Origin of the sequence: Streptomyces sp. NPDC102441 (assembly GCF_044765585.1) — a bacterium.
GTDB lineage: Bacteria > Actinomycetota > Actinomycetes > Streptomycetales > Streptomycetaceae > Streptomyces.
In genome coordinates this window covers 450,642-564,368 of sequence record NZ_JBIWKH010000003.1, presented here as the reverse complement: position 1 = coordinate 564,368, position 113,727 = coordinate 450,642, and the positions used below count along the sequence as shown (strand labels likewise).

Annotated in this window: 104 protein-coding genes, 1 pseudogene and 1 riboswitch (2 of these 106 running past the window's edge); of the genes and pseudogenes, 65 read left to right on the top strand and 40 right to left on the bottom strand. The window is 70.3% G+C overall.

The window, feature by feature from the left end; all coding sequences use genetic code 11:
- A protein-coding gene (locus ACIREO_RS08795) for a hypothetical protein (RefSeq protein ID WP_404106723.1) crosses the window boundary here: on the bottom strand, positions 1-512 show its 5' portion. 325 nt of this gene lie to the left of the window's left edge; 512 of the gene's 837 nt are visible here — the first part of the coding sequence; it begins with the start codon at positions 510-512; its stop codon lies beyond the left edge, outside the window.
- A gap of 106 nt (positions 513-618) precedes the next feature.
- Here ACIREO_RS08795 and ACIREO_RS08790 point away from each other — a divergent pair, with 106 nt between their 5' ends.
- Positions 619-1,845: a cytochrome P450 gene (locus tag ACIREO_RS08790; RefSeq protein ID WP_404106721.1), complete on the top strand. Its 1,227-nt coding sequence runs from the start codon at positions 619-621 to the stop codon at positions 1,843-1,845.
- A gap of 7 nt (positions 1,846-1,852) precedes the next feature.
- On the opposite strand, the gene ACIREO_RS08785 is transcribed toward ACIREO_RS08790, so the two are convergent.
- Positions 1,853-2,353, bottom strand: a complete 501-nt coding sequence (locus ACIREO_RS08785) for a hypothetical protein (protein WP_404106719.1) — start codon at positions 2,351-2,353, stop codon at positions 1,853-1,855.
- Positions 2,354-2,524: 171 nt separating this feature from the next.
- Positions 2,525-2,698: a hypothetical protein gene (locus ACIREO_RS08780; protein ID WP_404106717.1), complete on the bottom strand. Its 174-nt coding sequence runs from the start codon at positions 2,696-2,698 to the stop codon at positions 2,525-2,527.
- A 280-nt stretch (positions 2,699-2,978) separates the two neighbouring features.
- On the opposite strand from ACIREO_RS08780, the gene ACIREO_RS08775 reads away from it, so the two are divergent.
- On the top strand, positions 2,979-3,944 hold the full coding sequence (locus ACIREO_RS08775) for an aldo/keto reductase (protein ID WP_404106715.1): 966 nt from the start codon (positions 2,979-2,981) through the stop codon (positions 3,942-3,944).
- 53 nt (positions 3,945-3,997) lie between these two features.
- Here the strand turns inward: ACIREO_RS08775 and ACIREO_RS08770 are convergent, their stop codons facing one another.
- The 4 genes from ACIREO_RS08770 to ACIREO_RS08755 all read right to left on the bottom strand — a co-directional run bounded on the left by ACIREO_RS08770 (position 3,998) and on the right by ACIREO_RS08755 (position 7,443).
- Positions 3,998-5,212, bottom strand: a complete 1,215-nt coding sequence (locus ACIREO_RS08770; RefSeq protein WP_404106714.1) for an acyl-CoA dehydrogenase family protein — start codon at positions 5,210-5,212, stop codon at positions 3,998-4,000.
- A 4-nt stretch (positions 5,213-5,216) separates the two neighbouring features.
- Complete coding sequence (locus ACIREO_RS08765) at positions 5,217-5,690, bottom strand: SCP2 sterol-binding domain-containing protein (RefSeq protein ID WP_404106712.1); 474 nt, start codon at positions 5,688-5,690, stop codon at positions 5,217-5,219.
- Positions 5,691-5,767: 77 nt separating this feature from the next.
- Positions 5,768-6,031, bottom strand: a complete 264-nt coding sequence (locus ACIREO_RS08760; RefSeq protein WP_404106710.1) for a hypothetical protein — start codon at positions 6,029-6,031, stop codon at positions 5,768-5,770.
- A gap of 197 nt (positions 6,032-6,228) precedes the next feature.
- Positions 6,229-7,443, bottom strand: a complete 1,215-nt coding sequence (locus ACIREO_RS08755) for a helix-turn-helix domain-containing protein (protein ID WP_404106709.1) — start codon at positions 7,441-7,443, stop codon at positions 6,229-6,231.
- 671 nt (positions 7,444-8,114) lie between these two features.
- Here ACIREO_RS08755 and ACIREO_RS08750 point away from each other — a divergent pair.
- The 17 genes from ACIREO_RS08750 to ACIREO_RS08670 all read left to right on the top strand — a co-directional run bounded on the left by ACIREO_RS08750 (position 8,115) and on the right by ACIREO_RS08670 (position 25,188).
- Positions 8,115-8,738 carry a hypothetical protein gene (locus ACIREO_RS08750; protein ID WP_404106708.1) on the top strand — a complete coding sequence of 208 codons (624 nt, stop codon included), beginning with the start codon at positions 8,115-8,117 and terminating at the stop codon, positions 8,736-8,738.
- Positions 8,739-8,843: 105 nt separating this feature from the next.
- Positions 8,844-10,337: a DUF6801 domain-containing protein gene (locus ACIREO_RS08745; protein WP_404106707.1), complete on the top strand. Its 1,494-nt coding sequence runs from the start codon at positions 8,844-8,846 to the stop codon at positions 10,335-10,337.
- A gap of 57 nt (positions 10,338-10,394) precedes the next feature.
- A complete protein-coding gene (locus tag ACIREO_RS08740; RefSeq protein ID WP_404106706.1) occupies positions 10,395-11,345 on the top strand; it encodes a hypothetical protein in 951 nt (316 codons plus the stop codon).
- Positions 11,346-12,045: 700 nt separating this feature from the next.
- Complete coding sequence (locus tag ACIREO_RS08735; protein WP_404106704.1) at positions 12,046-13,032, top strand: ABC transporter ATP-binding protein; 987 nt, start codon at positions 12,046-12,048, stop codon at positions 13,030-13,032.
- Complete coding sequence (locus ACIREO_RS08730) at positions 13,029-13,868, top strand: MlaE family ABC transporter permease (protein WP_404106702.1); 840 nt, start codon at positions 13,029-13,031, stop codon at positions 13,866-13,868. Before ACIREO_RS08735 ends, ACIREO_RS08730 begins: the two co-directional genes overlap by 4 nt.
- A 3-nt stretch (positions 13,869-13,871) precedes the next feature.
- A complete protein-coding gene (locus ACIREO_RS08725; RefSeq protein ID WP_404106701.1) occupies positions 13,872-14,675 on the top strand; it encodes an MlaE family ABC transporter permease in 804 nt (267 codons plus the stop codon).
- Entirely contained in the window at positions 14,675-16,009 is a 1,335-nt protein-coding gene (locus tag ACIREO_RS08720; RefSeq protein WP_404106699.1) for an MCE family protein, read from the top strand. Before ACIREO_RS08725 ends, ACIREO_RS08720 begins: the two co-directional genes overlap by 1 nt.
- Complete coding sequence (locus tag ACIREO_RS08715) at positions 16,006-17,037, top strand: MCE family protein (protein ID WP_404106698.1); 1,032 nt, start codon at positions 16,006-16,008, stop codon at positions 17,035-17,037. The genes ACIREO_RS08720 and ACIREO_RS08715 overlap by 4 nt, the downstream gene beginning before the upstream one ends.
- A complete protein-coding gene (locus ACIREO_RS08710) occupies positions 17,034-18,053 on the top strand; it encodes an MCE family protein (RefSeq protein ID WP_404106696.1) in 1,020 nt (339 codons plus the stop codon). Before ACIREO_RS08715 ends, ACIREO_RS08710 begins: the two co-directional genes overlap by 4 nt.
- Position 18,054: 1 nt before the next feature.
- Positions 18,055-19,176, top strand: coding sequence for an MCE family protein (locus ACIREO_RS08705; protein WP_404106695.1), 1,122 nt, complete (start codon positions 18,055-18,057; stop codon positions 19,174-19,176).
- The gene (locus ACIREO_RS08700; RefSeq protein WP_404106693.1) at positions 19,173-20,306 is read left to right on the top strand and encodes an MCE family protein; all 1,134 of its coding nucleotides are present in this window, start codon (positions 19,173-19,175) and stop codon (positions 20,304-20,306) included. The genes ACIREO_RS08705 and ACIREO_RS08700 overlap by 4 nt, the downstream gene beginning before the upstream one ends.
- Positions 20,306-21,541 carry an MCE family protein gene (locus tag ACIREO_RS08695; protein WP_404106692.1) on the top strand — a complete coding sequence of 412 codons (1,236 nt, stop codon included), beginning with the start codon at positions 20,306-20,308 and terminating at the stop codon, positions 21,539-21,541. Before ACIREO_RS08700 ends, ACIREO_RS08695 begins: the two co-directional genes overlap by 1 nt.
- On the top strand, positions 21,538-22,059 hold the full coding sequence (locus ACIREO_RS08690; protein WP_404106691.1) for a hypothetical protein: 522 nt from the start codon (positions 21,538-21,540) through the stop codon (positions 22,057-22,059). The genes ACIREO_RS08695 and ACIREO_RS08690 overlap by 4 nt, the downstream gene beginning before the upstream one ends.
- Positions 22,056-22,637, top strand: coding sequence for a hypothetical protein (locus ACIREO_RS08685; RefSeq protein ID WP_404106689.1), 582 nt, complete (start codon positions 22,056-22,058; stop codon positions 22,635-22,637). Before ACIREO_RS08690 ends, ACIREO_RS08685 begins: the two co-directional genes overlap by 4 nt.
- Before the next feature lie 12 nt (positions 22,638-22,649).
- Positions 22,650-23,180, top strand: a complete 531-nt coding sequence (locus ACIREO_RS08680; protein ID WP_404106687.1) for a nuclear transport factor 2 family protein — start codon at positions 22,650-22,652, stop codon at positions 23,178-23,180.
- Positions 23,181-23,216: 36 nt separating this feature from the next.
- Complete coding sequence (locus ACIREO_RS08675) at positions 23,217-23,954, top strand: hypothetical protein (protein ID WP_404106685.1); 738 nt, start codon at positions 23,217-23,219, stop codon at positions 23,952-23,954.
- 19 nt (positions 23,955-23,973) lie between these two features.
- On the top strand, positions 23,974-25,188 hold the full coding sequence (locus ACIREO_RS08670; RefSeq protein WP_404106683.1) for a lytic transglycosylase domain-containing protein: 1,215 nt from the start codon (positions 23,974-23,976) through the stop codon (positions 25,186-25,188).
- 4 nt (positions 25,189-25,192) lie between these two features.
- Here ACIREO_RS08670 and ACIREO_RS08665 read toward each other — a convergent pair whose 3' ends face one another.
- A complete protein-coding gene (locus ACIREO_RS08665; RefSeq protein WP_404106682.1) occupies positions 25,193-26,254 on the bottom strand; it encodes an ATP-dependent DNA ligase in 1,062 nt (353 codons plus the stop codon).
- Between the two features lie 95 nt (positions 26,255-26,349).
- Between ACIREO_RS08665 and ligD the strand changes: the two genes are divergently transcribed.
- A complete protein-coding gene (gene ligD, locus ACIREO_RS08660) occupies positions 26,350-27,357 on the top strand; it encodes a non-homologous end-joining DNA ligase (protein WP_404106780.1) in 1,008 nt (335 codons plus the stop codon).
- Positions 27,354-28,436 (top strand): ABC transporter permease, encoded by a 1,083-nt coding sequence (locus ACIREO_RS08655; protein WP_404106681.1) that lies wholly within the window; start codon positions 27,354-27,356, stop codon positions 28,434-28,436. The genes ligD and ACIREO_RS08655 overlap by 4 nt, the downstream gene beginning before the upstream one ends.
- A 12-nt stretch (positions 28,437-28,448) precedes the next feature.
- Here the strand turns inward: ACIREO_RS08655 and ACIREO_RS08650 are convergent, their stop codons facing one another.
- Together ACIREO_RS08650 and ACIREO_RS08645 are read right to left on the bottom strand one after the other, a co-directional pair.
- Positions 28,449-30,686 carry an OmpL47-type beta-barrel domain-containing protein gene (locus ACIREO_RS08650; protein WP_404106679.1) on the bottom strand — a complete coding sequence of 746 codons (2,238 nt, stop codon included), beginning with the start codon at positions 30,684-30,686 and terminating at the stop codon, positions 28,449-28,451.
- Positions 30,683-33,181 (bottom strand): ThuA domain-containing protein, encoded by a 2,499-nt coding sequence (locus tag ACIREO_RS08645; protein WP_404106677.1) that lies wholly within the window; start codon positions 33,179-33,181, stop codon positions 30,683-30,685. The genes ACIREO_RS08650 and ACIREO_RS08645 overlap by 4 nt, the downstream gene beginning before the upstream one ends.
- 232 nt (positions 33,182-33,413) lie before the next feature.
- Here ACIREO_RS08645 and ACIREO_RS08640 point away from each other — a divergent pair, with 232 nt between their 5' ends.
- Positions 33,414-34,403: a multicopper oxidase domain-containing protein gene (locus ACIREO_RS08640; RefSeq protein WP_404106675.1), complete on the top strand. Its 990-nt coding sequence runs from the start codon at positions 33,414-33,416 to the stop codon at positions 34,401-34,403.
- A 1-nt stretch (position 34,404) separates the two neighbouring features.
- Here the strand turns inward: ACIREO_RS08640 and ACIREO_RS08635 are convergent.
- Positions 34,405-36,571 (bottom strand): annotated as a pseudogene (locus tag ACIREO_RS08635) (DEAD/DEAH box helicase).
- Positions 36,572-36,768: 197 nt separating this feature from the next.
- Between ACIREO_RS08635 and ACIREO_RS08630 the strand changes: the two are divergent.
- Together ACIREO_RS08630 and ACIREO_RS08625 are read left to right on the top strand one after the other, a co-directional pair.
- A complete protein-coding gene (locus ACIREO_RS08630; RefSeq protein ID WP_404106674.1) occupies positions 36,769-37,560 on the top strand; it encodes a VOC family protein in 792 nt (263 codons plus the stop codon).
- Positions 37,561-37,670: 110 nt separating this feature from the next.
- The gene (locus ACIREO_RS08625) at positions 37,671-37,928 is read left to right on the top strand and encodes a WhiB family transcriptional regulator (protein WP_404106673.1); all 258 of its coding nucleotides are present in this window, start codon (positions 37,671-37,673) and stop codon (positions 37,926-37,928) included.
- Between the two features lie 27 nt (positions 37,929-37,955).
- On the opposite strand, the gene ACIREO_RS08620 is transcribed toward ACIREO_RS08625, so the two are convergent.
- From ACIREO_RS08620 to ACIREO_RS08605, 4 genes are all read right to left on the bottom strand, one after another.
- The gene (locus tag ACIREO_RS08620; RefSeq protein ID WP_404106779.1) at positions 37,956-38,825 is read right to left on the bottom strand and encodes a chitosanase; all 870 of its coding nucleotides are present in this window, start codon (positions 38,823-38,825) and stop codon (positions 37,956-37,958) included.
- Between the two features lie 167 nt (positions 38,826-38,992).
- The gene (locus ACIREO_RS08615) at positions 38,993-39,970 is read right to left on the bottom strand and encodes an acyl-ACP desaturase (RefSeq protein ID WP_404106672.1); all 978 of its coding nucleotides are present in this window, start codon (positions 39,968-39,970) and stop codon (positions 38,993-38,995) included.
- A 154-nt stretch (positions 39,971-40,124) separates the two neighbouring features.
- The gene (locus ACIREO_RS08610) at positions 40,125-41,771 is read right to left on the bottom strand and encodes an ABC-F family ATP-binding cassette domain-containing protein (RefSeq protein WP_404106671.1); all 1,647 of its coding nucleotides are present in this window, start codon (positions 41,769-41,771) and stop codon (positions 40,125-40,127) included.
- Positions 41,772-42,007: 236 nt separating this feature from the next.
- Positions 42,008-42,424, bottom strand: coding sequence for an SsgA family sporulation/cell division regulator (locus tag ACIREO_RS08605; protein WP_404106670.1), 417 nt, complete (start codon positions 42,422-42,424; stop codon positions 42,008-42,010).
- A gap of 184 nt (positions 42,425-42,608) precedes the next feature.
- On the opposite strand from ACIREO_RS08605, the gene ACIREO_RS08600 reads away from it, so the two are divergent.
- A complete protein-coding gene (locus ACIREO_RS08600; protein WP_404106669.1) occupies positions 42,609-43,694 on the top strand; it encodes a WD40/YVTN/BNR-like repeat-containing protein in 1,086 nt (361 codons plus the stop codon).
- Between the two features lie 5 nt (positions 43,695-43,699).
- Here ACIREO_RS08600 and ACIREO_RS08595 read toward each other — a convergent pair whose 3' ends face one another.
- Positions 43,700-43,999 carry a YciI family protein gene (locus ACIREO_RS08595; RefSeq protein WP_404106667.1) on the bottom strand — a complete coding sequence of 100 codons (300 nt, stop codon included), beginning with the start codon at positions 43,997-43,999 and terminating at the stop codon, positions 43,700-43,702.
- A 36-nt stretch (positions 44,000-44,035) separates the two neighbouring features.
- Here ACIREO_RS08595 and ACIREO_RS08590 point away from each other — a divergent pair, with 36 nt between their 5' ends.
- Positions 44,036-44,713, top strand: a complete 678-nt coding sequence (locus tag ACIREO_RS08590) for an endonuclease V (RefSeq protein ID WP_404106666.1) — start codon at positions 44,036-44,038, stop codon at positions 44,711-44,713.
- A gap of 87 nt (positions 44,714-44,800) precedes the next feature.
- Positions 44,801-44,947 (top strand): morphogenic membrane protein MmpA, encoded by a 147-nt coding sequence (gene mmpA / locus ACIREO_RS08585; protein WP_404106664.1) that lies wholly within the window; start codon positions 44,801-44,803, stop codon positions 44,945-44,947.
- A gap of 30 nt (positions 44,948-44,977) precedes the next feature.
- Here mmpA and ACIREO_RS08580 read toward each other — a convergent pair whose 3' ends face one another.
- On the bottom strand, positions 44,978-46,168 hold the full coding sequence (locus tag ACIREO_RS08580; protein WP_404106663.1) for a saccharopine dehydrogenase family protein: 1,191 nt from the start codon (positions 46,166-46,168) through the stop codon (positions 44,978-44,980).
- A 205-nt stretch (positions 46,169-46,373) separates the two neighbouring features.
- On the opposite strand from ACIREO_RS08580, the gene ACIREO_RS08575 reads away from it, so the two are divergent.
- Genes ACIREO_RS08575 through ACIREO_RS08555 form a run of 5 tightly spaced genes read left to right on the top strand, consistent with a single transcriptional unit; the run spans position 46,374 to position 53,178 of the window.
- Positions 46,374-47,525, top strand: a complete 1,152-nt coding sequence (locus ACIREO_RS08575) for a CaiB/BaiF CoA transferase family protein (protein ID WP_404106661.1) — start codon at positions 46,374-46,376, stop codon at positions 47,523-47,525.
- On the top strand, positions 47,525-48,559 hold the full coding sequence (locus ACIREO_RS08570; RefSeq protein ID WP_404106660.1) for an LLM class F420-dependent oxidoreductase: 1,035 nt from the start codon (positions 47,525-47,527) through the stop codon (positions 48,557-48,559). The genes ACIREO_RS08575 and ACIREO_RS08570 overlap by 1 nt, the downstream gene beginning before the upstream one ends.
- 1 nt (position 48,560) lies before the next feature.
- Entirely contained in the window at positions 48,561-49,703 is a 1,143-nt protein-coding gene (locus tag ACIREO_RS08565; protein ID WP_404106658.1) for an acyl-CoA dehydrogenase family protein, read from the top strand.
- Between the two features lie 47 nt (positions 49,704-49,750).
- Positions 49,751-50,965, top strand: coding sequence for an acetyl-CoA C-acetyltransferase (locus tag ACIREO_RS08560; protein WP_404106657.1), 1,215 nt, complete (start codon positions 49,751-49,753; stop codon positions 50,963-50,965).
- Positions 50,966-51,006: 41 nt separating this feature from the next.
- Positions 51,007-53,178: a 3-hydroxyacyl-CoA dehydrogenase NAD-binding domain-containing protein gene (locus tag ACIREO_RS08555; protein WP_404106656.1), complete on the top strand. Its 2,172-nt coding sequence runs from the start codon at positions 51,007-51,009 to the stop codon at positions 53,176-53,178.
- 21 nt (positions 53,179-53,199) lie between these two features.
- Here the strand turns inward: ACIREO_RS08555 and ACIREO_RS08550 are convergent, their stop codons facing one another.
- Positions 53,200-53,940 (bottom strand): MerR family transcriptional regulator, encoded by a 741-nt coding sequence (locus ACIREO_RS08550; RefSeq protein WP_404106655.1) that lies wholly within the window; start codon positions 53,938-53,940, stop codon positions 53,200-53,202.
- 341 nt (positions 53,941-54,281) lie between these two features.
- On the opposite strand from ACIREO_RS08550, the gene ACIREO_RS08545 reads away from it, so the two are divergent.
- Together ACIREO_RS08545 and ACIREO_RS08540 are read left to right on the top strand one after the other, a co-directional pair.
- Complete coding sequence (locus ACIREO_RS08545) at positions 54,282-56,120, top strand: AMP-dependent synthetase/ligase (RefSeq protein ID WP_404106654.1); 1,839 nt, start codon at positions 54,282-54,284, stop codon at positions 56,118-56,120.
- A 39-nt stretch (positions 56,121-56,159) separates the two neighbouring features.
- Positions 56,160-56,495, top strand: a complete 336-nt coding sequence (locus ACIREO_RS08540) for an Appr-1-p processing protein (protein WP_404106652.1) — start codon at positions 56,160-56,162, stop codon at positions 56,493-56,495.
- A 20-nt stretch (positions 56,496-56,515) separates the two neighbouring features.
- Here ACIREO_RS08540 and ACIREO_RS08535 read toward each other — a convergent pair whose 3' ends face one another.
- Entirely contained in the window at positions 56,516-57,679 is a 1,164-nt protein-coding gene (locus ACIREO_RS08535) for an acyl-CoA dehydrogenase family protein (protein ID WP_404106651.1), read from the bottom strand.
- Positions 57,680-57,776: 97 nt separating this feature from the next.
- Here ACIREO_RS08535 and ACIREO_RS08530 point away from each other — a divergent pair, with 97 nt between their 5' ends.
- Positions 57,777-58,409: a TetR/AcrR family transcriptional regulator gene (locus ACIREO_RS08530; protein WP_404106649.1), complete on the top strand. Its 633-nt coding sequence runs from the start codon at positions 57,777-57,779 to the stop codon at positions 58,407-58,409.
- Positions 58,410-58,414: 5 nt separating this feature from the next.
- On the opposite strand, the gene ACIREO_RS08525 is transcribed toward ACIREO_RS08530, so the two are convergent.
- On the bottom strand, positions 58,415-59,854 hold the full coding sequence (locus ACIREO_RS08525) for an aldehyde dehydrogenase family protein (RefSeq protein WP_404106648.1): 1,440 nt from the start codon (positions 59,852-59,854) through the stop codon (positions 58,415-58,417).
- A complete protein-coding gene (locus tag ACIREO_RS08520; RefSeq protein ID WP_404106646.1) occupies positions 59,851-60,729 on the bottom strand; it encodes an oxygenase MpaB family protein in 879 nt (292 codons plus the stop codon). The genes ACIREO_RS08525 and ACIREO_RS08520 overlap by 4 nt, the downstream gene beginning before the upstream one ends.
- Before the next feature lie 260 nt (positions 60,730-60,989).
- Between ACIREO_RS08520 and ACIREO_RS08515 the strand changes: the two genes are divergently transcribed.
- On the top strand, positions 60,990-61,883 hold the full coding sequence (locus ACIREO_RS08515; RefSeq protein ID WP_404106644.1) for an oxygenase MpaB family protein: 894 nt from the start codon (positions 60,990-60,992) through the stop codon (positions 61,881-61,883).
- On the opposite strand, the gene ACIREO_RS08510 is transcribed toward ACIREO_RS08515, so the two are convergent.
- Complete coding sequence (locus ACIREO_RS08510) at positions 61,846-62,895, bottom strand: LacI family DNA-binding transcriptional regulator (RefSeq protein WP_404106643.1); 1,050 nt, start codon at positions 62,893-62,895, stop codon at positions 61,846-61,848. The two genes, ACIREO_RS08515 and ACIREO_RS08510, sit on opposite strands and share 38 nt — an antisense overlap.
- Before the next feature lie 239 nt (positions 62,896-63,134).
- Here ACIREO_RS08510 and ACIREO_RS08505 point away from each other — a divergent pair, with 239 nt between their 5' ends.
- Positions 63,135-64,874, top strand: a complete 1,740-nt coding sequence (locus ACIREO_RS08505; protein ID WP_404106641.1) for a BCCT family transporter — start codon at positions 63,135-63,137, stop codon at positions 64,872-64,874.
- Positions 64,875-64,914: 40 nt separating this feature from the next.
- On the opposite strand, the gene ACIREO_RS08500 is transcribed toward ACIREO_RS08505, so the two are convergent.
- On the bottom strand, positions 64,915-65,847 hold the full coding sequence (locus ACIREO_RS08500) for an FAD-dependent oxidoreductase (protein WP_404106777.1): 933 nt from the start codon (positions 65,845-65,847) through the stop codon (positions 64,915-64,917).
- 124 nt (positions 65,848-65,971) lie between these two features.
- Between ACIREO_RS08500 and ACIREO_RS08495 the strand changes: the two genes are divergently transcribed.
- The gene (locus tag ACIREO_RS08495; RefSeq protein WP_404106639.1) at positions 65,972-67,612 is read left to right on the top strand and encodes an ABC-F family ATP-binding cassette domain-containing protein; all 1,641 of its coding nucleotides are present in this window, start codon (positions 65,972-65,974) and stop codon (positions 67,610-67,612) included.
- 137 nt (positions 67,613-67,749) lie between these two features.
- On the opposite strand, the gene ACIREO_RS08490 is transcribed toward ACIREO_RS08495, so the two are convergent.
- The 3 genes from ACIREO_RS08490 to ACIREO_RS08480 all read right to left on the bottom strand — a co-directional run bounded on the left by ACIREO_RS08490 (position 67,750) and on the right by ACIREO_RS08480 (position 71,437).
- Complete coding sequence (locus tag ACIREO_RS08490) at positions 67,750-70,197, bottom strand: Tex family protein (protein WP_404106637.1); 2,448 nt, start codon at positions 70,195-70,197, stop codon at positions 67,750-67,752.
- A 177-nt stretch (positions 70,198-70,374) separates the two neighbouring features.
- Positions 70,375-70,506, bottom strand: a complete 132-nt coding sequence (locus tag ACIREO_RS08485) for an LPFR motif small protein (protein ID WP_404106635.1) — start codon at positions 70,504-70,506, stop codon at positions 70,375-70,377.
- A 67-nt stretch (positions 70,507-70,573) separates the two neighbouring features.
- Complete coding sequence (locus tag ACIREO_RS08480) at positions 70,574-71,437, bottom strand: hypothetical protein (protein WP_404106633.1); 864 nt, start codon at positions 71,435-71,437, stop codon at positions 70,574-70,576.
- 133 nt (positions 71,438-71,570) lie between these two features.
- Here ACIREO_RS08480 and ACIREO_RS08475 point away from each other — a divergent pair, with 133 nt between their 5' ends.
- Together ACIREO_RS08475 and ACIREO_RS08470 are read left to right on the top strand one after the other, a co-directional pair.
- A complete protein-coding gene (locus ACIREO_RS08475; RefSeq protein WP_404106631.1) occupies positions 71,571-72,527 on the top strand; it encodes a GlxA family transcriptional regulator in 957 nt (318 codons plus the stop codon).
- Between the two features lie 41 nt (positions 72,528-72,568).
- Positions 72,569-73,204 carry a DJ-1/PfpI family protein gene (locus tag ACIREO_RS08470; protein WP_404106630.1) on the top strand — a complete coding sequence of 212 codons (636 nt, stop codon included), beginning with the start codon at positions 72,569-72,571 and terminating at the stop codon, positions 73,202-73,204.
- On the opposite strand, the gene ACIREO_RS08465 is transcribed toward ACIREO_RS08470, so the two are convergent.
- Positions 73,191-73,988, bottom strand: coding sequence for an enoyl-CoA hydratase/isomerase family protein (locus tag ACIREO_RS08465; RefSeq protein ID WP_404106629.1), 798 nt, complete (start codon positions 73,986-73,988; stop codon positions 73,191-73,193). The genes ACIREO_RS08470 and ACIREO_RS08465 overlap by 14 nt on opposite strands.
- A 320-nt stretch (positions 73,989-74,308) precedes the next feature.
- On the opposite strand from ACIREO_RS08465, the gene ACIREO_RS08460 reads away from it, so the two are divergent.
- Positions 74,309-74,731: an ATP-binding protein gene (locus tag ACIREO_RS08460; protein ID WP_404106775.1), complete on the top strand. Its 423-nt coding sequence runs from the start codon at positions 74,309-74,311 to the stop codon at positions 74,729-74,731.
- Between the two features lie 24 nt (positions 74,732-74,755).
- Here the strand turns inward: ACIREO_RS08460 and idi are convergent, their stop codons facing one another.
- The 4 genes from idi to galE form a co-directional block, all read right to left on the bottom strand.
- The gene (gene idi / locus ACIREO_RS08455) at positions 74,756-75,349 is read right to left on the bottom strand and encodes an isopentenyl-diphosphate Delta-isomerase (RefSeq protein WP_404106627.1); all 594 of its coding nucleotides are present in this window, start codon (positions 75,347-75,349) and stop codon (positions 74,756-74,758) included.
- Positions 75,350-75,496: 147 nt separating this feature from the next.
- On the bottom strand, positions 75,497-76,750 hold the full coding sequence (locus ACIREO_RS08450) for a GNAT family N-acetyltransferase (RefSeq protein WP_404106625.1): 1,254 nt from the start codon (positions 76,748-76,750) through the stop codon (positions 75,497-75,499).
- A 214-nt stretch (positions 76,751-76,964) separates the two neighbouring features.
- A complete protein-coding gene (locus ACIREO_RS08445) occupies positions 76,965-77,906 on the bottom strand; it encodes a cation diffusion facilitator family transporter (protein WP_404106624.1) in 942 nt (313 codons plus the stop codon).
- Positions 77,907-78,080: 174 nt separating this feature from the next.
- Positions 78,081-79,067: a UDP-glucose 4-epimerase GalE gene (gene galE / locus ACIREO_RS08440; protein ID WP_404106622.1), complete on the bottom strand. Its 987-nt coding sequence runs from the start codon at positions 79,065-79,067 to the stop codon at positions 78,081-78,083.
- Positions 79,068-79,376: 309 nt separating this feature from the next.
- On the opposite strand from galE, the gene ACIREO_RS08435 reads away from it, so the two are divergent.
- From ACIREO_RS08435 to ACIREO_RS08350, 18 genes are all read left to right on the top strand, one after another.
- The gene (locus ACIREO_RS08435) at positions 79,377-81,131 is read left to right on the top strand and encodes a DUF5941 domain-containing protein (protein WP_404106621.1); all 1,755 of its coding nucleotides are present in this window, start codon (positions 79,377-79,379) and stop codon (positions 81,129-81,131) included.
- Positions 81,128-81,865, top strand: coding sequence for a sugar phosphate nucleotidyltransferase (locus tag ACIREO_RS08430; RefSeq protein WP_404106620.1), 738 nt, complete (start codon positions 81,128-81,130; stop codon positions 81,863-81,865). The genes ACIREO_RS08435 and ACIREO_RS08430 overlap by 4 nt, the downstream gene beginning before the upstream one ends.
- Entirely contained in the window at positions 81,853-82,914 is a 1,062-nt protein-coding gene (locus ACIREO_RS08425; RefSeq protein WP_404106618.1) for an iron-containing alcohol dehydrogenase family protein, read from the top strand. The genes ACIREO_RS08430 and ACIREO_RS08425 overlap by 13 nt, the downstream gene beginning before the upstream one ends.
- A complete protein-coding gene (locus ACIREO_RS08420) occupies positions 82,892-83,671 on the top strand; it encodes a CDP-alcohol phosphatidyltransferase family protein (RefSeq protein ID WP_404106616.1) in 780 nt (259 codons plus the stop codon). The genes ACIREO_RS08425 and ACIREO_RS08420 overlap by 23 nt, the downstream gene beginning before the upstream one ends.
- Positions 83,672-83,679: 8 nt before the next feature.
- The gene (locus ACIREO_RS08415) at positions 83,680-84,552 is read left to right on the top strand and encodes a glycosyltransferase family 2 protein (protein ID WP_404106614.1); all 873 of its coding nucleotides are present in this window, start codon (positions 83,680-83,682) and stop codon (positions 84,550-84,552) included.
- A gap of 109 nt (positions 84,553-84,661) precedes the next feature.
- On the top strand, positions 84,662-85,591 hold the full coding sequence (locus ACIREO_RS08410; RefSeq protein WP_404106612.1) for an ABC transporter permease: 930 nt from the start codon (positions 84,662-84,664) through the stop codon (positions 85,589-85,591).
- Positions 85,584-86,369, top strand: coding sequence for an ABC transporter ATP-binding protein (locus ACIREO_RS08405; RefSeq protein WP_404106611.1), 786 nt, complete (start codon positions 85,584-85,586; stop codon positions 86,367-86,369). The genes ACIREO_RS08410 and ACIREO_RS08405 overlap by 8 nt, the downstream gene beginning before the upstream one ends.
- 422 nt (positions 86,370-86,791) lie before the next feature.
- Positions 86,792-87,712, top strand: a complete 921-nt coding sequence (gene hpnC / locus ACIREO_RS08400; RefSeq protein ID WP_404106609.1) for a squalene synthase HpnC — start codon at positions 86,792-86,794, stop codon at positions 87,710-87,712.
- Entirely contained in the window at positions 87,709-88,662 is a 954-nt protein-coding gene (gene hpnD, locus ACIREO_RS08395; RefSeq protein WP_404106608.1) for a presqualene diphosphate synthase HpnD, read from the top strand. Before hpnC ends, hpnD begins: the two co-directional genes overlap by 4 nt.
- 88 nt (positions 88,663-88,750) lie before the next feature.
- Positions 88,751-90,139, top strand: a complete 1,389-nt coding sequence (gene hpnE, locus ACIREO_RS08390) for a hydroxysqualene dehydroxylase HpnE (RefSeq protein WP_404106606.1) — start codon at positions 88,751-88,753, stop codon at positions 90,137-90,139.
- Positions 90,136-91,239 (top strand): polyprenyl synthetase family protein, encoded by a 1,104-nt coding sequence (locus tag ACIREO_RS08385; protein WP_404106604.1) that lies wholly within the window; start codon positions 90,136-90,138, stop codon positions 91,237-91,239. Before hpnE ends, ACIREO_RS08385 begins: the two co-directional genes overlap by 4 nt.
- A 104-nt stretch (positions 91,240-91,343) precedes the next feature.
- A complete protein-coding gene (gene shc / locus ACIREO_RS08380; RefSeq protein ID WP_404106602.1) occupies positions 91,344-93,338 on the top strand; it encodes a squalene--hopene cyclase in 1,995 nt (664 codons plus the stop codon).
- 4 nt (positions 93,339-93,342) lie between these two features.
- Entirely contained in the window at positions 93,343-94,005 is a 663-nt protein-coding gene (locus ACIREO_RS08375; RefSeq protein ID WP_404106600.1) for a 1-hydroxy-2-methyl-2-butenyl 4-diphosphate reductase, read from the top strand.
- A gap of 6 nt (positions 94,006-94,011) precedes the next feature.
- A complete protein-coding gene (gene hpnH / locus ACIREO_RS08370) occupies positions 94,012-95,031 on the top strand; it encodes an adenosyl-hopene transferase HpnH (protein ID WP_404106598.1) in 1,020 nt (339 codons plus the stop codon).
- Positions 95,032-95,172: 141 nt separating this feature from the next.
- Positions 95,173-97,083: a 1-deoxy-D-xylulose-5-phosphate synthase gene (gene dxs / locus ACIREO_RS08365; RefSeq protein WP_404106597.1), complete on the top strand. Its 1,911-nt coding sequence runs from the start codon at positions 95,173-95,175 to the stop codon at positions 97,081-97,083.
- Positions 97,080-98,474: an aspartate aminotransferase family protein gene (locus tag ACIREO_RS08360; RefSeq protein WP_404106595.1), complete on the top strand. Its 1,395-nt coding sequence runs from the start codon at positions 97,080-97,082 to the stop codon at positions 98,472-98,474. Before dxs ends, ACIREO_RS08360 begins: the two co-directional genes overlap by 4 nt.
- Positions 98,475-98,537: 63 nt before the next feature.
- Positions 98,538-99,158 (top strand): helix-turn-helix domain-containing protein, encoded by a 621-nt coding sequence (locus ACIREO_RS08355; protein WP_404106593.1) that lies wholly within the window; start codon positions 98,538-98,540, stop codon positions 99,156-99,158.
- 65 nt (positions 99,159-99,223) lie between these two features.
- Positions 99,224-99,397 (top strand): DUF6126 family protein, encoded by a 174-nt coding sequence (locus ACIREO_RS08350; RefSeq protein WP_187355684.1) that lies wholly within the window; start codon positions 99,224-99,226, stop codon positions 99,395-99,397.
- A gap of 9 nt (positions 99,398-99,406) precedes the next feature.
- On the opposite strand, the gene ACIREO_RS08345 is transcribed toward ACIREO_RS08350, so the two are convergent.
- A complete protein-coding gene (locus ACIREO_RS08345; protein WP_404106591.1) occupies positions 99,407-100,231 on the bottom strand; it encodes a tyrosine-protein phosphatase in 825 nt (274 codons plus the stop codon).
- Positions 100,232-100,645: 414 nt separating this feature from the next.
- Positions 100,646-100,804: riboswitch (cyclic di-AMP (ydaO/yuaA leader) on the top strand.
- A gap of 4 nt (positions 100,805-100,808) precedes the next feature.
- On the opposite strand from ACIREO_RS08345, the gene ACIREO_RS08340 reads away from it, so the two are divergent.
- Positions 100,809-101,714: a peptidoglycan DD-metalloendopeptidase family protein gene (locus ACIREO_RS08340; RefSeq protein WP_404106589.1), complete on the top strand. Its 906-nt coding sequence runs from the start codon at positions 100,809-100,811 to the stop codon at positions 101,712-101,714.
- A 164-nt stretch (positions 101,715-101,878) separates the two neighbouring features.
- Positions 101,879-102,706, top strand: a complete 828-nt coding sequence (locus ACIREO_RS08335) for an SGNH/GDSL hydrolase family protein (RefSeq protein WP_404106587.1) — start codon at positions 101,879-101,881, stop codon at positions 102,704-102,706.
- Positions 102,707-102,740: 34 nt separating this feature from the next.
- On the opposite strand, the gene ACIREO_RS08330 is transcribed toward ACIREO_RS08335, so the two are convergent.
- The 5 genes from ACIREO_RS08330 to ACIREO_RS08310 are packed head-to-tail and all read right to left on the bottom strand — an operon-like array spanning position 102,741 to position 108,056.
- Complete coding sequence (locus ACIREO_RS08330) at positions 102,741-103,658, bottom strand: STM4011 family radical SAM protein (RefSeq protein WP_404106585.1); 918 nt, start codon at positions 103,656-103,658, stop codon at positions 102,741-102,743.
- A gap of 14 nt (positions 103,659-103,672) precedes the next feature.
- Positions 103,673-105,040: an STM4012 family radical SAM protein gene (locus ACIREO_RS08325; protein WP_404106583.1), complete on the bottom strand. Its 1,368-nt coding sequence runs from the start codon at positions 105,038-105,040 to the stop codon at positions 103,673-103,675.
- A complete protein-coding gene (locus tag ACIREO_RS08320) occupies positions 105,037-105,849 on the bottom strand; it encodes an STM4013/SEN3800 family hydrolase (RefSeq protein WP_404106774.1) in 813 nt (270 codons plus the stop codon). The genes ACIREO_RS08325 and ACIREO_RS08320 overlap by 4 nt, the downstream gene beginning before the upstream one ends.
- 49 nt (positions 105,850-105,898) lie before the next feature.
- Positions 105,899-107,098 carry an STM4014 family protein gene (locus tag ACIREO_RS08315; RefSeq protein WP_404106582.1) on the bottom strand — a complete coding sequence of 400 codons (1,200 nt, stop codon included), beginning with the start codon at positions 107,096-107,098 and terminating at the stop codon, positions 105,899-105,901.
- 7 nt (positions 107,099-107,105) lie between these two features.
- Positions 107,106-108,056 (bottom strand): STM4015 family protein, encoded by a 951-nt coding sequence (locus tag ACIREO_RS08310; protein ID WP_404106580.1) that lies wholly within the window; start codon positions 108,054-108,056, stop codon positions 107,106-107,108.
- A gap of 205 nt (positions 108,057-108,261) precedes the next feature.
- Between ACIREO_RS08310 and ACIREO_RS08305 the strand changes: the two genes are divergently transcribed.
- Complete coding sequence (locus tag ACIREO_RS08305) at positions 108,262-108,588, top strand: hypothetical protein (protein ID WP_404106579.1); 327 nt, start codon at positions 108,262-108,264, stop codon at positions 108,586-108,588.
- A gap of 69 nt (positions 108,589-108,657) precedes the next feature.
- Entirely contained in the window at positions 108,658-109,659 is a 1,002-nt protein-coding gene (locus ACIREO_RS08300) for a DUF6745 domain-containing protein (RefSeq protein WP_404106577.1), read from the top strand.
- Positions 109,660-109,733: 74 nt separating this feature from the next.
- Here the strand turns inward: ACIREO_RS08300 and ACIREO_RS08295 are convergent, their stop codons facing one another.
- Positions 109,734-110,345, bottom strand: a complete 612-nt coding sequence (locus ACIREO_RS08295; protein WP_404106576.1) for a TetR/AcrR family transcriptional regulator — start codon at positions 110,343-110,345, stop codon at positions 109,734-109,736.
- Between the two features lie 84 nt (positions 110,346-110,429).
- Here ACIREO_RS08295 and ACIREO_RS08290 point away from each other — a divergent pair, with 84 nt between their 5' ends.
- Both ACIREO_RS08290 and ACIREO_RS08285 read left to right on the top strand, forming a co-directional pair.
- The gene (locus ACIREO_RS08290; protein ID WP_404106574.1) at positions 110,430-110,864 is read left to right on the top strand and encodes a PPOX class F420-dependent oxidoreductase; all 435 of its coding nucleotides are present in this window, start codon (positions 110,430-110,432) and stop codon (positions 110,862-110,864) included.
- Between the two features lie 122 nt (positions 110,865-110,986).
- On the top strand, positions 110,987-112,183 hold the full coding sequence (locus ACIREO_RS08285; RefSeq protein ID WP_404106572.1) for an MBL fold metallo-hydrolase: 1,197 nt from the start codon (positions 110,987-110,989) through the stop codon (positions 112,181-112,183).
- A gap of 166 nt (positions 112,184-112,349) precedes the next feature.
- On the opposite strand, the gene ACIREO_RS08280 is transcribed toward ACIREO_RS08285, so the two are convergent.
- Together ACIREO_RS08280 and ACIREO_RS08275 are read right to left on the bottom strand one after the other, a co-directional pair.
- Complete coding sequence (locus tag ACIREO_RS08280; RefSeq protein WP_404106571.1) at positions 112,350-113,564, bottom strand: MFS transporter; 1,215 nt, start codon at positions 113,562-113,564, stop codon at positions 112,350-112,352.
- On the bottom strand, positions 113,561-113,727 hold the end of the coding sequence (locus ACIREO_RS08275; RefSeq protein ID WP_404106570.1) for an ArsR/SmtB family transcription factor. Its footprint extends 181 nt past the window's final position; 167 of the gene's 348 nt are visible here — the last part of the coding sequence; its start codon lies beyond the right edge, outside the window — the gene reads right to left on this strand; its stop codon occupies positions 113,561-113,563. Before ACIREO_RS08275 ends, ACIREO_RS08280 begins: the two co-directional genes overlap by 4 nt.

The window sequence follows — 113,727 nt, the reverse complement described above, 5'->3', positions numbered from 1 at the left end:
ATCCGGGGCTGGACGAGCAGAGTGCCGTCGGCGCCCTCGGGCAGCTCCGGTTCCTCGGTGAACCGCAGCCCCACCGAGTCCGCGCCGAGCTTGGGCTTGACCACGTACCCGGCGGACCGGGGGAGCAGCCCGAGATCGGCCGCACGGTCCACGGTCGGGATCACCGGGAATCCGGCCCGGCTCAGATCGACCAGATACTGCTTGCCGGCCATGTCCCCGCGCCCGTCGAGCGTGTTGTACACGCGCGTGCCCGTTTCCCGCACCCTGGTGCGGAACGCGTCGTACGCCTCCTGATAGTGCAGGACAGGACCGCTGTTGCGGACGACGACCGCGTCGAACCCGTCCATCAGCGCCGCCGCGTCCCGGGGGTGACAGAGCGCGACGTCGAAGGCCTCACGCAGCCGGGAGGTCAGGAAGATGTCCTCGTCGCAGTAGCGCCGTCCGCGCGCCTCGTAGGCGAGATCGGTGACGAACAGGACGGACGGACGTGGTGTCTCGGAGGCGGCGATCAAGAATACTCCCAGGGGGTTCGATATCGGTTCGGCGGTCAATAGCCTTGCTGGAGCAGCCCGTTCACTCCCATGAAGCAAACTGGTCCCTGCCCCACAGGAGTCACACGTGTCCCAGGCGTCCTCACCGCCCGATATTCTCTCGCCCGCCTTCGCCGCCGATCCCTACGGGGCCTACCGGACGATGCGCGAGAGCGCCCCGCTGATCCACCACGAGGCCACGGGGAGTTATCTCGTCTCCCGTTACGAGGACGTCGAGCGCGTCTTCAAGGACCGGGCCCAGGAGTTCACCACCGAGAACTACGACTGGCAGCTGGAGCCCGTCCACGGCCGGACGATCCTCCAGCTCAGCGGCAGGGAACACGCCGTACGCAGGGCCCTGGTCGCCCCCGCCTTCCGTGGCGCCGACCTCCAGGAGAAGTTCCTGCCCGTCATCGAGCGCAATGCCCGCGAACTGATCGACGCCTTCCGGCACACCGGGGAGGCCGACCTCGTCGAGGCGTTCGCGACCCGCTTCCCCGTCCTGGTCATCGCCGACATGCTGGGCCTGGACCGGGAGGACCACCAGCGCTTCCACGGCTGGTACACCGACGTCATCGCCTTCCTCGGCAACCTGGCGGGCGACCCCGCGGTCATGGCCGCGGGGGAGCGCACGCGTCAGGAGTTCGCCGAGTACATGATCCCGGTCATCCAGCGGCGCCGGGAGGAGCCGGGGGACGACCTGCTCTCCGCGCTCTGCGCCGCCGAGGTCGACGGCGTACGGATGAGCGACGAGGACATCAAGGCGTTCTGCAGCCTGCTGCTCGCGGCCGGCGGGGAGACGACCGACAAGGCCATCGCCTCGGTCTTCGCCAATCTGCTGGCCCACCCCGAGCAGCTCGCCGCCGTACAGCGGGACCGGTCCCTGATCGACCGGGCCTTCGCCGAGACGCTGCGCTACACCCCGCCGGTCCACATGATCATGCGCCAGGCGGCGGGGGAGGTGGAGCTGTCCGGTGGCACCGTACCGGCCGGTGCCACCGTCACCTGTCTGATCGGCTCTGCCAACCGGGACGAGGCCCGCTACACGGAGCCGGACAGCTTCGACCTCTTCCGTGACGACCTGACCAGCACCACGGCGTTCTCGGCGGCAGCCGACCACCTGGCGTTCGCGCTGGGCCGGCACTTCTGCGTGGGTGCGCTGCTGGCCAGGGCCGAGGTCGAGACCGGGGTGAACCTGCTGCTCGACGCGATGCCGGACCTCCGGCTCGCCGACGGCTTCAGCCCGGTCGAGGAGGGCGTCTTCACCCGGGGCCCGGCGTCGCTCCCCGTGAGGTTCACCCCGGCCGGCGCCTGAGCCGGGCTCAGCCGATCCGCGAGCACAGGTCGTCGGCGGACCCATGGACCAGGTGCACCGACTTGTAGCCGGTGGCGCTGATGTCCATGGTGTAGACCCCGTCCAGGACGTACAGGCCCCGTGCCAGGTTCCCGGCGTTCTCGCCGACGCCCGCCAGCACGGGGCCGATCACGTGCCACTTCTGTGATCCGTCCGCGTGGTGATCGACGATGGCGCTGCCGCTGACATCCGCGTCGTGGAAGGCGCCGGTGTCCGTGTTCGTCACGCGGACGACGAGGTCACCGCGGTAGGCGATCCGGGAGGGTGAGCCGTCCGCCCGTCTGGCCAGGACCCGCTGCACCACCTCGTCCACCACGGGCTCGGTGTGGACCGGGACATCGCAGCGGGCCCCGGCCGGAAGGTCGTACGGGGGAGTCGGGGCCGGCTCCCACCCGTCGGACGCGGACGCGGGGGCCGTGCCCAGGGCCATGACTGTGAGCGCGGTTGCGGCAAGGAATGCGAGGCGCATGAGACCTCCGTCAGCGGGCATTGCGCCACGGGTCGCTCCGGCGGCGTAGCGGCCGATGGCGGGGGAAAGGGCAACTCATGCCGAGATTAGCGCAGTTGAGCGAGCGCTTCAGGACCTATGGAGCCTTCTGCGCCGGACTCGCGGCCGTCGTACGACGTCTCCGGCTGCCCTCTATGCCGCGTCACTCACGTCCGTCTGCACCGCGACCGCCCATTCGACGAGGAGCCGCTCGTACTTCCGGCGTGCGTCGGGCGAGCCCAGACCACCGTGTACCAGCGCACGGATCGCCGCGTTCAGCTCGGTGAGCGAGCGGACAGGCGCAGGCTCGGCAGGCGATGCAGGCATAGGACGATTCTACGGGTACCGGCCGGAAACAGCTTCGCCCGGGAGCGGAGCAAGGCGGCAGAGGGCGCGTGGGTCCGGCAGGTGGCAGGGATGAGGTCCGCGAGGGAAGGCGCCGGGCGTCGACCACAAGGACAGCGATTGGTCTGGAACTCAGGCGTGCAATCGGACTGGGACTCCGTACCGATCGGCGCCTAGGTTCGTCAGTGCAGTCGTCCGCAGGCCACGTGCCCCGCATGACCCCGCAGGCCACGTGCCCCGCATGACCCGAAGGAGAATCGATATGCTGCGACGCCGCATCGGAGGTCCGGATGGACCTGAGGTCAGCGCACTCTGCCTAGGGGCCTTGCCCTTCGGCAGCACCGTGGACGAGCGCACGTCCTTTGCCGTTCTCGACCGTTTCGTCGAGGCGGGAGGGAACTTCATCGACACCGCCGACAACTACGTCTTCTGGCTTCCGGGGAGCACGGGGGACGAGAGCGAGACCACGGTCGGCCGGTGGCTGGCCGCCCGGAACCTCCGCGAGGAAGTGGTGATTTCCACCAAGTTCGGCGGGCGCCCCACTGTCCCCGGGACCGGTCTGGAGACAGCCGAGGGTCTGTCCGCGCCCGTGGTGCGCAAGGCGGCGCAGGAGAGCCTGCGCCGACTGGGCACGGACCGTATCGACCTGTATTGGTCGCACGTCGAGGACCGGACCGTCCCGCTGGAGGAGACCCTCGGTGCCTTGAACGCGCTGGTCTCCGGGGGCGATGTGGGCGTGCTGGGCGCATCCAACCACCCGGCCTGGCGCGTTGCGCAGGCCCGCGCCGCAGCCCAGGGGAACGGCTGGGCGAGCTACAGCTGTGTGCAGCAGCGGTATTCCTACCTCCAGCCGCGGTTCGACGTCGCCCTGCCCGAAGCGGGCCACGTCCATGTGACGCCGGAAATGCTGGATTACGTGGGCAGCGAGCCGGATCTGACACTCATGGCTTACTCCACCCTCCTGTCCGGCGCCTATGCCCGCGATGACAAACCCCTGCCGGCGGCCTACGACCACCCGGGCACCGGACCCCGGCTGGCGGTGCTGCGCAAGGTGGCGTCCGAACTGGGTGCCACGCCCAGCCAGGTGGTGCTGGCCTGGCTGCTGCACGGCACCCCTCCCGTGCTTCCCATTGTGGGCGTCAGTTCCGTCGAGCAACTCGACGAGCTCCTTGCCGCTGTGGACCTGCGTCTGGAACCCGAGCAGCGGAGGCGCCTCGACGAGGCCTGACGGCCGCCCTGCTTCGGCAGTGTCCGAAGTCCCCGGGACGTCCGCGGTGAGGGTCAGCGGATGTGGCGTCCCGAAATGGCCCGGGAGATGACCAGGCGCTGGATCTCGCTCGTTCCCTCGAAGATCGTGTAGATCTTGGCGTCGCGGTACATCCGCTCCACCGGGTGTTCCCTGCTGTACCCGGCGCCGCCGAGGATCTGGACCGCCTTCTCCGTCGCGGAGACGGCGAGTTCGCCCGCGCGGAGCTTGGACATGGAGCCCTGGCCTGCGTCGAAGGTCCGGTCGTTGCGGGCCATCCAGGCCGCCTGCCAGATCAGCAGGCGTACGGCCTCGATCTCCGTACGGATGTCGGCGAGGGCGAACGCGATCGACTGGTTCTCGATGATCGGGCGGCCGAAGGCCTCGCGTTCACCGGCGTACTCCAGGGCGTACTCGTACGCGGCCCGTGCGATCCCCAGTGCCTGCGCGCCCACGGTGGGGCGGCTGACCTCGAACGTGGCCATCGCCGCCTGCCCCTTGGCGGCGCCGCCCTCGCGGGCGCGGGCGAGGCGGGCGTCCAGCTTCTCCTTTCCGCCGAGCAGGCAGTGCCCGGGGACGCGTACGTCGTCGAGGAAGACGTCCGCGGTGTGTGAGGCGCGCAGGCCGAGCTTCTTGATGGTGCGGCTCGCGGCCAGGCCCTTCGTGCCTGGCGGCACGATGAACGCGGCCTGGCCGCGGGCGCCGAGCGAGGAGTCGACCGAGGCGACCACCACATGGATCTCGGCGATCCCGCCGTTCGTGATCCACGCCTTCTGGCCGGAGAGCACCCACTCGTCCCTGGCCTCGTCGTAACGGGCCTTCGTGGCCATCGCGGAGACGTCGGAACCGGCCTGGGGCTCGGAGACGCAGAAGGCGGCCACCTTCGGGTCTTCCTCGTCGCCGTAACACTGCGGGACCCACTCGGCGAGCTGGTCGGGCGTGCCGGAGGCGAAGATCCCGGCGACCGCGAGCGAGGTGCCGAACAGCGCCATGCCGATCCCGGCGTCGCCCCAGAAGAGCTCCTCGTTGGCGATCTGGAGGGAGAGTCCGCTCGGGTCCCCGTACATGTCGGCGAGGGACTCGAACCCGTACAGACCGATCTTGGCGGCTTCCTGGATGACCGGCCACGGGGTCTCTTCGCGTTCGTCCCATTCGGCCGCCGCGGGGCGCACCACCTGGGCGGCGAAGCCGTGCACCCAGTTGCGCAGGTCCTGCTGTTCCTCGGTCAGGGCGAGGGAGAAGTAGCTCATGGGCTCAGGCCTTCGGGATGTCGAAGTAGCGGGTCAGTCCCGAGGCCAGGCCGACATCGCCGGCGATCTTCAGCTTGCGCATCATGAACATCGTCACGGGATTGCCGTTGCCGGAGACCAGCTTGAGGAATTCGGCGTCGCCCATCAACAGCGTCGTACGGGGCTCCGCGTCGGAGCGGCCGGCGCTCACCGTGCAGGTGCCGTCGGCTATGGAGGTCTCGTAGACCTCGTCGCTCTCGCCGGTGATCTTCCAGCGGATCAGGGCCTTCAGCCCGCCGGCCGCTTCCGGGCGGAACTGCTGCCGCATCCGGCCGAAGACCTCGCCCAGCACCCGGGCGCGCAGATCGCCGTGCATCACCTCGCCGAGCTGCTTGGCGGACAGGCCCTTGACGATCCGCGCGAACTCCTCCGGGGAGACGGCCGCGAAGTCGAGCCCGGACAGTTCGTCGGTGAGGTTGCCGCTGCTGTTGTCGGCCACGCCAAATCCTTACTCCAGAGTAAACTTACTTCTGAGTAAGGTAAGGCGGGCGCCGCCGCCGCGCAAGCAAGCGGGCGTCACCAGGTGCCGTCGGGGTGCACCGCGAGGTGTGGGTAGTGGGCGGACAGCACCTTGTTGGCCCACGCGAGCTCGGAAAGCGCCTGCTCGCGGTCGGCCTGGTCCTCGATGCCGAGCCTCGGCCCCCGGAACCTGCGCACCTCGCGGGCGGCGCAGTCGGCGTCGAACTCGGCCTGAAGGATGTGCGGCGGAGTGCAGGACCCGATCAGCGCGGCGACCCGGTCCGGGATCGGAACGGGGACGAGGAGGTGCGAAGCGGTCATGGGTGGGCCCTCTCGGATGGTCGGCCAGGAGGTGTTTCTCCGCGGTGGCCGGTGGGCCGCCGCTCCTCCCTATGTAACGGGACGCAGTTCCGGGTTTCTCGTTGAGAACGTCTCCGTGTCGCAACCGTTTGGGACTGACCGCCTATTTTGCCTTACCTGGAAGTAAGTTGACGTCGCGCCAGGTCTGTGATGCGGAATCAGGCGAGTGACTGGCCGCTGCGGGCCCGGAGCTGTGTGGCGCGCAGGACGGCCTCGGTCGAGAAGCGGCTCTCGGGGTCGGTGAGCTGCTCGCCGAAGATGGCCTCCAGGCTGCGCATCCGGTAACGGACCGTCTGGGGGTGGACATCCAGCAGTTCGCCCATCTGTGCGGCGGTGCCGCGGGTGTCGAGCCAGATGCGCAGCGTCTCGATCAGCCGCTCGCGCCGTGTGGTGCTGATGCCGGACACGGCGGCCAGTTCGCGAACGGCGAGCTGGTCGAGGAGGGCGGGGTCGGAGAGGAGCCACAGGGTGATGAGGTGGTCCTCGCACCGGACGATCGGTGTGTCGTCGATGATGCCCGAGTCGATGAGCTCGACGACCCGGCGGGCCCACCGGATCGAGTCGGACGCGAAGGCCGTCGGCACGGTCAGCCCGATCGCGGCGCGGGTGCCGGCCAGGGCGCGTTCGAGCATCTGCTGTCGCGCGTCGTCCAGCGGCCCCGGAACCAGCAGGTGCGGCTGCGGGTCGCCGAGATCGGCCAGTACGTCCCGGGCGAGGTCGGCGGGGTCGACGCCGGCGGGGGAGCGTACGGCGATCAGCGTCACCTGCTCGGGCAGTGGCCAGCCGGTCTGCTCGCACAGCTCGGAGATGGCGGTCCGTGGTACCGGGCGGCCGGTCAGGATCAGATGGAGGAGCCGGCGGCGCATGGCCTCGCCCTGCTGGCCGGACTGGGCGAGCACCTCCGAGAAGCCCTCGCGGGACAACGACTCCAACTCGTCGACGTAGGCGAACAGTGCGTCGGCGAAGCTGAGCATCAGGGTCGGCGAGAAGTTGTAGCTCCGGCCCACCTTCTTCGCCCGGCGCAGGGCGATGCGCGCGCCGAGCCGGTAGGCGCCCTGGAGCGTGTCCATGCTGCGGCCCTCGTAGGCCTCGAACCGCCCGAATCTTCGGCACATGTCGTCGCGGAGCGTCGTGGAGGAGGAGGGTTCGGCGACCAGGTCGACGAAGGAGGACAGGCTCTGTTCCACGCCGACCCGGATGGTCTGGCCGTTGGGCCCGTTCAGCAGCTGCGCGTATTCGGGATAGGCGCGTGTGACTTCCATACCGATCTCTTTGATCAGGCTGGGCAGTTCGGGCCGCATGATCGCGGCGAATTCCTGAGGAAGGGGACCCAGCGGATCGCCGGTGTCCAACGGCTGAATGAGTCTCGGCATGACTGTCCCCTTGCTCTCCGGCGCCCGGTGTGGGTGGGGCAATGGGGGAAGCGCTCCCACGGGCCGACTGGTGTATACCAACTTCGGCGACGAAGGTAGACCAAGTCGGTGGGTGTGCCCACCACTTGGACGAGATCGACGTGCAAGGGGCACACATCTGGCTCTCATTGTGGCCCTTCGGTGCAGGTGGGGGCGGCATTGCTCACTTCCGGACAATATTTTCGGACGCCTGCTCTCCCGGGGACAAGAAAATAACCCTGGGTAACACCCGCTTGTGGCCATCGGCCGGCCGGCCCGGACCGCACCGGGACCGTCCGACGGGGGGAATGCGGTGCTCCGTATGCCCGTGAGGCCGTGGCCGGCGGGGTGAAGATCACATCGGCGACCTGACCCGTGGCGGCGAATATTGCGCACCAAGTGACAAGTGCGGTGGGCCGATTAGTGACCGGCGGACGAGGAAAGAGAATGCCCGGCGGCAATTTCGACGGCGGGATTGTGCTCCAAGTTTCCCGCAAGTAACGTCACGCCCTGTCACAGAACGTGTGTGGCTGGATCGGCAGTACTGCCCCCACACAACTCGGTTCATCGCCGCGCTCCCTGCGTCTATGCAGGATTCGTCGTGCGAATCCCCGCAACAGTGCACCCGCATTGTCGAATCGGAGGAACTCACTGTGCGCAACACCCTCAGGAAGATCGCCATCACGACGGGCGTGGCATCCGCCGCCATCGTCCTCGGCACCACCCAGGCCATGGCCGTCCCGGCCACCACCTGGACGGTGTCGCCCGACCCCGCGCCGTTCACGGCCGTGTCGACCAACACGGTCCTGGAGGCCGGGGGCATCCCGATGACCTGTCCGGAGGCCGGTGCCAGCGGCACCGGGTTCAGCGCGACGGGCAACCCGGGTCACGTCGCCGACATCTCCGGAGCGTACTTCGGTACCTCGGCCGCACCCTGCACCAGCATCCTCGGCCCCGTGGAACCCGTCACGGACACCAGTTCGCCGTGGCAGATCCAGGCGGTGGACTACGACGCCGCGACGGGCGTGACCTCCGGCTACATCGACAGCATCAGCGCTGAGGTCACCGTGCTCTCCTGCACCTTCACGGTGAGTGGCGAGGTCAACGCGACCTACACCAACGACAGCGATGTGCTGTCGGTGGAGGCGGGTGGCGACCACCTGCTGATCGTCTCCGGTGCGACATCGGGATGCGCGGGCCTCATCTCGGACGGCATGAACCCGTCGTTCACCGGTGACTACGCCGTGGACGGTGTGGACAGCATCGTCGGCAGCTGACCTGACCGGGGCGGCTGGCGTCCGTGCGGGCCGTGCGGTGGGGCCACCCACCACACGGCCCGCACGCTCAACGGAAGGGAACTGCGGAGGATGATGACGCGCGGCATGCCGAGACGGATACGCGGGCGGGCGACCGCACGGGGCGGAGCCGTGCTGGCCGCGGTTCTCGTGGCCGGCATGGTCCCCGGAGCGCAGGCGTCCGTCGGCGGCCGGGACCTCGACGTCGAGCTCGGCTACACCTGTGACTTCCCTTCAGGAGCGCAGCCGGTGAAGGCGCGGATATCGGCCACGCTGCCGGAGGAGGGCAGCACGGCCGAGGCGCTGCAGCTCGGGTCCGTGGACACCGAACTGACCTTGCCCGAGGCGTCCCTGGCCGGCCTGGCCGACTCGGGTGCCGCAGCTGTCGAGGCGGAGACCCGGCTGACGGTCGACGTGGCGCAGGACGGTCACTCCGCCGAAGCCGTGTGGGTCGGCCGGGCCGAAGAGGCGGTGCCCCTCCCGGGAACGGGGGATCTCGTGCTCGCCGTCTCCGGTGACGTCCCCTCGGTCACCGCTTCCGCCTCCGGCGAGCTGACCTTCACCGCGTCGAAGCTGACCGCGGTGCTGAACGCGACGAAGGAGGACGGGAGTCCGGCCGGGCCGGCCGCTTCCGAGCTGGTCTGCACTCCGGAGGACGACCAGGACCTGAAGCTGGGATCGGTGGACATCAAGGACGGCGTGGCGGAGACCGTGCCATGGCCGTCGGAGACGGCCGAGGAGACCGGGGCCGGTGGGGAGACGCGTGACGAGGCGGCACCCCTGATCGAGCCGGAAGCCGAGGCGCCTACGGCTGACGAGGCACCGGCCTGTGCGGGTGACCCCACCAGGAACAGCAGCATGGTCGCCTACATCACGGGCTACGCGAACGTCGCCAAGCTCAACGGCGCATCGAAGTTCCCGGTCGCCTGCGCACAGATCACTCAAGGCCCGCAGCGGACGGGGCTGGGCGACGACGGGCGTTTTCACCTGTACCAGAACTCGAGCGTCGTGGTCGACTACAAGGGACGTCCGCAGCTCCCACCGTCCACCGCGACATTCCTGACCTTCGGATTCATGCCCACGACCGCGAAAATGGAAATGACGCAGAAGGTGCCTCCGACGGGCGAGGGCGGGTTGCCGGAAATGAACATCTATTCCGATCTGGTGCTCTCGCCTCCCCCGCAGTCCGGGTACACGGAAATCTCCATGGAGTTCAGTCTCCGTCTCTACGACGTGAAGGTGAACGGTGTTCCGTTGGACGTCGGGCCCGACTGTCGTTCGGCCGAGTACTTTCCGCTCGTCATGCGCGGTGAAGTGGTCCAGACGGCAACGGGATTCTCCGGATATCAGCTCACGACCGGAGGCCCCCTCACAGGGAAGGTGACGCTTCCTCCGTTCAGCGGGTGTGGTGTCGCCGAAGATCTCGATGACCTCTTCACCGCTTCCATCTCCGGGGAGCCCGGGTACGTGAAGCAGATGCAGGGAGCAGTGTGTGTCCCTGAGCGTGAGCTTCCCCCCAGGCCGAAGATCAAATGCACATCCAGCAACGAGCCCGTGAACATTCCGACGGCAGAACGCTGAATCAACCCGTCGGGCACCACACCAGTCCCTCAGTGTCGGACAGGAATTGAGGAAGTAATGAGAGCTGTCCCGAAGAGACGGTACGCAGTCCTGGCCGTGGCCGCCGCCATGGTCGCCGTCCCCCTCAGCACCAGCCCCGCCTCCGCAGCGACCGCCCAGGCGGACCTCAACGGTGACTGGGCCCCCTTCTCGCGGTGTCCCGTGGACGATCCGGCCATGCTCGCGGCGGACGGCGAGGACCTGGTCGCGACCTGTGTGTCCTCGGTGTCGCCCAGCGGCTCGATCAAGCTGGGCAGCACGGAGGCCACGACCGGGGTCAACGACATGCAGTTCGGTGTCATCCAGGACACCGCCACCGGTGCCTTCACCGTCGTCCCGCCGGCCGGCGGCGCCCTGATCGGCGCCCCGACCGAGATCCCCGGTGGGCTCCTGGGCCTGATGTGCCCCGAGAACGACATCCCGGTGATCAGCGACCTGTGCGACAGCATCACCAACGGCTCGCTGAACAAGGTGACGGCCACGGTGGAATCGGCCGGTACACCCACCGAGTTCAACCTGACCTCGGGACTCGTCACCGGTAAGCCGATCGTGAAGCTGCCGATCCGGATCCGCCTGGAGAACCCGCTCCTCGGCTCCAAGTGCTACATCGGATCGGCGAGCGACCCGGTGATCCTGCGACCGCAGAACACCACCGCGCCCGCCGTCGCCGTGCAGCGCTTCGACGCGGACGGCACGCGCGACACCGCCGGCGCCATGCTCAGGTTCGCCCTCACCGGGAACGACCAGGGCGACAGCACCTTCGCCGTGCCCAAGGCCACCGGCTGCGGCCTGGGCGGCAGCCTGAGCTGGGCCGTGAACCTCAAGACGGGGCTGCCGTCGGCCGCCGGGAACAACAACCTGGTGCTGAACAACGCCTCGACATACAGCGGCGGACTGACCGCGCCCGGCCTCGTCCTGCCGAACGCGGGCAAGGTGCTCTCGCAGTACTGGCACTCCGCGGCGAACTAGAGAGGCCCGGAGGGCTGTCCCGCGCCTTGTCACTCGTTGCGTATCCGACGCCTGCCGGCCCGAAGCCCACCCCGGCCGAATGAACCCTGGTCGGGGTGGGCTTCGCCATGCCCGGGAGGCGTTCCGTGGCCCCTCCGGGCCCGCCCGGAATTCCTCACTTCTCGATAGGTTTCATATGCCGAATGCTCATCGGGTCACAAGAAATAGGGGCCGTTGAATTACCTCGCAGAAAATTGATGAAGCGCTATTGCGGAGTGAGGTTACTCGCCCGTAACGTCCGGCGTGAGCGGCTCGGAAACGCGTCCGTACCTGCTCGTTCGACGTACGTGGAGTCCTGGTCGCGCCCTCTCGGCCCGGGATTCCTCCGGGAGTTCCTCCGGTACCGAAACCCTCCCGCCGGACGGAGCCTCCCACAGTCGGTGTCCCGCGGCTCCGGCCCCCCTGGGGCCGCGGGGCACCGGTGCGCCAGGAGCGCTTGCGCAGAATCCGACAAGACCGGTGAGCGGGTTTGTCATTCGGTGACAAGTGATCCGACCAGAGATCGATGTCCGGCGATTTCCGCTGTTCAACGGCTTGTCCAGGCGGTTTCGGCGGACATAACGTGCGCCTCCTGGTGCATGTGTGACGAGCCGTTGTTGGAATCACCGGAGCCGGAGCGCTGACAGATGACGTCGTTCACCACCACTTCGAAGGAGGGCCGATGGGAATCGAAGTAGTCGTCGAGGGCCTGACGAAGTCCTTCGGCAAACAGAACATCTGGCAGGACGTCAGCCTTACGCTGCCGGCCGGTGAGGTGAGTGTGATGCTCGGTCCCTCCGGCACCGGAAAGACCGTCTTCCTGAAATCCATCATCGGACTGCTGAAGCCGGAAGAGGGCCGCGTCCTCATCAACGGCGTCGACATGGTCAACAGCCCGGAGCGGGAAATCATGGAGACCCGCAAGCTCTTCGGTCTCATGTTCCAGGACGGCGCGCTCTTCGGGTCCATGTCGCTCTTCGACAACATCGCCTTCCCTTTGCGTGAACACACCCGCAAGAAGGAGTCCGAGATCCGCCGCATCGTCATGGAGCGCATCGACACCGTCGGCCTGCTCGGCGCCGAGGGAAAACTGCCCGGAGAGATATCCGGCGGGATGCGCAAGCGAGCCGGACTCGCCCGCGCCCTCGTCCTGGATCCGCAGATCATCCTCTGCGACGAACCCGACTCCGGACTCGACCCCGTGCGCACAGCCTTCATCTCGCAGCTGCTCATCGATCTCAACGCGCAGAGCGACGCCACCATGCTCATCGTCACCCACAACCTCGACATCGCGGCCACGGTCCCCGACAACATGGGCATGCTCTTCTGCCGCAACCTCGTGACCTTCGGGCCGCGCGAGGTGCTGCTGACCAGTGACACGCCCGTGATCGCGCAGTTCCTCTCCGGGCGCCGCGAAGGTCCCATCGGCATGTCGGAGGAGAAGGACGCGGCGACCCTCGCAGCCGAGCAGACGAACGGAGACGGTTACGTCTACACCGCCCCGGACTCCCTCCCTCCGCAGCTGGATCCCTCACCCGGAATGCCCGTACGTCAGGCCGCCCTGCGCCGCCGGGAGCGGGTCATCTCCATGATGGGCCGGCTGCCGGAGGCCGCCCGCACGGCGATCGTGAACAGCTACACGCCGACCTTGGACGGTGGGCGCCGATGACGGCACCGCTGCCAGTGCGGCCGGCCGCCGCGAAGGCGGGGGAGAGGGCACCTCGGCGGAGACCGCCCTCGCGGCTCCTGGCCCCGCTGCGCCAGACCGGTCAGCTGTTCGCCCTCGCGCTGGCCGTCGCCCGGGCCATCTTCCGCCGCCCGTTCCAGGTGCGGGAGCTCATCGAACAGTTCTGGTTCGTCGCCAGCGTCACCATCCTGCCCGCGGCCCTTGTGTCCATCCCCTTCGGCGCGGTCATCGCGCTCCAGGTCGGCTCCCTCACCGAACAGCTCGGCGCCCAGTCCTTCACCGGCGGTGCCAGCGTCCTCGCGGTCATCCAGCAGGCCAGCCCGCTCATCGTGGCGCTGCTGATCGCCGGGGCGGCAGGCTCCGCCATCTGCGCCGACCTCGGCTCCCGCAAGATCCGCGAGGAGCTCGACGCCATGGAGGTCATGGGTATCTCGCCCATCCAGCGGCTCGTCGTCCCCCGTGTGCTGGCCACCATGTTCGTCGCCGTCCTGCTCAACGGTCTCGTGTCCGTGGTCGGCACGCTCGGCGGCTACTTCTTCAACGTGATCATGCAGGACGGCACACCGGGCGCCTACCTCGCCAGCTTCTCCGCCCTCGCCCAGCTGCCGGACCTCTACGTCGGTGAGCTCAAGGCGCTGATCTTCGGGTTCATCGCGGGCATAGTCGCCGCCTACCGGGGCCTCAACCCGCGCGGCGGGCCCAAGGGCGTCGGCGACGCGGTCAACCAGTCCGTCGTCATCACCTTCATGCTGCTGTTCGCCGTGAACATGGTCCTCACCGCGGTCTATCTCCAGATCGTCCCCCCGAAGGGGGGCTGACCGATGTCGATGCTCGGCTGGCTCGACCGCTCCGGCGAGCAACTCACCTTCTACGTACGGGCGCTCATCTGGATCCCCCGGACCCTGCGTCGCTACCTCAAGGAGGTGCAGCGGCTGCTCGCCGAGGTCGCCTTCGGCAGCGGCGGCCTCGGGGTCATCGGCGGGACCATCGGCGTGATGATCGCGATGACCCTCGCCACCGGCTCGGTCGTCGGCCTCCAGGGCTACGCCGCTCTCGACCAGATCGGCACCTCCGCCTTCACCGGCTTCATCTCCGCCTACTTCAACACCCGGGAGATCGCCCCGCTCGTCGCGGGGCTCGCCCTCTCCGCGACCGTGGGCGCCGGCTTCACCGCCCAGCTCGGCGCGATGCGGATCAACGAGGAGGTCGACGCCCTCGAAGCGATGGGCGTGCGCTCCATGCCCTATCTCGTCACCACCCGGATCATCGCCGGGGTCGTCGCGATCATCCCGCTGTACGCGATCGGGCTGCTCTCCTCCTACCTCGCCTCCCGCTACATCACCGTCCTGTTCAACGGGCAGTCGGCGGGCACCTACGACCACTACTTCAATCTCTTCCTCTCCCCGGACGACGTGCTCCTGTCGGTGCTCAAGGTGCTGATCTTCAGCGTGCTGGTGATCCTCGCCCACTGCTACTACGGCTTCCACGCCACCGGCGGCCCGGCCGGCGTGGGTATCGCTGTGGGCCGGTCGGTGCGCAACGCCATCGTGCTGATCAGCGTCACCGACTTCTTCCTCTCGCTCGCCATCTGGGGCGCGACGACAACGGTGAAGGTGGCCGGCTGATGCACTCCTCCACGGCGCAGACGGCGCGCCGCAGACTCGCCGGTGTGGCCTTCGTGCTCGTGCCCGCCCTGCTCATATGGCTGTCGGTCTCCGTGTACGAGAAGGACTTTACGGACGACGCCACCGTGACCGTACGCACCGGGAGCGTCGGCAACGAGATGCACGACAACGCCGAGGTCAAGCTGCGCGGTGTCGTCATCGGAGAGGTACGCGACATCGAGGCGGCCGGGGACGGGGCGCGCCTGACGCTCGCCATCCAGCCCGGCCGGCTGGGGCAGATACCCGCCGACGTCACCGCCCAGATGCTGCCCACCACCCTCTTCGGCGAGCGGTTCGTCGCCCTCGTACCGCCGTCCGTCCCGTCGGCGCGGACCCTCCAGGCCGGTGCGGTGATCCCCCAGGACCGCTCCACCAACGCCATCGAGCTGGAGGAGGTCCTCGACAACGTCCTGCCGATGCTGACCGCGGTCAAGCCGCAGAAGCTCGCCGCCACCCTCAACGCCGTGTCGCAGGCGCTCGCAGGCCGTGGCGACAAGCTCGGCGACACCCTGGTCACCCTCGATGCCCACCTCAAGGAGTTCAACCCGCAACTCCCCACGCTCAACGCGGACATCAAGGAACTCGTCAAGGTGAGCCATCTCTACGCGGACGCGGCCCCCGACGTCCTGGACGCACTCACCGACTTCACCACCACCAGCGGCACCATCGCCGAACAGCAGGCGGAGCTCGCCGATCTGTACGGCTCCACCACCGCCTCCGCCCAGGACGTCACGTCCTTCCTGCGCAAGAACAAGGACAACCTCATCCGCCTCTCCGCCTCGGGCCGGCCGACGCTGGAACTCCTCGCCGAGTACTCGGACGTCTTCCCCTGCACCCTGCGCACCATGGCCGGCTTCGTGCCCGCCATGGACAAGGCGCTCGGCAAGGGCACAGATCAGCCCGGCCTCCACGTCACGCTCAGGCCCGTGGAGTCGAAGGGCAAGTACGTCGCCGGCAAGGACACCCCGGTCTACGACGCGACCGGAGGACCGCACTGCTACTCGGTGCCCTACACCGGCAGGTCGGTGCCGACGGCCGACGCCAGGACCGGCTCCGTCACGGACAGCGGCCCGGGAACGGACAGCGGCTCCGTCACGGACAGCGGCCCCGGCACGCAGGACCAGGACACCGGTGCCGCCGACACCGCACTCGGCATGCCCAACTCTCCCGAGGAGAGCCGGCTCGTCAACGAGCTGGTCGCTCCCTCCCTGAAAGTGCAGCCGCAGACCCTGCCCGACTGGAGCAGCGTGCTCATCGGTCCGGCCTTCCGCGGTGCGGAGGTGAAGCTCAAGTGAAGCGCCGCTCCCTCGCGGGACCTCTCATCAAGTCGATCGTCTTCGTCGTCGTGACCGCCCTGGCCACCACCGTCCTGGGGCTGTCCATAGCCAACACGGGCGTCGGCGACACCACGTCGTACCGGGCGAGGTTCACCGACGCGACCGGACTCGTCGTCGGCGACAGCGTCCGGATCGCCGGCGTCAAGGTCGGCCAGGTCGAAACCATCGAGGTCGCCGACAGGCGGGTGGCCGAGGTCGGCTTCGCCGTCCGCAAGGGCCGCGAGCTGCCGGCCTCGGTGACCGCGTCGATCAAATACCTCAACATGGTCGGCCAGCGCTACATCGACCTCGACCAGGGCGCCGGACCCGTCGGCGAGAGCTTCAGGTCGGGAGCGACCATCCCACTCTCGCGCACCACACCCGCGCTGGACCTCACCCAGCTCTTCAACGGCTTCCAGCCGCTCTTCGAGGGGCTGTCGCCACCGGACGTCAACCAGCTCGCCGGATCGATCGTCCAGGTCCTCCAGGGCGAGGGCGGCACAGTCGACAGCATCCTCTCCCACGTCGGATCCCTGACCAGCACCGTCGCGGCGAAGGACAAGGTGATCGGCGAGGTGATCAAGAACCTCAACACGGTCCTGAAGACCGTCAACGACCGGGAGGCGGGCTTCAACGACCTCGTCGTCACCCTGCAGAAGCTCGTCACGGGCTTCTCCGGCGACCGCAAGCCGCTCGGTGAGGCGGTCACGGCGATGGGTGCGCTCACCACCGTCACCGCCGACCTGCTCCAGGACGGACGCAAACCGCTCAAGGACGACATCGCCCAGCTCGGACGGCTCACCGGCCGACTGGACAAGAACGCCCCCAAGATCGAGAGCTTCCTGCAGAGGACCCCGGCCAAGATGGAGGCGATCACCCGCCTCACGTCGTACGGGTCATGGCTCAACCTCTACCTCTGCGAAGCGAGGATCAGCGGTGTGACGACCGAGGACGGCAGTGCGCCGCCCACCGGCGTCACGGTCGACGCACCGAGGTGCCAGGCATGAGAATCAAGCCCGTACGGGAACGCAACCCGGTCGCCGTCAGCATCGTCGGACTCCTGGTCCTCACCCTCCTCGGTCTCGCCGCCTACCGCGCCGACGCGCTGCCCTTCATCGGCGGCGGCACCACCTACAGCGCCGACTTCACCGAATCGGCCGGCCTCGACGAGGGCGACGAGGTACGGATCGCCGGAGTGAAGGTGGGCGAGGTCACCGGAGTCTCGCTCGACGGCGCCAAAGTGAAGGTGGACTTCAAGGTCAAGGACGCCTGGATCGGCAACTCCTCCACCGTCGGCATCGCCATCAAGACACTCCTGGGCGACAAGTACCTCGCCGTCGACCCTCTGGGCAACGCCCCCCAGGACCCGGGCTCCCGCATCACCGCGAGCCGCACCACTTCGCCGTACGACGTCACCCAGGCGTTCAACGGACTCGGCGAGACGATCGACGAGATCGACACCGCCCAGCTCGCGCAGAGCTTCGAGACGATCTCCGAGACCTTCAAGGACTCACCGCCCGACGTACGCAGCGCCGCGAACGGGCTGTCCGCACTGTCGAAGACGGTGTCCGAGCGCGACGCCCAGCTCGCCACCCTCCTCAAGGGAAGCAAGCAGCTCACCAAGACCCTCGCGAGCAAGAAGAGCAGCTTCGAGACCCTCCTGGAGGACGGCAACCTGCTCCTCGGCGAGATCAAGGCGCGCCGCGACTCCATCCATCTGCTGCTCACCGGGACCCGGAGCCTGGGGACCCAGCTCACCGGGCTCGTCGCGGACAACAACAAGCAGCTGGGGCCCACCCTGGACTCGCTGGGACGGGTCACCTCGGTCCTGGTGAAGAACCGCAAGAGCCTCGACAAGGTGCTCTCCCTGGCCGGCTCCTACAACCGCCTGGTCGGCAACACCCTCGGCAACGGCCGGTGGTTCGACAACTACGTCTGCGGTGTCGTCCCGAAGAACTACCTGCCCGCCGGCACACCCCCCGACAACGGCGACTGCATGCCACCGAAGCAGGGAGGGCGCTGACATGAGAGGCACACGCATCATCGGGATCGGCGCGGGGCTCGCCGTCGTGGCGGTCGCCGCCACCTCCGGCGTGATGGCGATGGACGACCAGGGGAAGACCACCGTCACCGCCTACTTCGACCAGGCCACCGGTGTGTACGCCGGGTCGGATCTGCGGATCCTCGGCGTGAAGGTCGGCACCGTCGAGTCCGTCGAACCACGCGGCGAGGAGGTCAGGGTCACCCTGCGCATCGACAAGGGCGTCAAGGTCCCCGAAGAGGCACACGCCGTCGTCGTGGCCCCCAGCCTGGTCGCCGACCGGTACGTGCAGCTCGCCCCGGCCTACACCGGGGGAGCGCGGCTCGAGGACGAGGCCGTGCTCCCGGCCGCGGACAACGCCACCCCCATCGAGGTCGACCAGCTCTACGCGTCGATCACCGAGCTCTCCACGGCCCTCGGCCCGGACGGAGCCAACACGGACGGGGCCCTCTCCGAGCTCCTCGACACCGGGGCGAAGAACCTCGACGGCAACGGAAAGGCCATCGGGAACTCCATCGAACAGTTCGGCAAGGCGACGAAGACACTCGACAGGAGCAGCGGGAACCTCTTCGACACGCTGTCCTACCTGCAGACGTTCACCACGATGCTCAAGGACAACGACGGCAATGTCCGGGCCGCCGAGCAACAGCTCAACACCGTCACCGGTTTCCTCGCCGACGACAAGGAGAACCTCAGCGCGGCCCTGAAGGAACTGGGCAAGGCGCTCGGCCAGGTCAAGGGCTTCATCCAGAAGAACCGCGGCGCCCTCAAGAAGAACGTGGACCTCCTGGTGCCGCTCACCCAGACCCTGGTCGACCAGCGCGCCTCGCTCGCCGAATCCCTCGACACACTGCCGCTCGCGGCGGGCAACCTCGTGAACGCCTACGACCCCGCGAACCGCACCCTCAACGGACGCACCGACCTCAACGAGCTGTCGATGGGCGGGCCCCTCACCGAACCCGGCGCCACCGGACTGCAAGGGCTGGCACCCGTCGACACCACCCGGCAGCAGGCGCTGCCCGCACTCCCGCTGCCCGCCGTCGGCACCGTCTACGGCACCCCGGAGAAGACCGGGACGCAGAAGAAGAAGGAGGCGACCCCATGAGCCCCGCCCTGCGCAGACCCGGCACCCGCGTGGTCACGGGCCTCGGCGCCCTGGTCGCCGCCGGCGTCGGCCTCGCACTCGTCGCCACGACCGTCGGTTTGCCGTCCTTCTCGGGCCTCGACCAGGTGCCGCTGCCCGGCGGAGCGGACCTCGGCGACCACCCGTACGAGATAACCGCCGAGTTCGGGGACGTCCTCAGTCTCGCCCCGCAGTCGTCCGTCAAGGTCAACGACGTGGCGGTGGGCAGGGTCACCAAGATCTCCCTCACCCCGGGCAGCTGGACCGCGAGGGTCACCATGAGCGTCAACGGGAAGATCGACCTGCCCGCCAACGCCTTCGCCCACCTCGAACAGTCCAGCCTCCTCGGCGAGAAGTTCGTCCAGCTCTCACCCCCGAGCGCCGGCAACGCCCGGGGCGAGCTCGCGGACGGCGACCGGATCCCGCTCTCCCGCACCAACCGCAACCCGGAGGTCGAAGAGGTCTTCGGCGCGCTGTCGATGCTCCTCAACGGGGGCGGGATCAGCCAGCTCAAGACCATCACCACCGAGCTCAACAAGGCACTCGACGGCCAGGAACCGCAGATCCGCTCGATGCTGGAGCGGGTCGACACACTCGTCACGAACCTGGACGACCACAAGGAGGACATCACCCAGGCACTCGACGGCGTCAACCGGCTCTCCGCCACCCTCGCCACCCGCAAACAGGACGTCGGTACTGTCCTCACCGGTCTCAGCCCCGGCCTGAAGGTCCTGGAGAAGCAGCGTGGCTCGCTCCTCACCATGCTGCGCTCGCTCGACACACTCTCCACCGTCGCCGTCGACACGATCAACAACAGCAAGGCCGACATGATCGCCGACCTCGAGGCCATCGCGCCCACGCTCACCGCGCTCGCCGACTCCGGCAACGATCTGCCGGACTCCCTCCAGGTGCTGGTCACCTACCCGTTCACCGACGAGGTGCTCCGCGGGGTGAAGGGCGACTACCTCAACGTCTACCTGGACGTGACGGCCCTGCCCGGCACCCAGATCATCCCCGCGCTCACCCCGCCCGGCGCGCAGCAGAAGCAGGGGGCCGCGCTGCCCCTGCCGCTCCCCTCGGTCACCACACCGGGAACGGAGGGCACCCGCTGATGATCACCCTTGCCATCCGGCTCAAGAACATCGCCTTCCTCGTCATCGCCGTACTCGTCCTCGGCTTCCTGGGGGTGCGGTACGCCGACCTCGGCCACTACGTCGGGCTGCGCGACTACTACACCGTCACCGTGCAACTGCCGCAGACAGGCGGCCTGTTCACCCACTCCAACGTCAGCTACCGGGGCGTCTCCGTGGGAAGGGTCGGCCCGATCGAGCTCACCGACGACGGGGTCGAGGCCGAGCTGCGCATCGAGAACGACGCGCCACGCATCCCCGACGCGCTGCAGGCCGTCGTCGCCAGCCTCTCGGCGGTCGGCGAGCAGTACGTCGATCTGCGGCCCACCCGCGCGGACGGCCCCTTCCTGGAGAACGGCTCGGTCATCGACCAGGCGGACACCACCGTCCCCGCACCCGTCACCGACGTCCTCACCAGCGTCAACGACCTGACGGCCTCCGTCGACACGGAAGACCTGCGCACGGTCGTCGACGAATTCGGAGCCGCGTTCAGCGGCCGTGGAGACGACCTCCAGGTCCTGCTCGACACCAGCAGCGAATTCGTCGAGGCCGCGGACGAGGCCCTGCCGACCACCACGAAGCTGATGGCGGACGGCGAGACCGTGCTGCGCACCCAGAACGAACAGGGCGAAGCGCTGAAGGGCTTCGCCTCCGGCGCCGAGGAACTCGCCGCCGAACTCAAGGGATCCGACACCGACCTACGTCGGCTCATCGCCGCGGCGCCCGGCGCCACCGAACAGATCAGCGGGCTGCTGCGCGACCTCGACCCCGCCTTCGGCGTGGTCGTCGCCAACCTCCTCACCACCTCCGAGGTCGCCGTCACACGGCAGCGCGGACTGGAGGAACTCCTCGTGAAACTCCCCGCGGTCGCGGCGGCCGGCGCGAGTGCCGTCGACGCGGACGGTGCCAGGTTCGGCATGTCGGTCACCTTCTTCGAACCACTGCCCTGCACCACCGGATACGGCTCCACCACCTACCGCCCCGGCACCGACGTCTCGCCGGCCCCCGCCACCAACACCAAGGCCCGCTGCGCGTCCTCGCCCGGCAGCGGCATCAATGTCCGGGGCAGTGCCAACGCCCCGACGGGCGGTCCCGTACCCGAGCCGTTCACGCCCGGTTCCGGTCTCCTCCCGGACACGCTCGGCACCACCGGGCAGACCACCACACCACAGGCCGAAGGCATGGCCGGACTGCTGGGCCTGGGAGGCGGCTCATGAGCGACCGTACGAGAACCGGCCTCGGCTGGGCCGCGCTGCTCGCCGCCGTGCTCGTCTGCGCGCTCGGCACCTGGTCGTACGCCCAGGCCCGGGGTGACGACTCCCTGGCGTACGCGAAGAGCCGTGACACCGCGCTCGCCGAGGGCAAGCGGCACCTCGCCCGGCTGACCAGCATGGACGGCAGGACAGCGGCGAGCGTGGAGTCCGGGCTCACCGCCTGGCTCGGCGCCTCGACGGGACCGTTCCACGACCGGCTGGAGAGCACCCGGAAGAAGGACGCGGGCGAGCTCACCGAGTCGGGCACCACCGCACGCGGCAAGGTCACCGACGCCGCGCTCACCGCGCTCGACGACCGGGCCGGCACGGCGGCACTCATCGCGACCGTCGACGTAGAGATCACCCCGCGCACCGGCAAGGGCGGCACCGAGCGCAAACGTTTCGAGGCGACGCTGGCCCGGACCGGGGACGGCTGGAAGATCAAGGCACTTGACGCGCTGCCGGTCGGGAGCGGCTCATGAAGCAGAGCACGGCAACAGCGACGATCGCGCCGGACCCCGGACCCGTACCGGATCCCGGTCCGGAGGGCACCCCGGCCCGCAGGCGGTGGACCCGCCCCGTGGCGGCCGTGCTGGCCGTCGCCCTGCTGGGCGTGGGCGGCACCCTGTTCGTCCAGGGGCGACAGCTGCGCGACACCCCCGCCACGTCCAACCACGCCCTCACCGACTCCGCCGCGACCACCCAGGTCGCCGGTGACGTGAGCAGCGCGCTGGGCAAGGTCTTCTCGTACAGCCCGCAGGCCACCGCCGCCACCAAGGAGTCGGCGAAGCAACTGCTCGCGGGCCGGGCGCTCCAGCAGTACGCGGCCCTGTTCGGCCAGGTCGAGAAGCAGGCCGCGGACCAGAAGCTGACCCTCACCAGCCAGGCCGTACGTGCCGGGGTCACCCGGCTCACCGGCGGCAGCGCCCATCTCCTCGTCTTCCTCGACCAGGTCTACGAGCGCGAGGGAAAGGCCGCCACCACGGCGGCGGCACAGCTGTCCGTGACCGCGGAACTGCGGGACGGACACTGGCGGATCGTCGACATCACCTCCAGGTAGGGGAGAGCACCGATGGCACGGGTACGCACGACGAGAAATCCGCTGCGGGCGGCAGCGGTCGCGCTGACAGTCGTGGCCGCCGTCGCCGCGGGCTGGGGAGGCTGGTCCCGCTACGACGCCGCGCACGACGGCTCGGCGGCCTACGCGCAGGCCCGCGACGCCGCCCTGGCGGCGGGTGAGCAGGCCGTACAGAACATGAACACGCTCGACCACGCCCGGCTCGCCGAGGGGCTCGACAGCTGGGAGGACTCGACCACCGGCGATCTGCACAAGCAACTCGTCGACGGGCGGGACGCGTTCCTCAAGCAGATCGAGGCGGCCAAGACGGTCAGCACCGCCAAGATCCTCTCCGGAGCCGTGACGGAGCTGGACGACCGGGAGGGCAAGGCCGGCGTGATGGTGGCGCTGCGCGTCACCGTGACCGCCCCCGAGGGCGAGCCCGCGGTCAAGGAGAGCCGGATGCTGGGGCAGCTCACCCGCACCTCCGGGGGCTGGAAACTCAGCGCCCTGGGCCAGGCACCCGTCGGTGACACCGCCGGCTGACCCGCCCGACCGCCCCGCCTTCGAGAGGACCACACCATGTCGACGACCCGCCACCTCGTCAACCGCCGCCGCCGGCTCGCCACGGTCGCCGCGACGACCGCGCCGTCACGCACGGCCGATCCCGGGCCGGCCGAGGCGCCCGGGGCGACGGAGCCCCCCGAGCCCGCGGACACGGCCGCCGCCGAAGCGGCCCCCGAGGACGAGGCCGGGACGGAGGAGGGGGCCGCCGGGGACGCGCCCCCGCGCAGGCGGCTGCCCCGCCCGCGCGTCCGGCTGCCCGCCGTCCTCTGCGCCGTGACACTGCTCCTCGGCGCCTTCGCCGCCTGGTCGTTCACCTCGGCCGGCACACTCCGCGACGACCCGAGCCGGCAGAACGCGGCCCTCACCGACATCAGCAGGACCAGCGAGGTGAAGGGGCAGATCACCGAGGCCGTCGGCGCGGTCTTCTCCTACAACTACGCCTCGCCCGCGAAATCCGACCTTGCCGCGCAGAAGCATCTGACCGGCAAGGCGGTCCAGCAGCACAAGGACATGCTCGCCGAGGTACGGGCCCAGGCGCCGAAGCAGAAGCTCTTCCTCACCACGACCGTCACCCAGAGCGGCGTCGAACTGCTCGACGGCGACCGCGCCCGGCTGCTGATCTTCGCCGACCAGAGCAACACCCGTACCGGCAAGGAGGAGGAGACGACGTACGCGGCCGCGATGTTCGCCGTGGACGCCGTCCGCCGCGGCGACACCTGGCGGATCGCGGCCATCGACACGTTCACGCGATGACCCAGGAGAGGCAGGACACATGAGGTTCAACGGATCCATGCGCCGCGGACTCACCGGCACGGCCACCGCGGTCGCGGCCATGGCGGCGCTCACCGCGTCCCAGGCCCCGGGGCTCACGGGCGGCGGCGCTGCCGACGACGCGAAGAACGTGGCATCGGACGACGTCGTCTGGACCGAGGTGGAGAACGACGACAGCTACCACACCGAGCTGCCGCCCCTGGAGTCACCGGAGCCGCCGAAAAGCACCGGGAAGAAGCCCGGCCCGGCCGTCACGCAGCCCTGGGCCGAGGCGGGCATACCCGCCACCGTCCTGGCCGCCTACCGCGACGCGGAGAGAGCGCTCGGCCGGAGCGACCCCGGCTGCCACCTTCCCTGGCAGTTGCTCGCGGCGATCGGAAAGGTGGAGTCCGGCCATGCGAGCGGGGGACGGGTGGACACCGTCGGCACCACGCTCACGCCGATTCTCGGGCCCGTCCTCAACGGCAGCGGCTTCGCGCACATCTCCGACACCGACGGCGGCGCGTACGACGGCGACGCCCGGTACGACCGGGCGGTCGGTCCCATGCAGTTCATTCCGTCCACCTGGGCGCACTGGGGCAAGGACGGCAACGGCGACGGGCGCAAGGACCCCGGCAACATCGCCGACGCCGCTCTCGCCGCGGGCCACTACCTCTGCGCCGGGACGCGTGACCTGTCCGTACGGGCGGATCTGGACAGGGCGGTCCTCAGCTACAACCACTCGGACACCTACCTCAGTACGGTCCTGTCCTGGCTGGAGTTCTACCGCAAGGGCGTCCACCCCGTCGCCGACGGCACGGGCGTGATCCCGAAGAGCCCCGGCGCGGGAGGCCCGAACACCCCGAAGGCCCCGGTCGGCGGCCCCGGCAGCCCGAGCGCCCCCGGCAAGGGCGGCGGCGGCATCGTCGTCGGCCCGCAGCCCACCCGCACACCGGCTCCCTCCACCTCGCCGACTCCCACCCCGACGGACTCCGGGAGCCCGGACCCGGGTGGTCCGTCGACACCCACGGACCCGAGCCCCGACCCCACCGACAGCGGCCCCACGGACCCGACCACCACGCCCACACCGGACCCGACGACGCCGGACCCGACGACGTCACCCGACCCGGACCCCACCTCCACCGATCCGGCCTGCCCCACGCCCTCGGCGGAGGCCGGCACCGAGGCCCCCACGGACGCACCCACCGACGAGCCCTGCCCCACCCCCAGCGCTTGACGGGTCAGCGGCCGTCGAGCACCTCGGACAGGTCGTACCGCACCACTTCCTCCAACTGCGCGTAGGTGCAGCCGGAAGGGACGCGGTCCGGCCGCCACCGCCGGAACTGGGTGGTGTGGCGGAAGCGGTCACCCTCCATGTGGTCGTACGCCACCTCGCAGACCCGCTCCGGCGCGAGAGCCACCCAGGAGAGGTCCTTCTTGCCCGACCAGCGGCTCGGCGCGCCCGGCAGACGTGCCCCCTCGTGTGCCGACGCCTCCGCCCAGGACGCCCACGGATGCTCGGCGGGGTCGATGCGCAACGGGTCGAGCTCCTTCAGGAGTTCAGCGCGCCGTTTCATCGAGAACGCCGCGCACACCCCCACGTGCTGGAGGGCGCCCCCGGCGTCGTACAGGCCGAGCAGCAGTGAGCCGACCACCGGACCGCTCTTGTGGAAGCGGTAGCCCGCCACCACGCAGTCGGCGGTCCGCTCGTGCTTGATCTTGTACATGACCCGTGCGTCCGGCCGGTACGGCAGATCGAGCGGCTTGGCGACCACGCCGTCGAGCCCCGCTCCCTCGTACCGCTCGAACCACTCCCGCGCGAGATCCGGGTCCGTGGTGGACGGGGCCAGATGGACGGGGGCCGAGGCGTCCGCCAGCGCCCCCTCCAGGACCGTCCGCCGTTCGGTCTGGGCGGTGGTGAGCAGTGACGTGTCGTCGAGGGCGAGGATGTCGAAGGCGACGAAACTCGCCGGGATCTGCTCGGCCAGCATCCGCACCCTGGAATCGGCCGGATGGATGCGCTCACTCAGCCGGTCGAAGTCCAGCCGTCCCTCGTACGGCAGAACGATCTCGCCGTCGACCACGCACCGCGTCGGCAGATTCTCCCGCACGGCGGCGACCACCTCGGGGAAGTAGCGGGTGAGGGGCTTCCCCGTCCGGCTGCCGATCACCACCTCGTCACCGTCCCGGTGCACGATCGCCCGGAATCCGTCCCACTTCGCCTCGTACTGCATACCCGGCGGAATCGCGGACACGGACTTGGCGAGCATCGGCTTCACAGGAGGCATCACCGGCAGGTCCATGGCCCCGATTCTCACTCACCGCAGTGAGAACGTCCTCCGATATGCGGCATATGTGGGCCCGGCCTACGGTGTCCGACATGGGAGCAGGAGCAGCGGTGGAGCTGGAAGTGGACGGACGGGCCGTACGGCTGTCCAACCCGGACAAGGTGTACTTCCCGGAGAAGGGCTATACCAAGAAGGACGTGGCCGACTATTTCCAGGCCGTGGGGCCCGGGATCCTCCGCGCCCTGCGCGAGCGGCCGACCACCCTCCAGCGCTTCGTCGACGGGGTCGAGGGCGACTTCTTCTACCAGAAGCGGGCGCCGAAGAACCTCCCCGACTGGACCCCCACCGCCCGGATCGAGTTCCCCAGCGGCCGGCACGCCGACGAGATGTGCCCCACCGAACTGGGGGCCGTCCTCTGGGCGGCCAACCTCGGCACCCTGACGTTTCACCCCTGGCCCGTGCGCCGGGCGGACACAGACCACCCCGACGAGCTGCGCATCGACCTCGACCCGCAGCCCGGCACCGATTACGCAGACGCCGTCAGGGCAGCCCACGAACTGCGCTCCGTCCTGGACGACCACGGACTGCGCGGCTGGCCCAAGACCTCCGGCGGGCGCGGCATCCACGTCTTCGTCCCGCTGGTCCCCGAGTGGACGTTCACGCAGGTCAGACGCTGCGCCATCGCGGTGGGACGGGAGCTGGAGCGCAGGATGCCGGACCGGGTGACCACCGCCTGGTGGAAGGAGGAGCGGGGCGAGCGGATCTTCGTCGACTACAACCAGACCGCCCGCGACCGCACCATCGCCTCCGCCTACTCCGTACGCCCCTTCCCGCACGCCCCGGTCTCCGCCCCCCTGCGCTGGGAGGAGGTCGACGACGCGGAGCCGCGCGACTTCGACCTCGGCACCATGCCCGGGCGGTACGCCGAGGTGGGCGATCTGCACGCCGACATGGACGACCACGCCTTCCGGCTCGACCAGGTGCTGGAGCTCGCCCGGCGGGACGAGCACGAGCACGAGCTCGGCGACCTGCCCTATCCGCCGGAGTACCCGAAGATGCCCGGCGAGCCGAAGCGGGTACAGCCCAGCCGCGCCCGCCACGACGACGGTGACGCATGAGCACCGACGAGGGGGCCGAGCCCCCGGCCCACGGCGCACACGGCAGGCCCCCGACCAGGGCCGAGAAGTGGGCATCGTACAAACAGTCCCCGTACGTCCCCGCCTTCGTGCTGCTCTTCATCCTCGCCGCCGCGGCCGGACTCTTCGCCGGCTCGTACACCTACACGATGGCCGACCCGACGCCGCGCCATATCCCCTCCGCGGTGGTCGGAGACGTCCAGGCCAAGGGCGGGAAGCAGTTCATCGCCGGCATGGAGAAGGCCCTCGACGCTTCCCTCCAGCTGCGCCCGTACGCCTCCCGCGCCGCGGCCCGGGAGGCCATGGAGGAGCAGAAGGTCTTCGTGACCCTGCGGCCGGGCGAGCGCGGGGTGGCCATGGACATCGCCGGAGCCGCCGGGGCCACGGTCGCCCAGCTGCTCGCCGAGACGGGGGCGGAGGTCGCGAAGGCCACCGGGGTCCCGGTCACGATCACGGACGTCAAGCCGCTCCAGAAGGGCGACCCGCGCGGGCTGGCCCTCTTCTACATCTCGCTGGCCGCCGTCATCATCGGCTTCGTCGGAGCCATCCAGCTCAGCGTGCACGCCCGGGCGCTCAACCCCCTGGAGCGGATCGCGTTCACGGTCGCCTACTCGCTGCTCGGCGGCTTCGCGATCGCCGCGGTGGTGGACTGGCTGATCGGCGCGCTGGACCTGCCGTTCGTCGAGTCCTGGCTGATCCTGGCGTTCACGATGTTCACGTCCGGCATGGTCTTCACCATGTTCAACACCATCATGGGGCGCTGGGCGATGCTCCCCACCTGGGGGCTCATGGTGCTGCTGGGCAACCCGTCGTCCGGGGGAGCGGTGTCCTGGCCGCTGCTGCCCTCGGCGCTCGGAGAGATCGGGCGCTGGCTGCCGCCGGGCGCCTCGGTCAACGCCCAGCACACGGCGGTCTACTACCAGGGCCACCAGTACGCCTTCCCGTTCCTGGTGCTGGCGGGCTGGTCGCTGGTCTCCTGCACGGTCTTCTGGGTGTGGCGCCACCGGCATCCGGGCGGCCGTGGCCACATGCCGGAGCATGCGGCCACGGCCGCCGTCTGAGCGTGGCCCGCCCTACAACTCCTGGATGCGGATGTCGCGGTACGAGATCACGTCGGTGGTGCTGTGGACCTGGAGCCCGACGTAACCGGAGGCGTACCGCCGGCCGTCGGTACCCGGGTCGTCACCCCGCGGCGGTTCGAAGACCTGGCCGCCGTTGTTGTCGAACTCATTGATCAGGACACCGTTGCGGTAGACCGAGTAGTGCTGGTCCACCACCCGGATCTCGTAGTCGTTCCAGGTGCCCTTGGGTGTGACCCCGGCGCCGCCGAGGCCGACCCGGTCGAACCCGTAGACGGAACCGGTCTTGTACATGTCGCCGCCGGGCCCGTCGTAGGCCTGGATCTCATGGCCGTACTTGATGGCGGCCCACTCCGGACGCGGCTCCTCCGGGTGGTCGTGGACGTTCGGGAAGCGGACGAACACCCCGCCGTTGGCGTTGCCGCCCTCCGGGGCGTCGTCCCGCCACTGGAGCTTCAGCGAGAAGTCCCCGTACTGCCGGGACGGGAACCACAGCATTCCCATGCCGTCCACCGTGGTGGAGCTGGTGATCGAGCCCTCCTCCTCGTTCAGCGCGAACTGTCCGCCGCCGACCTGCTCCCACTTGGCGAGGGACGCGGCGGTGCCGTCGAAGAGCTTGCGGTAGCCCTCGTCCTGGCCCGGCTTGCCGATGCCGGACTGCTTGGCCGCCTTGTAGATCTTCTTGTGCTCACGGGCGTCGACGACCCCGTCGGTGAGCAGCTTGTCCAGGACCTTGTCGACGTGCTTGAGGAACAGCGCGTGCGAGGACCAGTCCTTCTCGTCCTCGATGAGCTCGTTGATGGTGCAGCGGTTGCCGGTCAGCCGGTTGGGAACACCGGTGTCGACCGTGCCGACGATGACGGTGAGCCGTTCGTCGAACTCAGGGCAGTTGGGTGCCGGGACACCGCCGCTCTGCGCGACGGTGAACGAGCTCTGCTTCGCCTCCGAGGTGTTGCCGGCCTTGTCCGTCGCCCGGTGGGCGAACGTGTGGTGGCCGACGCGGTCGACGATGACGGGGGAGGAGTACGCGAGGTACGGGCCGCCGTCGAGGGAGTACTCGGCCTTGTCCACGCCCGAGTCGTCGTCGGTGGCGCTGAGGGTGACCTCGGCGCTCGTGATGAACGCGCCGTCCGAGTTCTTGTCGCCCGTCACGACCACGGAGGTCTCCGGCGGGGTCTGGTCCTGCGACGGCGGCTCGACGACGGTGAAGCCGACCGTCTTCTCCTCCGCCGCGTTGCCCGACTTGTCGGTGGCGCGGTAGCGGACCGTGTGGTCCCCGACCTCGTGCACCATCACGGGCGCGGTGTACGGCTGCCAGGCGCCGTCCGCCCCGGTCGCGTACTCGATGGTGTTGACGCCTGACCCGGTGTCGGACGCGGTCACGGTGACCGTGGCCATACCGAGGTAGGCGCCCGCTTCGTCCTTCTCGCCCGAGACGGTCGCCGAGGTCTCCGGCGGGGTCTTGTCGTCCGTCGGCGGCGCGGCGACCGCGAAGTCGACCGTCTTCTCCTCCGCCGCGTTGCCCGACTTGTCGGTGGCGCGGTAGCGGACCGTGTGGTCCCCGACCTCGTCCACCACGACGGGCGCGGTGTACGGCTGCCAGGCCCCGTCCGCCCCGACCGCGTACTCGACGGTGTCGACGCCAGAGCCCGCGTCGGTCGCAGCCACGGTGACCGTGGCCTGGCCGATGTACGCGCCGTCGGCGTTCTTGTCGCCGTCCACCGTCGCCGAGGTCTCGGGAGCGGTGGTGTCCTCACCGCCGCCACCGTCCTCGGTCACCGTGAGGACGCCGGTCATCGAGCCGTGGCCGGGAATCGTGCAGTGGTAGAAGTACTTGCCGGGCGTGAGGGTGACCTCGACGCTGTGCTTGCCACCCTCGCTGTCACCCGGGTTGGCCAGGATGTTCACCTGGACGTCGCTGTTGTACTCCGGGTCCGACACGCTGAACGTCAGCGTGTGCGGCATGCTCGTCGTGTTGCCTGTGGCCTCGCTGTTCTCGAACACGATGGTCGCGGCGCCGGCCACCGCGGTCTCGGGAGCCGTCAGATAGTGGTCGATGGGGTCGCCCGCGGTCCAGGTGAGGACCTGGTCGGCCGCTGCCGCCCGGTCGTCGTCACGGCCGTACGCCGCCGTCGACGCCAGCCCGAGGACCATCAGGAACGAACCGAGCAGGGCGAGCCACCACCGGGCGGGCCCGTACCGCCGTCGCGCGAGGAGTGAAGGGTGTCTCACTGCGCTGCCGCCTTCCTGGCCAGGTCTGCGGCGGCCGGGGTCGGACCGCCGCCCTTGTACGTCACGCGCCACAGCGCGGACTTGGAGTCTGAGGTGAAGAAGCCGCGCCCGTAGTCCAGGACGTAGAGCGAGCCGTCCGGGGCGAACTTCCAGTCCATGAGGTTGCGGATCCCGTCCGCGCCGACCGGAATGATCTTCTTCAGGGACTCGGCGTGGGTGGGCAGGCCGCCCTTGCCGACCGTCTTCGGGTCGGTCAGCACGGCGTGACGCGGCTGGGTGTCGTCGTAGAAGTCACCCACGAACCACTTCCCGTCCCAGTAGGCCGGCCACTTGGCCTCGCTCGTGCTCGCCTCGTCGTAGCGGTAGACCGGGCCGTTCATCGTGGCCTGGCCGCCGCCCTTGAGCCAGGGCAGGAGCTCCTTCTGGTCCTCGACCTTGTAGCTGGGGATGCCGTTCTCGTCACGCGGGTAGTCGACGCCGCCGCCCTGGGGCGAGTACCAGATGGTGTTGCCGGTCACCGGCGGCAGTTTGACCAGGCCGTCGTTGTTCGGCGACTCGTTCTTCGGCGCGTCGCAGTCGTACCAGTCCAGCGGCTTGGTCGGATCGGGCAGGTTGCGGTCCCGGTAGGGCTGCTTGTTGCCCATGCAGTACGGCCAGCCTTGGTTGCCGGCCTTGGTGATCGCCGCGAACGTGTCGTACTTGGCGGGTCCCCAGGTGGTGCTGGGCTCGCCCGCGTCGGGGCCGACCCAGCCCGCGTACAGCGTGTCGGTCGACTTGTCGACGGAGATGCGGGCGGGGTTGCGGACACCCATCACATAGATCTCGCCGCGGGTCTTGCCGCCGCCCTCGTCCGGCTCCTCGCCGGTGAAGAGGTTGCCCTCGGGCAGGGTGTAGGTGCCGTCGTCCTCGGGGTGGATCCGCAGGATCTTCCCGTTGAGGTTGTTGGTGTTCCCCGCAGTGCGGCGGGCGTCGGAGAAGGACACGCCCTTGTAGTTCGGCTCCGGGTTGTTGCCGGAGTAACCGTCGCTGAACTGCGAGGAGTTGTTGTCACCGGTGGCGATGTACAGGTTCTGCTTCGAGTCCCAGGCCATCCCGCCGCCCGCGTGGCAGCAGCTGTGGATCTGGACCGGCCAGTTCAGGAGCACCTTCTCGGACGCCAGGTCCAGCTTGTTCGTGGCGTGGTCGAAGGTGAAGCGCGAGACCTGCCGCACCGCCATCTGGTTGTCGCGGTCGATCTTCGCGTGCGGCGTGTAGTGCAGATACACCCAGCCGTTGGTGGCGAAGTCCGGGTCCAGCTCGATCCCGAGCAGGCCCTCCTCCACCTTCACCAGCTCCTCGCCGCCGCCCTTGTTGCCGAAGACGCTCAGCTTTCCGGCAAGGGTGACCTTCTTGGTGGCGGGGTCGTAGACGTGGATCTCACCCTCGCCCTTGCCGACGTTCGGGTCGTTCCAGTCGGTGACCACCGGCACGCTGCTGTCCGTGCCGCCGCGCCCGATGTAGAAGATCCGTCCGTCCTTCGCGGTCACGAGGCCGTGCGGCTCGCCGATCTGGTCGTTCTGGCCGGGCTGGTTGGGCTGGGTGAGCCGCTCGGCCGTGTAGTTGGAGTCGATGGTGGCCTTGCAGTCGGCCTGCGAGGTGCGGCTCGTCCAGGCCAGCGCACCACGAAGATGGTCGCGGAAGTCGGTCTCGGCGAAGCTCGCCGCCGTACCGCCCATGCCGGTGTAGAAGGAGCGGCCGCCGTCGTAGTCACGGCACCAGGAGACCGGGTGGTCCCAGCCGTTGGCGGACTTGCCCGGGGTGTAGGTGAGCTCGCGGACGCGGGCCACGGTGTGCACGTCGCCGGACGGGTTGTCCTTCCAGTTCAGCCAGGTGTCCGGACGCTTCCACTCCAGCGGGAGGTTCTTCGTCGCCGGGTGCTGCCGGTCGCCGATCTCCACGGTGGCGCGCTGGACGTCCGTCGGGCTGTCCGCCGCCGGGCGGGCGCCGACCAGGCCGGTGAACCAGTCGGAGTACGGCTCGGTGCGCGCCGCGTCATGGATGCCGAGGAAGCCGCCGCCGGCCTCCATGTACGCCTCCAGACCGGCCTCCTGCTCCGGGTCGAGCACGTCACCGCCGCCGGTCAGGAAGACGACCGCGTTGAACGTGCCGAGCTTCTTGCCGTTGGTGAAGACCCCGGCGTCGTCGGTGGCGACGGTCTTGAACCGTCCGGCCTCAGGACCGCTGAGCCCGATCTTCTCGATGGCCGCGATACCCGCGTCCACGGTCGGCGACTCATCGCCCGCCGAGGCGTGGAACACCAGCACCTTGACGTTCGCCCCGCCGGGCGGCGTGGGAAGGGACAACGTTGTCGCCATCCGTTCCTTCAGCCCGGGGTCCGGATAAGGGCTGGCGGTGGCCGCGTTGCCGCCCAGCAAGGACGCGGTCAGGGCGCCCGCTGCCACGGCCGCCGCGATGCCGCGGCGCGATCTGGACCTGTGATGTGGTGTGCGCTGCATGTGGTCACCCACCCCTCTTGGTCACTTCTCCGGTCACTTCTCTCGTCACCGCACCTCTGTGGTCACTGCGACAGCGCACGAAGCTAGACCTCTTTTCGTGGCTCGCCAATAGGTATGGCAGCAATCGAACGAACTTTGTCCTGAGTGTGGATAAACCAACGTCCCCCGGCTACCGTGTGGGCCGTCCAGGGGAGCAGCGCGTCAGTTTCCGTCTCGCAGTGGGGAGTTCGACATGGACCGAAGGACCTTCAACCGCCGGATGCTGGTCGGCGGGGGAGTGGCGGCGGCCACTGGCGTGACATCGATGTCACTCGGCGCCGTGCAGGCCACCTCCGCCGAGAACCCCGCGAAGACCGCCCCGGCGGGAGGAGTCGTACGCCATCTCAAGCTGTACGCGGAGAAGCTGGCGGACGGCCAGCTCGGATACGGCTTCGAGAAGGGCAAGGCGTCGATCCCCGGGCCGCTCATAGAGGTCACCGAGGGCGACACGCTGCACATCGAGTTCGAGAACACCACGGACGTCGACGCCAGCCTCCATGTCCACGGCGTCGACTACGACATCGCGAGCGACGGCACCCGCATGAACCGCAGCCACGTCGAACCGGGCGGCACCCGCACGTACACCTGGCGCACCCACGCACCGGGCCGCCGCAAGGACGGCACCTGGCAGGCGGGAAGCGCCGGCTACTGGCACTACCACGACCACGTCGTCGGCACGGACCACGGCACGGGCGGCATCCGCAAGGGCCTGTACGGGCCGCTCGTCGTACGCCGCAAGGGAGATGTCCTGCCGGACAAGACGATCACGATCGTCTTCAACGACATGACCATCAACAACAAGGCCGCCGACGCGAGCCCGAACTTCGAGGCGACCGTGGGCGACCGGGTCGAAGTCGTGATGATCACGCACGGCGAGTACTACCACACGTTCCACATCCACGGGCACCGCTGGGCGGACAACAGGACCGGGCTGCTCACCGGCCCCGACGACCCCAGCCGTGTCGTCGACACCAAGATCTGCGGACCAGCCGACTCCTTCGGCTTCCAGATCATCGCGGGCGAACACGTGGGAGCCGGCGCCTGGATGTACCACTGCCATGTCCAGAGCCACTCGGACCAGGGAATGGCCGGTCTGCTGCTCGTCGCCAAGGCGGACGGCACGGTCCCGGGCTACGACCCGCCGCACCACGCGGCGGGTGCGGCCGGCGCACACGCGCACTGAGTCATACGCCTGCCGCCATCCGCTGCTGCTCCTCCTCGACGATGCGCCGGGCGAGCGCCCCGTCCGACACGTCGATGGCGTCGGGCGTCGCCTCGGCGACATCGCTGCGGCGCGCGTACGCGTCGAAGAGCCGGTCCTTGCGCGCCAGGATGTCCAGCATCCGCTGGTCCACACTGTCCGCCGCGAGGAGCCGGTGGACCCGGACGGTCCGTATCTGTCCCATACGGTGGGCCCTGGCCACCGCCTGGTGCTCCATCGTCGGCTTGATCTGCGGCTCGCACAGGATGACCACCGATGCCGCCTGGATGTTGAGACCGATACCGCCTGCCTGTATCTGGCTCAGCAGCACCGCGTGCCCGTCCACCGCGCTGAACGAGTCGACAAGGCCCTGCCGGCGCTCGGCCGGGATCCCGCCGGAAACCGGGCCGAACACCGTGTCACCCAGGGCGTCCTGGACGGTCCGCAGCACCTCACGGAAGTACGAGAACACCACGACCTTGAGCCCGTTGGCCTCGGCCTCCGCGACGAGTTCGCGCAGCCGGTTGAGTTTCGCCGACGTCTCGGGACGGGCGTAAGCCGCGCGGCGCATCCGCATGAAGTGCCCCGAGCCGACCGCCTCGTGGTACGCCTCGAGGTCGGCGGGAGAGAACTCCTCCCACTCGTCGGCCTGCACCAGAGCCGGGAGTTCCCCCAGCACGTCCTCCTGGTTCCGGCGCAGATAGGCGGGGGCGACGGCCCTGCGGAACGCGTGCGAGCCGGCGACGCCGTGGGTGGAGGTCACGAGCGGTGCCAGCTCGGGCCGCAGCTGCCGCACCAGACTCCGGAACTCCTCGACCCGGTTCTCCATCGGGGTGCCGGTGAGGAACAGCGCCCTCTCACTGTGCCGTGTCCAGCCGCTCACGGCCCGGGAGCGCCGCGTCGCGGGGTTCTTCACGAAATGCGCCTCGTCCACCACCACCATGCCGGGCCTGACCCCCGACCCCTGGCCGTCCGGCAGCGTGTGCAGCGCGTCGAAGGTGGTCAGGGCGACCCCGCCCCGCTCGCACCACTCCCCGAACGCCCCCTGCCGCTCGGGACCGTGCACCGGCACGGCGCGCAGGGTGGACCGTGCGGTGACCTCCCGCCGCCAGTTGATCAGGACACTCGCCGGGCACACGACCAGGAAGTGGGTCTCGCCCCCGGCCGCCAGATGGGCCAGCGCGGCGATGGCCTGCACGGTCTTGCCCAGTCCCATCTCGTCCCCCAGGATCACCCGCTTCTGGGCCAGCGCGAAGCGCGCCCCGAAGGACTGGTAACCGCGCAACGAGACCCGCAGACAGGTGTCGTCGAGCCGCAGCCCGCGGACCCGGTCGGCGATCCCGGCAGGCAGGAACCCCTCTGCCGCGTCCCGGTCGGGTCCGCTGCCGGACAGTTCGGCGAGCAGGCTGTAGTACTCGGCCGAGCGCAGTTCGAAGTCGACCCAGGCCTCCGCCTCCGAGGCGGGATCCCGCAGCAGGTCGACGGAGACCTGCCCGAACAGTGTCCGAAGTCCGCGTGAGTCCGCGTCCCGCGCCACCGCGCCTACGGAGGCTGCGGCGGCGGGAGCCCCGGTCCTGGCCGCACGTCCCGAGAACAGCATCCGCAGCCGGCTCCGCGCGGGTGCCGCCGCCACCAGCAGCGGTTCCAGTTCCGCGGTCAGAAGCCGGGCGGCATCGACCGCCCGGCGCACGTCGGGCCCGGCGGTCACCAGCCGGTGCAGGGAGACGAGCAGCGTGTTCGTCGTCGTGTCCGACGCGTCCACGTCTATCCGTACGGCGACGGTGTCCCGGACCGCGTGTGCGATCTGCAGCGCGGCGGCCAGCGCCTGGTCCGCGGTCTGCGCACCGACACCTGGGATCTGGCGGAGCTCGTAACGCCCGGCTCCATGGACCCGGCCGACCGTCGCGTACCCCGCCTGTTCCAGCGCGCCGAGCCGCAGCCGGCCCTCCGTGACGTCCGCCAGCCGGGAGACGGGGATGGAGGCCAGTTCGAGGGCGACGAGGGAGTCCAGCACGGGGGGCGAGCGAGGTGTGCGCGGCCTCGACGGCACCGCGGTGATCGTCCAGGACCGCGCGGGCTGTCCCGGCGAGCGCCTGGGCGTTGGTGAGCAGTTCACGTGCGGCTCTTCCGGTGGGCCCGGCCTGCGTCATGTGTCTTCTACGTCCTTCTGTTCCCGCCTCCGCGGCCCCGCCACGACCGGGTTCATCGTCCCACGGGCCCCGCGTGGTCCCGCACGGCACGGCGCGAACTGCGGTTGTCAGTACCTGGTGCAAGACTCGGAGGAACGCGGCATCCTCCCTGTCCGACAAGGCGAGTGAGACAACGGAACTCGTTGAAGGAGCACACCATGCTCGACCCAGCTTTCGTCACCGGCGCCCCCAACTGGATCGATCTCGGGACCCCCGACCTCGACGCGGCGACCACTTTCTACAACGGCCTCTTCGGCTGGGAACTGGTGGCAGGCGGTCCCGAGACCGGCGGCTACGGGATGTACCAGCTGCGGGGCAGGACCGTCGCAGGTGCCATGACCGTGCCGGAGGACCAGGGGAAGCCCGCCTGGTCGGTCTACTTCCAGACCCCTGACGCCGACGCGACCGCGCGGACGGTCGAGAAGGCAGGAGGCACTGCCGCGTTTCCTCCGATGGACGTGCTCGACTACGGGCGCATGGGCGGCTTCACGGACAGCACCGGAGCCTATTTCGGCGTCTGGCAGCCCGGTACGAACACCGGCCTCGGCATGATCATGGAGCCCGGTGCGCTGATCTGGGCCGAGCTGTACACCCCGGACGTCCCCGCTGCGGCCGCGTTCTTCCACACCGTCTTCGGATGGCAGACCGAGGACATGTCGTACCCCAGCGGTTCCTACACGATGATCCGCCCCGCCGGCGGTGAGGGCGTCGAATCCTATTTCGGAGGGATCGTGCCCGTCGACGCGGTGCCCAGCCAGGCCGAGGCGGGGCCGCACTGGCTGCCCTACTTCGCCGTGGACGACACCGATGCGGCGGTGGCCGGCGCCGAGCGGCTGGGCGGCCGGGTCACCATGGCCGCCACGGACGTGCCCGAGGTCGGGCGGATCGCCACCTTCACCGATCCCGCGGGTGCGGCCTTCGCGGTGATCAAGCCGGCTCCTATGCAGTAGGACGGACCGGGCCGGACAGGACGCGGGACGAGACGGGGAGGGCCTCGTCCGGCCCCGCCGTTGAACAATCGTTGATCACTTGTTTATCGCGACAGGGCAGCCTGTGTCGCATGCCGATCAACACCATGACCGACTCCGACGAGCTCGCCTGGCAGGAGACCGCGTTGTGCGCGCAGGCCGGGCCCGAGTTCTTCTTCCCGGCGCCGGGCAGCTCCACCCGCGAGGCCAAGCAGCTGTGCAACGCGTGCGAGGGCCGGGTGGCCTGCCTGGAGTACGCACTCACCCATGACGAGCGCTTCGGTGTCTGGGGCGGGCTCTCCGAGAAGGAGCGGGAACGGCTGCGCAGAGGCCGGCCCGACCGCGGCTGAACGCCGGCAGGCGCGAAACCGTTCCTGTCACGTGATCCGGAAGGTCTCGCCGTACACCTGCCACACCAGCGGCTTCTTCAGCCCGAGATTGCCCTCACGCAGGAACACCCGCTGCGCCGTGTCGATCCGGGTCGTGTCGCGCTGCATCCTCCGGGCCTTGATCGCGGACCGGCTCTCGTCGAGGAAGGCATCGAGATACGCCTTCTCGTCACCGCCCTCCGAGGCCGTGTCGGCCGCCGCCATCGCGGCGTCGCGGATCCCGTAGAAGCCGTCCGCCTCGACACCGGGCCCGTGGAGGACCATCGCGTCGTAGTAGATGAACTGTCCCAGGGTGCCGAGGCCGTCCATCTTCGCCAGCCGGACCGCCGGCTCGAAGTACAGCTTGTCGCGCGTCGCGTCCTGGGCCTCCCGGAAAGCGGGGTCCTCCGCCGCCCGGTGCCAGGCGTCGGTGAAACCGGGATCCAGACCCTCGTGCGAATCGGTTCCGTCCACCGCGCGCAGGGCGGGGAGGAACGAGGCCAGCGGATTGTCCGGATGGTCCTCGGTGTACGCCTCGACCAGTTGCAGCATGTCGTTCGTACCCGAGCAGAAGCCGATGATCCCGGCGGTGTAGCCGGTGCCGTCGCCGACGTCCTCGATCGCCCCGTACTGGCTGCGCCAGTCCAGGGTGGACGCCTCCGCACTGGCCACCAGCCGGGATGCGGTCTCCTTCATCGCCGGAGCGGCGAGGCCGGGCGGCAGCGCGTCGATCTCCTCGGCCTGATCGTCGGCCTCGGCGGCGTGCTTGTCCGCGTCGGTCGCCTGCTGGGTGATCGTGGGGGGTTCGGAGTCGCCCCCACTGAACAGGATCGATACGACGATGGCTATCGGTGCACCGAAGAGAACAAGACGTGTCACAGGCTTCACCGGCACAGAGTACGTTCTGTGAAGCTATGGGGGCAGCCCCTCCATGTTTTGAACACGGAACGGCGGCGCACGCATGACGCGTGCGCCGCCACTGTCCGGCGGGTGTCGGGGAGCGGATCCCGAGCCCGGCCGGGCGGATTCCTGCGGAGCCGGGCCGGTCAGCCCTGTGCGGCGCGGATCGCCATGCGCGCCCTGCGGGCCGCCAGCTTCTCGTCGAACTTCGACGCCTCGCTGTCCAGGCCGCTCATGTACAGCCCGAGCTCCTCCTGAGCCTTGAGGCCCTCCGGGCCGAGGCCGTCGATGTCGAGGACCTTCAGGTACCGCAGGACTGGCTGGATCACGTCGTCGTGGTGGATGCGCATGTTGTAGATCTCGCCGATCGCCATCTGCGCGGCGGCCCGCTCGAAGCCGGGCATGCCGTGGCCGGGCATCCGGAAGTTGACGACGACGTCGCGCACGGACTGCATCGTGAGGTCCGGGGCGAGTTCGAAGGCCGCGCCCAGAAGGTTGCGGTAGAAGACCATGTGCAGGTTCTCGTCGGTCGCGATCCGGGCCAGCATCCGGTCGCAGACGGGGTCGCCCGACTGGTGGCCGGTGTTGCGGTGCGAGACACGGGTCGCGAGCTCCTGGAACGCGACGTACGCCACGGAGTGCAGCATGGAGTGGCGGTTGTCGGACTCGAAGCCCTCCGCCATGTGCGCCATGCGGAACTGCTCCAGCTTGTCCGGGTCCACGGCGCGCGAGGTGAGCAGGTAGTCGCGCATCACGATGCCGTGCCGGCCCTCCTCCGCGGTCCAGCGGTGCACCCAGGTGCCCCAGGCGCCGTCACGGCCGAAGAGGGAGGCGATCTCGTGGTGGTAGCTGGGGAGGTTGTCCTCGGTCAGCAGATTCACGACGAGCGCGATGCGTCCGATGTCGGTGACCTTGGACTGGCCGGTCTCCCACGACTCCCCGTCCTCGAAGATTCCGGGGAAGTTACGGCCGTCGGAGAACGGCACGTACTCGTGCGGCATCCAGTCCTTGGCGACCTTGAGATGGCGGTTGAGTTCCTTCTCCACCACCTCTTCCAGCGCGTACAGCAGCTGGGCGTCGGTCCACGCCTTCGAACTGCCGGTGTGGGGAGAGGTGATCGTCACGGGGGCTCCTGGGGACGGGAGAATTACCTACGGCTTCGTAGGTTACGTGACCGTAGGTTAAGGCGGCAGTAAGGCCGCAGCCAAGCCCGGTCCTCGTGGTGCGCGCTCACATAATGCTATCCATGCAGGTCACCGACGTATCCTGGGGGGCAAGTCAGGCGTCCCTGTCCCCGATCCCCGGGAGCTGTCCGGGGGCGATGTCCCGGAGCCCGCCCGCGTCCAGCAGCAGCCACCGGGTGATCCCCAGCGACTCCAGGAACGGCATGTCGTGGCTCGCCACGATCAGCGCGCCCCGGTACGCCGCCAGCGCAGACGTCAGCCGGTGCACACCGGACAGATCGAGGCTGTTCGTCGGCTCGTCCAGCATCAGCAACCGGGGAGCCGGTTCGGTGAGCAGCAGCGCCGCCAGCGTCGCCCGGAAGCGTTCGCCGCCCGAGAGTGTCCCGGCAGGACGGTCCGCACGCCCGCCCTTGAAGAGGAAGTGTGCCAGCCTCGCCCGGATGCCGTTGTCCGTGGTGCCCGGTGCTGCGCGTGCCACGTTGTCCACCAGGGACAGCGTGTCGTCGAGGACGTCGAGACGCTGCGGCAGGAAACCCACCGGCACCTGGACGGCCGCCTCGCCGGACACCGGATCCAGCTCTCCCGCGATCGTGCGCAGCAGCGTCGTCTTCCCCGCGCCGTTGCGGCCGATCAGTGCGATCCGCTCCGGACCGCGCAGATCCCACTCACCCGGCACCCGGGCCCCGTAGGCCAGTTCGAGGTCCCGGAGCAAGAGCACCCCGCTGCCCGGATGTACCTGGGTGTGCGGCAGTTCGATCCGGATCGCCTCGTCGTCCCGTACCGCGTCGACCGCCTCGTCGAGACGGTCCTCCGCGTCCGCCAGCCGTTCGGTGTGCATGATGCGGTGTTTGCCGGCCGATTCCTGGGCGGTCTGCTTGCGCTGGCCCATCACGGCCTTGGGTTCGCGTTTGGTGTCCCACATCTTCTGCCCGTACCGCTTGCGCCGGGCCAGCTTGACGTGGGCGGCTGCGAGTTCGCGCTTCTGCCGCCGTACGTCGGCCTCGGCGACCCGCACCATCCGCCCCGCCGCCTCCTGCTCCACGGCCAGCGCCTGCTCGTACGCCGACAGGCTGCCGCCGTACCAGGTGACCTCGCCGTCGCGGAGATCGGCGATCCGGTCCACCCGTTCCAGCAGCTCCCGGTCGTGACTGACCACGACCAGCACCTTCTTCCAGGCGTCGACGGCGTCGTACAGCCGCTCACGGGCGTACAGGTCGAGGTTGTTCGTCGGCTCGTCGAGCAGCAGGACGGAGGGGCGTGCCAGCAGCAGCGCGGCCAGGCGCAGCAGCACGCACTCGCCGCCGGACAGCTCGCCGACGGTCCGGTCGAGACCGATGTCGGACAGACCCAGCTGGTCGAGCACGGCGCGGCTGCGCTCCTCGACGTCCCAGTCGTCCCCGACCGCGGCGAAGTGCTCCTCGCGGGAGTCACCTGCCTCGATGGCGTGGAGCGCCGCGCGTGTCGTGGCGACCCCCAGGACCTCCTCCACCCGCAGAGCGGTGTCCAGGACGAGGTCCTGGGGGAGGTAGCCGATGTCCCCGGCCGTTCCGATGTGTCCGGCTGTCGGCGTGAGCTCGCCGGCGATCAGTCGCAACAGGGTCGACTTCCCGCAGCCGTTGAGGCCGATCAGCCCCGTGCGGCCGGGCCCGACGGCCAGCTGGAAGTCATGGAAGACCTCGCTCCCGTCGGGCCATGTGAACGAGAGGGATGTGCAGTGGATATGTGTGGTGGGTGCAGGCACAAGGGTCTCCCGGCTGCGTCGAAGAATCACGGAGAACGGCTCGGACATCGGGGTCACGCAGGGGCACACGTGCGGCAGGGCACGCGGTACGGCATGCGGACACCTCAGATGTGGAGCAACGTCCTTCTCCGATCCGACGACAGCAGGAACGCCCATGACGCTACGAGCAGGCCGCGTCGCCGCGCAACCGAATTCGGGCCGGCCCGCGGTCTCGGGCGTTCACGCCGGGGGACGCCTCAGGCGGGCCCGCCCAGCAGATCGCTCAGACCGCCGTCCAGATCCATGAAGCGGTACTCGTCCCCCACCGGCACCAGCTCCTGCGCACGCTTCAGGAAGCGCCGCAGCTCGGACGTCCGGACATGGACCATCGCGATGCCCTCGACGGCGTGGAACTCCAGCACCGTACGGTCGTACCCGAACGGCCGTACCCGCACGTCACCGAGGCCGGCCGGCGCGTCCATGCCGGTGGCGAGCAGCTCACGGGAGAACTCCCAGGACACCTCGGTGCCTTCGAGGGTCGCCGGTGCCGGGAACGCCATGCGGACGGCGAAGGGGTCCTTGCGGTCGTAGTGCAGTGTGGCGGGCAGAGTCTCCATACGCGGCGCGGACGCGACCATACGGGCCTGCACGGACTGCTCGATAACGCTGGACAAGACCTGCTCCCTCTCGCCTCGGAAGAACGGTTCCCGGCATTGGAGTAGACGACGGAACGCCTTCATCCGTGCACCGGCGGGGGGCGTGAGCTGCGTCACCGCCCGTGCCTCCCTCTGATCAACTGCCCCGTCCGGCGCGGCGCACCCTGGACGCGCGTCCACCGGTGGGTTAGCTTCCAGCGCCATGAGGGCCATGGGAAAGACGAGACGGCTGATCGCACCGGTGCTGTGCGGAGCGGCGGTGGCCGCCGCACTGGCCGCACCGTCGGCGCAGGCCACACCGGCCGGACACCAGGACCGGAAGCCCGAATGGGCGCCCACCGCGACGGGCGCGGACGCGCGCTTCCGCGGCCTCGCCGCCGTGGGCCGCGACGCCGCCTGGGTCGCGGGCTCCGGGGGCACGGTGCTGCGTACCACGGACGGGGGACGCCACTGGCGCGATGTCTCGCCGGACGGCGCGGCCGGGCTGGAGTTCCGTGACATCGAGGCCTTCGACCGGCGACGGGCGGTCGCTCTGGCCATCGGCGAGGGTGAGGCGTCCCGGGTCTTCCGTACCGAGGACGGGGGCGCGACCTGGTCGGAGTCCTTCCGCAACACCGACGCCCGCGCCTTCTACGACTGCCTGACCTTCTTCGACAGCCGTCACGGCCTCGCGATGAGCGATCCGGTGGACGGGAGGTTCCGCATCCTGTCGACCTCGGACGGCGGGCGCAACTGGCGGGTGCTGCCCGACGCCGGGATGCCGGCGGCGCAGCCCGGCGAGGCCGGATTCGCGGCGAGCGGCCAGTGTCTCGTCAGTTCGGGTGGCAGGGACGTCTGGCTCGCCACCGGAGGCGCCTCGTCCGCCAGGGTGCTGCACTCCGCCGACCGGGGCCTGACCTGGACCCGATCCGGGGCGCTGATCCCGGCGGGGGATCCGGCGCGTGGCGTGTTCGGCCTCGCCTTCCGGGACCGCACGCACGGCATCGCGGTCGGCGGCGACTACCGGGCGGGCGCGGCCTCGCCGGACGCGGCGTCCGTCACCGGGGACGGGGGCCGGAGCTGGCGGAGCGCGGCCACCCCGCCGCCGGCCTACAGGTCGGGCGTCGCCTGGCTGCCGCACAGCCGGAGGTCGGCGCTGGCCGTGGGGCCGACGGGCACCGACGTCACCCGGGACGGCGGGCGCACCTGGCGGACCGTGGACACCGGCTCGTACGACACGGTCGACTGCGCCCCGGACGGCGGCTGCTGGGCCGCGGGCGAGCAGGGGCGGGTGGCGCGGCTGCGGTAGCGGGGTCAGCCGGGCAGCTGCTGCCGGTACGGCGCGAGCGCGTCCGAGGTCTTCGTCGCGAGGAACTCCGTGATCCGGTAGGCACACACCTCCTGTGCCGCGAAGGGGTCCGATGCGGCGATCCTCTCGATCACGGCACGGTCGTCGCCCACCGCCAGGATCACACCGCCGTCGCGGGGGTTCTTACGTCCCGAAGCGATGAACACCCCGGCCGCGTACTGCTTCTCCAGCCAGGCGACGTGCTCCGTCATGAGGGCGTCGACGTGCCCGACCGGTGCGGTGTAGGTCAACTCGAGTACGAACATGATCGGCAGGCTACCGGCTGCCTAGACTGACCCGCCATGACGACTTTCCGGATGCCCGCCGACGAGGCCGAAGCCCGCGCCGTCCAGGACGCGTTGCGCACACGCGTGGTGCTGGACGAGCCCGGCCCACCTCCGGGGACCGGCCGGGTCACCGGTGTCGACGTCGCCTATGACGACGCGCGCGATCTCGTCGTGGCGGCCGCCGTCGTCCTGGACGCGGCGACTCTTGAGGTGATCGCCCGGTCCACCGCCGAAGGCCGCGTGACGTTTCCGTACATCCCCGGCCTCCTGGCCTTCCGGGAGATCCCGGCTGTCCTGGCGGCGTTGGAGGGACTGCCGGTGGACCCGGGGCTCGTCGTCTGCGACGGCTACGGACGAGCCCACCCGCGCAGGTTCGGGCTCGCCAGTCATCTCGGCGTCCTCACCGGCCTGCCGGTCATCGGCGTGGCGAAGAACCCCTTCACCTTCAGCTACGGACAACCCGGCTCCCGGCGCGGTGACTTCACCCCGCTCATGGACGGGGACGAGGAAGTGGGCCGGGCCCTGCGCACGCAGGACGCCACGAAACCCGTCTTCGTCTCCGTCGGCCACCGCACCGGCCTGGACAACGCCTGCGCCCACACGCTCGCGATGGCCCGCGACTTCCGCCAGCCGGAGACCACGCGCGAGGCCGACGCGCTGTGCCGGTCCGCTCTGAAGGAAGCGATCGGCTGACCGAGGCCACCCTGCCCCGGGGATCTGTTGCCGTCTGAGTACAAATACGGATGTTGCTTGTCGAATATCAGGGGCAGGCTGGTACACATGATCGACCAGCAGACGCCTCAGATGAGCACCGGAACCATACGTCTCTCCCAGCGCGGTGTCGCCGTGGGCATGACCCTGGGCGTCCTCGCGGGCGCCGGCTGGGCCGTGTCCATGGTTGTCACGCTGGCGTCCTGGATGCTCTGACCCGGGACGCCGGCGGAACCTCTCCGGGGCTCAGCGCACCGCCGCCACCCGGAAGCGCAGCCCGGCCGCCTTCAGCCGCTCCAGCAGCGCATCGCCCATCGCCACGGCCGTCGTGACCTGACCCGACGTCGCCGGCAGGTCGTCGAGGGCGAGCGCCAGAGCCGCTTCGGCCAGCATCCTCGCCGTCTCGTCGTAGCCCGGGTCGCCGCCCGACACCTCGGTGTAGACCCGCCGGCCGCCGCCCTCCCCGATGAAGCGGACCGTGAACCAGCTGCGCCTCCTGCGCTCCTCGCCGGGGCCCGTGCCCGGTTCGACCCGGGCGGACAGCCAGTTGCGCGCCGCGGGGATCTGGGCGGCCCCCGCCAGCAACCCCACCGCCGCCGTGCCGCCGAGCGCCACCGGCAGGTGCTTGACCGAGGCGAAGTGCCGGTAGCGGAAGTCAGGGCCGTAACGCTCCAGCCCTCGCGCGGACCGCTCCACGACACGGGGGTCCAGGGTCGGCAGCGGCAGCGCCCAGGTGCCGGTCTCCGGGCTGAAATGCGGAGCTCCCTGAGGGGCGCGGGCCCTGCGGCCGACCAGGCGCGGCTCGTGCAGGCGTCGTTCCCGCGCCGCCCTCATCATCTGCGGGCCGCGGCCCATCGCGGTGAGTGTCGAGGCGAACGTACCGCCGGAGGGAGCCGCGTTGGTGCGCACATAGCCGTCTACGGTCAGCGGCACGCCCTCGGGGAGCTGCTGGACGGTGAAGTAGACGCCGAGGTCATGCGGTACGGAGTCAAAACCGCAGGCGTGCACCAGGCGCGCACCCGTCTCGCGGGCCCGGGCGTCATGCTCCAGGTACATCCGGTCGACGAACTCGGCCTCTCCCGTGAGGTCGGTGTAGTCGGTCCCGGCCTCCGCGCAGGCGGCGACGAGCTTTTCGCCGTACCGGACGTACGGTCCGACCGTCGAGGCCACCACGTGTGAGGACTCGGCCAGTGCGCGCAGGGCGTCGGCGTCGTCCGCGTCGGCCGTGAGGAGAGGCAGGTCCGCACAGCGCGGGTGCCGCCCGGCAAGGCGCTCGCGCAGCTGTTCCAGCTTGCTGCGGCTGCGGCCCGCCAGGGCCCAGCGGCAGCCGTCCGGCGCGTGGGCGGCGAGATATTCGGCCGTGAGCGCACCCACGAAGCCGGTGGCTCCGAAAAGGACCACGTCATAAGGGCGTTCTGCCCCGTTCTGCCTGTTCATGAGTGCCTCCGCACGGGCCGGCGCCGATGTAGCAGGCAGAGGGTAGCGGAGGCGTTTGTCGTGCCGTGCGGCCGGGCGGGCTTCGATGCGAGAGGATCCGAAGGCAAAGACTAAGCGCTTGCTCGGCCAAAAGGGTTGTGCCGAGCGCGGTCCGTTCTTAGCATCATCGATGTTACATCAGTTGTGTCACACCGCTGGGGGCTTGATGGCAACGACAGGACGCGGACCGCAGGGCCCGCTGACCGGGGTACGCGTCGTCGAACTGGCGGGCATCGGCCCGGGGCCGTTCGCCGCGATGCTCCTCGCCGACCTCGGCGCCGACGTGGTGCGCGTCGACCGCCCCGGAGGATCGGTGATCGGCATCGAACCCGCCTTCGACCTCACCAACCGCAACAAGCGATCGGTTCTCGTCGATCTGAAGACCGAGGGCGGAGCGGGGCAGGTCCTCGACCTCGTCGAACGCGCCGACGTCCTGATCGAGGGCTACCGGCCGGGCGTGGCCGAACGCCTCGGCGTGGGCCCCGACGTCTGTCTGGAGCGCAATCCGCGGCTCGTGTACGGACGGATGACCGGCTGGGGCCAGGACGGGCCACTGGCCGAGCGCGCAGGGCATGACATCGGCTACATCGCCCTCACCGGCACCCTGTCCATGATCGGCAGATCCGGCGAACCGCCCACGGTGCCCGCCAATCTGGTCGGCGACTACGCGGGCGGCTCGCTCTACCTCGTCGTCGGCGTGCTCGCCGCCCTCCAGCACGTCCGTACGCCCGGCGGGACCGGACAGGTCGTCGACGCGGCCATCGTCGACGGCGCGGCCCATCTCGCCACGATGATCCACGGCATGCTCGCAGCCGGCAGCTGGCAGGACCGGCGCGGCTCCAACCTCCTCGACGGCGGCTGCCCCTTCTACGGCTCCTACGAGACCTCCGACGGTGCGTACATGGCGGTCGGGGCCCTGGAGCCACGCTTCTACGAGGAGTTCGCCGGGCTCCTCGGACTCGGGGACGAGGCCCCCGACCGCAGCGACCTCGGACGCTGGGAGGAGCTGCGCGCCCTGGTCGCCGACCGGTTCAGCACCCGTACACGCGCCGAGTGGACCGAGATCTTCGAGCGGACGGACGCCTGCGTGGCTCCCGTCCTCTCGCTCACCGAGGCACCCCACCACCCCCACCTCGCCGCCCGCTCCACCTATGTGGAGCACAGCGGCCTCACCCAGCCCGCCCCCGCACCCCGCTTCTCCGCGACGCCCGTCTCCGTACGCAGCGGACCCGCGCTGCCCGGAGCGGACACCGAGGCCGTCGCCGAGGAGTGGGGCCTGCCGGGCCTGCTGACCACCGGGAAGGAAACGACCGGCTGATGGAACTCTCCCTGCCCCTGAACTACGCGGGCGACCCACGCGCCGCCTGCGACGAGGTCGCCGCGTTCGAGTCGGCGGGCCTCGACGCAGTCTGGGTCGCCGAGGCGTACGGCTTCGACTCGCCCACTGTCATGGGATACCTCGCCGCGCGCACCGAACGCCTGAAGATCGGCGCGGCCATCCTCAACGTCTACTCCCGCACCCCCGCCCTCATCGCCCAGACCGGCGCCGGGCTCGACGCCGTGTCCGGCGGCCGTGCCCTGCTCGGACTCGGCGCCTCGGGCCCGCAGGTCGTGGAGGGCTGGCACGGAAAGCCGTACGACAAGCCGCTCGGCCGGACCCGCGAGACCGTCGAGCTCTGCCGCCGCATCTGGCGCCGCGAGGTCATCGACCACCACGGCATCACGGACATGCCCCTGCCGAAGGAGAAAGGCGGCAAGCTCGGCAAGCCGCTGAAGATCCTCACCCGGCCGGTGCGCGAGACCATCCCCCTCTACGTCGCCTCCCTCGGCCCCGCCAACGTCCGGCTGACCGCGGAGATCGCCGACGGCTGGCTTCCCACCCTCTACATCCCGGAGAAGGCGCAGCAGGTCTGGGGTACGGCACTGACCGAGGGCACGGCGAAGCGCGACCCGGCGCTCGGTCCCCTGCAGACGGTCGCGGGCGGCCTGCTGGCCATCGGCGACGACGCAGCCGCCGTCCGGGACCTCGCCCGTCCGCAGATCGCGCTCTACGTCGGCGGCATGGGCGCGCCCGGCAAGAACTTCTACAACGACCTCGCCGTCGCCTACGGCTACGAGAAGGAGGCCGCCACCATCCAGGAGCTCTACCTCTCCGGGAAGAAGAAGGAGGCCGAGGCCGCCGTCCCGGACGAGTTCTGCGAGCTCATGACGCTCTGCGGCCCCGAGGGTTATGTACGCGACCGCATCGAGGCCTTCCGCGAGGCCGGGGTCACCATGCTCAACGTCACCCCTGTCGGCCCCGAGCCGGCGCGGCTGATCTCCACCGTCAAGAACTGGCTCCAGGGGGCTTGAAGTGCAGCGGCAGATCTTCACCGAAGAGCACGACGCGTTCCGCGAGACCGTCCGCACCTTCCTGGCCAAGGAGGTCCTCCCGCACTACGAACAGTGGGAGAAGGACGGCATCGTCTCCCGCGAGGCCTGGCTCGCGGCCGGCCGGCAGGGGCTGCTCGGCCTCGCGGTCCCCGAGGAGTACGGGGGCGGCGGCAACGCCGACTTCCGCTACAGCGCCGTACTCGCCGAGGAGTTCACCCGGGCCGGGGTCTCCGGACTGGCGCTCGGCCTGCACAACGACATCATCGGCCCCTATCTCACCGGCCTCTCCACCGAGGAGCAGAAGCGGCGCTGGCTGCCCGGCTTCTGCAGCGGCGAGACCGTCACCGCCATCGCGATGACGGAGCCCGGCGCGGGCTCCGACCTCCAGGGCATCCGTACGAGCGCCGAGGACAAGGGCGACCACTGGCTCCTCAACGGCTCGAAGACCTTCATCTCCAACGGAATCCTCGCCGACCTGGTGGTCGTCGTCGCGAAGACCTCGCCGGAGGGCGGCGCGAAGGGGCTGTCGCTGCTCGTCGTCGAGCGTGGCGCCGAAGGCTTCGAGCGGGGCCGCAACCTCGACAAGATCGGACAGAAGTCCCAGGACACCGCCGAGCTGTTCTTCAACGACGTACGCGTGCCCAAGGAGAACCTCCTCGGTGAGCTCGACGGCGCGTTCATCCACCTCATGACCAACCTGGCGCAGGAGCGCATGGGCATAGCGGTCGCCGGGATCGCCGCCGCCGAGTACGTCCTGGAGATCACCACCCGGTACGTCAAGGAGCGCGAGGCCTTCGGCCGCCCGCTCTCCAAGCTCCAGCACATCCGCTTCGAGATCGCGGAGATGGCCACCGAGTGCGCCGTCACCCGGGCCTTCCTCGACCGGTGCATCGTCGACCACTCCGAGGGGACGCTCGACGCGGTCCACGCCTCGATGGCCAAGTGGTGGGCCACCGAGCTGCAGAAGCGCGTCGCCGACCGCTGTCTCCAACTCCACGGCGGATACGGCTACATGACGGAGTACCGCGTCGCCAAGGCATTCACCGACGGCCGTATCCAGACCATCTACGGCGGCACGACCGAGATCATGAAGGAGATCATCGGCCGTTCGCTGCTCGCCTGATCCAGACAGAAGACCCTGCCCCGCACCGAACCCGAAAGGCAGCTGCCTTGAGTACCGAAGCATTCGTCTACGACGCGATCCGCACCCCGCGCGGCCGCGGCAAGGCCAACGGCGCCCTGCACGGCACCAAGCCGATCGACCTCGTCGTCGGCCTCATCCACGAGATCCGCAGCCGGTTCCCCGGCCTGGACCCGGCGGCCATCGACGACATCGTCCTCGGCGTCGTCAGCCCGCTCGGTGACCAGGGTTCCGACATCGCCCGGATCGCCGCGATCGCGGCCGGACTCCCGGACTCCGTCGCGGGCGTACAGGAGAACCGCTTCTGCGCCTCCGGCCTTGAGGCCGTCAACCTGGCCGCTGCGAAGGTCCGTTCGGGGTGGGAGGACCTCGTCCTGGCGGGTGGCGTCGAATCCATGTCCCGGGTGCCCATGGGCTCCGACGGCGGGGCCTGGGCCATGGACCCGATGACCAGCTTCGAGACCGGCTTCGCCCCGCAGGGCATCGGCGCCGACCTCATCGCCACCATCGAGGGCTTCTCGCGCCGGGACGTCGACGAGTACGCCGCCCTGTCCCAGGAGCGCGCCGCCGTCGCCTGGAAGGAGGAGCGCTTCGCGCGCTCCGTCGTCCCCGTCAGGGACCGCAACGGGCTGCTCGTCCTCGACCACGACGAGCACATGCGCCCCGGCACCACGGCCGACTCCCTGGCCTCCCTCAAGCCGTCCTTCGCGACGATCGGCGAGATGGGCGGCTTCGACGCCGTGGCCCTCCAGAAGTACCACTGGGTCGAGAAGATCGACCACGTCCACCACGCGGGCAACTCCTCCGGGATCGTCGACGGTGCCGCCCTCGTCGCGATCGGCTCCGAGGAGACCGGCGAACGCTACGGACTCACCCCGCGCGCCCGGATCGTCTCCGCCGCCGTCTCAGGTTCCGAGCCGACCATCATGCTCACCGGGCCCGCCCCTGCCACCCGCAAGGCGCTGGCCAAGGCCGGACTCACCATCGACGACATCGACCTCGTCGAGATCAACGAGGCCTTCGCCGGAGTCGTCCTGCGCTTCGCCAAGGACATGGGCCTGAGCCTCGACAAGGTCAACGTCAACGGCGGCGCCATCGCACTCGGCCACCCGCTCGGTGCGACCGGCGCGATGATCCTCGGCACGCTCATCGACGAACTTGAGCGGCAGGACAAGCGCTACGGCCTCGCCACGCTCTGCGTCGGCGGCGGCATGGGCATCGCCACCGTCGTCGAGCGTCTCTGACCGTCCCGTCCCCGGCCACCCTCTTACGGAGAAGAAGACCCATGACCGAGAGCACGACCATCCGCTGGGAACAGGACGAGACCGGCGTCGTCACCCTCGTACTCGACGACCCCAACCAGTCCGCCAACACGATGAACCAGGATTTCAAGGAGTCCATCGCCGCCGTCGCCGAGCGCGCCGAGGCCGAGAAGGACTCCATCCGGGGCATCATCTACACCTCCGCCAAGAAGACCTTCTTCGCGGGCGGCGACCTCAAGGACATGATCAGGATCGGTCCTGAGAACGCCCAGGCCGCGTTCGACGCCGGGACCGCCATCAAGAACGCCCTGCGCCGCATCGAGACCCTCGGCAAGCCGGTCGTCGCCGCCGTCAACGGCGCCGCGCTCGGCGGTGGTTACGAGATCGCGCTCGCCGCCCACCACCGCATCGCCCTGGACGCCCCCGGCTCCCGTATCGGCCTGCCCGAGGTCACCCTCGGTCTGCTGCCCGCCGGCGGCGGCGTCACCCGCACCGTACGGCTGATGGGCATCACCGACGCGCTGCTGAAGGTCCTCCTCCAGGGCACCCAGTACACCCCGCAGCGGGCGCTGGAGAACGGCCTGGTCCACGAGGTCGCCGCCACCCGCGAGGAGATGCTCGACAAGGCCCGCGCCTTCATCGACGCCAACCCGGAGTCGCAGCAGCCCTGGGACGTCAAGGGCTACCGGATCCCCGGCGGCACCCCGTCCAACCCGAAGCTCGCGGCCAACCTGCCCGCCTTCCCCGCCAACCTGAAGAAGCAGCTCGCCGGCGCGCCCATGCCGGCGCCCCGCAACATCATGGCCGCGGCGGTCGAGGGTTCACAGGTCGACTTCGAGACCGCGCAGACCATCGAGGCGCGCTACTTCACCGAGCTGGTCACCGGCCAGGTCGCCAAGAACATGATCCAGGCGTTCTTCTTCGACCTCCAGGCCGTCAACTCCGGCGCCAGCCGCCCGGAAGGAGCCGAGGAGCGCCAGGTCCGCAAGGTGGCCGTCCTCGGCGCCGGAATGATGGGCGCGGGCATCGCCTACTCCTGCGCCCGCGCCGGCATCGACGTCGTCCTCAAGGACGTCTCCACCGAGGCCGCCGCCAAGGGCAAGGCGTACAGCGAGAAGCTCCTCGCCAAGGCGCTCTCCCGGGGCCGCACGACCGAGGCGAAGCGTGACGAACTGCTGGCCCGCATCACTCCCACCGGGGACCCGGCCGACCTCGCGGGCTGCGACGCCGTGATCGAGGCGGTCTTCGAGGACACCGCGCTCAAGCACAAGGTGTTCCAGGAGATCCAGGACATCGTCGACCCCGACGCGCTGCTCTGCTCCAACACCTCGACGCTGCCCATCACCGCGCTCGCCGAAGGGGTCACCCGCCCGGCGGACTTCATCGGGCTGCACTTCTTCTCGCCCGTCGACAAGATGCCGCTCGTCGAGATCATCAAGGGCGAGAAGACCGGCGACGAGGCCCTGGCACGCGCCTTCGACCTGGTGCGCCGGATCAAGAAGACCCCGATCGTCGTCAACGACTCGCGCGGCTTCTTCACCTCACGCGTCATCGGTCACTTCATCAACGAGGGCGTCGCGATGGTCGGCGAGGGCGTCGAGCCCGCGTCGGTCGAACAGGCGGCGGCGCAGGCCGGGTATCCGGCGAAGGTGCTCTCCCTCATGGACGAGCTGACGCTCACCCTGCCCCGCAAGATCCGCAACGAGACCCGGCGCGCCGTCGAGGAGGCGGGCGGCACCTGGGCCACGCACCCAGCGGACGCGGTCATCGACCGGATGGTCGACGAGTTCGGACGGCCAGGGCGCAGCGGGGGAGCGGGCTTCTACGAGTACGGCGAGGGCGGCGGACGGGGCGCGCTCTGGCCGGGACTGCGCGAACACTTCACGAAGCCCGGCACCGATGTGCCGTTCGAGGACATGCAGGAGCGGATGCTCTTCTCGGAGGCCCTGGACAGCGTCCGCTGCCTTGAGGAGAACGTCCTCATGACCGTCGCCGACGCCAACATCGGCTCCATCATGGGCATCGGCTTCCCCGCCTGGACCGGCGGCGTGCTCCAGTACATCAACGGGTACGAGGGCGGCCTGCCCGGCTTCGTGACTCGGGCCCGGCAGCTCGCCGAGCGCTACGGCGACCGCTTCCTGCCGTCCGCGCTCCTGCTGGAGAAGGCGGAGAAGGGCGAGACCTTCCACGACTGACGGGGCCTCCACGGGCCGCGTTCACCGCTCCTCGCTCGCGGTGAACGCGGCCCGCAGCTCCTCCTTCAACGACCGCTGGAAGGCGGTCAGCAGCGCCTGGAGCACCATCGGCTGCATATGAGCCGAGAGCGACTTCATCGCCTTCACATGCTCCGGGTCCGACTCCCGCTCCCGGTACGGATTCCACACCTCGTCCCGGAACAGCCGGGTCAGTTCGTGGGCGGCGGAGCGGGTGTGCTCCAGCAGGACCGTGCGCGCGGCGAGGATCGTCTCGTGGGCGATGGGCACCTCCAGGAGCTCCACCCCGAGCCGCAGCAGGCCCGGGTCCACCTGGAAGGGACCGTCGGGCTTCCCGGGACGCTCCAGTACGCCCATCGCCCCGAGCCGGTCCACGTCCTGCTCGCTGAGGGGCCGGCCCGCCCGGCGCTCCAGCTCGGCGCGCTCCATGTCCTCGGCCGAGTCCGGCGCCCAGGACGCCACCAGGGCCCGGTGGATCGCCAGATCCTGCGCGCTCAGGTCGGGCGGCAGCTGCTGGAGGTAGCGCTCGATCGCGGCCAGTGTCATGCCCTGGTGCTGGAGTTCCTCGATGAGGGCCAGCCGGGAGAGATGGTCGTGCCCGTAGTGCCCGACGCGCCGGGGCCCGATCACGGGGGGCGGCAGGAGACCTCTGGTGCTGTAGAAGCGCACGGTGCGCACGGTGACGCCCGCACGCGCCGCCAGTTCGTCGACGGTCAGCGTCGGCTCGTCGGTCCCGGTTGCCATGGCTGCTCCTTGTCGCGGGCAGGCCCGTCCTGCCGGGCCTGGGTCGATCAGGTGCAACAGTATTGCTGTACCACCACTGTTGTGAAGACGCCCCGGGCGCGACGGTCCCTGGCCCGGCCGCGGCCACCGATGCCGCGACCGGCGCTATTGCGCCCAACCGCATTCCGGTGGGCGCACCGGCGTCTCGACGCCCTCGGGTCTCCGCACCGGGACGTTGTACCAATCAGGTGCAACAGTGTTGCTGTCTCACCGGTCGTGTGAAAGTCTCCGGCACCATTGAAGCGCGTCATTCCCTCCGGCGCGGGCCCGTGCGGTCCGGCCGATGGCAACAGGAGACGGCCGTGACCACCATCCTGCGAGTTCCCACCGAGAACGACCGGCTCACCCTGCCGGCCCTGTTGGCGCGTAACGCCGAAGACCACGGGGACCTGCCCGCCCTCTCGTGGCAGAGCCCGGACAGCGGCGACGGATGGACCACCCTGACCTGGCAGGAGGTGCGTCGCGAGACGGCGGTGCTCGCCGCCGGATACGCCGCCCAGGGCGTCGTACGAGGCCAGCAGGTCCTCATGATGATGGGCAACCGCCCCGAACACTGGCTGAGTGACCTGGCCCTCACCCACCTCGGAGCGGTGCCGGTCACCGTGTACGGCACCGCCGCACCCGGGCAGATCGCTCACATCGCCCGGCACAGTGGGGCCCGGCTGGCGATCGTCGAGGGCGCGCGGGAACGCGAGCGCTGGGAGCCCCTCCTCGCGGACGCCACAGTCCCCCTGGAGGCGCTCCTCGTCGTGGAGCCGGAGGGCGCCGGTGGCCGCCGGACGTACGCCTCCCTGTACGCGGCCGGGCAACAGGCCTACGACGAGAAGGAGTTCGAGGCGGCCTGGCAGGCCTCGGGCGCCGACGACCCGCTCACGGTCGTCTACACCTCGGGCACCACCGGCGACCCGAAGGCCGTGCCCATCACCCACCGCAGCGTCGTCGTCAACGCGCTGGCCCTGGACCGGGTCGTGGAACTGCCGGACCATGTCGCGCACATCTGCTACCTGCCGTTCGCCCACATCGCCGAGCGGATGCTGGGCATCTATCTGCCGGTCTTCCGGGCCTCACACGTCCACCTCTGCGCCGACACGGCGGCCGTCGCCGCGACGGCCCGCGCGCTGCACCCCGCACAGTTCTTCGGCGTACCCCGGGTGTGGGAGAAGCTCGCCGCCTCCGTCAAGGCCGCGCTCGCCGCCCTGCCCGAGGAACAGCGGGCGGCGATCGAGGCGGCAGGGAACACGGCCCGCGAGCACGTTGCCTTCCGCGAGCGGGGCGAACAGCCGCCCGCCGAGCTGGACATCGCCTACCGCCGCGCCAAGGAGACGGTCCTGGACCCGGTGCTCTCCCTCGCCGGCTTCGAGCGGCTGGTGTGGACGGCCAGCGCCTCCGCGCCCATGCCGCTGGACGTGGTGCGTTTCTGGGCGGGCTTCGGCATAGTCGTCATGGACGCCTGGGGGCTCACCGAGACCGTCGGGGTGTTCACCACCAACAGCCCCTCGGCGTTTCGCCTCGGCTCGGTGGGCAGGCCGCTGGACGGGCTGGAACTGAAGATCGCCGAGGACGGCGAGATCCTGGTCCGGGGCGAGACGGTGTTCGCAGGGTATCTGCGCGCCGACGGCTCCGTGGACGAAGTGCTGGACGCGGACGGGTGGTTCCCGACCGGGGACATCGGCCGGATCGACGACGACGGCTATCTGTGGCTCACCGACCGCAAGAAGGAAATGATCATCACCTCGACCGGGAAGAACGTCTCACCGGCGCTGGTGGAGAACGCCCTCAAGGAACACCCGCTGATCGGCCAGGCGTTCGTCCACGGCGACGGACACTCCTACCTGGTGGCACTCCTCGTCCTGGACGCGGAGATGGCGCCCGCCTGGGCGGCGGCCCGGGGCATCGAGGGCGGCGGGGACATGGCCGTGCTCGCCGGTCACCCTGCCGTACGGGAGGAGGTGGACCGGGCCGTCCAGGCCGCCAACGCACGGTTGAACCGCACCGAGCAGATCAAGCGCCACCGACTGCTGGCCAGGGAATGGGGTCCCGACACCGGCGAACTGACGCCCTCGCTGAAGCTGCGCCGCCGCGTCGTCCGCGAACAGTACGGAGACGTGCTGGACGCCCTGTACGAGGAGAGCGGCACCTGACTCGGGGCGGTTGTCAGTGGGGGAACGTACGGTGAGGACATGTCGGGGCTCACCTATGTACAGGGCGATGCCACCAGCCCCCAGGGCAAGCCGGGAGCCGCGCAGTTCGTCCAGGCCGAGCGGTACATCTGGGTGGCGAACGTGGTGGGCCAGCGGGGGATACGCACGGGCAGCAAGGGAGTGCCGGTGCGTTACGAGGCGATCGACGCCGGTCTGGACAAGGTGGCCGCCAGGGCCGCCGGGCTGGGGGCGTCGGTTCACAGGCCGAGGATCGGCTGCGGGCCGGCGGGCGGCACCTGGACCGGGGTCGAACCTCTCGTCACCGACCGGCTGGTGAGCCGTGGCATCGAGGTGACGGTGTACGACTTCGGCTGAGTGCCGCCCCGGGGCCTTCTCTATAGACCGTAGCTCTTGCCGATGATGTCGCGCTGGATCTCACTCGTGCCGCCGTAGACCGTCGACACGACCGCCGCCCGCAGATGACGCTCCATGTCGTACTCGGTCGCGTAGCCGTAGCCGCCCATCATCTGCATGCCCTCCAGGGCCGCGAGTTTCGCCGTCTCGGTGGCCTTGAGCTTCGCCATGGACGCCTCACGCGGGAACAGCTTCTCCGGCTCGGCGTCGCAGGCCGCCGCCACGTCGAAGACGAGCAGCCGTGCGCACTCGATCTCGGTCGCCAGGTCGGCCAGCCGGTGCCGCAGGGCCTGGAAGGACCCGACGGGACGGCCGAACTGCTCGCGTCCTCGTACGTACGCCACGGTGTCCTCCAGGATCCGTTCCGCCAGGCCCAGCATGTTCGCCGCCAGGAAGAGCCGCTCCGCGTTGAGACCGGCCATCAGCTGGGTCCAGGCACGGTCGGCAGTGCCCACGACGGCGTCGGCCGGCAGCCTGACATCGGTGAGGAAGACATCGTTGACCTCGCGGCCGCCCATGGTCTCGATCTGCCGGATCTCGATCCCGGGCGTCCCGGCCGGGACATGGAACATGGTCAGCCCCTCGTGCTTCGCGCCGCTCGCGTCCGTCCGGGCCACCAGCAGGATGTGCTCCGCCAGATGCGCGTTGGAGATCCACGTCTTGTGACCGTTGACCAGCCAGCCGCCGTCCGGCGTGCGTTCGGCCTTGCACCGCAGCGCCGCCACGTCGGATCCGGCCTCGGGCTCCGACATCGCGATGGACAGCACCTGGCCGGCCACCGCACCGCCGACCGCCGCCTTGCACTGGGCCTCGCTGCCGAAACGCTCGTACGCCTTCGCCGTGATCACGGACGTGATGAACCCGCCCGCCGGCACCAGGCCGCGTGACGTCTCCCGCAGGAAGAGGCAGGCGTCCGTCATGCCGCCGCCCGAGCCCCCGTAGGTCTCGGGCAGGCACACGCCGAGCCAACCGAGCTCCGCCAGCCGGGCGTAGAGCGACGGGGCGTGCGGGCCGCCCGTCTCCGCGATGAGCGCGTCGCGCTGCTCCCGCGTGCCGCACTCACGCCGGGCGAAGTCGCGCAGGGCCGTGACGAATGCCCGCTGTTCGGCGGAGAGCGAGCGCGGAAGGGCGTGGACGGTGGACATGGAAGGCCTCCAGAAAGGGGAGTTACAAGGTGACGAATTAGGTAACACTGTTGCGTGGTCGGTATGGTTGAGTGGTCACGACAGACGGGGAGGGCTCATGGCGGCACCGGGTACCAACGAGACACTGCTGGCCAAGGCGCTCGTCGAGACGCCACCGTCCGACGCGCTGAGCGAACAGATCCTGGACGCGGCACGCGAGCAGTTCATGACCTTCGGGCTGCGCCGCTCGACCGTCGACGACGTGGCCAAGCGCGCCAAGGTCTCGCGGGTCACGGTGTACCGCCGGATCGGCAACAAGGACAGCCTGGTCTCCGCCTGCCTGCTGCGGGAGTACCGCAGATTCGTCCTGGACGTGGACGAGGCGGTGGCCGCACTGCCCACCATGGAGGACCGGCTCGTCGCCGGCTTCGTCACCGTCCTCAAGCACATTCGTGAACACCCGCTGGTGGGCGGGTTGCTGCGGCTGGAGCCGGAGATCATGCTGCCCTTCCTCACGCTGGAGAGCGGCCCCGCCTTCCTCGCGATGCGCGGGTACCTCGCCGACCGGCTCCGCCACGCCCAGCGCGCTGAGGGGCGGCCGGAGACGGACACGACACCGGTCGCCGAACTGATGGTGCGGATCACCGTCTCCTTCCTCCTCAATCCGGTGAGCTGCTTCGCGCTGGACGACGACGAGCAGGTACGCACCTTCGCCCGGCGCTATCTGGTGCCGCTGCTCGGCGCCGGCTGACGCCCTCAGAAGCGGGCGTGCAGCTTTCTGCCCAGCTCGACGGCCCGGGCGGCCTTCGTCCGGGGCGTCGCGAACGACGTCAGGTCCACCGCCGGTGCGAACCGCCGTACGGTGACCGAGTGCGGCGCCGCGAAGGACCGCAGTCCCTCCTCGCCGTGTATCCGCCCGTATCCCGACTCGCCCGCACCACCGAGCGGCAGGGAGGGGATCGCGGCGAAGCCGAGCACCGAGTTCACCGATACGGCGCCGGAGCCGAGGCGTCCGGCCAGCGCGAGCCCGGCCGCCCGGGAACGGGTGAACACGGCGGCGCCGAGGGAGTACGCCGACGCGTTGGCCCGCTCCACGGCCTCGTCCATGTCGCGCACCGGGTTCACCACCACGACGGGGCCGAAGGTCTCCTCCGTCACGGCCGGTGAATCCTCCGGCACACCCGTCAGCACCACCGGTCCGAGCACACGGGCGCGCAGGGCGTCGGGCCCGCCCAGCCTGGCCGTGCCGCCGTCCACCAGGGCCTGCTTCACATGGCGCTCCACCACGTCGAGCTGGGACGGCAGGGTGAGCGGGCCGTAGGTGTCACCGGGTGCCAGTGCCCTCGCCCGGCTCACCACGCGTGCGCACAGGGCCTCGTGCACCGAGGCCACCGCGTACACCCGCTCCACCCCGGCGCAGGTCTGGCCGGCGTTGCCCATCGCGCCCCACACGATCGCGTCCGCCGCCGCGTCCAGATCGGCGTCCGCCGCGACCAGCACCGCGTCCTTGCCCCCGCACTCGGCGAGCAGCGGCGTGAGCGTGGCCGCGCAGGCCGCGGCGACCTCGCGGGCGGTGCCGGGAGAGCCCGTGAAGGCGACCTTGTCCACACCGGACGGGCCTTCCGCTCCGGCCAGGGCGGCTCCGGTGGAACCCGGCCCGGTGACCGTCTGCAGCAGATCCGTGTGGTCCGGGAGCGCCTCCCCGAAGCTCCTGGCCAGCAGAACCCCCACGCCCGGTGTGAGTTCGGACGGCTTGAACACCACGGCGTTGCCCGCAGCCAGGGCGTAGCCGATCGAGCCCATCGGTGTGTAGAGGGGATAGTTCCACGGCCCGATCACGCCGATCACCCCGAGCGGACGATAGGCCAGCAGTGCCCGCTGATGGACCGACAGCAGGCCGGAAGACACCCGACGCCTGCCCAGCACACGGCGGGCGTTGCGTGCCGCCCAGTCCAGGTGGACCAGTGCCAGCAGCACTTCGGAGCGGGCGTCGTGCACCGGCTTCCCGGTCTCGGCCGCGATCACCTCGGCGAACTCGTCGGCGCGGGCGGCCAGTGCGTGCTTCCACCGCAGCAGGGCCGCGCGCCGTTCCCGCGCCCCGAGCGCGGTCCAGCTCCGGCCGGCGCTCCTGCCCCGCGCCACCGCTGCGCGGATGTCCTCGATGCCGTGCACCGCGTGGTCTGTTCCGGTCGTCATGATTGCTCCAGAGGAAGGGGCTCCAGCGGGCGGCTCTGCGCCCAGTGCGGCCCGAGGTCGTCGAGCTGGTATCCGAAGGGGTAGCTGCGTGGACGGGGGCGAGAGGGGAGCCACCGGGGGCGGGCGGGCAGCAGTCGCACACCGTACGACCGGGCACGCACCAGGCGTACCGCCGCCGCCCGCGCCCACCGTGGCTGCGCCGGGAAACCCAGCGCCCGCAGTAACGGCTCGTCGAGCAGGGCGAGCGAGAACCTGGCCACCAGGGGGCGCAGCGGGGCCGGGTACCAGGCGGCCATGACCCGGAAGGTGGCGTTGGCCACGCGCCGGTTCGCGGGGTCGTAGGCGAACATCCGGTCCTCGTAGGAGTCGAGCAGCTCCTCGAATCCCTCGTAGGTGTCCGGAGCGCCCTCGATGCCCATCATCGCGGCCATCCGCCGGCCCACCTCCGCCAGTGCCCCCGCCTCCTGTGCGCACAGGGGCCGCCACCCGAAGCGGTCGATCCAGCGCTTGGGGCCGACGACGGTGGTGGCCAGAACGTAGAGGTAGTCCTCGTTCGGGATGCGGTACTTGCCGTGGATCCGGTTGAGATGGCGGGCGGCGGCCCGGGCGCGCTCCGAATCGAAGCCTTCGGCCGCCATCTCGTATCCGAACAGGACGGTGTCGTCGTAGCGCTTCTGGCCGTTGCGCTCGAACTCCTGGGTGCGGTCGAGCAGTACGGAGATCCGCGGGACGCCGTAGTCGCGGAGGAAGGCGACGCTGATGCCCTGGCGGTAGTCCCACGGGAACTCGTACTGCGACATCAGCCGGAGTATCTCGGCGCAGTCGCGGGCGGGATCCAGCCGGCGGATCTCGCGGAGTCGGCTGTAGCGGGCCATGGTGTGCAACCTCCTCTGTGGATGGGAGCCACTCAACTCGCCTGAGGGGTCGGGTATTTGGCGGCAGCTCTTGCCTGGAGAGTCAAAGTTACAAATACTATTGACTTGTTTCATGAGGTGCGTCAACACTGCAGACACAGATTCCAGGGAGCGACCCGCACGGACAGGGCCGAGGGCGCCGGCGCGCTCGCGATCGCATACTGGAACACACACGGGCCCGGCACCGGTCCGAACACCCGCCGACCGTTGGGAGCACCCGCATGACCAGCGCAGGAGAGCCCGCGCCGCCTCCGCCGGGCGGCGTGCTGTGGAGCCTCGCCGGGGATATCCGAGGGCTGCTGATGCTGCCCGCCGCCCTCACCCTCCAGGTCGCCCACCCGGCCGTCGGTGCCGGCGTCGACGACCACTCGGTCTTCCGTACGGACCCTTGGGGGCGCGGCGAGCGGTCCCTGAGCTCGCTCCAGCTCTGGGTGTACGGGGGAGAGGCGGCCGCGGAGGAGGGGCGCAGGCTCAGGAAGCTGCACCGCACGATCCGGGGGACCGACACCCGGGGGCGCCGCTACCACGCGCTCACACCCGCGAACTACGCGTGGGTGCACGCCACGGGATTCCCCGTCTACCAGCACGCCTCGCGCTATCTGGTCCGCCCGCTCACCGACGCGCAGGAGCGCGCCCTGTACCGGGAATGGCTCCAGGTCGGCCGGATCCTGGGCATCCACGACCGGGACATGCCGCAGACCGTCGAGGAGTTCTGGCCGTACTACCGCAAGATGCTGGCCGACGAGGTGGAGGCCACCGTCGTCGTACGAGAACTGGTCGCCACGGATGTTCCCGTACCGCCGCCCGACCGGGGCCCCCTCGCTCTGCGGCTGGTCCTGAAGGCGCTGTGGCCGGTGCTTCTCCCGCCGCTGGCGCGGTTCCGCAGCTTCATCACCGTCGGGCTGATGCCTCCGGACGCCCGCGAGGCCATCGGGCTCGACTGGACCCCGGAGCAGGAGCGCCGCCTGCGGCGCTTCGGGGCCGTGGTGCGGCGGATCGTGCCCCTGCTCCCGGAGCGGCTGCGCTATCTGCCGCTCGCCAGGTCGGCGCGCGCCGGGTGGCGGGCCGGCGGAGGACTCAGGCCGAGACCCGGCGGACCAGTTCGGTCGGGGTGATCACGGACTCGGGCCATGTCCCGGTGTCGCTGTCCAGCCGCTCCATCAGCAGCCGGACCATCAGCCGGCCCATTCCCTCGACGTCCTGACGGATCGTCGTCAACGGAGGCACCGCGGCCTCCGCCACCGACGTCATGTCGTCGAACCCGACCACCGCCACGTCCTCCGGCACCCGGACACCCCGCTCGCGCAGCACCCGCAGGGCGCCCGAGGCCATCAGGTCGTTGGACACGAAGACGGCGTCGAGATCCGGATGGGCGTCCAGCAGGCCCGACATGGCCCGGGCTCCGCCCTCCGCGGTGAAGTCGCCGTCCGCGACGAGCTCCCGCCCTGCTTCCGGGAGCACGTCGTGGTAGCCGTCGATCCGGTCGAGCGCCGACGTCTGGTCGCGGGGGCCGGCGATGTGCGCGATACGCCGCCGGCCGAGCGAGACCAGATGGCGCACGGCCTCACGGGCGCCGCCCCGGTTGTCGCAGTCGACGTACGGCACCCGCGGAGCGTCCTCACCCGCCACGGTGTGTTCCGGGCGGCCCCCGTAGACCGTCGGGACGCGGAACCGCCGGATGATCGCGGGCAGTTCGTCGTCCGTGTGCAGGGAGAAGGCCAGTACGCCGTCCACGTGGCCGCCGGCCAGATAGCGGGTGACCCGGTCGAAGTCGCCGCTGCCCTCCACCAGGAGCAGGACCAACTGGGCGTCGTGGGCGTTGAGCTCACGGCTGATGCCGCGGATCTGGCGGGAGAAGAACGGGTCGGAGAAGATCCGGAACTCGGGCTCGTCGATGATCACCGCGACGGCGCCGTTGCGCCGGGTGACCAGCGTCCGCGCCGCGTGGTTCGGAATGTAGCCGAGCTCGTCGACCGCCTTGCGCACCTGGTCCACGAGGGGCTGGCGTACGCCCGCGCCGCCGTTGACGACACGGGACGCCGTCGCCCTGGACACACCGGCTCGGGCTGCCACGGCCTCCAGGGTGGGCCGGGCGTCACGGTGCGGATCGGGGGTCGGGTCGGGCAAGGGTCGCTCCTCGTACACGCGCGCCCGGGCTGGGAACGGCTGGAACTGACGGGTTTCGGCACGAACGCCGTCAGCCTAGCCGCCAGGTTCGGGCGGCCGGACAGGTGATCGCGCCAATTAGGCGACATATCGCCTTGCGATCGGGCAGGCCGGAACAGCTTGTTGGTCCCGCGATATGCACACCACGTGTGGTACTGCCTACGGAGAGCGAAATTTCGCACTGTTGAAAGGTGCCATCTGTGTCACACGACGAGCAGGGTTCGGGCGGGCGGGGGGACTACCTCCCGGTCACGGCCGAACTACCCGCCGAGCCGCACCACGGCCGGCGCCCCACGACCGACCGGGTGGTCTTCGGCGTCACGGCGGTGCTCACCGTCGCCTTCGTGGTCTGGGGCTCCACGGCCACCGACTCACTGGAGGACGTCTCCAGCACACTGCTCAACGGGCTCATCCACAACGGTGGCTGGGCCTTCATGCTGGCGGCTTCCGGTTTCGTGGTCTTCGCCCTCTGGCTCGCGATCAGCCGTTACGGGAAGATCTCGCTCGGGCAGGAGGGCGAGGAACCCGAATTCCGCACCATCTCCTGGGTCGCGATGATGTTCAGCGCCGGCATGGGAATCGGCCTGATGTTCTACGGCGTCAGTGAGCCGCTGGCCCACTTCATCAATCCGCCGCCCGGCACCCATCCCGAGGACGCCGCCGAGGCGATGCAGACGGCGATGGCCACCACCCTGTTCCACTGGACTCTGCACCCCTGGGCGATCTACGCAGTCGTCGGGCTCGCCATCGCCTACAGCGCCTACCGCCGGCACAGGAGGCAGACGATCAGCTCCGTCTTCGTGCCGCTCATCGGCGAGCGGCGCGCCCACGGCACGGTCGGCCGGATCATCGACATCCTCGCCATCTTCGCGACGCTGTTCGGCTCCGCAGCCTCGCTCGGGCTCGGCGCGCTCCAGATCGGCAGTGGCTTCCAGGAGCTCAACTGGATGGAGAAGACCGGCACGGGCCTCCTGGTCGCGATCATCGCCGTGCTGACGGTCGCGTTCGTCGCCTCCGCCGTGTCCGGCGTCGAGAAGGGCATCCAGTGGCTGTCCAACATCAATATGGTGCTCGCCCTGATCCTGGTGATCTTCGTCTTCATCGCGGGACCCACCATCATCGTGCTCGACCTGCTGCCCACCTCGGTCGCCGCGTACTTCGGTGACCTCGCCCAGCTCGCCGGACGCACCGAGGCCACCGGCAAGGGGGAAGTGGCCGACTGGCTCGCCAGCTGGACGGTCTTCTACTGGGCGTGGTGGATCTCGTGGACGCCCTTCGTCGGCATGTTCATCGCCAGGATCAGCCGGGGCCGGACGATCCGTCAGTTCGTGGGCGGCGTGATCCTGGTGCCCAGCACGGTCAGCCTGGTCTGGTTCTGTGTCATGGGCGGGTCGGCCATCCGGCTGGAGGAGGCCGGGGAACTCAAGGGTGTCGGGACCACTCAGGAGGCACAGCTCTTCGGCGTCCTGCAGCAGTTCCCGCTCGCGACCGTGATGAGCATCCTGGTGATGATCCTGGTCGGCATCTTCTTCGTCTCGGGTGCCGACGCCGCTTCGATCGTGATGGGCACGCTCTCCCAGAAGGGTGTACTCGAACCCGCCAAGTGGGTCGTGATCTTCTGGGGCGTCGTCACCGGGGCCGTGGCGGCGGTCATGCTGCTCATCGGCAACGGCCAGGGGGACGCGCTGGCAGGCCTGCAGAATCTGACCATTCTGGTGGCCGCGCCCTTCACCATCGTCATGATCGGCATGTGTGTGTCCCTGATGAGGGACCTGCGTCACGACCCCATGATCGTCCGCAGGGAGTTCGGCGTGGAAGCCGTCGAGAGCGCCGTCATCCAGGGGCACGCCAAGTACGACGGGGACTTCGAGATCCGTATCGGACCGGGGCCCGCGGAGGTCACCGCCGACGAGCGGCACAAGGACGAGCCGCCCGCTTGATCCGGCTCGTCCTGTGCTGGCCCGGGGCGGGGGCCGCGGCTCAGCCCACCAGCTGGGCCGCAGCCCGCGCACAGCCCCGGGCCACCGTCACCCCGGCGCCCCCGTGGCCGTAGTTGTGCACCAGAAGTCCGCCGCCCGGCAGGTCCTCCGCCTCGATACGCACCCCGGCGTCCCGGGCCGGCCGCAGCCCCACCCGGTGGCCGATGACCCGCGCCCCCGCGATCTCCGGCCGTATCCGCGCGCACCGGGCCACGATCTCCTCAGCCGTACGCGGATCGGTCTCGGTGCGCGAGTCGTCCACCTCCGCCGTGCCGCCCAGCACCAGCCCGCCAGGCTGCGGAAAGAGATACGTCGTCGCGCTCGACACCGGATCCGCCTCGGTGACCCACTCCCTGATGCCAGGGTTCTCCACCACCACCAACTGGCCCCGGACCGGCCGCACCCCGGGATCGGGCACCAGCTCACGGGCGTCGAGTCCGGCGCAGTTGACGACCACCGGGGCCTCGGCCGCCGCCTCGGCGAAGCCACGCACCGTACGCCGCTCGAGCACGCCTCCCGCAGCGGTCAGCCGGTCCTCCAGCCAGCGCAGGTGGACCGGCATGTCGATCAGCGGAAGGGTCACCCGCAGCCCCTCCGCCACCTCGGACACGCCTTCCAGGCTGCGGGCCCACGGCCCGAGCGCGGCCAGCCGCTCGCCCCTGTGCACCCCCGCGACCATGCGGACACCGGTCTCGGCGGGGGCCGCGGCGAGCTTCTCGTAGACCCGGAGGGTCTCGAGCGACCAGTCACCCACCAGCGCCTCGGGTGCGATCCGGTACGGCCACCACAGCGCACCGGCCACGGCAGAGGTCGTGGCCGGTGCCGCGTCCCTGGACCAGACGCGCACGCGCAGCCCGCGCTCCGCCAGCAGCAGCGCCGTGGTCAGCCCGCTGACTCCGCCACCCACCACGATCACATCCGCCACGGTGCTCACCCCTGTCTCCACGTCGCCCCGCATGCCGAGGGCGGGACAGGCCATGGTCCCACCCCCGGCCGACGGTCCCACCCCCGGCCGACGGGAAACACGGGCCCCGCGGTTCGTTAGGATCGGCACCCTGATGAATGCCACTCTCGTCGCCAAGGAACTCGCCGCCGGACACGGCGACCGCACGCTCTTCGCGGGACTCGACCTCGTGGTCGCGCCCGGCGACGTGATCGGTCTCGTCGGAGCCAACGGCGCCGGCAAATCCTCCCTGCTCCGCCTGCTCGCCGGGCTCGACCGCCCGGAGGACGGCGAGGTGCGGCTCTCCCCGCCCACCGCGACCGTCGGACACCTCCCGCAGGAGCCCGAGCGCCGCGCGGGTGAGTCCGTACGGGAATTCCTCGCCCGCCGCACGGGGGTCGCCGACGCCCAGACCGCCATGGACGCCGCGACCCAGGCCCTGGTCGACGGAGCGCCCGGCGCGGACGACGCGTACTCCGAGTCGCTGGAGCGCTGGCTATCCCTCGGCGGCGCGGATCTGGACGAACGTGCCGAGGACGTCGCCGCCGAGCTCGGCCTGACCATCGGGCTCGACCTTCCGATGACGGCCCTCTCCGGCGGCCAGGCGGCCCGCGCCGGTCTCGCCTCGCTGCTGCTGTCGCGCTACGACGTCTTCCTGCTCGACGAGCCCACCAACGACCTGGACCTCGACGGTCTGGAGCGCCTCGAGCGCTTCGTGTCGGGGCTGCGCGCAGGCACCGTCGTCGTCAGCCACGACCGTGAGTTCCTGATGCGTACCGTCACCAAGGTCATGGAGCTCGATCTCGCCCAGCAGGAGATCAATATCTACGGTGGCGGCTACGCCTCCTACCTGGAAGAGCGCGAACGGGCGCGTTCGCACGCCCGCGAGGAGTTCGAGGAGTACGCGGACAAGCGCTCCGCGCTCGAGGGCCGCGCCCAGATGCAGCGCGGCTGGATGGACAAGGGTGTCAAGAACGCCCGCCGCAAGGCGACCGACAACGACAAGATCGGCCGCAAGTTCCGTAGCGAGGCCAGCGAGAAGCAGGCCGCGAAGGCCAAGCAGACGCAGCGCATGATCGAGCGCCTCGACGTCGTCGAGGAACCCCGCAAGGAGTGGGAGCTGCGGATGGAGATCGCCTCCGCACCGCGCTCCGGTTCCGTCGTGGCCACCCTGCGCGACGCAGCAGTCGACCGTGGCGGCTTCTCCTTCGGCCCGGCCACCCTGCAGATCGACTGGGCGGACCGGGTCGCGATCACCGGCGCCAACGGGGCGGGCAAGTCCACGCTGCTCGCCGCTCTGCTCGGCAGGCTCCCCCTCGACGCGGGCCACGCCTCGCTCGGCTCGGGTGTCGTGGTGGGCGAGGTCGACCAGGCGCGCCAGCTCTTCCACGGTACGGAGAGCCTGCTGGACGCCTTCTGCGCCGCCGTCCCCGACACCGAGCCCGCCGAGGTGCGGACCCTGCTCGCCAAGTTCGGTCTGCGCGCCGCACATGTGCTGCGTCCCGCGACCACGCTCTCGCCCGGCGAACGCACCCGGGCGGGCCTCGCCCTCCTCCAGGGCCGGGGCGTCAACCTGCTGGTCCTGGACGAGCCGACGAACCACCTGGACCTGCCGGCGATCGAGCAGCTGGAGTCCGCCCTGGAGGCGTACACCGGGACGCTGCTGCTGGTCACACACGACCGGCGCATGCTGGAGGCGGTCCGTACGACCCGCCGTGTCGAGGTGGCGGACGGCAAGGTCACCGAGTCCGCCTGACACGAGGAGCTGCCCGCCCCGGAGGCCGGGGCGGGCAGGTGCGGTACGGGTGCCTCAGCCGACGTACGCGATGTCGGACGAGGAGCAGCCGCAGTTTCGTGCCGTCCGCTCCCGTGCCCGTCCGCCGCCGTCCCGGCTCAGCGCTTGCGGCCGCCCGAGTCGGAACCGCTCAGTCCGGCCCGCCGCAACGCGTCTGCCATCGCACTGTTGGCCGGCGCGGCCGCCGGACGCGGTGTGCCACCCTGGCCACCGCCACCGCCACCGCCCCCGCGCCGGTCACCGCGCTGGCCACCCTCACCGCGCCGGTCGCGGCCCTGGCCGGCGCCCTGGCCGCCGTTCTGAGCCTGCCGCTGACGCGGCGGGCGCTCTCCGTTGCCGCCCTGCCCGCTCTTCTCGCGCCGGTCCGTTCCCGCCTCGTCGTCGAGCCGCAGGGTCAGGGAGACGCGCTTGCGCGGGATGTCGACGTCCATGACCTTCACCTTCACGATGTCGCCAGGCTTCACGACATCCCTCGGGTCCTTGACGAACGTCCGCGACATCGCCGACACATGGACGAGACCGTCCTGGTGGACGCCGATGTCCACGAACGCGCCGAACGCCGCCACATTCGTGACGACACCCTCCAGCACCATCCCGGCGGCCAGGTCGCCCAGCTTCTCGACGCCCTCCTTGAACGTGGCCGTCCGGAAGGCGGGCCGCGGGTCACGGCCCGGCTTCTCCAGTTCCCTGAGGATGTCCGTGACCGTCGGCAGACCGAACTTCTCGTCCACGAAGTCGTCCGGCCGCAACGACCGGAGGGTGTCGGCGCTGCCGATCAGCGAAGCGACGTCGCCGCCCGTCCGCTTCACCATCGTCCGCACCACGGGGTACGCCTCGGGGTGCACGCTCGACGCGTCCAGCGGGTCGTCCCCGCCACGGATCCGGAGGAAGCCCGCGCACTGCTCGTACGCCTTCGGGCCCAGCCGCGCCACATCCTTGAGCGCCCGGCGGGAGCGGAACGGGCCGTTCGTGTCGCGGTGCGCCACGATGTTCTCGGCCAGCCCGGAGCCGATGCCCGACACCCGCGAGAGCAGCGGCGCCGAGGCCGTGTTGACGTCGACGCCGACACCGTTCACACAGTCCTCGACCACAGTGTCCAGCGAACGTGACAGCTTCACCTCGGACAGGTCGTGCTGGTACTGGCCGACGCCGATCGACTTGGGGTCGATCTTCACCAGCTCCGCCAGCGGGTCCTGGAGCCGGCGCGCGATCGAGACCGCGCCGCGCAACGACACGTCCATGTCCGGGAGTTCCTGCGAGGCGAAGGCCGACGCCGAGTAGATGGAGGCGCCCGCCTCCGAGACCATCACCTTGGTCAGCTTCAGCTCCGGGTGCTTGTCGCAGAGTTCACCCGCGAGCTTGTCGGTCTCGCGGGACGCCGTGCCGTTCCCGATCGCGATCAGGTCGACCTGGTGCTCCTTGGCGAGACGCTCCAGCGTGGCCAGCGACTGGTCCCACTTGTTCGCCGGCACATGAGGGTGGATCACGTCCGTCGCGACGACCTTGCCGGTCGCGTCCACGACGGCGACCTTCACACCCGTACGGAAACCGGGGTCGAGCCCCAGGGTCGCCCGGGTGCCGGCCGGGGCGGCGAGCAGCAGATCGCGCAGGTTCGACGCGAAGACGCGTACGGCCTCGTCCTCCGCCGCCGTGCGCAGCCGGAGCCGCAGGTCGATCCCGAGGTGTACGAGAATCCGGGTCCGCCAGGCCCAGCGGACCGTGTCGCCCAGCCACTTGTCCCCCGGCCGGCCGCGGTCCGCGACGCCGAAGCGGCGGGCGATCATGTTCTCGTACGACGAGGGGCCCGGCTGTTCCGACGGTTCCTCCGGCTCCAGGACCAGGTCGAGCACGTCCTCCTTCTCGCCCCGGAGCATCGCCAGGATCCGGTGCGAGGGCAGCGCCGTGAACGGTTCGGCGAAGTCGAAGTAGTCGGCGAACTTCGCGCCCGCCTCCTCCTTGCCGTCCCGTACCTTCGCGACGGCCCTGCCGCGCGACCACATGCGTTCGCGCAGGTCACCGGTCAGATCGGCGTCCTCCGAGAAGCGCTCGGCCAGGACCGCACGGGCGCCTTCCAGCGCCGCCGCCGTGTCCGCCACACCCTTCTCGGCGTCGACGAACGCAGCCGCGGCGACGAGCGGGTCCACGGACGGGTCGCCGAGCAACCCGTCGGCCAACGGCTCCAGGCCCGCCTCGCGTGCGATCTGGGCCTTCGTCCGGCGCTTCGGCTTGAACGGCAGATAGATGTCCTCCAGCCGCGCCTTGGTGTCGGCCGCCCGGATCCGCGCCTCCAGGGTGGCGTCGAGCTTGCCCTGCTCACGGACCGACTCGAGGACCGCCGTACGGCGGTCCTCGAGTTCCCGCAGATACCTCAGCCTCTCCTCGAGCGTGCGCAGTTGCGCATCGTCGAGCATCTCGGTCGCTTCCTTGCGGTAGCGCGCGATGAACGGCACGGTCGACCCGCCGTCGAGCAAGTCGACGGCCGCCTTCACCTGACGCTCACGTACGCCGAGCTCCTCGGCGATCCTGCCTTCGATGGACGTCGTCACGGTTTTCCCGACTCGCCTTCTCGTACTGGCTGTGCTGGCTGTGCCACTGGGGTGGTCCACACCCGGGTGTGCCCCTTCGCCTGCATTGTGCCGGGTGGCCGGGGGCCGTGTCGCGTGACCTGGTCGGTGGAGGCCCCGATGGTGGCCCGATCACTGCCCGACGGCCCCTCGAAGGCCCTAGACGCGCCGGGTCCTGCCGCTGCGCGACGCGCCACCGAAAAGGCTTGCCAGGAGCCGGAAGGGCAGAGTCACCACGGTGGCAATGGCCGAGCCGACAGTACTCAGAGCGTTTGCGATCGCACGGAACACGGTGTGCCTCCTTCGTAGGGTGTGTCTACCGCCTGGCCGGTTCCGCAGGCCGTAAACGTGTGCGGGCTCAGCCCTTGCCGACCAGGTCGTCCGGGAACGCGCCGGCGGAGGCCGCCGCGAACAGGAATCCCCGGCCCAGCTCGGTGAGCCTCTCCACCCCGTCGGCTCCCAGGTGCTCGTACGGCGCGGCGTCCATCCGGTCCGTCGACTCCTCCAGGTCCGCCCTGAGCGCTGTGCCCGCCTCCGTCAGTTCACCCGCGGCGTCCAGCACACCGCGGTCGCGCAGCCGCTCCACCGTCGCGTCCCAGTCGGCGCGCCGCCAGCCGCGGGTGGCGAGGACCCAGCGCGGAGCCGTGCCCTTGCCGGTGGCGGTGTGGCTGACCAGGGCCTCGAGCGGGTCGAGGCCGGCCATGAGCAGCGCGGCCAGGTGCCCGTCGCCGCGGTGCTCGCGCAGCAGCGTCGCCGCGTGCCAGTACGCCAGATGCGGCTCGTCCGGAACGTCCAGATCCGCGTGCGCGGCGTACAGCGGCCGGGCGTGGCGGGTGCAGGCCTCGGCGGCCCGCAGGGCCAGTCCGGCCGCCTCGGCCATCTCCGGGGAGGCCAGCGTGTCCTCGCCCAGTACCCGGCGCAGCGTCGAGTCGGCGGCACGCAGACGGGCGTCGAGCGCCGCCCCAGGGGTGACGTCCGACCAGACGGCGGGCAGGTGGCGGGCCACGAGCTCGTGGTTGAAGTTATAGAAGGTCGCGGTGACGGTGCCGGCACCGGCCGCGCCCAGGGCCGCGCCGCGCGCGGCGAAGTAGACCCGGCTCGCGTCGTCGATGCCGAGCTCCCCGAACTCCTTGCCGAGGTCAGGGGAGAAGTAGACACAGGAGTGCAGCGGGTTGAGCGCGTTGTGGCAGCGGCGTCCGGCACGCGGGGGAAGAGTACTCATGCCCGTACGTTACCGACTGGTCGGTACGTACGGTAGACCCGGGGCGCCGCCGAAGAATACCGGCAGCCGCATGGCAGGAAAGGTGGGGAACTCGTCATTGCGGCCATCGGGTCGCCCGCCCAGGATGGCTGACATGAAGCAGCGATCCGTACTCGTCGTCCTTTTCGAGGGCGTGCAGACCCTCGATGTGAGCGGCCCGGTGGAGGTCTTCGCCGGTGCGTCCCGCTTCCCCGGGATCTCCTACGAGCTGCGCACCGCCTCGCTGGACGGAGCGCCGGTCCGCTGTTCCAGCGGCCTCACGCTCGTCCCCGACGGCACTCTCGCGGACGCCCCGGAGCCCGACCTGCTCCTCGTGCCGGGCGGCGCCGGTACGAGGACCCCCGACCCGGAGCTGGTCGACTGGCTCCGCGCACACGCACCACGGGCCCGGCAGCTGGTGTCGGTGTGCACCGGCGCGCTCCTCCTCGCCGCGGCGGGACAGCTCGACGGCCACCGGGTGACCACTCACTGGTCCGTCTGCGAGACGCTCGCCCGGACGTATCCGGCGGTGCGCGTGGACCCGGACCCGATCTTCGTACGCGACGGACGGCTGGCGACATCGGCCGGCGTCACCGCCGGCATCGATCTCGCCCTCGCCCTGGTCGAGGAGGAGCACGGGCGGGACGTGGCGCTCTCCGTCGCCCGCCATCTCGTCGTGTTCCTGCGGCGCCCGGGCAACCAGGCCCAGTTCAGCGCCCAGCTCACCGCGCAGACCGCCGTCCGTGAACCCCTGCGTGAGGTCCAGCACTGGATCACCGAACATCCGGACGCCGACCTTTCGGTGGAGGCGCTCGCGGCCCGCGCGAGGCTCTCACCCCGCCACTTCGCCCGCTCCTTCCAGGCCGAGACAGGCCTGACCCCCGGCCGGTACGTCGAGCGCGTACGCCTCGAACAGGCCCGCAGGCTGCTGGAGGACACGGCCGACGGTGTCACGGGCATCTCCCGTGCCAGCGGCTACGGCACTCCGGAGGCGATGCGCCGCGCCTTCGTCAAGGCCCTCGGAACCGGCCCCGCCGAATACCGGCGCCGTTTCCGCTCCCAGCCCGCCTGAGACATCGGCCGGGTCACCGCACCACCGACGGAAGGAACACCATGCAGATCGCCATCGTGCTCTTCGACCGCTTCACCGCGCTCGACGCCGTGGGCCCGTACGAGATGCTCAGCCGGGCTCCCGGTGCGGAGACCGTCTTCGTCGCCGAGCGGCCCGGCGCGGTGCTCAACGACAGCGGCAGTCTCTCGCTGGTCGCCGACCGCGCACTCGCCGACGTGCCCGCCCCCGACGTGGTGATCGTGCCGGGTGGCCCGGGGCAGCATGACCAGATGGAGAACGAGGCCCTGCTCGGCTGGCTGCGGACGGCGGATGCCACCAGTACCTGGACGACCTCGGTGTGCACCGGCTCCCTGCTGCTCGCCGCCGCCGGGCTGCTCACAGGCCGGCGCGCCACCTCGCACTGGCTGGCCCTCGACGTCCTGGAGACCTTCGGGACCGAGCCGACGGGCGAGCGGGTGGTGGTCGACGGCAAGTACGTCACCGCCGCCGGCGTCTCCTCCGGTATCGACATGGGTCTCACCCTGCTCGGCAGGATCGCGGGTGACGACCACGCCAGGAACGTCCAGCTGCTGACCGAGTACGACCCCCAGCCGCCCTACGACTGCGGGGCACCGGAGAAGGCCCCGGCAGCCATGGTCGAGGAGTGGCGCGCCAGGAGCCGGTTCATCCTGACGTAGCCGCCCCGGTGCTTCCCGTCGTCCAGGTGAAGCGGGGAGTGCGGCGCTCGAGGAAGGCGGCGACCCCCTCGGCGGTGTCGCCGCTGCCGCGTGCCTGCCGCGCCCAGTGAGCGTCGCGGTCCTCGCGGCCGTCGGCGAACTCCTTCGCCGCGGCCTGGGTCAGCTGCGAACGGGACGCCAGGACCCGAGCGAACACGGACACCCGGTCCATGAGCCCGCCCTCCGGCAGGACCTCGTCCACCAGCCCCGAGCGCAGCGCCCGTTCCGTCCCGATCAGCTCCCCGGAGAACAGCAGGAACTTCGCGGTGGCCGGGCCGACGAGCGTGACCAGCCGGCGCGTGGAAGACGAGGGATAGACGATGCCGAGCTTGGCCGGGGTGACTCCGAAGGAAGCGCCCTCCTCGGCGAACCGCAGATCACAGGCGGCGGCGAGCTGGCTGCCGCCGCCCACGCAGTATCCGCGGACAGCGGCCAGCGTGGGCCGGGGGAACGCGGCCAGGGCCTCCTCGGCCCGGACCGCGAGCGCCTGCGGCCGCCCGCCCGGTTCCTGCAGGGAGGCGATGTCCGCACCCGCGCAGAAGGTGTTGCCGACGCCTGTGAGCACGAGGACGCGTACGCCGGGATCGGCGGCCAGCCCCTCCAGCAGCACGGGCAGCGCCTGCCACATGTCCGAGGTCATGGCGTTGCGCTTGGCGGGGTTGCTGATGACGACGGTGGCGACGCCGTCCACGACCGTGTGCTCCAGCCGTGGCTCCGCCCGTGCCGTCTGCTCCCTGAGGTCCATGCGCCGGATGCTATCCGTACGGCCCGCTTCTTCTCGCCCTGCCGTTCGACTGGCTGAGGCTGATCGCCATCGGTGGGGCGAGCGAGGAGTCGTCAGTCCGGTGACGGACCAGATGACGCCCGAAGAGGGCGAGAAGTAGTCCAATCACCTGACGCTGTCATGCTCACTCGGTCAAATTGCGTCCAGATGTGACCACTTGTGGTCAGGGCTGTGGTCCGGACCACACTCTTCCCGACACTCATTACTCGATAGTCAGTGACATGCGAGTCGAGAGCGGGTGGCGGTCTGTGGAGAGCCGTGGGAGTGTTCCGGCCCATCCCGTGTCGTACGAGGGGGTGTGGCGCTTCACCGCCCCCGCCGTCGACGTCTCGGTCCCGCAGGCCCGGCACGCGGTCAGGGACCTCCTCGGGCGGCAGGGCGTACCCGTCGAGGACGACATCCTCCAGGGACTGCTGCTGATCGTGTCGGAACTGGTCACCAACGCGGTACGGCACGCGGCACTGCTCTCGCCCGAGCTGGCCGTCGAGGTGGCCATCGGCGCGGAGTGGATCAGGGTCTCCGTCGAGGACAACCACCCCTACCGCCCCACGGCGCTGGTCACCGACTACGCGCAGACCGGCGGCCGCGGGCTGCTCCTGGTGCGTGAGATCACCGCCGAGGCGGGCGGCACCTGCGACGTGGAGCACACCGCGGGCGGTGGCAAGATCATCTGGGCGGCGCTGCCCCTGAAGACGCAGCTCTGACCGCCCCCTGCGGGGTGTGCGGCCTCACCAGCCCGCGGACGGCCCGGTCAGCTCCCTGACCGCGGGCCGCGCGGCATCCAGCACGGTCATGAACCACGCCGAGAACGGTGCGGCGGCATGCTGCTCCGCGAGCTCGGCGGCGGTCACGAAGGCCGTCTCACCGACCTCCTCCTCGTCCGGCCGCAGGTGTTCCTGCACCATTCCGACGAACAGGTGGTTGAACTCCTGCTCCACCAGGCCCGACACCGGATCGGGGTGGTTGTAGCGGACCGTGCCCGCCGCGGCGAGCAGCGAGGGCGAGACCCCCAGCTCCTCGTACGTACGCCGGGCGGCTGCCGCGAACGGCGCCTCTCCCGGGTACGGGTGGCCGCAGCAGGTGTTCGACCACACGCCGGGGGAGTGGTACTTGCCGAGCGCACGGCGCTGCAGTAGCAGCCGCCCCTGCTCGTCGAAGAGGAAGACGGAGAACGCGCGGTGCAGCTGGCCGGGTGCCTGGTGCGCGGCGAGCTTCTCCGCGGTGCCGATGGTGGTGCCGTTCTCGTCGACCAGTTCGAGCATGATCGCGTCTGCTGTGCCGTTCGACGAGCTGTGCGCCGCGGTGGCTGGTGTGGTCGGCATACCCATCCTTCGCTTTGGTTCCCGGCCTCGTGCGCCGGACCCCTCGAGTGCGGACAAGTCTGCCGTACAAAAGCCGCTTGTCCGCACTACGGGTGCTGGCATGTCCGTTCCGCCGCGCCGGAGGGGCACGGCGGGACGGACACCCCGTCAGACGCCGAAGGCGGCCGCGTAGCGGATCGTGCCGCCGGGAACCGGCACGGAATCGTCCAGGACCAGCGCCATCATCGCCTCGTCGGGAACCTCGAAGCCCGGCCTGATCCCGAACCGTGATGCCGGCCCGAAGCCGAAGGCCGGGTAGTACTCCGGATGCCCGAGCACCAGAACGAGTGACTCCCCCCGCAGTCGTGCGGCGTCCAGCACGGCCCGGACAACCGCACGCCCGGCGCCCCGGCGCTGGTGATCCGGCGCGGTCGCCACCGGGGCCAGCGCGAGCGCCGGGGCGTCCCCGACCTGGCACCGGGTCAGCAGCGCATGGGCCGCCACGGAACCGTCCGGCGCCTCGGCCACGTACGACAGACCGGGCATCCAGGCACCGGGATCGGTGCGCAGGGCATCGACCAGATCGGCCTCGTCGCGGGTCGGGAAGGCCGCTGCGACGACCCCGTGCACCGCGTCGCGGTCGGCGGCCGTCTCGGGACGGGTCCTCCAGCGGGGATCCTGGGGACGCAGCACATAGCCGGCGTAGCCGTACTCCGCGCCGTGGCGGTGACGGATGTCCAGCTCCTCGCGGGTGGCCGCGAGCGCCTCGGGCATGCCGGGAGCCGACGGATCCGCCGCGGCGGCCCGTTCGGCCAGCGGGACGTAGTACTCGTCCCAGTCGCTGTCGGGCTGCACCAGCACCCCGAGCACATGGCAGCCCGCCTCCACGGCCGCCGCGGTGTTCCCCGCGACGGGGCGCAGCGAGGCGTGCCGGTCCCAGAAGGCGCGCGCTCCGGCCGACGGTGAGTCCGTGGTCCAGACGCACTCGGTGATCACCATCGAGCCACCGGGGGCGAGCAGCCGCCGCCAGTCCCGCAGAGCGGTGTCGAACCCGATGATGTACGCGGAACCCTCGGCCCAGACGAGGTCGTAGGACCCGTCGGCGAAGCCGGGCCCGACGAGGCCGGCCATGTCGGCCCGGACCGTACGGATCCGGTCGCCGAGCCCGCGGGCCCGGGCGGCCTCGTCGAGCTCGTCGAGGAAGGGCTGGTGCAGATCGGCCGCCGTCACCTCCGCACCCGCCTCGGCGGCGAGCAGCAGGGCCGCCCTGCCCGGACCGCAGCCCAGGTCGAGGACGCGCGGACGTTCCGGCAGCGGGCCCGCCAGGGTGAGCAGCCGCCGCGTGGTGGCATCGGAGCCGGGGCTCTGCCGGGGCAGCCGGTGGTGCAGTTCGAAGAATGCGTCGTACGTGTGGTCGGTCAAGGTGGGAGCCCTTGGGTGAGAGGGCCCCGGCCGACGCGGCGTATGAAGTGCCGAGCGGTCAGCCGGTGACCCGGGAGACGAGGATGGACCGATTGCTGCGGCGGGCAGCCGTCGTCGCGACAGTCATCAGACTCAGCTCCATCGTTCTTCACCGGGCTCCGGGCTCGGAGACGTGACGCAGACCCTAGCACCGGGCTCCGGCGGGTTCGGCGGGTCAGTGGCAGAGCCGCGCCTCGTGCTCCGCGTGCCCGCTGGGCTCCAGCTGGAAGGTGCAGTGCTCGACGTCGAAGTGGTGGCCGAGGCAGCCCTGGAGATCGTGCAGGATTTTCTCGTGGCCGATCGAGTCGAGCATCTCCTGGTGCACGACCACGTGGGCGGAGAGGACGGGCATCCCCGAGGTGATCGTCCAGGCGTGCAGGTCGTGGACGTCCAGTACGCCGGGCAGGGCCGTGATGTGGGCGCGTACCTCGTCCATGTCGACCCCCTTGGGGGCCGACTCCAGGAGTACGTCGAGGGTCTCCCGCAGGAGTTTCACCGTACGGGGGACGATCATGAGGCCGATCAGCAGCGAGGCGATGGGGTCGGCGGCCTGCCAGCCGGTCGCCATGATGATGCCCGCCGAGACCAGCACCGTCACCGAGCCGAGGGTGTCCGCGACGACCTCGAGATAGGCGCCCCGCACGTTGAGGCTGTCCTGCTGTCCGCGCATCAGCAGGGACAGGGAGACGACGTTGGCGACCAGGCCGACGGCGGCGAACGCGATGGCCAGGCCGCCCCTGGTCTGGGCCGGGGTGATGAAGCGCTCGACCGCCTCGAAGACCAGGTAGCCGCCGACGCCGAGGAGCAGCAGGCAGTTGGCCAGGGCGGCGAGGATCTCGGCGCGGGCGTAGCCGAAGGTGCGGTTGGGACCCGAGGGCCTGTTGGCGAAGTGGATGGCCAGCAGGGCCATGCCCAGCCCCAGGGCGTCGGTCGCCATATGGGCCGCGTCCGCGATCAGTGCGAGCGAGTCGGCGAGCAGCCCGCCGACGATCTCCATGACCATGACGCCGAGCGTGATGCCCAGGGCGACCGTGAGCCGGCCCCGGTACGCGGCGGCTGCCGTCCCGGTCGGGGGCGGCCCTCCGTGCGTGTGCCCATGATCGTGGCCAGCCCCCATGAGAACGCCTCCGTATACCCGTCGTGTCCCTGAGACAGCTCTGGCGCGCCTCGCCCGATGCGGCCAGTGAACTACGGGGGAGGGGCAGGGGGCAACACGGCACTGAACACCGTTGTCATATGCTCTGACCTGCGGAAACGATCGCAGGTCAGAGGGGCGGCCGGGTGCTGTCCCTCACTGTGCGGCGCGGGCCTCGGGATGGCGCAGGCACCAGCCCTCCCAGGCCGACTCCACCATCTCGCGCACGCCGCGGCGTGCCGTCCAGCCCAGTTCCTCGGTCATCCGGGCCGCCGAAGCGACCGCCCGGGTCGCGTCCCCGGGCCTGCGCGGCTCGACCACGGGCTCCACGGGCCGGCCGGTGACCTCGGCCACCAGGTCGGCGAGCTGCCGCACCGAGACGCCCTCGCCCCGGCCGATGTTCACGGTGAGGTCCCCGCCGTCCGGGCCCTTCTCCAGATGCCTGGCGACGGCGAGGTGCGCGTCCGCCAGGTCGGCGACATGGATGTAGTCGCGTACACAGGTGCCGTCCGGTGTCGGATAGTCGTCACCGAAGATCCGCGGTGCCTCGCCCCGTGTCAGCCGGTCGAAGAACATCGGCACGACGTTGAAGACACCCGTGTCGGACAGTTCGGGACCGGCGGATCCCGCCACGTTGAAATACCGCAGACAGGCCGTCGAGATGCCGTGGGCCCGCCCCGTCGCGCGCACCAGCCACTCGCCGGTGAGCTTGGTCTCGCCGTACGGGTTGATCGGCGCGCACAGCGTCTCCTCCGTGATGAGCTCCACGTCCGGGACGCCGTACACCGCCGCCGAAGAGGAGAAGAGGAAGCGCGGTACACCGGCCGCGACCACGGCCTCCAGCAGCACACCCAGCCCGGCCACGTTCTCCCGGTAGTAGAGCAGCGGCTTCTCGACGGACTCACCGACCTGCTTCTGCGCCGCGAGATGCACCACACCCGTGACGGCGTGGTCCACCAGCACCCGGTCGAGCAGCTCACGGTCCGAGGCCGACCCCCTGACCAGCGTGACGTCCGCCGTCAGCCGCTCCTCGATGCCCGTCGACAGGTCGTCGAGGACGACGACCCGTTCCCCGGCGCCTGTCATGGCCTTCGCCACATGTGCCCCGATGTAACCGGCCCCGCCAGTGATCAACCACGTCATGCACCGCAGCTTATGCGTTCTCCCGACGCGGTTTGTGGGGCGAGGCCTTGATCGACGATGATGATCGCGAACGGCGCCGCATGATGGCCGATTCGGCCGAACAGAGCACAAACAGGCGGTGAACTCGGTCTTCCGTTCATCCGATAGCCTCAGCCGACGTGCCGCAGGCCCACCCTCCGGGCCGCATGTCCGCGCGCCGTTCCCGTAAACAGCACCAAGGAGTGAGTTCGTCTGTCGACCGCCATCCTCACCGGAGCGCCGGTACCCGGATCGTCGCTCGAGGACGATCTGCGGTCGCTCGGCTTCGACGTGACTGCCGCAGCCGACGCCTCCGAGGCCGCCGAGCTGCTCGCCGTGGTCCCCGCGAGCAGGCGCGTCGCGCTCGTGGACCCCCGCTTCGTCGGCCACGTCCACGCGCTCAGGCTCGGACTCACCGACCCCCGCTTCGCCGCCGCGTCCATCCCCGGTGCGCTCACCGCGCAGCCCGAGGCACGCCCCGCGCTCCTCCGCGCCCTGCGGCGGGCCGTCGTCGCCGTCGGTGCCGGCAGCCCCGTCGCGCCCTCCGGTGCCGAACCCGTCACCGAGGACCGCACCGTGCCCGGCCGGCTTGCCGTGGCGCTGGACGCCGAGGGCACCGCCGTGCAGCGTCCCGAGCTCGGCTCCCTCACGGCCGCCGTGCCCACAGGACCCGAGGAGCGGAGCACCGCGCAGACCGCCGTGTCCGCCGTCGACGACGAAGCCGTACGGCTGCGCAGCGCGGTCAAGGCCCACGACGGCTTCTTCACCACGTTCTTCATCAGCCCGTACTCCCGCTACATCGCCCGCTGGTGCGCCCGCCGGGGCCTCACCCCGAACCAGGTCACCACCGCCTCGCTGATCACCGCGCTCATCGCGGCCGGCAGCGCGGCGACCGGCACCCGCGGCGGTTACATCGCGGCCGGACTGCTCCTGCTCTTCTCCTTCGTCCTGGACTGCACCGACGGGCAGCTCGCCCGCTACTCGCTCCAGTACTCGACGATGGGCGCATGGCTGGACGCCACCTTCGACCGGGCCAAGGAGTACGCGTACTACGCAGGCCTCGCCCTCGGCGCCGCCCGAGGCGGCGATGACGTCTGGGTCCTCGCGCTCGGCGCGATGGTGCTCCAGGCCTGCCGCCATGTCGTCGACTTCTCGTTCAACGAGGCCAACCACGACGCGGTCTCCAACACGAGCCCCACCGCCGCGCTCTCCGACAAGCTCGACAGCGTCGGCTGGACGGTCTGGCTGCGGCGGATGATAGTCCTGCCCATCGGCGAACGCTGGGCCATGATCGCCGTGCTCACCGCCGTGACCACGCCCCGGATCGTCTTCTACGCCCTGCTCATCGGCTGCGCCCTGGCCGCCTGCTACACCACGGCCGGCCGGCTGCTGCGCTCGCTGACCCGCAAGGCGCGGCGCACCGACCGCGCCGCCCGGGCACTGGCCGACCTGGCCGACTCCGGTCCGCTCGCCCAGGCCGTCGCCGCCGTGCTCCGACGTCCGGGCGGCGGTTTCACCGCCCCGCTCCTGGCGTTCGCCGGCGGGCTGGTGATGGTCGCCGCGGCACTGTTCGCCCCGTACGGCGGCTGGCTCACCGTAGGCGCCGCAGTGGTCTACGCGGTCCTCTCCGGTCTCGCCGTCTCGCGGCCGCTGAAGGGCGCGCTCGACTGGCTCGTCCCTCCGGTCTTCCGGGCAGCCGAGTACTGCACGGTCCTGGTGCTGGCCGCCCGCAGTGACGTACCGCACGCCGTTCCCGCGGCATTCGGCCTGGTTTCGGCCGTCGCCTACCATCACTACGACACGGTCTACCGCATCCGGGGCGGCACCGGAGCACCGCCCCAGTGGCTTGTGCGCACCATCGGCGGACACGAGGGCCGGACCCTGGTCGTGGCCGTACTCGCCGCCGTGCTGACCTCCGGTTCAGGATTCACCACGGCTCTCACCGCGCTCGCGGCCGCCGTGGCCCTGGTGGTGCTCGTGGAGTCCATCCGCTTCTGGGTGTCCTCCTCGGCCCCCGCCGTACACGACGAAGGAGAACTCGCATGATCGGCCTCGTACTGGCTGCCGGTGCCGGACGCCGTCTGCGTCCTTACACGGACACGCTGCCCAAGGCTCTGGTGCCGGTGGACGGCGAGAAGACGGTTCTTGACCTGACTCTGGCCAACTTCGCCGAGGTCGGACTCACCGAGGTCGCGGTCGTCGTCGGCTACCGCAAGGAGGCGGTCTACGCCCGCAAGGCCGAGTTCGAGGCGAAGTACGGCGTGACGCTGACGCTCATCGACAACGACAAGGCCGAGGAGTGGAACAACGCCTACTCCCTCTGGTGCGCGCGTGAGGTCCTGAAGAAGGGCGTCATCCTCGCCAACGGCGACACCGTGCACCCGGTCTCCGTCGAGAAGACGCTCCTGGACGCGCGCGGCAAGGGCCAGAAGATCATTCTCGCCCTCGACACGGTGAAGACCCTCGCCGACGAGGAGATGAAGGTCATCACCGAGGACGGCAAGGGCGTCCGGCGGATCACCAAGCTGATGGACCCGGCCACCGCGACCGGCGAGTACATCGGCGTCACGCTGATCGAGCCCGAGGCGGCCGAGGAGCTCGCCGACGCGCTGAGGACCACCTTCGAGCGCGACCCCGACCTCTACTACGAGGACGGCTACCAGGAGCTCGTGAACCGAGGCTTCACGGTCGACGTCGCACCCATCGGCGAGGTGACCTGGGTGGAGATCGACAACCACGACGATCTCGCCAGGGGCAGGGAGATCGCGTGCCTGTACTGACCCGCCTCATTCCGTCCCCGGTCGTCGTCGACATCCGGCGCGGCGCGATGGACGATCTGGCCGGTCTCCTCGCCGACCAGCGGATCTCCGCCTCGGGCAAGCTCGCCATCGCGATCAGCGGGGGTTCCGGGCGCGCTCTGCGCGAGAGGCTCGCCCCGGTGCTGCCGGGTGCCGACTGGTACCCGGTCGCCGACGGCACGATCGACTCCGCTGTGCGGCTCGCCGACGGCATCAAGGGCAACCGCTACGACGCGGTGGTCGGCCTCGGCGGCGGCAAGATCATCGACGTGGCGAAGTACGCCGCGGCGCGTGTGGGCATGCCCATGGTCGCCGTCGCGACGAACCTCTCCCACGACGGGCTCTGCTCACCGGTCGCGACCCTGGACAACGACAACGGACGAGGCTCCTACGGGGTCCCCACCCCGATCGCCGTGGTCATCGACCTCGACGTGATCCGTGAGGCCCCCGCACGCTATGTGCGCTCGGGCATCGGCGACGCCGTCTCCAACATCTCGTGCGTCGCCGACTGGGAGCTCGCACACGAGGTCAAGGGCGAGGACATCGACGGGCTCGCGGCCGCCATGGCCAGACAGGCCGGCGAGGCCGTGCTGCGCCACCCCGGCGGTATCGGCGACGACGCCTTCCTCAAGGTGCTCGCCGAGGGGCTCGTCCTGACCGGCATCTCGATGTCGATCGCCGGGGACTCCCGGCCCGCGTCGGGCGCCTGCCACGAGATCAACCACGCCTTCGACCTGCTGTACCCGAAGCGCGCGGCCAGCCACGGCGAGCAGGTCGGCCTCGGCGCCTGCTTCGCGATGCACCTGCGGGGCGCGCACGAGGAGTCGCTGCACATGGCGTCCGTGCTGAGGCGCCACGGACTGCCGGTGCTGCCCGACGAGATCGGCTTCACCGCCGAAGAGTTCGTGCGGGCCGTCGACTACGCCCCGCAGACGCGCCCGGGACGCTTCACGATCCTGGAACACCTCAACTTTTCCACCGAGCAGATCAGGGACGCGTACGCCGACTATGCAAAAGCCATCCATAGCTGAACTCCGTCCGGTCGTGCACCCGCCGGGCGTGAAGGACCGGCGCAGTGGCGAGCACTGGGCGGGCCGGCTCTACATGCGCGAGATCTCCCTGCGCATCGACCGGCACCTCGTCAACACCAAGGTCACGCCCAACCAGCTGACCTACGTGATGACCGTCGCCGGTGTGCTCGCGGCGCCGGCCCTGCTGGTCCCCGGCATTCCGGGGGCCCTGCTGGGTGTCCTCGCGGTCCAGCTCTACCTGCTGTTCGACTGCGTCGACGGCGAAGTGGCCCGCTGGAAGAAGCAGTACTCCCTGGGCGGGGTCTACCTGGACCGGGTGGCCGCCTATCTGTGCGACGCGGCCGTGCTGGTCGGCTTCGGCCTGCGTGCCGCCGACCTGTGGGGTCCTGGGCGCATCGACTGGCTGTGGGCCTTCCTGGGCACGCTCGCCGCGCTCGGCGCCATCATGATCAAGGCGGAGACCGACCTCGTCGGTGTCGCACGCCACCAGGGCGGGCTGCCGCCCGTCAAGGAGGCCGCGTCCGAGCCCCGTTCCTCCGGTATGGCGTTCGCCCGCCGCGCGGCCGGCGCGCTCAAGTTCCACCGGCTGATCCTCGGCATCGAGGCGTCGTTCGTCGTCCTGGTGGCGGCCGTCCTCGACGTGGTCAGGGACGACCTCTTCTTCAGCCGTCTCGCCGTCGCGGTCCTGGCGGGCATCGCCGTTCTCCAGACCCTCCTGCACCTGGTGTCGATCCTGGCCTCCAGCCGGCTGAAGTGAGCTCACCCATGAAACTCGGCGCGGTCATCATCACCATGGGCAACCGCCCCGACGAACTGCGTGCCCTTCTCGACTCGGTCGCCAAGCAGGACGGCGACCGGATCGAGGTGGTCGTCGTCGGCAACGGTGCCCCGGTCCCCGACGTCCCCCCGGGTGTGCGGACCGTCGAGCTGCCCGAGAACCTGGGGATCCCGGGCGGCCGCAACGTCGGCATCGAGGCGTTCGGCCCGTCCGGAGCCGATGTGGACGCCCTGCTCTTCCTCGACGACGACGGGCATCTGCCGAACACCGACACCGCCGAGCTCTGCCGTCAGGCGTTCGAGGCGGACCCGAAGCTCGGCATCGTCACCTTCCGCATCGCCGACCCGGACACCGGTGTCACCCAGCGGCGGCACGTGCCACGGCTGCGTGCCTCCGACCCGATGCGCTCGTCCCGCGTCACGACGTTCCTCGGCGGCGCGAACGCGGTGCGCAGCCAGGTGATCGCCGAGGCCGGCCCGCTCCCCGGCGAGTTCTTCTACGCGCACGAGGAGACCGACCTCGCCTGGCGGGCCCTGGACGCCGGCTGGATGATCGAGTACCGCGCGGACATGGTGCTCAACCACCCCACCACGGCCCCCTCGCGGCACGCTGTCTACCACCGCATGGTGGCGCGCAACCGGGTCTGGCTCGCCCGCCGGAACCTGCCCGCACCGCTGGTTCCCCTCTACGTGGGGGTCTGGCTGCTCCTCACCCTGGTCCGCAGGCCCTCCCTGCCTGCCCTCAAGGCATGGTTCGGCGGTTTCCGGGAAGGCTGGACGACGCCCTGCGGACCCCGGCGCCCCATGAGGTGGCGTACGGTATGGCGGCTGACCAGACTGGGCCGGCCACCGGTGATCTGAGAGGCTCTCCTCTGAGACCATGAACCGTATTCATTCCGTACGGGGGATCCTGTCCGCCTCGGCCGCGCCCGCGACCGGCTGCGCATTGTGAAGACGAGAGTTCTTAACTGTGAGTGACACGACCCATGACGGCGGGATTGCGCTGAGCAGCCCGCCGTCCGCCGACGAGGGACTGAGCGCGTCCCAGCTGGCCGACAAGTACGGCTTGACGGTGAGCGGCGCCCGGCCAGGGCTGTTCGCGTACATCCGACAGCTCTGGGGACGCCGGCATTTCATCCTGGCGTTCTCGAGGGCGAAGCTGACCGCGCAGTACAGCCAGGCCAAGCTCGGCCAGCTGTGGCAGGTGGCCACACCGCTGCTGAACGCCCTGGTCTACTTCCTGATCTTCGGCCTGATCCTGGGCACCAACAGGGGGATGAGCCAGGAGGTCTTCATCCCGTTCCTGGTGACCGGGGTCTTCGTCTTCACCTTCACCCAGAGTTCGGTCATGGCGGGGGTCCGCTCCATCGCGGGCAACCTCGGCCTGGTCCGGGCGCTGCACTTCCCCCGCGCGTCGCTGCCGGTCTCGTTCTCGCTCCAGCAGCTCCAGCAGCTGATGTACTCGATGATCGTGCTGGTGGCCGTGGCGGTGGGCTTCGGCAGCTACCCGGCCCTCTCCTGGCTGCTCGTGATCCCGGCGCTGGCCATGCAGTTCCTCTTCAACACCGGCCTCGCGCTCGTCATGGCCCGGCTGGGCAGCAAGACCCCCGACCTCGCCCAGCTGATGCCGTTCGTCATGCGTACGTGGATGTACGGCTCGGGCGTCATGTTCTCCATCCCCGTGATGCTGGAGGACAAGCCGCAGTGGATCGCCGACGTGCTGCAGTACAACCCGGCGGCCATCTACATGGACCTGGTCCGCTTCGCCCTGATCGACGGCTACGGCTCCGAGAACCTGCCGCAGCACGTCTGGGCCGTCGGTCTCGCCTGGGCGCTCGTCGTGGGCGCCGTGGGCTTCGTGTACTTCTGGAAGGCAGAGGAACGGTACGGCCGTGGCTGAGGAAACGTCCCAGGGACACATCCCCACAGTGATCGCGGACGACGTGCACATCGTGTACCGCGTCAACGGCACGGGTGGCGGCAAGGGCAGCGCCACCGCGGCACTGAGCCGGATCATGCGACGGGGCAAGGGCGAACCGCGCGGTGTGCGCAAGGTGCACGCGGTGCGGGGCGTCTCCTTCACCGCGTACCGCGGCCAGGCCATCGGGCTCATCGGCACCAACGGTTCGGGGAAGTCCACCCTGCTGCGGGCCATCGCCGGTCTGCTGCCGACCGAGCACGGCAAGGTGTACACCGACGGCCAGCCGTCGCTGCTCGGTGTCAACGCGGCTCTGATGAGTGATCTGACCGGTGAGCGCAACGTCGTACTCGGTGGCCTCGCGATGGGCATGAGCCGTGAGGAGATCCGCGCGCGCTACGACGACATCGTGGAATTCTCCGGGATCAACGAGAAGGGCGACTTCATCACGCTGCCCATGCGGACCTACTCGTCCGGCATGGCGGCCAGGCTGCGCTTCTCGATCGCGGCCGCCAAGAACCACGACGTCCTCATGATCGACGAGGCGCTGGCCACCGGTGACCGCAAGTTCCGGGTCCGTTCCGAGGAACGCATCCGCGAGCTGCGGAAGGAGGCGGGCACCGTCTTCCTGGTCAGCCACAACAACAAGACCATCAGGGACACCTGCGACCGGGTGCTGTGGCTGGAGAGGGGCGAGCTCCTCATGGACGGCCCAACCGAAGAGGTGCTGAAGGCCTACGAGCAGGAGACGGGCAAGTAACCGACGCGTGTGAGGCCCCTGCCGGAGCACAGTGGCGGGGGCTCTGCGGTGTGCGGGCCGTGAAGGAGAGCGCCCGCAGGGGTGGTAGGCGCCTCGGTGGATCTCCTCCCGGCGGATGACGTCAATTGTCTCCGATCCGGGGAAGGTTGACGGCGGCCGATGTGTTGCACGAGGACGCGCTGTACCCCGGCGCAGCCCTGTGAGCTGTACAACGTAAGCTGTGACGGTGCTGATTCGCGGCTATGTGGGGTGATACGCCCCCGCGCATCGCCCGTTGTGTGCGTGTCGCACTCGGCCGGACGAGCGGCGTGTCCGAAAAGGGATGTTTTGGGTCGGCAGTGTAGAACGGGAGATATGACGGCAATGATGGAAAATCTCCAGCTCCGACGTGGTTTCGCCGTCCCCGCGTCGGGTGGTGCGCAGTGACCCGTACGCAGCAGGCGCGCGCCGACGCCGCCGCCACCGCCACGCTCGACAAGGCCGCGGACGAGAACTTCCCCGTGGCCCCCTTCTTCCTGCCCCGCGCCTGGCGCGACGATCTGATGGCCGTCTACGGATTCGCCCGCCTCGTCGACGACATCGGTGACGGCGATCTGGCTCCAGGCGGTGCCGACGCCCGCCACCTCGGCCTCGAACCCGGACAGAGCGAGGACCGGCTCGCCGCGCTGGACGCCCTCGAAGCCGATCTCCACCGCGTCTTCCGGCCCCAGGGGGACGGCCCGCGCCACCCCCTGATGCGTGCCCTGCGCCCCACGGTGCGGCGCTGCGCTCTCACCCCCGAACCCTTCCTCGGGCTCGTCGAGGCCAACCGCCAGGACCAGAAGATCCGCCGCTACGAGACCTACGGGGACCTGCTGGCCTACTGCGAGCTCTCCGCGAACCCCGTCGGCCGCCTCGTCCTGCAGATCACCGGCACCGCGAGCCCCGAACGGATCCGCCGCTCCGACGCCGTCTGCACCGCGCTGCAGATCACCGAGCACCTCCAGGACGTCGCCGAGGACCTCGGCCGCGACCGGATCTATCTTCCCGCCGAGGACATGGCCCGTCTCCACGTCGGCGAACAGGACCTGGCCGCACCGTCGGCAGGCGCGGCGGTGCGTTCCCTGATCGCGTTCGAGGCGGAGCGCGCCCGTGACCTGCTGGACGAGGGTGTCCCCCTGGTGGGCAGCGTCCACGGCCGGCTCAAGCTGCTGCTCGCCGGATTCGTAGGCGGAGGACGGGCCGCCCTCGGCGCGGTCCAGGCCGCCGGTTTCGACGTACTGTCCGGACCGCCCAAGCCCACCGCGCCCAGACTGCTGCGCGAGGTGGGAGACGTCCTGCGAAGAGCGCAAAGAGAGGGGTGAGCCGGACCGTGGAGGGACAGACGACGTACATGTCGGCACCGGTACAGGCCGCATACAGCTACTGCGAGGCCGTGACCGGACAGCAGGCCCGCAATTTCGCGTACGGCATCCGACTGCTGCCGTACGAGAAGCGGCAGGCCATGTCGGCGTTGTACGCCTTCTCCCGTCGGGTCGACGACATCGGCGACGGCGAGCTGGACCCGGAGACGAAGCGCACCCGGCTGGAGGAGACCCGGGGACTGCTCGGCCGGATCCGGGACGAGGCCGTCGACGAGGACGACACCGACCCCGTCGCGGTCGCGCTGGCCGACGCCGCGCACCGGTTCCCGCTGCCGCTCGAAGGACTCGACGAACTCATCGACGGCGTGCTGATGGACGTGCGGGGCGCGACGTACGAGACCTGGGACGACCTGAAGACGTACTGCCGGTGTGTCGCGGGTGCCATCGGGCGCCTCAGTCTGGGCGTTTTCGGGACGGAAGCGGGCGCCCCCGGCGCCGAACGGGCCGCCGAGTACGCCGACACCCTCGGTCTCGCGCTCCAGCTCACCAACATCCTGCGTGACGTCCGCGAGGACGCCGGCAACGGGCGCACGTACCTGCCCGCCGACGACCTCGCCAAGTTCGGCTGCTCCGCCGGATTCCACCGGGCCACCCCGCCCCCCGGTTCCGACTTCGCCGGCCTCGTGCACTTCGAGGTCCGGCGCGCCCGGGCGCTCTTCGCCGAGGGCTACCGGCTGCTGCCCATGCTGGACCGGCGCAGCGGTGCCTGTGTCGCCGCCATGGCCGGCATCTACCGCCGGCTCCTGGACCGGATCGAACGCGATCCCGAGGCGGTCCTGCGTGGCAGGGTCTCGCTGCCGGGCCACGAGAAGGCGTACGTTGCGGTGCGCGGCCTGTCGGGTCTCGACGCGCGGTACATCTCACGGCGGACGGCCAGGGGGAGGGTCTGATGAGGGGTCCGATCCGACCCCGGGGGCGGGCAACCCCCCGGCTCCGCGGTGCGTCCCTGTCTGCGACGACGCGGCGAAGGGAGCAGGCATGACAGGCCGGAGCCCACGGACCTCCCGGGCGGTGGTCATCGGCGGCGGCCTCGCCGGCGTCACCTCGGCGCTCCGTCTCGCGGACGCGGGGCTTGACGTGACCCTGCTCGAAGGCCGCCCCCGGCTCGGCGGACTCGCCTTCTCCTTCCGGCGCGGCGACCTGTCCGTCGACAACGGCCAGCACGTCTACCTGCGCTGCTGCACGGCCTACCGCTGGTTCCTGGACCGGATCGAAGGGGCCCACCTCGCCCCGCTGCAGGACCGACTCGACGTGCCCGTGCTCGACGTGGGCCGGCCCGCGGGGCCGAGGCTCGGACGGCTGCGCCGCACCGGGCTGCCCGTGCCGCTGCACCTCGCCGGCGGTCTCGCCGCCTACCCGCACCTCTCGCTCGCGGAAAAGGCCCAGGTCGCCCGCGCCGCACTGGCGCTGGGCCGTCTCGACCTCGCCGACCCCGCGCTCGACGGCGTCGACTTCGCCACCTGGCTCCGCCGCCAGGGGCAGTCGAGCCGCGCCATCGAGGCACTCTGGGACCTCGTCGGCGTCGCCACGCTCAACGCCACCGCACCGAACGCCTCCCTGGCGCTGGCCGCGATGGTCTTCAAGACCGGGCTCCTCTCCGAACCGGGTGCCGCCGACATCGGCTGGGCCGCCGTGCCGCTCGGCGACCTCCACGACACTCTCGCCCGCAAGGCCCTCGAATCAGCGGGCGTGAGGATCCACGTGCGCACCCGGGCAGGGTCCCTCACCCGCGCCGAGGACGGCCGCTGGGCCGTCGGGACCGACGGCGAACGGTTCGAGGCGGACACCGTCGTCCTCGCCGTGCCGCAGGGGGAGACACACCGGCTGCTGCCCGACGGAGCGCTCGACGACCCCGGCCGGCTGCTCGAACTCACCGACGCGCCGATCCTCAACGTGCACGTCGTCTACGACCGCAAGGTGCTGCGCAAACCGTTCTTCGCGGCGCTCGGCTCACCCGTGCAGTGGGTCTTCGACCGCACGGCGTCCTCCGGACTCCAGGGCGCCGGGCAGTACCTCGCGGTGTCCCAGTCCGCGGCGCAGGACGAGATCGACCTGCCCGTCGCCGAACTGCGCAAGCGTTACGTGCCCGAGCTCGAACGGCTCCTCCCGGCGGCGCGAGGGGCCGGGATCCGCGACTTCTTCGTCACCCGGGAACGCACCGCGACCTTCGCACCCGCGCCGGGCGTCGGCCGACTGCGGCCGGGCACGCACACCCGCGTCCCCGGGCTGCACCTGGCGGGAGCATGGACCGCCACCGGCTGGCCCGCCACGATGGAGGGCGCCGTCCGCAGTGGCTTCAGTGCCGCTGACGCCGCACTCCAGGCCCTCGGCCGGCCACAAGAACATCCGCTGCAGGAGGCGGCATGAGCAGTACCACCGGAACAAGAGGAGAGTCTGTGACCCCGGCGAATCCGGCTTACGACACCGTGGCGGACACCACGGACGTCACCGCGCTTCTGGAGCGCGGAAGGGCCCTGTCAGCGCCGGTGCTGCGAGCTGCCGTGGACCGGCTGGCGCCGCCCATGGACACCGTCGCGGCCTATCACTTCGGCTGGATCGATGCCCAGGGCCGGCCGGCCGACGGCGACGGAGGCAAGGCCGTGCGTCCCGCACTGGCCCTGCTGTCCGCGGAAGCGGCCGGCGCCCCGGCGGAGGCCGGCATCCCCGGAGCCGTAGCCGTCGAACTCGTGCACAACTTCTCGCTGCTGCACGACGACCTGATGGACGGCGACGAGCAGCGCCGGCACCGTGACACCGTATGGAAGGTGCACGGCCCCGCCCAGGCGATCCTCGTCGGCGACGCGCTCTTCGCGCTGGCCAACGAGGTCCTGCTGGAGCTCGGCACCGTCGAGGCCGGCCGTGCCGCCCGCCGTCTGACCACGGCCAGCCGCAAGCTGATCGACGGTCAGGCCCAGGACATCTCCTACGAGCACCGCGAGCGGGTCACCGTCGAGGAGTGCCTGGAGATGGAGGGCAACAAGACGGGCGCGCTGCTCGCCTGCGCCGTCTCCATCGGCGCGGTGCTCGGCGGCGCCGACGACCGGACCGCCGACGTCCTGGAGGCGTACGGCTACCACCTCGGCCTCGCCTTCCAGGCGGTCGACGACCTGCTCGGGATCTGGGGCGACCCGGAGTCCACGGGTAAGCAGACCTGGAGCGATCTGCGCCAGCGCAAGAAGTCCCTGCCCGTCGTGGCCGCGCTCGCCGCGGACGGTCCCGCCTCGGAGCGCCTGGGCGAGCTGCTCGCCGCCGACGCGAAGAGCAACGACTTCGACAGCTTCTCCGAAGAGGAGTTCGCCGCCCGTGCGGCACTCATCGAGGAGGCGGGCGGCCGCGAGTGGACCGCCCAGGAAGCCCGCCGTCAGCACGCGGTAGCCATCGAGGCGCTGCACGGCGTCGACATGCCGGAACGAGTGCGGGCGCAGCTCACCGAGCTCGCCGACTTCGTGGTCGTACGAAAGAGATGATCACTATCCAGATATGACTCGCAGTCGCCGGCGGGCGCCCCACGGGGTGCCCGCCGACGGAGACCCCAGCACAGCAGAGGACCAAACTGCACGAAGGGGAAGCCATGACAGCGACGACCGACGGAAGCACCGGGGCCGCGAACCTCCGCGCAGCCTCGGCCAGCGATCCGACCGAATCAACCATCGCCGCGGACGACATCCTCGCCGTCGCGCGGCGGGCCGCGGAACGCTCGGTGGAGCACCTCCTCGGCAGGCAGGACGAACAGGGCTGGTGGAAGGGCGACCTCGCCACCAACGTCACCATGGACGCCGAGGACCTGCTGCTCCGTCAGTTCCTCGGAATCCAGGACCCGGACACCGTCAAGGCGGCGGCCCGTTTCATCCGGGGCGAGCAGCTCGGCGACGGCACCTGGAACACCTTCTACGAGGGACCGTCCGACCTCTCCGCCACCATCGAGGCGTATGTCGCGCTACGGCTGGCCGGAGACCGGCCGGACGACCCCCACATGATCCGGGCGGCAGGCTGGGTCAGGGAGCAGGGGGGCATCGCGGAGTCCCGGGTCTTCACCCGGATCTGGCTGGCGCTCTTCGGCTGGTGGAAGTGGGACGACCTGCCGGAGCTCCCGCCCGAGCTGATGTTCTTCCCGAAGTGGGTCCCGCTCAACATCTACGACTTCGGCTGCTGGGCCCGCCAGACCATCGTACCGCTCACCATCGTGTCCGCGAAGCGGCCCGTACGGCCCGCCCCGTTCACCCTGGACGAGCTGCACACCGACCCGGCGTGCCCCAATCCGCCCAAGCCCACCGCCCCGGCGGCGAGTTGGGACGGCATCTTCCAGCGGCTCGACAAGGCGCTGCACGTCTACCACAAGGTGGCGCCGCGCAGGCTGCGGCGCAGCGCCATGAACGCCGCCGCCCGCTGGATCATCGAACGCCAGGAGAACGACGGCTGCTGGGGCGGCATCCAGCCCCCCGCCGTGTACTCCGTCATCGCCCTGCATCTGCTCGGCTACGACCTCGACCACCCGGTCATGCGGGCGGGACTCGCCTCGCTCGACCGGTTCACCGTGTGGCGTGAGGACGGCGCCCGCATGATCGAGGCCTGCCAGTCCCCGGTCTGGGACACCTGCCTCGCCACCATCGCCCTCGCCGACGCGGGGGTGAGTCCCGACCACCCGGCGCTCGTGAGAGCGGCCGACTGGATGCTCGGTGAGGAGATCGTGCGGCCCGGCGACTGGTCCGTACGCAAGCCCGAACTGGCCCCGGGCGGCTGGGCGTTCGAATTCCACAACGACAACTACCCGGACATCGACGACACCGCCGAAGTGGTCCTGGCGCTGCGCCGCGTCCGCCACCCCGACCCCGCCAGGATCGAGGCGGCCATCGAGCGCGGAGTGCGCTGGAACCTCGGCATGCAGTCACGCAACGGCGCCTGGGGAGCCTTCGACGCGGACAACACGAGTCCGTTCCCCAACCGGCTGCCGTTCTGCGACTTCGGCGAGGTCATCGACCCGCCGTCGGCCGATGTCACCGGACATGTGGTGGAGATGCTCGCCATCGAGGGGCAGGCCCACCACCCCGGTACCCGTCGGGGCATCGAGTGGCTGCTCGCCGAACAGGAGGCGACCGGCGCGTGGTTCGGCCGCTGGGGCGTCAACTACATCTACGGCACAGGCTCCGTGGTGCCCGCCCTGATCGCGGCCGGCCTGCCGGCGGCGCATCCCTCGGTGCGGCGGGCCGTCGACTGGCTGAAGTCCGTCCAGAACGACGACGGAGGCTGGGGCGAGGACCTGCGGTCCTACCGTGAGGAGAAGTGGATCGGCCACGGGAGTTCGACCGCCTCCCAGACCGCGTGGGCGCTTCTCGCCCTCCTGGCCGCGGGGGAGCGGGAGGGCAGGTCCGTGGAGCGGGGGGTCGCCTGGCTGGCGGAAACCCAGCAGGCGGACGGTTCCTGGGACGAACCGCACTTCACCGGGACCGGATTCCCGTGGGACTTCTCCATCAACTACCACCTGTACCGGCAGGTCTTCCCCCTCACGGCGCTCGGCCGGTACGTGTACGGCGACCCCTTCACCACCGTCCCCGGCAAGGGGGCCTGAGCCGATGGGGGGTTCACAGGAGCCACCCGGCCCCACCACACCCCTGCTGATCGCCTGCGCGCTCGGCATCGAGCGTCTCGCCCTGCGCACCGGCAGGAGGGGCGGCGGCGTCCCGGCCCCCGGCCCTGTGAGCATCATCAGGTCCGGGATGGGGCCCCGGGCCGCGGAGAGCGCCGTCCGGCTCGCCCTGGGGAAGGACGGCGCCGGAGGCACCGCGGTCATCGCCTCCGGCTTCTGCGCCGGGCTGGAACCCGGCATGCACCCGGGGGACCTCGTGGTGGCCGAGGAGACCCGGGACACCAGTGGGACCACGGCCTGCACGGGTACCGGCCTGCTGGTCGACGCACTGGTCAGGGCGGTGCCCGGACGCACGGTCCACACCGGCCCGCTGAACGGCTCCGGACATGTCGTCCGGGGCCCGGAGCGGGCGGCCCTCCGGGCCACAGGCGCCATCGCGGTGGACATGGAGTCCGCCGCCACCCTCCGCACCGCCGTACGGACGGGCGTACGCCCGGTTGCCGCCGTACGGGTGGTCGTGGACGCTCCAGAGCATGAGCTCGTCCGTATCGGCACGGTCCGCGGTGGAATATCGGCATTCCGCGTTCTTCGTGCTGTCCTTCCGGCTTTCCATGAATGGCACCGATCTTTGCTGCTCCCCAGGAGGTGAGCCCAGATGGCCATGCCGCTCCGTCAGTCCATCAAGGTTGCGACGTATCTCATCGAACAGAAGCTCCGGAAGCGGGAGAAGTTCCCGCTGATCGTTGAATTGGAGCCCTTGTTCGCCTGCAATCTGGCGTGCGAGGGCTGTGGGAAGATCCAGCACCCGGCCGGAGTGCTCAAGCAGCGCATGCCGGTCGCCCAGGCGGTCGGGGCGGTGCTGGAGTCAGGAGCCCCGATGGTCTCCATCGCCGGTGGCGAGCCGCTGATGCACCCGCAGATCGATGAGATCGTGCGCCAGTTGGTGGCGAAGAAGAAGTACGTCTTCCTCTGCACCAATGCCATGCTGATGCGTAAGAAGCTCGACAAATTCACCCCGTCGCCCTACTTCGCCTTTGCCGTGCACATCGACGGTCTGCGCGAACGGCACGACGAGTCGGTCGCCAAGGAAGGCGTCTTCGACGAAGCGGTCGAGGCGATGAAGGAGGCCAAGCGGCGCGGCTTCCGGGTCACGACCAACTCCACCTTCTTCAACACCGACACCCCGCAGACCGTCATCGAGGTGCTGAACTTCCTCAATGACGAGATGAAGGTCGACGAGATGATGATCTCGCCCGCCTACGCCTACGAGAAGGCTCCCGACCAGGAGCACTTCCTGGGTGTCGAGCAGACCCGGGAGCTCTTCAAGAAGGCCTTCGCGGGCGGCAACAGGAGCCGCTGGAGGCTCAACCACTCCCCGCTCTTCCTGGACTTCCTGGAGGGCAAGGCCGACTTCGCCTGCACGGCCTGGGCGATCCCCAACTACTCGCTCTTCGGCTGGCAGCGGCCCTGCTATCTGATGAGCGACGGGTACGTCCCCACCTACCGGGAGCTCATCGAGGACACAGACTGGGACAAGTACGGCCGGGGCAAGGACCCACGCTGCGCCAACTGCATGGCGCACTGCGGCTACGAGCCCACCGCCGTGCTCGCCACCATGGGATCGCTCAAGGAATCCCTGCGAGCCGCACGGGAGACGATCGGCGGGAACCGGTGACGTCATGACAGAAGGAGAGCCGGTCGTACCGGGTCTCCCCGGCCGCCGGCCCGGCCTCTCGCGGTGCGCCGCCCCTCGCGGCGCACCCAGGCCGGGCCGGCGGCGTGAGCCGACAGCAGGAGCAGAGAGAGGGGCCCGGGCGTGACGATGCTGGAATCCATCAAGGGGCCGCAGGATCTCAAGGCACTGAGCCGACCGGAACTCGGTGAACTCGCCGGGGAGATCAGAGAGTTCCTCATCCGGGCAGTGGCGAGGACGGGTGGTCATCTCGGCCCCAACCTCGGCGTGGTCGAACTCACCATCGCCCTGCACCGGGTCTTCGACTCACCCGTGGACCGGATCCTGTGGGACACCGGGCACCAGAGTTACGTGCACAAACTGCTGACCGGTCGGCAGGACTTCTCCAAGCTGCGCAGCAAGGGCGGCCTCTCCGGCTACCCCTCCCGCGAGGAGTCCGAGCACGACGTCATCGAGAACTCCCACGCCTCCACCGTGCTCGGCTGGGCCGACGGCCTGGTCAAGGCCGACGAGGTCCTGGAGCGCAGGCGTCATGTCGTCGCCGTCATCGGCGACGGGGCTCTCACCGGCGGTATGGCCTGGGAGGCACTCAACAACATCGCCGCGGCAGAGGACCGCCCGCTGATCATCGTGGTGAACGACAACGAGCGCTCGTACGCTCCCACCATCGGCGGGCTCGCCAACCACCTCGCCACCCTCCGCACCACTGACGGCTACGAGCGCTTCCTGTCCTGGGGCAAGGGGGTGCTCCAGCAGACGCCGGTCATCGGACCGCCGCTGTACGGGTCGCTGCACGGTGCGAAGAAGGGATTCAAGGACACCTTCGCCCCGCAGGGCATGTTCGAGGACCTGGGCCTCAAGTACGTCGGTCCGGTCGACGGGCACGACACGGCGGCGGTCGAATCCGCACTGAACCGGGCCAAGCGCTTCCACGGCCCGGTTCTGGTGCACTGCATCACCGAGAAGGGCCGTGGCTTTCCGCCCGCGCTGGCCGACGACGCCGACCGCTTCCACACCGTCGGCAGGATGGACCCGCTGACCTGCGAACCGCTCGTCGTACCCGCCGCGCCGTCCTGGACCTCGGTCTTCGGCGACGAGATCGCGGAGATCGGCGCCGAGCGCCCCGATGTCGTCGCGATCACCGCGGCGATGCTGCACCCGGTCGGGCTGACCCGGTTCGCGGCGGAGTTCCCCGACCGGATCTGGGACGTCGGGATCGCCGAGCAGCATGCGACCGTGTCCGCCGCGGGGCTGGCCACCGGAGGCCTGCACCCGGTCGTCGCCGTCTACGCGACCTTTCTCAACCGGGCGTTCGACCAGCTGCTGATGGACGTCGCCCTGCACCGGTGCGGAGTGACCTTCGTCCTGGACCGGGCCGGTGTCACCGGGGCCGACGGCCCCTCGCACAACGGGATGTGGGACATGTCCGTGCTCCAGGTCGTCCCGGGCCTTCGGATCGCGGCCCCGCGCGACGCCGACCGGCTGCGGGAGGAGCTGCGGGAGGCCGTCTGCGTGGACGACGCGCCGACGGTGGTCCGGTTCCCCAAGGAGTCGGTGGGGGAACCGGTCGTGGCCGTCGGGAGGATCGGCGGGATGGACGTCCTGCACCGGGCCCCGGACCCCGACGTCCTGCTGGTGGCCGTCGGGGTGCTCGCCCCGGTCTGTCTGCAGGCCGCCGACCTGCTCGCCGGATCCGGGATCCGCTGTACGGTCGTCGACCCGCGCTGGGTCAAACCGGTCGACGAGCAGCTGCCCGCGCTCGCCGCGCAGCACGAGCTGGTAGCGGTCGTCGAGGACAACAGCAGGTCGGGCGGGGTCGGCTGGGCCGTCGGGCAGGCGCTGCGGGACGCCGGTGTCGACGTACCGCTGCGGACGTTCGGCATCCCCGAACAGTTTCTCGCGCACGCGGGGCGCGGTGAGGTGCTCGCCGAGATCGGGCTCACACCGGTGGAGATCGCCGGAAGCATCAGCGCGGCGCTCGATCGCCGCGCGGCAGCGGGAGAGCGGAACATGCCGAAGGAGAACGGGGCATGAAGGACGAACAGCCGGGCTTCGATCTGACGCGGCTCCTCGCGGAACGAGGCGCCGAACGCTACGAGCTGCACACCCGGCACCTCAACCACCAGCTGCCACGGATGCTCCACACCCTCGGTTTCGACAAGGTCTACGAACGGGCCGAGGGCGCGCACTTCTGGGACGAGGACGGCAACGACTACCTCGACATGCTCGCCGGCTTCGGCGTGATGGGTCTTGGCCGGCACCACCCCGTCGTACGCAAGGCGCTCCACGACGTCCTGGACGCCTCGCTCGCCGACCTCACACGCTTCGACTGCCAGCCGCTGCCCGGGCTGCTGGCCGAGAAGCTGCTGGCGCACAGCCCGCACCTCGACCGGGTGTTCTTCGGCAACAGCGGCACGGAGGCGGTCGAGACCGCGCTGAAGTTCGCCCGCTACGCCACCGGCAAGCCGCGGATCCTCTACTGCGACCACGCGTTCCACGGACTGACGACCGGCTCGCTCTCCGTCAACGGTGAGAAGGGCTTCCGCGACGGGTTCGCGCCCCTGCTGCCCGACACGGCCATCGCGCTCGGCGACCTCGACGCGCTGCGGCGCGAGCTGAAGCGCGGTGATGTGGCCGGGCTGGTCGTGGAGCCGATCCAGGGCAAGGGCGTCCACGCCCCACCGCCCGGCTTCCTGCGGGAGGCACAGGATCTGCTCCACCGGCACAAGGCCGTGCTCATCGCCGACGAGGTGCAGACCGGTCTCGGCAGGACCGGGGACTTCTACGCGTACCAGCACGAGGAGGGTGTCGAACCCGATCTGCTCTGCGTCGCCAAGGCACTCTCCGGCGGGTACGTGCCGGTCGGGGCGACGCTCGGCAAGGACTGGATCTTCAAGCGCGTCTACTCGTCGATGGACCGGGTCCTCGTCCACTCCGCGAGCTTCGGCTCCAACGCCCAGGCCATGGCGGCCGGGCTCGCCGTCCTCGCGGTGATGGAGCAGGAGGAGACCGTCGCGAACGCGCGTCGCACCGGTGATCTGCTGCGCGAGCGGCTCGCCGCGCTCGTCGGCCGCTACGAGCTGCTGCACGAGGTGCGCGGCCGGGGCCTGATGATCGGGATCGAGTTCGGCCGGCCGTCCTCCCTCAAGCTCCGCAGCCGCTGGACGATGCTGCAGGCCGCCCGCAAGGGGCTCTTCGCGCAGATGGTGGTCGTTCCGCTGCTGCAGAAGCACCGCATCCTCACCCAGGTCTCCGGCGATCACCTGGAGGTGATCAAGCTGATTCCGCCGCTGGTCATCGGGGAGCCCGAGGTCGACCGCTTCGTCACCGCCTTCACCGCCGTCATGGACGACGCGCACAGCGGGGGCGGGCTGATGTGGGACTTCGGCAGGACGCTGGTGAAGCAGGCCGTCGCCAACCGCTGAAAAGGTTTTTGCCTCTGAGGCAAATTATTTGCCTCAGAGGAAAGGCCCTGGCCCAATGGGGGTATGAATCCTCCTGACGGAGGGGTGGCCGAGGAGCTCCCGGGGATCGCGCCACGCCTGCGTGACCTTCGGCGTAACCGCGGCCTCACCCTCGAGAGCGCGGCCGGCCGGGCGGGGCTCTCGCCGGCCCACCTCTCCCGGCTCGAAACGGGCCGCAGGCAGCCCTCGCTGCCGATGCTGCTCGGCCTCGCCCGTGTCTACGGTACGACCGTCTCCGAGCTCCTGGGCGAGCTGCCGCCCGAACGTGACGCGATCGTCCGCGGCGGCCCGATCGAGGGCACACCGGGCGGCAGCGGAGGGGGCGGCTGGCTCTACCGGCAGGCGGGCGGAGCGGGCCGCGCCATGCAGGCGCTGCACGTCCGCGTCCCGTACGGCACCGAGGGCGACCTCGTGCGTGTCCACCCCGGAGAGGAGTGGCTGTACGTCCTCGACGGCCGGCTGCGGGTCGTGCTCGGTGAGACCGTGCACGACCTGGACCCGGGTGACAGTGCGCACTTCGACTCGCTCACCCCGCACCGCATCGCGGCGCTCGACACCGGTGGAGCGCGCCTGCTCTTCGTCCACACCCTGCTGCAGAGCCCGGCCGCCGAGCTGTGTCCGGGCAGCGGGATCCACAGGCTCTGATCACGCACACCCCACCGCGCGCACCCTTGCCACCCCGGCCCGAGCGGCCGGAAGAGAGGACTGGCATGTCCGATTCGGAGTACTACGATCCGCTCACCCCGCGCAGGCCGAAGAGCAAGGACACGCAGGAGCGGCGGATGCCCCGTGGCGTCGTGATCCGGCTCTTCGCCTATCTGGTGGCCGGACACGTCGTCGCGGGGTTCCTCTTCCTGCTCTTCACCGTGGCGGGCAAGGGCTGATCCCCGGCGTCACGCGTCCTCGACGAGGCGCTCGCGCAGCCTCGCGCGGGTCTCGTCGCTGATCTTCAGCCCTTCGAGGAGATAGCGGTCCGTGCCGCCCCAGACCTCGTCGATGGTGTCGAAGGCCGCAGCCAGGTACTCGGCTCGGGCGCCGAAGAGCGGATTGAGCAGCCCCATCACCTCGTCGGACATCCCGACCGGCGAGGAGTCGCTGCGTCGCACCTTGTAGCGGCGGTGCGCGTCGTTCGACTTGAGGTAGTCGGCCTCGATCGCCTCCTTCTCGACGCCGACCGCGAGCAGTGAGACCGCGACCGAGAGGCCGGCCCGGTCCTTGCCCGCCGCGCAGTGCATCAACGCCGGCACGCTGTCCTCGGCCAGCGCGTGGAGCACACGGCTGTGTTCGGCGGTGCGGTCCTTGATGATCGAGCGGTACGAGGCGACCATCCTCGCCGTGCCCTTGCCGTCTGCCAGGATCGAGCGCAGCTGCTGGATGTTCCCGTCGCGCACCAGCCGCCAGAACTCCGCGCCGTCCGCCGGGTCGGAGAGAGGAATGCTGACATTCCGGACGCCGGGCAGCTCCACGTCGAGACCGTCGAGCTTGTGGTCGGCCGCGTTACGGAAGTCGAAGACCGTGTGCAGGCCGAGCCCGGAGAGGAAGGCGGCGTCGGCCTCGGTGGCGTGGGCGAGGTGGCCGCTGCGGTAGAGGCGCCCGTACCGCACGGCGCGTCCGTCGATGGTCGGAAGCCCGCCGACGTCGCGGAAGTTGCGGACACCGGTCAGTTCGACGTCCGTCGGCTCAGGGCCGACCGGCGGGACCTCTGGCAGCTGCGTCACAAGGGCTCCTGGAGTGTCGGGCGTCGGCGCCGCTCGCCGACGGGGGCACGCCCGCGACGATACGACATGGCTGCATCGGCCAACCGTCTCGGTCGTCGTGGTCCCGATTTCTTGGATGGAGCGACGGTTCCGCGATGTCCGTATTGGTGTATTTGATGAAACATGCCCTGCTTGTACGGGAGATGGGGGCAGGTGAGTGAGCGGGATCATATCCGTGACGGTGCGTGGTGAAGATGCCAAGGGGTATTCCGGACGCCGTGCGGAAAGCCAAGATCCGTAATCCACGGAGTGTGACGGGAATTCCGCGCGTAAATGAAGCGCTGATTCCGCTTCGGAATCAGCCGCTTGTTCGCGGCATCCCGGCTCGCTTACGGTCACGGTCAATCCGGACGGAACGCCTAATCCTGCCGCTGCCCGGAATCCGCACCGACTCACGTGTGGCAGGAGCGGGGGAACCAGGTAGGCCGCCGGCCGGAGGGATCCGGTACGGCTCGGGGTTAAGTCGCGCACCACGCGGCCGGGCATCTCCAGCCCGAACCCGACAGCTCACCTCGCAGGCGCCGGAGAGGAAATCCTCATGCCCACAAAAGGCAAGCACCGTCGTACGAAGACCGGCCCGATCTCCCGAGGCGTCCTTGCCGCAGGGACCGGTGGCGCCGTTCTCGCCCTCCCGCTGATCGGCGCCACCGGCGCCCACGCGGCAGAGCAGGCCGCGCCCGCAGCCGAGTCCGCCGCCCCGCACAGCGCCCCCGCCTCGGCGGCGAAGAGCGCCCCGAAGACCTACTCGGTGGTCTCCGGCGACTACCTGGCGAAGATCGCGGCGGACAAGAAGGTCAAGGGCGGCTGGCAGAAGCTGTACCAGGACAACCGTGACGTCGTCGGCGAGAACCCGAGCCTGATCGTCCCGGGCATGAAGCTGACCCTCGGCGCCAAGGCGTCCGGCTCCGCCGAGTCCGCCCCCTCCAAGTCCGCCCCGTCGGCGGCGAAGAAGGCCGCCCCGGCCGAGAAGACGGCTGCTCCGGCCGAGGAGACCGCCGCGAAGACCGCCGACTCCGGTGCGTCGGAGAGCGACAGCTCGGGCTGGGCCACCCCGGTCGAGAGCCCCGACGTCACCACGCAGTACCGCGCCTCGGGCGCCAGCTGGTCCAGCGGCTATCACACCGGCTCCGACTTCCAGGCGGCCTCCGGCACCAGCGTCCGGTCCATCGGCCCGGGCACCGTGGTCTCCGCCGGCTGGAGCGGCTCGTACGGCAACGAGGTCGTCATCCAGCACAGCGACGGCATGTACTCCCAGTACGCGCACCTGTCCTCGCTCGAGGTCTCGGCCGGCCAGACCGTCACCGGCGGCCAGCAGATCGGCCTCTCCGGCACCACCGGCAACTCCACCGGCCCGCACCTCCACTTCGAGGTCCGGACCGGCCCGAGCTACGGCTCGGACGTCGACCCGATCGCCTACCTGCGGTCGCACGGCGTCTCCATCTGAGACAACCCCGCCTGAGGGCGGGGGAGAGGGGCGGTGCGCGACTGTGCACCGCCCCTCTCCTTATTCCGGCTTTACCAAAAACTGACCGGGTGGTCTTTCTCACCACCCGTCAACCCCTTATTACGGTCGCGTAGGTCACAATCGAAGGTGCAAGATAAACCCTTGTGGCAGACGATTCGAGAAACAAACAACGAGGCATCATCGGGTCGTACGCAGCGATTGGCGACAGCTTCACCGAGGGCGTCGGCGACCCCGGCCCCGGCGGGACGCTCGTCGGCTGGGCGGACCGGTTCGCCGTCCTCCTCGCGGACCAGCTCCCGGTCCCCGATGCGGTGGTCGGCCCCGCGGACGACCCGCACGGGAATTTCCGTTACGCCAATCTCGCCGTACGCGGACGCCTCCTCGACCAGATAGTCGAGGAACAGGTCCCCCGCGCCAAGCAGCTGGCACCTGATCTGGTGAGCTTCTGCGCCGGCGGCAACGACATACTCCGTCCCGGTTCCGACCCGGACGACGTGGCAGAACGCTTCGAGCGTGCGGTCGCCGAGCTGGCACAGTCGGTCGGCACCGTCATGGTCACCACCGGCTTCGACACCCGTGGCATCCCCGTGCTCAAGCACCTGCGGGGCAAGATCGCCATGTTCACCGCACACGTCCGGTCCATCGCCGACCGCTACGACTGCCCGGTGCTGGACCTGTGGTCCCTGCGGTCCGTGCAGGACAGGCGGGCCTGGGACAACGACCGGCTGCACCTCTCGGCGGAAGGCCACACCCGGGTCGCGCTGCGCGCCGCCCAGGTCCTGGGCCTCGATGTGCCGACCGACCCCGACCAGGTGTGGCCCCCGCAGGCACAGCGCGGGACGCTCGAGGTACGGCGCGACGACATCCAGTGGGCGCGTGAGTATCTCGTCCCGTGGATCGGCCGCCGGCTGCGCGGGGAGTCCTCCGGGGACCACGTCGAGGCCAAGCGCCCCGATCTGCTGCCGCTCTGACCCCGCCGGCCTTTCGTCAGCGGCTGACCTCTCGTCAGCGGCTGACGAAGGGAAGCGGACGCCGGGCCGGACCCGGGGACACGACCCCGTCCGATACGGGCACCCGCATCGGACGGGCGGGTATCCGCTCCAGCACGCCACCCGCGAAGACGTCGTACAACGGCAGTGACTCCAGGTGCACATAGCCGATGTGGCAGTCGCACACATCGAGCGGACAGCCGCGTGGGCCGAGCGAGTCGCGATAGCTGCCGTCGTAGAGATTGCCCAGCTCGGCGCGGACGAAGTGACAGCGGCGCACCGTCCCGTCACCGTCCACCGAGATGACCGACTCGCCCGTCCGGCAGGGCAGTCCGGCCGAACGGTGCGGGTTCCTGCTGTAAGGGAACAGCGGGTCCAGAGCCGTCCAGCGGTCCGCCTGCTCGTCCGTGTAGGTGTGCCCCTCAGCCGCGTTGACCCAGAGATACACCTCGGGCGGCAGCGCGGACCGCAGCCGGCGGGCCTCCTCCAGATGCTCGTCGAGACCGACCACCCCGACGCTGTACCGCACCCCCAGGGCGGTCAGCTCACGGCACCGGCCGAGGAACCGCTCGTACGGTGTCTGGCCCGGGTGGTACGTGCACCACAGGGCGACCTTGTCGCGATCCGCCCCGGCCAGCCAGCCGGTACGGCCGCTGAGGTTGGTCTGGATGGCGACCCGGCCGACGTGTTCCAGCCGCGACAGCTCGACGATCGCCTTCCGGTACCAGGACCGCACCAGGCCCTCGCCCCACGGGGTGAACAGCACCGACAACCGGTCACCGGTCTGCGCGGCGGCCCACGCGGTGAACCGCTCCAGGGCCGCGCGGTCGGTCCGGAGCTGCTCCCCGCTGTCCCGTCGCTTGGCGAACGGGCAGTAGGGGCAGTCGTAGTCGCACGAGGCCAGTGGGCCCCGGTAGAGGACCGTCAGGTCCATGCTCGCCGGCCCGTTCACTTCGCCTCGTACGCGGCCATCGCCGCCCGCACCGCGGGGGAGAACAGCTCCGGGCCCAGAGCGTCGGAATGGGCCAGGCCCTCGGGGGAGAGACGCAGCAGTGCGGGCCCGGCCGACGCGTCCAGCCAGCCGCGCGCGGAGAAGAGCTCCAGCTCAGCTCGGAAGTCCTCGAACGGATCGGTGCCGAAGCGCTCGCGGTACCCGGCGGACCGCATTCCCTCGGCCTGGAGGAGCGACTGGAGGAGGTGGCGCCGGCGCGCCTCGCCGTCGTCGACGTACCGGCCGACCTCCGCCCGGGAGAAGTCCCGGGTGGTGGTGAATCCGTCGATGATTCCCCGGATCTCCCGCATCTCCACCGCGTAGTCGAAGGAGTAGTGCAGGGAGGAGGTGTACGAGCGGGCCCCGCAGCCGAGCCCGATCATGCCGTCGGTCTGGCAGGCGTAGTCGTCGGGGCCCGCGTGCGGCGCGTCCGTGCGACGGAACATCCGCATCGACACCTGCTCGTAGCCATGGGCCAGCAGATGGTCGCGGCCCGCGCGGTACAGCCGCAGCCGCTGTTCGTCCCATGCGGTGTCCGGCCCTTCCGGTACCTCCGCCCCGGCGCCCAGCCGCCCGAGACCGGTCAGCGGGCGCACATACAGCGGGTAGAGGTAGAGCTCCTCCGGGCGCCAGGCCAGGGCGGCGTCCAGCGAGGTGCGCCAGCTCGCCTCGGTCTGACCCTCGATGCCGTAGATCAGATCGATGTTGAGGACCGGGATGCGGGCGTCGCGGATCCTGCCGAGAGCCGTCTCCACCTCGCCGCGGTGCTGCGGGCGGACCGCGGCCCGTGCCTCGGCGTCCACGAAGCTCTGCACACCGATGCTGATCCGGGTGGTGCCCCGGTCGGCCAGGACACCCAGCCGGTCCGCAGTCGCCGTCGACGGCGAGGTCTCGACCGAGAGCGGCACCGCCCTCAGACCGGCGCCCATCCGCTTCTCCGCGATGTCGCAGAGGCGCTCCAGCTCACCGGCGGTGAGGAAGGTGGGGGTGCCGCCACCGAACGCGGCCGCGGCGAAGCGAACCGGCTCCTCGTCGCCCAGCGCGTCCCGGACGGTCGTGGCCTGCCGGTCGAGCGCGTCGAGATAGCGCGTCGTCAGCTCCTCGGGGGCGCCGATCCGGGTGAACAGATTGCAGAAGCCGCAGCGGATCTCACAGAAGGGTATGTGGACGTAGAGGGAGAGCGCGTCCTTGCGCTCCTCCGCCCAGAGCTCACTGAGCGGCGGACGTCCGGAGGGGTGGCCGTCGAGCGGGCGGTAGGCCGTCTTGTGCGGATAGGCGTAGACGTAGCTGCGGTACGGACTGGTGCTGTCAGTGGTGCCGGTCATCGGGTCGCCCCCGGTTCGAGGAAGAAGTGGGCATAGGGCACGGTCCATACGGCTTCGTGGCCGATCCGGTGGCCGGTGTAGCCGTCGTCGCCGTACGCCGTGCCGTGATCGGAGCAGACGATGGCGAAACACCTGCGGCGACTGCTCGCCGCCGCGAAGAGGCGCCCGATGTGCCGGTCGACGTACTCCAGGGCCGCGGCGTGGGTGGCCCTGGAGTCACCCGCTTCGGCGGTGGCCCCGGTCAGGTGGAACCAGTTGGGCTGGTGCAGCGCGGACACGTTGACGAAGAGGAACAGGCGCTGGCCCTCCGGGAGTTCCGCGACGACCTGCTCGGCGCGCGAGACCTGTGACTCGAAGGATGTCGGAGACGTGACACCGAACTCCGGCTCCCAGTGGCTCTCCTGGAACATGCCGGGCAGCACCGAGCCGAGCGGCGGGCGACGGTTGAAGAAGCCCACACCGCCGACGCACACCGTGCGATAGCCCACGGCGGCGAGGCCGGAGAGGATGTCGGGGGTCTCATGGACGAAGGTGCCGTCCGCGGTCGACTCGCTGCCCGCGAAGCGGGCTGCGAACAGCCTCGGGTGAGGGCCGGGTGTGGCGGGCGTCGGCAGGAAGCCGGCGAAGATCGCCTGGTGGGACGCGTAGGTGAAGCTGCCCGGCGCATGCCTCTTCTCCCAGGCGCCGCCGGGGAGATGCCGGACCAGATTCGGGATGCGTCCGGCGGCGGCCAGTTCCTCGGCCACGTCGAACCGGAGGGTGTCCAGGGTGACGAGCAGGAGATCGTGGCTGCCCACGACGGCGTTCATGTCCGGGGCCGGGGCCGGGGCCGGGGTACCGGATTCGCGGAACATCGGATCAGGGGGCTTCGGTGACACGGTCGTTCCTTGCTCGGTCGTTGCTCGCCGGACCGGACTCCCGGCGGTCGCCGCCCGGCCGGTCCTTGGGTGAAGAAGCCGCCAGCACGGCGGCGATCTGCGCGCCGTAGGTGTCCAGTCCCTCCGCGCCGCTGCCCGGCAGACCGGTGAGCCGCGGCAGGAGGTCCCCGAAGGCATTCACCTCGCCGACGGCGAAGCGCCGCCACCCGGCGGTGGGCAGCAGATCGACGCCTACGCACAGCGTGTCCGGGAAGCAGGCCGCGGCCCGCTCGCACACGGCCAGGGCGGCGCTCCAGCTACCGCCCGCCGTCTCGACCGCGGCACGCGCCTGGTCCAGATCGCCGCGCCTCCCGCCCAGATGCAGATTGGTCATCGGGGACCGGCTTGTCCGTACGACGGCATGGGTCGCCCGTCCCCCGACCACCACGACCCGGAGGTCGGCAGCCCGCCCCCGCTGGGAGGCCTTGGGCAGCCAGCGTTCGATGTGCAGCCCGTCAGGGGCCAGGGCGTCGACGAGGGCCGCCACCTCGCGCTCCGTCGTGCAGCGGCGCACCCGCAGGGAGTTGAACAGCCGGCCCTCCTCGTCCCGCTCCACGGAGGTGGCCGCCCGCACCCTGCCTGCCCCTGCCGTCTCCAGGGCCATCACCCCGGAGGCGGAGGAGCCGTGCGCCGGCTTCACGAACACCCGCGGCATGCGGTGGTCCGCCATCAGCCGGCGCACGTCCGCCCACCCCCGCACGGGGTGCGCACCGGGCCCCGAGGTCGGGGAGTCCGGCAACGGCACCCCCGCAGCGTCCAGCACGCCGTGACAGAGCCGCTTGTCGAACAGCACCGCGACGTCCGCGGGGCTGTCCAGCAGCACCGCACCCGCCGCCTCGGCCGCCCGCGCCACCTCCTGCACGGCCGAGGTGAAGCGCGCGTACCAGAGGGCCGAACCCTCGACCCTGGTCGGATCCTCGATCCCGCGCAGCAGCCGGTCCACCTCGGCGTCCTCGCCGGGGGAGTCGATGCGCACGGTCTCACCCGGAAGGAAGACCGCCTCTCCCCGCAGCACCCGCAGCCAGGACACCGTGCGAGCGGCGGGCAGCCCGGCGGCCCGCACGGCCTCCTGGAAGAGGCCGACCCTGCGGTTGGCGGGGATGCCGACGACAGCCAGGCGCGGGTGAGCGATGCCGGTCATGGTGTCCCTACTCCGCGACCGCGGTGTAGCGCCCCTCGGGGCCCTGGTCGTCCCACGGCTCGCAGCGGTCGGACAGATCGAGCGACACTCCGTGAGGCACCAGGGCATCCGCGAGGCGGCCCTCCATGGGCTCGGTCAGGAAGTGGTGGTGCAGATCGAGCGCGGTGAGGTGGGTGAGCGGCTGGCCCTCGAGCAGCGCCGCCGCGCCCTCGTCGCCCAGCGTGCCGTTGGACAGATCCAGCGAGCGGAGCTGCGCGACGACCGGCGCCGAGGCGAGCGCAGCAGCGATCTCGTTCTGCAACTCGCTGTTGCGCAGGCCCAGGTGATGCAGCCGGGGGAAACGGCTTCCGGTGAGCAGAGGGGCCAGATCAGGGACCACCGCATCGCCCCCGTACGCGGAGACGCCGAGCCAGAGGTCCAGACGCTCCAGGGCCGGCAGCTCGCTGTCCAGCACCCCGCGCAGCGCCTCCGCGGGAAGGCCGCCGCTCTCGATGGTCAGCTCACGCAGGTTCTCGTGCTTGACGGGCGGGAACACCAGGTCCGTCCCGCCGCGTACACCGAGGTGGGTGAGGGCAGGGAAGGCAGTGAGCAGCGCGGTGACGTCCGACTGCTCGATCCACGAGATCTCGGCCTCCTCCGCCACGAGATCCCCGACGAAGACGCCCCTGAGCGCGGTCAGCCGAGTGGCCGCGGCCACGACGAGCCCGATGGGATATGCGGAGTTCTCCTCGTACGACTCGCCCCACTGGCCGATGATCAGGGCCCCGACGCGTGACGGGTCGACAGCTTCGAGGAAGGCCTGGAACTCCTCCTCCCAGGTGCCGTCCTCCTCGTACGGCTCGACGCTGACGCGCCAGGCCACGGCATCGGCCGGGGGACGGGGCTCGCCCTCGGCCTCGCGTCGGAAATCGACGGCCTGAAGGCCGAGCAAGTCGTGCAGGCGGTCCGCGTCGGACATGGCACCGATCTCCTGATACTGGGGACGACTGATGTCCGCAAGGTCTATCAAGCGGCACTGACAACGGCGCGAGCGGCCCCGGGTCGGCCGGCCGGCCGGAGTTGGACACGGGCGGCCGTGCTCCGGCAGCCGTCGATGTCAGACCCCTCTCGTAGCGTTTTCCATGTGACCGGCACACCGGGTGCCGTGGCGAGGGGAGACGCCTGTGTATCGACAGGGCGACGTACTGATGGTGGCGCTGGAGGAGTCGGAGGTGCCCACGCACTTCCTGGACTCACCGGGCGAACGCCGCGACGGGCGGGGGAGGCTGGTCCTGGCGCTCGGTGAGGTCACCGGCCATGCGCACGCGGTGCAGGGACCGGGGCGGCTGATGCGGGAGGCCGGGCCGCTCGGCCCGATGCTGCTGCATCTCCCCGAGGGCGGACGCGTGGTCCACGAGGAGCACGCCGCGATAGCGCTGCCCAAGGGCTGGTTCCGCGTCGTGCGCCAGCGCGAGTACGCCCCGGGTGCGGTCCGGATCGTCGCGGACTGAGCCCTTCGCGGCGAGCGGTGGTCCGGTGATGTGCGGTCAGCAAACAGGAACAGGGGACGGGGAATACCGATGCAGTACGTGAACGCGTGGCGGGCCGTGGCGGCGGCGACAGACAGGGCCGACCGCGGCGCGGCCGAGGACGGAGTGAGGCTCGCCTACCGCGCAGCGGGGCTCGCGGAGCCGGACCGCATCGTCTGGGCGGACTCGCCCAGGGCGGCCGTCGAGGTGGTGGAGAAGCTGTCGGGCGCGGGACGCTCGGTGCGCGAAGAGGTCCGCACCCGGCCCTGGGCGGAGGAGCGGCGCCGGATGTACGACGAGCTGGGCCCGGCGGGCTGGTCCGCCCTGTGGTCCGCGACCGGGGCCCAGCTGTGGGAGACCACGGCCGCACTGGCCGAGCGGATACGCACGGGAGTCGTCGCGGAACTCACCACCAGACCCGAGGACGGGCCCGACATCCGCCTTGTGCTGCTCGACGCGGTCCTCGGCCAGCACGACGCGGCCTGGCTGGCGGCCTTCGACGGCCGCGGCGACCGCCTGACCGGTCTGGCGGAGGTCGCCAGGAACGCCGGCTGGTGGTGGCCCTACGAGCACGCCGTGGTGATCAGCGAGCGCCCAGAGGAGCTTCACCGCGACGAGGCAGGACGGCTCGACCGGGGCGACGGACCGGCCCTCGCCTACCCGGACGGTTTCGCCCTGTACGCCTGGCGCGGCATGCCCGTGCCGGTCGAATTCCTGGACGGCCTGGTGAGCCTGACTCCGGAGCGCATACGGGCCGAGGAGAACGCGGAACTGCGCCGTGTGATGCTCGAGTACTACGGCTACGACCGCTATCTCGCCGAGTCGGGGGCGGAGCCCGTGCACCGTGACGAGACCGGGATCCTCTGGCGCATCGCGATGGACGGTGACGAGGACGTCGTGATGGTCGAAGTCGTCAACTCCACTCCCGAGCCGGACGGAACGCACCGCGTCTACTGGCTTCGGGTCCCGCCCAGGACCCGGACCGCGAAGGAGGGCGTCGCCTGGACCTTCGGGCTGGACGGAGAGGTCTACGCGCCGGTGTGCCAGACCTGACCGGCAGCCGGCTGCCGGTCAGGACCTCACGCAGTCAGGACCTCACGCGGTCAGGACCTCACGCGGTCAGGACCTCACGCGGTCAAGGCCTCGTGGTCGATGCCGAGTTCGCGGGCGAGCGCCTCCTCGGTCCACTGCAGCATGGTGGCCCGGGAGAGCGGACCCGCGTACGACGTCATCTGTACGGCGAGCCCGTCCAGGAGCGCCGTCAGCCGCCAGGCCACGGACACCGGATCGTCGCAGTGGAACTCACCCGCCGCGGCACCCTCCTCGATCACCTCGGCCAGCTCGGCCTTCCACTGCTGGTCGAGATCTCCGGCCACGTCTCGCAGCACCGGATCACGGAGGGAGGACGCCCAGCCCTCGATCCACAGCCGCCACCCCTTCGCCTGTCCGGTCGGTGCGTACCAGCGCACGGCGGCCCGGAGCCGCCGGACCGCGCTGGTGCGCCGGGTCAGCAGCCCGCGGAGATGGGCGAGGTCGGCCTCCGCCGCGTAGGCGAACGCGGCGGACACCAGTTTCTCCTTGGACGAGAAGTGATAGAGCACCAGCGCGTTGCTCACCCCGAGAACGGCGGCCACATCGGCGATCCGGACCGCGGACACGCCCCGGACCTCGATCTGCTCGACGGCAGCGCGCAGGAGCTCCTGACGTCGCTCCGCCACACTCAGTCGTACTCTCGTCACGCAGTCACCCTAACCAACACCGGATGTGACATCGTCGTAGCCCGGATGCGGAATCCTGCGGAGAGTACGGACGTTGGAGTCGGCATGACGGATCCAGCGCGCGAGGCACTGCTACGGCTCATCGGGGAACACGACGGCGGGGTGCTGGTCACCCTCAAGCGTGACGGCAGGCCCCAGCTGTCCAATGTGAACCACGCCTATTACCCCGAAGAGGGGGTGATCCGCGTGTCCATCACGGAGGGCCGCGCGAAGACCCGCAACCTTCGCCGGGACCCGCGGGCGAGCTACCACGTGACCAGCGAGGACCGGTGGGCCTGGACCGTCGCCGATGTCACGGCCGAGCTGACCCCGCCGGCCGCCGACCCCCACGACGCGGTCGTGGAGCAGCTGGTCACCCTCTACCGGGACGTCCGGGGCGAGCACCCGGACTGGGACGACTACCGCCGGGTGATGGTCCAGGACCGCAGAGTCGTCCTGACTCTTCGGATCGGGCATGTGTACGGCCAGCCGCGTGCCTGAGTCGGCACCTCTCGCGGCACGGCTCCGGAGCACGCGCGACTGTGCTCCGTTCACCGCCGAACTCTCGCTCCGTCCTGTTCCAAGACCATAATGAGACGACACCGACTCCCTCAGGAGATGTTGTGACCGGCGCCTACAACCAGACTTCGTTCCGTACCGGACTCCGCTCGCTGCGCCCCGATGCCTTCGGGGCGGACCCGGCGGGGGCGCGGATGGAGCGGATCCGCCGCTCGCCCCATTTCGCCGACGGAGTGTTCCAGAACCCGGAGGGGGCACGGACCAGACCGTCCGGCTCCATGTTCGAATTCGCCAAGGTGTACTTCCACAAGGAGAAACGAGCCAGCAGATCGCCGCTCGGAACCGTGCCCGTCCACGCCACGACCCTGGCCGATCTGGCCGCACCGCCGGCGACGGGCCTGCGGGTGACCTGGCTGGGCCACTCCAGCGTGCTCACCGAGATCGATGGCCGACGGGTGCTGTTCGACCCCGTCTGGGGTGAGCGCTGCTCGCCGTTCGCCTTTGCCGGGCCCAAGAGGCTGCACCCCGTCCCGCTGCCCCTCGCCTCGCTCGGGCCCGTCGACGCCGTCGTGATCTCCCATGACCACTACGACCACCTCGACCTGCCCACGATCAAGGCCCTGGCAGGCACGGACACGGTCTTCGCGGTCCCGCTCGGTGTAGGCGCCCACCTGGAGCGGTGGGGCGTGCCTCTGGACCGTATCCGTGAGCTCGACTGGAACGAGACCACGCAGATCGCGGGCATCAGCCTGACCGCCACCCCTGCCCGGCATTTCTGCGGACGTGGGCTGCGCAATCAGCAGCACACGCTCTGGGCGTCGTGGGTCGTCGTGGGTCCGGAGCACCGCGTCTACCACAGCGGGGACACGGGCTACTTCTCCGGCTTCCAGGCCATCGGTGCCGAGCACGGCCCCTTCGACGTGACGATGATCCAGGTCGGTGCCTATTCGGAGTACTGGCCCGACATCCATATGACACCGGCCGAGGGCCTGCGTGCGCACCTGGACCTCCAGGGCGGACACCCGCACGGCGCGCTGCTGCCCATTCACTGGGGCACCTTCAATCTCGCCCCGCACCCGTGGTCGGAGCCCGGGGAGTGGATGAAGGACGTGGCCGAGGAGGCGGGCCAGGCGGTGGCCCTTCCCCGGGCGGGTGAGCCGTTCGAACCGGCAGGGGTGCTTCCCTCGGATGCCTGGTGGCGTGCGGTGTCGGCGCCGATCGCGCGCCCGTGGCGTCGTCCCGAGGTGACGGACCCGGCACCGGTGCACCGGGAAGAAGTCGACCTTGCGGGCGAGCGGTGACAGAGAGCAAGGGAGTCTCCACCGGCGAGCGACGCAGGCGGACTCCCTCAGAGGCGACGACGACCGACAGGGTGTCTCCGCCGGACGGGCCGGCGCCCGGCCGGCCGCCTTGCACGAGTAATGCCACTCCGCTCTGGGCGGCGTGACGCAGTCCGCACCTGGGCTGCTACGGGCAGCGTGGCTCAGCCGGCGTGGGCTGTGTCGGCGGGGTCCGTGGGGCGAGGGCGTCAGGCGTAGCGGCGGGTGCGGACCGAGGTGTCAGTCGGGCGACCAGCACGGCGAGCACCATGCCGCCCGCGACGGCTAGCGCTGCCCATCCCGGCAGTGCGTCGGCGTTGACGCCCCCGGCGAGCAGGGCGCTGCCCAGGGCCGATCCTGCGGCGTTGCCGAGGTACATCGCGGCCATCTGGAAGGCGATGATGGGCATGGCCTGCTCGGTGCGGTCCCGGGTGAGGGCCTGTTGCAGGACGGGCACGCTGATCCAGCCGCTCGCGCCCCACAGTGCGGTGGCGATGAGCCATGCCGCGGGGCTGTCGACGAGCCAGACGATGAGGAAGGAGGCGAGGAGAAAGGCCGGGACGACCGGCATCAGCCGTCGGGGGCCCAGCGTGTCCAGCGGTCTGCCGATCAGGCCGGAGCCGAGTACGCCGCCGATGCCCCAGGCCCATACGAGTGCGAAGCCCCAGCTTTTCAGGCCGCTTTCGTCAGCCATCGGCAGCAGGTAGGTATAGAGACCGAGGCTGGCCATCCCCAGGACGAAGGACAGTGCGATGCCGAACGCGACGCGCGGGTTCCTGAGTACGGCGCCGTTCCCGCTGCGGGAGGTGGGGAGCTGTGGCAGTGTTCCGGAGCGCAGGGCGAGGGCGAGCATGCTCAGGACGCCGATGAGCACGACGAAGGTCATCGTCCCGCGCCAACCCACCTGTTCGCCGATCAGCATGCCCAGCGGCACGCCGGCGACGGTTCCTGCGGACAGGCCGAAGGTCACCATTGCCATCGCGCGCCCGCGTTCGTGGTCGGCCACGAGGGCTCCGGCCGTCGCCGTGGCGACCGCGGTGAGCACGCCGGCCCCGGCGCCCGCCACGACGCGGGAGGACAGGAAAATGCCCAGTGTGGGTGCCAGTGCAGTGGCGAGGTTGCCGATGTTGAACGTACCGAGCGCGACCAGCAGCGCGGTGCGGGTCGATCTGCCGACCAGGACCCGGGAGAGGAATGGGCCCGCAGCCGCGTAGGCGGCGGTGAACGCGGTGACGCCCAGTCCGATCCCACCGGCCGTGGAGGCCAGGGAGTCGGCCATGTCCGGCAGGACACCGGCGAGTACGTAGGCGTCGATACCCAGGGAGACCGCGGCGATGACCAGCGGCCAGACCTTCCCGATCACGCGGCGCCCCCCTCGGCCCCGGCCACGCCTTCGTTCTCGTAACCGGCCAGCACTGTCCGCACCAGGCCGGGGAACCGGGCCTCGAGGTCCTCGGTACGCAGCCTGATCATGCACTTGCGTCCCTCGGCGCGGACAAAGACCACGCCGGATTCACGCAGCAGGC

What these genes read in the sequence shown, in the direction of transcription:
- ACIREO_RS08465 (WP_404106629.1), bottom strand. Translation starts at nt 73,988, where the DNA reads ATGGACCTCAGGGAGCAGACGGCACGGGCGGAGCCACGGCTGGAGCAC.
- ACIREO_RS08640 (WP_404106675.1), top strand. Translation starts at nt 33,414, where the DNA reads ATGGACCGAAGGACCTTCAACCGCCGGATGCTGGTCGGCGGGGGAGTG.
- ACIREO_RS08480 (WP_404106633.1), bottom strand. Translation starts at nt 71,437, where the DNA reads ATGAGTACTCTTCCCCCGCGTGCCGGACGCCGCTGCCACAACGCGCTC.
- ACIREO_RS08330 (WP_404106585.1), bottom strand. Translation starts at nt 103,658, where the DNA reads ATGGACCTGACGGTCCTCTACCGGGGCCCACTGGCCTCGTGCGACTAC.
- ACIREO_RS08645 (WP_404106677.1), bottom strand. Translation starts at nt 33,181, where the DNA reads ATGCAGCGCACACCACATCACAGGTCCAGATCGCGCCGCGGCATCGCG.
- ACIREO_RS08415 (WP_404106614.1), top strand. Translation starts at nt 83,680, where the DNA reads ATGAAACTCGGCGCGGTCATCATCACCATGGGCAACCGCCCCGACGAA.
- ACIREO_RS08775 (WP_404106715.1), top strand. Translation starts at nt 2,979, where the DNA reads ATGCTGCGACGCCGCATCGGAGGTCCGGATGGACCTGAGGTCAGCGCA.
- ACIREO_RS08785 (WP_404106719.1), bottom strand. Translation starts at nt 2,353, where the DNA reads ATGCGCCTCGCATTCCTTGCCGCAACCGCGCTCACAGTCATGGCCCTG.
- ACIREO_RS08375 (WP_404106600.1), top strand. Translation starts at nt 93,343, where the DNA reads ATGGGGGGTTCACAGGAGCCACCCGGCCCCACCACACCCCTGCTGATC.
- ACIREO_RS08325 (WP_404106583.1), bottom strand. Translation starts at nt 105,040, where the DNA reads ATGACCGGCACCACTGACAGCACCAGTCCGTACCGCAGCTACGTCTAC.
- ACIREO_RS08745 (WP_404106707.1), top strand. Translation starts at nt 8,844, where the DNA reads ATGCCGAGACGGATACGCGGGCGGGCGACCGCACGGGGCGGAGCCGTG.
- ACIREO_RS08315 (WP_404106582.1), bottom strand. Translation starts at nt 107,098, where the DNA reads ATGACCGGCATCGCTCACCCGCGCCTGGCTGTCGTCGGCATCCCCGCC.
- ACIREO_RS08535 (WP_404106651.1), bottom strand. Translation starts at nt 57,679, where the DNA reads ATGTCCACCGTCCACGCCCTTCCGCGCTCGCTCTCCGCCGAACAGCGG.
- ACIREO_RS08550 (WP_404106655.1), bottom strand. Translation starts at nt 53,940, where the DNA reads ATGGCAACCGGGACCGACGAGCCGACGCTGACCGTCGACGAACTGGCG.
- hpnH (WP_404106598.1), top strand. Translation starts at nt 94,012, where the DNA reads ATGGCCATGCCGCTCCGTCAGTCCATCAAGGTTGCGACGTATCTCATC.
- shc (WP_404106602.1), top strand. Translation starts at nt 91,344, where the DNA reads ATGACAGCGACGACCGACGGAAGCACCGGGGCCGCGAACCTCCGCGCA.
- ACIREO_RS08385 (WP_404106604.1), top strand. Translation starts at nt 90,136, where the DNA reads ATGAGCAGTACCACCGGAACAAGAGGAGAGTCTGTGACCCCGGCGAAT.
- ACIREO_RS08300 (WP_404106577.1), top strand. Translation starts at nt 108,658, where the DNA reads ATGCAGTACGTGAACGCGTGGCGGGCCGTGGCGGCGGCGACAGACAGG.
- ACIREO_RS08735 (WP_404106704.1), top strand. Translation starts at nt 12,046, where the DNA reads ATGGGAATCGAAGTAGTCGTCGAGGGCCTGACGAAGTCCTTCGGCAAA.
- ACIREO_RS08695 (WP_404106692.1), top strand. Translation starts at nt 20,306, where the DNA reads ATGATCACCCTTGCCATCCGGCTCAAGAACATCGCCTTCCTCGTCATC.
- ACIREO_RS08590 (WP_404106666.1), top strand. Translation starts at nt 44,036, where the DNA reads ATGACGACTTTCCGGATGCCCGCCGACGAGGCCGAAGCCCGCGCCGTC.
- galE (WP_404106622.1), bottom strand. Translation starts at nt 79,067, where the DNA reads ATGACGTGGTTGATCACTGGCGGGGCCGGTTACATCGGGGCACATGTG.
- ACIREO_RS08680 (WP_404106687.1), top strand. Translation starts at nt 22,650, where the DNA reads ATGGCACGGGTACGCACGACGAGAAATCCGCTGCGGGCGGCAGCGGTC.
- ACIREO_RS08475 (WP_404106631.1), top strand. Translation starts at nt 71,571, where the DNA reads ATGAAGCAGCGATCCGTACTCGTCGTCCTTTTCGAGGGCGTGCAGACC.
- ACIREO_RS08690 (WP_404106691.1), top strand. Translation starts at nt 21,538, where the DNA reads ATGAGCGACCGTACGAGAACCGGCCTCGGCTGGGCCGCGCTGCTCGCC.
- ACIREO_RS08360 (WP_404106595.1), top strand. Translation starts at nt 97,080, where the DNA reads ATGAAGGACGAACAGCCGGGCTTCGATCTGACGCGGCTCCTCGCGGAA.
- ACIREO_RS08520 (WP_404106646.1), bottom strand. Translation starts at nt 60,729, where the DNA reads ATGGCCCGCTACAGCCGACTCCGCGAGATCCGCCGGCTGGATCCCGCC.
- ACIREO_RS08710 (WP_404106696.1), top strand. Translation starts at nt 17,034, where the DNA reads ATGAGAATCAAGCCCGTACGGGAACGCAACCCGGTCGCCGTCAGCATC.
- ACIREO_RS08290 (WP_404106574.1), top strand. Translation starts at nt 110,430, where the DNA reads ATGACGGATCCAGCGCGCGAGGCACTGCTACGGCTCATCGGGGAACAC.
- ACIREO_RS08670 (WP_404106683.1), top strand. Translation starts at nt 23,974, where the DNA reads ATGAGGTTCAACGGATCCATGCGCCGCGGACTCACCGGCACGGCCACC.
- ACIREO_RS08655 (WP_404106681.1), top strand. Translation starts at nt 27,354, where the DNA reads ATGAGCACCGACGAGGGGGCCGAGCCCCCGGCCCACGGCGCACACGGC.
- ACIREO_RS08705 (WP_404106695.1), top strand. Translation starts at nt 18,055, where the DNA reads ATGAGAGGCACACGCATCATCGGGATCGGCGCGGGGCTCGCCGTCGTG.
- ACIREO_RS08580 (WP_404106663.1), bottom strand. Translation starts at nt 46,168, where the DNA reads ATGAACAGGCAGAACGGGGCAGAACGCCCTTATGACGTGGTCCTTTTC.
- ACIREO_RS08570 (WP_404106660.1), top strand. Translation starts at nt 47,525, where the DNA reads ATGGAACTCTCCCTGCCCCTGAACTACGCGGGCGACCCACGCGCCGCC.
- ACIREO_RS08310 (WP_404106580.1), bottom strand. Translation starts at nt 108,056, where the DNA reads ATGTCCGACGCGGACCGCCTGCACGACTTGCTCGGCCTTCAGGCCGTC.
- ACIREO_RS08685 (WP_404106689.1), top strand. Translation starts at nt 22,056, where the DNA reads ATGAAGCAGAGCACGGCAACAGCGACGATCGCGCCGGACCCCGGACCC.
- ACIREO_RS08515 (WP_404106644.1), top strand. Translation starts at nt 60,990, where the DNA reads ATGACCAGCGCAGGAGAGCCCGCGCCGCCTCCGCCGGGCGGCGTGCTG.
- ACIREO_RS08755 (WP_404106709.1), bottom strand. Translation starts at nt 7,443, where the DNA reads ATGCCGAGACTCATTCAGCCGTTGGACACCGGCGATCCGCTGGGTCCC.
- ACIREO_RS08495 (WP_404106639.1), top strand. Translation starts at nt 65,972, where the DNA reads ATGAATGCCACTCTCGTCGCCAAGGAACTCGCCGCCGGACACGGCGAC.
- ACIREO_RS08420 (WP_404106616.1), top strand. Translation starts at nt 82,892, where the DNA reads ATGCAAAAGCCATCCATAGCTGAACTCCGTCCGGTCGTGCACCCGCCG.
- idi (WP_404106627.1), bottom strand. Translation starts at nt 75,349, where the DNA reads ATGCCGACCACACCAGCCACCGCGGCGCACAGCTCGTCGAACGGCACA.
- ACIREO_RS08720 (WP_404106699.1), top strand. Translation starts at nt 14,675, where the DNA reads ATGCACTCCTCCACGGCGCAGACGGCGCGCCGCAGACTCGCCGGTGTG.
- ACIREO_RS08700 (WP_404106693.1), top strand. Translation starts at nt 19,173, where the DNA reads ATGAGCCCCGCCCTGCGCAGACCCGGCACCCGCGTGGTCACGGGCCTC.
- ACIREO_RS08575 (WP_404106661.1), top strand. Translation starts at nt 46,374, where the DNA reads ATGGCAACGACAGGACGCGGACCGCAGGGCCCGCTGACCGGGGTACGC.
- ACIREO_RS08350 (WP_187355684.1), top strand. Translation starts at nt 99,224, where the DNA reads ATGTCCGATTCGGAGTACTACGATCCGCTCACCCCGCGCAGGCCGAAG.
- ACIREO_RS08630 (WP_404106674.1), top strand. Translation starts at nt 36,769, where the DNA reads ATGCTCGACCCAGCTTTCGTCACCGGCGCCCCCAACTGGATCGATCTC.
- ACIREO_RS08355 (WP_404106593.1), top strand. Translation starts at nt 98,538, where the DNA reads ATGAATCCTCCTGACGGAGGGGTGGCCGAGGAGCTCCCGGGGATCGCG.
- hpnE (WP_404106606.1), top strand. Translation starts at nt 88,751, where the DNA reads ATGACAGGCCGGAGCCCACGGACCTCCCGGGCGGTGGTCATCGGCGGC.
- ACIREO_RS08470 (WP_404106630.1), top strand. Translation starts at nt 72,569, where the DNA reads ATGCAGATCGCCATCGTGCTCTTCGACCGCTTCACCGCGCTCGACGCC.
- ACIREO_RS08595 (WP_404106667.1), bottom strand. Translation starts at nt 43,999, where the DNA reads ATGTTCGTACTCGAGTTGACCTACACCGCACCGGTCGGGCACGTCGAC.
- ACIREO_RS08340 (WP_404106589.1), top strand. Translation starts at nt 100,809, where the DNA reads ATGCCCACAAAAGGCAAGCACCGTCGTACGAAGACCGGCCCGATCTCC.
- ACIREO_RS08730 (WP_404106702.1), top strand. Translation starts at nt 13,029, where the DNA reads ATGACGGCACCGCTGCCAGTGCGGCCGGCCGCCGCGAAGGCGGGGGAG.
- ACIREO_RS08525 (WP_404106648.1), bottom strand. Translation starts at nt 59,854, where the DNA reads ATGACGACCGGAACAGACCACGCGGTGCACGGCATCGAGGACATCCGC.
- ACIREO_RS08530 (WP_404106649.1), top strand. Translation starts at nt 57,777, where the DNA reads ATGGCGGCACCGGGTACCAACGAGACACTGCTGGCCAAGGCGCTCGTC.
- ACIREO_RS08780 (WP_404106717.1), bottom strand. Translation starts at nt 2,698, where the DNA reads ATGCCTGCATCGCCTGCCGAGCCTGCGCCTGTCCGCTCGCTCACCGAG.
- ACIREO_RS08675 (WP_404106685.1), top strand. Translation starts at nt 23,217, where the DNA reads ATGTCGACGACCCGCCACCTCGTCAACCGCCGCCGCCGGCTCGCCACG.
- ACIREO_RS08740 (WP_404106706.1), top strand. Translation starts at nt 10,395, where the DNA reads ATGAGAGCTGTCCCGAAGAGACGGTACGCAGTCCTGGCCGTGGCCGCC.
- ACIREO_RS08760 (WP_404106710.1), bottom strand. Translation starts at nt 6,031, where the DNA reads ATGACCGCTTCGCACCTCCTCGTCCCCGTTCCGATCCCGGACCGGGTC.
- ACIREO_RS08445 (WP_404106624.1), bottom strand. Translation starts at nt 77,906, where the DNA reads ATGGGGGCTGGCCACGATCATGGGCACACGCACGGAGGGCCGCCCCCG.
- ACIREO_RS08770 (WP_404106714.1), bottom strand. Translation starts at nt 5,212, where the DNA reads ATGAGCTACTTCTCCCTCGCCCTGACCGAGGAACAGCAGGACCTGCGC.
- mmpA (WP_404106664.1), top strand. Translation starts at nt 44,801, where the DNA reads ATGATCGACCAGCAGACGCCTCAGATGAGCACCGGAACCATACGTCTC.
- ACIREO_RS08540 (WP_404106652.1), top strand. Translation starts at nt 56,160, where the DNA reads ATGTCGGGGCTCACCTATGTACAGGGCGATGCCACCAGCCCCCAGGGC.
- ACIREO_RS08665 (WP_404106682.1), bottom strand. Translation starts at nt 26,254, where the DNA reads ATGGACCTGCCGGTGATGCCTCCTGTGAAGCCGATGCTCGCCAAGTCC.
- ACIREO_RS08555 (WP_404106656.1), top strand. Translation starts at nt 51,007, where the DNA reads ATGACCGAGAGCACGACCATCCGCTGGGAACAGGACGAGACCGGCGTC.
- ACIREO_RS08320 (WP_404106774.1), bottom strand. Translation starts at nt 105,849, where the DNA reads ATGAACGCCGTCGTGGGCAGCCACGATCTCCTGCTCGTCACCCTGGAC.
- ACIREO_RS08430 (WP_404106620.1), top strand. Translation starts at nt 81,128, where the DNA reads ATGATCGGCCTCGTACTGGCTGCCGGTGCCGGACGCCGTCTGCGTCCT.
- ACIREO_RS08600 (WP_404106669.1), top strand. Translation starts at nt 42,609, where the DNA reads ATGAGGGCCATGGGAAAGACGAGACGGCTGATCGCACCGGTGCTGTGC.
- ACIREO_RS08625 (WP_404106673.1), top strand. Translation starts at nt 37,671, where the DNA reads ATGCCGATCAACACCATGACCGACTCCGACGAGCTCGCCTGGCAGGAG.
- ACIREO_RS08725 (WP_404106701.1), top strand. Translation starts at nt 13,872, where the DNA reads ATGTCGATGCTCGGCTGGCTCGACCGCTCCGGCGAGCAACTCACCTTC.